Below are 113680 nucleotides of genomic sequence, written 5' to 3' on the forward strand. Positions count from 1 at the left end.
CCTCACACGCGCGACAGTTCGACCAGGATGATTGAGCCGAAGCCAATCAGTCCAAGGCGCATGAGTCGTTGCTGCTCCTCGGGCGCTGGCCGCAAGCGCAGCACTGCGGTCCAACCGGCGAAGATCAGGGTGTACAGCAGGGCGCGCCAGTAGGCGAAATAGGGTGACGTCAGCCGGGCTGGTTCGAACCCATCAAGCTGGGCGTCAGTCAGGTGCAGCGCCATCCAGGCAATCAGCAACATGGCCACAATGGCGCCGAAGATCAGCAGGACCTGGATGACCGTGGTCCTCAAAGAAAACGGCATCATGGTGTGCCCCTCTCTTGTTCAGCCCGGCGCAGGCGGTCCGGCTGCGGGTCGCGCTGATCGATGCTACGCGAGGCGTCGGCGCCGCCGGCGTGGCGATCAAGGACCAAGCTGGCGGTGTTGGTGGCCAGCAACTGGCGTACCTGCAGTTCCGTTTGCAGCAGGCGGATCTCGCGCTCCAGCGTTTCGCCATTGCTGTCGAGGGCGGTGGTGGCGGGCTGCGCCGATGCCACATTGGGCTCACGGCTGCCGGCCAGCAATGTACGCTGCAGCAGCATTGCCTTGTAGATCACACTCGACAGCGCGGTCTCACTGGCCAAGCGCCGGGCCAGCAGGTTCTGGTCAGGATCGTCGCGCAGGCCCTCGATGACCCCGCGCGAAACGGGCAGCAAAGGGCTGGAGACTTTGCCAAGGTTTTCCGGTGTAGGCTGCTCAGCGCCCGACAGCATGCGCTGTAGGCCTTCAAGGTGCTGCGTGTAGGTTTCCTGGATCAGCGGCGTGAGGCCTGTACCCGCGCTGACGCGCAACGTCTCGCAGTCATCACAGGTCTCCACCTCGGTTTCTCCGAGCACCCGAGTGGCCCATTCGGAAGCCTCCTCGGGAGTCGGCCAGGCTTGGCAGATCGCGCCAGTCTGGCATCCCAAGCCGATGGCTGATGTGTCCTCGACCGAGCGGTTGTGCAGCAGGTTATAGCCCGCCTTGACCACGTCCGAGGTCACCCGAATGGGTGCCTGGCCATGGCCACCGGCTTTCTGTCCGCCGACCCAGCTGACACCGTTGTTACCATTGTTCGATTCGGTGTTTTTCACCGCCACCATGGCATCCCCGTCGGACTGCTCCAGATTGCGCTGCATTTCCTGGTTCTGTGCCAGCGCCCCCCAACCGGCTTGGTCCACCTTGTCCGCCATTCTGGCCGCCATCGCCTGGCAGGTGAGCTTTGAGCGATCAAAGTCAATGCGCCCCTGCAGCACGCCGTTGCTCAGCAGCTCATACAGCCCGGGGTTGGCGCGCTGGATGATCATCGCCGGCAAGGACATCACCGCCTGGGTGGCGTTTTGGATGACGTTGCCCATGATCTGCTGGAAGCCTTGAGTGGCACCGTTGAGCTGGTTCTGCAGGGTATTGGAGAGGTTCATGTTTCCGCACATCATGTTCGCGCGCCAGGACAGGCCCACGCCGAGCCCGCTGGGGCGGTAGAGCGAGGAGGGCGCACCCGCCGCCGATCCGCCGCCGATGGTGTACATCACGCGGTCGTCCAACACCTGGGCCTGATCCCCAAGGTGGTAGCCGTTCTCGGCGGCATGGCCTGCGGCGCACACGAGGAAGCATGCCAGTCCGAACGAGAGGGCGTTCATGACTCGCCGCCGTCAAAGTCGATGCTGAACAGGAAGGTCTGCCCCATGCGCTGGCAGCAGCGGTAGGGTCGCCACAGCGTCCAGGCATAGGCGCCCTCGGCACTCTGGATCGTCGGGCTGGGGAAGATGGCGCAGGTGCTCTGAATCACTGGTGCGAGCAACTGCCAGCGGTGGTTGTTGACGTTGTTCTCCATCACCGGCTGCGGCGGCCAATAGCCCGGCGAGGGCGTTGGCTGCAGCGGCAGATAGACATGCGGTTGGCCGACGCGCGTGATGAAATCACTGGCGCGCTGCGCCATCACGGCGGAGGCTTTGAAGTCGTCGGGCTGTACCAGAAAACCCTGCCGTGGGTAGACGCTGCCCCACATGTTGCCGAGGGCCTGGCTGCCAATCTCGCGCATGCCCGGTATAAGTGCCTGCGGATAGACGGACTCGGGGATGGCGTGGCGCCAGGCCAGCGGATCGAGCGTGCTGAGGTAGTAGGGCGCCAGGGGCACCGCCCCGCTCGGACACGCATAGCCGAAGCTGTGAGCCAGGACAGTCAACGCAGCGCCGCCGGGATGCCCGATGCCGTCGACATTCTTGAAACGGGGCAGGTTGTTGCGCTGTGGCGAAGGCGTGATCAGGTTGCCGCCGCCTTGCGACGCGGGCGTCGGCACCGACAATGCGGACATCTCGTCCCAGGGATTACCGCCGGTGTCGGAATAGCTCGATACCACCAACTCGGGGATGAAATGCCGGACTTTGGGCGAGGTCCTCACCGAGCAGCCGAACGGCGTGCAGAGCAACCAGTAGCAGATCCCGACGATTCGGTACTCCAGACACTGCAGCGACGTGACGGAGGCAATGATGGCGGGGGTGGTCAGCGCCAGACACTGCTCGGTAGCCATGAACAAAACGATCGCCATGAACGCACGGACACGATCAGTCTTCTTGGGCTGTGGTGCTCTGCATGGGGGCGTGACGGTCACGTTCATGGGCAGCGCTCGGCAGGTGGCAGCGGTGTGCATCCATGCGCCAAGCTGCAGCATCCCGGATCAGGCAAAAGAGCGAGACGAACAAACCGAGGCCGGGGTGATCGGTTTCGTCCGTCGCTCAACTGAAGGCTGCGAATAGTGCGAAAACATCAATGGAGTACAAATGTACTCCTGTCGATTTTCATAGAGGGAAAGGGCTTCGAATTACGCTGGTACTGAGGTGTTCACGACATGCCGCGCAGGCGATCGATCTCCGCGGCGACCTGCAGGGCGGCGTCCAGCTCGGACTGCTGATGCGCTTCCATCAGCCGCCAGCGCTGGGCTTTTTCCTCGGGTTCAGTCATGGCCAGGGCGAGGTACAGACTCGGCGGTACCGCGCGAAACAGCGTCTCCAGCTGCTTCGACAAGACCACGCCCTCGGTGTACTTGCCCGAGGCCTTGCTCGCCGACAGCAGCAGGGTCTTTTGTGCCGGCGTGAGTTTCTTGAAGCGCGCGATCTCTTCGATCTCCGCTGGCGGCATGTTCAGGCAGATCCACCACTCGATCATGTTGAGCATGGTCTGCGCAGCGTCGGGGAAGTCGGCCAGATTCTGCGTTGCCAACCAGAACCAGGCACCGAGCTTGCGCCACATCTTGGTGCCCTTGACCACAAAGGGCGCCAGCAGCGGATTCTTGGTGATGATGTGGCCTTCGTCGGTGATCATGATGATCGGGCGACCGAGGTACTGGTCGCGCTCGGCGAGGTTGTTCACCGTGTTCATCAGGCTGATGTAGCTGATCGACAGCTGCGCTTCATAGCCCTCACGGGCATAGGTGGCCAAGTCGACGATCGTGACATCGCTCTCCGGCCAGGGTGTACCTGGTCGGTCAAACAGCGCACCCTCGAAGCCCTGGCAGAACAGGTCGATGGACTCGGCCATTTCCTGGGCCCGCTCGCGACGCTTGTCGGGTAGGTAGGCATCGCTGGCCACTGTTCGAAGCGCATCGCGGACATGGCGCGTCATGACCTGCTGGCCGGTGGCCGCACAGTGCCTGGCCGCGTCGAGGATGCACTCGCGGATCAGGCTGCGGTCTGCCCGGGTGAGTCGCGCTTCTTCCTTGGCTTCGCCGCCGGTGATCATCAGGCGGGCGGTGATCTCCAGCTCGCCCAGCACGTCGCGTTGCTCGTCACTGTCTGACGCAATCTCATCCAGATCCTCGGTCGACAGGCTGGCGACCTGGTCGGGGTGTTCGATTAGCCGCCGAGCATCGGCGAAAGGCGCCAGGCTCAAGCCGCTGTCCGGTTTGAGCTGGACCTTGTTGACGCTCAGCCCGAGGGTAGCGAAGTAGTCGCCCTGCAGGCCGAAGGAATTGCCGGCTTCGACGATAAACAGCCGGGGTCGGTACACGGCCATGACCTGCATCAGGATCGAGACCAGGGTGGCCGACTTGCCGGCGCCAGTTGGGCCGAACAACAGCAGGTGGCCATTCATGGAGCGGTCAAAGCGTGACAGTGGATCGAACGACAGGGGCGCACCACCACGATTGAAAAAGGTGATGCCCGGGTTACCGGTACCGATGGTGCGTCCCCACAGGGGCAGCAGGTTGGCGACATGCTGGGCAAACAACAATCGGGTGTACCAGTTGCGCGTATCGCGGGCGGGGTTGTAGACCATCGGCAGCCAGCGCAGGTAGCTGTTGCACGCGGCGACTTCATCACCCTCGCGTACCGGCTGCAGGCCGGCGCCGAGCAGCACATTGGCCGCCTGGATGGAGCGCTGGCGCAGTTGCGATTCATCGGTGCCACGCAGGTACAGCGCCAAGGTGCCGCGGTATAGCTTGTGCTGGCGGCCGATCAACGCGCGGGCCTCTTCCACGTCCTGGCGGGTCTGAGTCGAGGCCAGGTTCTCGCCAATGGCTTTGCGCGCCAGGCGATTGAGCTGCTCCTCGAGCACATCTTGGGGCGTGATCACCAAGGTCAGGCTCATGATGGCCTGCTCCGGCAATTGGTCAAACAACGCGTTGAGCGCCTCGCCTTTGCGGGTCTCGCCGGTCAACTGGCCGATATGCGGTGGCTTGCGTAGTTTGTCGACCACCATCACGGCGTGTGGCTGGTGATCGAAGTACCACAGCCCCTGCTCGCTGTCCGAGCGAGGCTCATGGAAAAACAGTCGCTCGGCAAAGTCGTGGTCGAACGGCAGCGACAGGCCATCGCCGTCATCTGACTCAGGGTAGAGCACACGTCTATAGAATGCCGCCGGTGATTCGCCAGTGAGGGTCGGGGCTGGGTTGAACCAGGGCAGCAACCAGGCGTAGAAGTCATTTCCGTTAAGCCGGCGGGGATTGACTCCGCAGGCCTGCAACGAGGCCACCAGGCGGTCACAGGTCCTCCCCAACAACTGAACCGGGCTCTGCCCGTCGTCGTCGGGCTGGTCGCCGAGCCAGCGATAGACAACCAGCCGAATCCGCCGATTGCTGCCGCGCCAAGGCAGATGCGAGACAACATGGTCATCAAACAAGCCGCCTGGCTTGGCGATGGCGTCGAGGTGACGCTGCATCAACGCGAGGAAAGCTTGGGTGAACGGCCTACCTATTGCCCGCGGCGCGACGTACTGCTCCAGGCGTTCCAGATAAGGGGAAAAATCATTGTCGTCCTGGCAGAAAAACTGCACGACCCAAGGCGCCTGGTCGAGCTCGTCGAAGCTGTCCTGCAGCGCATCTTCCAGCGCATCGCGCGCCGCCATCAACCATTCGGGCTCACGGCCTTCGGTCCCGATCGGCTGCAACTCGAACACGGCGCCGACCGAGCGGTTGTCGTCGAGCAGAAAGCACTGGTCTTCCTCGAGGTATTCGACCCAGGGCAAGTGGTCGGTGAAGCTGGGGTTGTGCGCATATTGGGCGGCCTCATCCGCGCGCGTTGCGCGCCGGCGCTGTACCGCGCGCCAGGGCTGCCAGTGCGGCGGGGCGCGATCTGCGTCATCGTCCATCACAGATCGTCCAGGCGTTCACCGGGCAGCGCGTACTGGACCTTCTCGTACAGTGGGAACACGGTTGAGTAGCCGGGCACTGGCGCCTGCTGGGTGCCGGCCAGGTGCGGGTACACGTACATCACCAGGTCCGGGTTGGGCAGTCGCGGGAATTGGGCGCGGATCTCATTAGCCGCCGTGCGGGTGTAGGCGCTCTGGTCTTTGATCAGGCGCTCGGGGTCGAGCACCGGCCGGCGCAGTTCGCTGCGTGCTTGCTGCAACTGCTGCTGCGTGCCCACCGTGCCATCGCTGTTCCAGATATCCAGCATGGTTTGGCCGCCGTGGGGCAGCATGTCGTCCTTGCTGGTGGTGCAGCCCGCCAGGTGCAGGCAAAGCAGCAGGCTAATCCAGATCCAGTACCGAAACGGATGGGCTTTCATGGTTCACTCTCCGGCCTTTAGGTTCGTAGTCGATGCTGATTTCGTGATCCAGGTGCAGGGCCACCCTGGCCCCCGGTGGAACGTAGATGGCGGCGAAGGCCTCGCCGTAGAGCTTGTTGACCCACTCACGGATATCGCCAATGCCACCGCTGATGACTGAGTTCAGCGCGCTGTTGCCGCTGTTCTGCGACAGCCCCAGGTTGCCGCTGGCCGAGCTGATGAACGAGGTGTTGTTCTGCTCGCTACCCAGCGCTGCAGCGAAGCCGGCGCCGGCTGCAGTGATCAGGCTCTGGCTGCCCAAGTACTGCTGGGCGTTGGAGCGTCGCTCGCCGGCGATGCAGGGGATGCCGTAAGGGTCGGAGATGTAGCCCAGGCCTCCGCGGATCTTTTCGGTGTCTGAGGTCTGGGTGCTGCTGCGGTTGCGGCTGACCACCTTCTGCGGCTGCGGCACTGTGCGGACAGTACCGTCGCTGAAGACAAAGGTGATCGACTCGACCTGGCCACGCACGCAGGACAAGGTCCAGTCACCGGCCGCAGTACCGCTCATGACCGCACCGATCACGTTCGGCAGGTCGATGCCGTTGGCGGTAAGGTTGTCCGGTCCCACCAGCACCTTGAACGGGTAGGGATCGTTCACCGTGCCGTCCACCGGCACGCGGCCAATCAGGGCGGTCATGGCGATCGAGCCCATCAGGGTCGAGTTTTCGGGGATTGTGTAGACCGGCTTGGCACCCTCGGCCCGATCCTGAGTGTTTCCCAGGTCGCGCTCGCCTTTGGTCATGGCACGTAGCTGGTCTTGGCCGCGGTCGATCGCGTTGTTGTCCAGACCGTGCAGATCCTTGAACCTCGACGTCAGCGCCGACAATGGACCCTCGGCCTTGCTGGCCACTTCCTGGCTGGGGCGTGCATTGGACGGTTCGATCCACTGCACCGCATCCGCCGGCGGTTGGGCCCCGGAGAATTGTTGTTCGTCACCCGGCTCGAGACCGAAGCCCACCGGCACGTCGGACTTCGTGGTGAGCTGGTCCTTGAGCCTGGACAGCAAACCCTGGGTCTCGCGGTGCTGCTGCTCGGCCTTCTGCCGGGCATCGTTGGCCTGTTGGCGTTGCTCGGCGACTTGCTGGGTGACACTGCTCAACTTGCTCTGAATGCGAGTGTCGATATTGCCTTCGCGCGTGCGCAGCCGATTGTTCTCGGTTTGCAGCGTCTCGTTGCCTTTCTTCAGCGACAGCATCTCGCTGCGCATCGCCTTGACCTGGCCGATCAACGTGGCCACGGTGTCGCGCGGCGTGTCGCCGGCGATACCGAGGGCCTTGGCCTGCTCCCGGCTGAGAGTGGGGTTCTCTGGATCAGGGGCAGGTTGAGCGTCCGGCGCCGCCACCCAGGATTTGCCGATGATCAGCACGATCCCCAGCAGAACGCCAGGTACCAGCCATTTCAGCAAGCCGTTAGCTTTCATGATCGGCGGCCTCCGGTGCTGGAGGTGGTAGCAGCAGCGCGTGCTTCAGGTCGCCGCCGCGGGTGACGAGGTACGCCACGGTGGTGTCTTCAGGTGTACCAGCGTGCCCCAGGTACTCGTGCTGGAAGGTGGCGGCGTATAATGTGGCCTGCAGGTGACGCGGGTCCAGCGTGATCTTTGTCGGCCCACGGTTGACGATCTTCACCGCCGTAATCCAAAAAACACCCAACCGCCAGGCTGCGAGCCCCTTGATGGCCACGCGTTCGGTAGGCAAGAGCGTGCTGAACGCACCAGACTCGCCCAGCGGTACCCGGCGCACACCGGGCAATGGCGCCACGGCGCGCAGCGGCGCATACAGGTTCTGCGCCGCATAGCGAGTCAGCACAACCGGTACCGGCGTCGCTGCAGGCGTGGCGTCCTTCGCGGTTTCCACGTCCGGCGCCTGAGCCTGGGCAACGACCTTGACCGGCTCAAGCGACTCGCTACCTTCGAGTGCTTCGATGTCGACCAGGATGATGTCCCCTGACTTCACCGACTGCAGCTGCAGTCGAGTAGGGGGGATGGCTTCCGACGCACGCAGGTACACCGTTCCGCCGACCGACTGCACGCGCAGCTTGTTGGTGATCGCGCTGGGCAGCCCGACGCGGACATCCTCATCCAGCATCAGGATACGTTCCTGGCCCACCGTCAGCGGCACGGCCAGCGGCAGGCGGTCCCAGTACTTGACCTCGACGGCAGCTACGGCTGAACACCAGCCGGTGACCAAGACCAGAATCAGGATTAAGACACGCATCATCACGCACCTCCCGGCAGTGTCAGCTTCTGCGGTGTGCCTTCGTAGCAGTCCAGGGCCAGGCCCCACTTGTTGTGCTCGGGATCGACGTCGAAGCGCACTACGCGCAGCGGGTAGCGCACCACCACGCGCTTCACCGGCTCGGCGGCGTAGTACTCATCGGCATTGAGGTCGAGCTTGACCAGCCAGCTGTGCTTATCCAGCTGCTTCACGCGCAGGCCGGGATCGTCGCTGTAGCCGCGGCCCAGCACCTCGTACACGCCGCGCACGCGGCCGCGCAGTTCGCCGGCGGCCTTGCGGTACTCGAAGTCGCCGTCGAAGAAGGTCTTGCACGCAGGAGTCAGGTAGGGCTGGAGGGCAAAGATGGCGCGGTGATAGTCGACCTCACCATCGGTGGGCCAACGGTTGAGCTGGCCGAAAATGTACAGCGCGAAGGCATATATGTTTTCGGGGGGCACGTCCCACCACTTGCGTGTGCTGCCGGAGCGCAGGTCGGGTGGCACATGAATGGTCAGTTCGGAGGGTGCGGACTGCCAGCCATACCAGAGCCCACTGCACAGCAGCGCCAAGGTCGCCACGGCCAGACGCAGGCTGAGGATATGCGCCTGCTGTGCATCCACTTTGTTGCGGAAGCGGCTCATGAGGTGGTCCTCACAGGCCGACGCATACGCCGAACGGTCCAAGGACCCGAATGCAAGATCAGTTGGTGGCTACCGATGCCCCAGTGCACCGCCAGGTGCCACTGCAGGCGTCGGTACAGCCAGGTTTCCGGACGTGCGCGCTTGGCCCGTCGCAGCAGCTTGCCGCCGCCGAGCAATACCAACGCCATGCACAGGAACATGCAGGTGGGGAGGGTGGCGATGGACGAAGTGGCCACCGCTAGCGGCCCGCCCAGAATCAGGCCCAGCGAGGCTCCGACCACCAGGGCGACCCACATCTCGTCGTTGGTTAGACCACGCAGGACTGCCGGGTCACGGTTGAGGCGTTCCGGCAGGAAGGTGAGGGTGCCGTCGGGGAGGGTGGCAGGGGCGTCGGACATGGCGACCTCACAGGATTGTGGCGGCTTTGGTCAGGAACCACAGGATCACCACGACCAACAGCGCACCGACACCGACCACCGCGCCGAGATCCTTCCAGGTCTTGCGCTGGTTCTGCACGTCGGCATAGACGGTGAGCGAGTGCCAGGCCACACCCAGGAAAGCGAGAGTCGCGATCAGTAGCCCGAGTAGGATGCCGCCGTCGTAGGCATAGTTCTTGATGGTGTCGATCAGGCCCGCACCTTCCCCGCGTGAGGGGGCTTCCATGGTTGGCAGATCGGCCCACGCCAGCGTTGAACTCAGCAGCACTAAGGCGCCGAGTAGGGTGTTCAAGCAGATTTCCCGCAGCAGAATGAGGGGACAGTGGCAACGATGGGAGAGGTTCATGGTAAGGTCTCCTGGTTACGACAGCATGAAAAACATCAGCACGATCAAGGCGAGAGCCAGGCGCAACGTGCTGCCGCCGAGCGTCCCGAAACTGGTGTTCCCGGCTGCCCAGCCGCGGTAGCCGGTCCACAGCGCCCAGGCGCACCAGAGCAATGCCAGTACCAGAACCGATGAGCGCCACAGCACCGAACTGAGCTGCGGGGTAAATCCGGCAACAACGGAAAATGCACTCAATTGAGCGTCAGTCATGCTCATTGGATGGGCTCGAATGAGGCGCCTCAGTGCGATAGTCACCGGTCAGCTCAGCCTGGTCGGCCGGTTGCGCACGGGAGGGTGAAAGGTACTTATCAATGCCTTGGCGCACACGCGCTATGTCCGCAGCGAACCTCAGGTAGTCGAAGTGGTAGCGAGCCTTATGAGCGTCGGTAGCGCTGCTACGCGCTCGGTCGGCCAACTGTTCGATTGACGTGATCTGCCGCTGGACAAGGCCTAAGTTAGAGCGCTCGCGAACATCTTGAGCCGCAGCATCGAGCGTTACCAAATAGACAAGTAGTAGAACGTAGGGAAAAGGCATCATGGTGATATCCAGCCGAAAGTCACACGTTCACTGTATTGAGTTACGCAGGTGTTTGCATGAAATAAAGAGATTTACGGCTGTTCGATTTAGATAGGTGAAATTCGGCGGTTTACCAGATTCACCTCGGTGGAAATCATTGGCAGAGTGAGATGGAATACAGGCGGGCAGGGAGAGTTTAATATTTCGTAGCCCGATGGTAATGGTTAACTTTGGATTAAGGTGAAGAATTGGTCGGTGTGTTTGAAATATTAATGCTCGGGTGCGTAAAGGCTGTGGGCTCAAGGGACAGTACTTAGTGTGGTGCGCATTTTTAAAATCCATTGAGCCCAAGCAAATTTTTTATCCTCACGTGCTACTTGCGTGGAGTATTCAGGCGGCTCCGTTGTTATCGACCGTTTTGGTGCGCCGATTAATGGATATTGAAGCTTTTGAAGATGACTTGTGTACCTCGCAGCGACAGCCGTGAACGCCCTTTAAGATGCTATTATAAGTTCTCGGGGGGACTTCATTGTGGCTGTGGGCACAGTTGAATCGGTAGGTTACACCAGGTTTCGAGGTTTTCCAATCGCTTTCTAATAAGACCAGTCCGAGTTTTTCTCCCTTGGACCTAAGGTTATCAAGATGGCGAGGATGATGTACTTTCATAGAGTCGAGAATTTGTGCGCGCACTGACGAGTTACGGGTCACGCATGAGGGACATTGGTGCCATTTAGCCTTGAAACGTAGATCAAAAGAAGTTTTAAATACGTATGCGCATGCGTTGCAAGTCCAAGTGTATTTATGGTGCTTGCCGTGCCAAGCTGTTTCCTTTACTGTTAAGTTGTGTGCGTTGGCTAGATTTAGCAGACTTTTCAATCCCTGGGCATGAAGCATCGGCAAATGATCTTTCAATGGGAGAGGGGCAGGTATTGTCCAAGGACGTATTAGTTCGGAATTTGTTAGCGCGGACTCAATTTTTTGCCGAATGTCTTCGGCCTGGAATGGGTATTTGTATTCGTGCACTTCGATAAGGGTGATCTGAAGTTTTTTACACATTACTGCCTTTTGCTTATCTCGTTGCAGTTGTTCGTTGTAGCTTTTTTCAGTTTTATGGCGTTGCCGTTGCGAGTGCCAAGCCCCTTGGTACTCGAAAGCAATGCGCTGAACAGCATTGTAGCCATCGAGCTCTAGCCATGCATAAGGCTGAACCAAGTCAGGATTGTAACGTTGATAGAAGCGCTTCTTACGTAATGAGACCCCTAGAACGCTACTAAGTATGCTGCGTGTTATCGATTCGCCGACAAAAGGCGAGCAGTCTGGGCATCCTCGACCACTAAATATTTTTTGAGGGACATGAAAAATCTCATGCCCCTCATTGCAGCGCATATATAATTTCTGACGTTGATTTACGTAACTTTCTTCTGGTTCAAGTGGTGTAAAGCCATGCTCGATGAGCCGTACCTTCAAGGTCTGATAAGGTGTACGATATCTAAGGCGAGATGCGTCTCCTTTACAGCGTTGACAGCCTGCTGGTGAGCGCTTGCCTTTCTGTACATGAACGGAAGCTACGGGGGTAAAGGTGAAATCGTGTTCTGGGCAAAAAACCGTCACCTTACTACCCCAAGTGTGTAGCTCATCCTGAAGGTATGGATATTGATATTTTGTACCGTGTGTATGCAGCGCCTTTAATTTGAACGTGTTTATCAATATTGGACGGTTGCGTTCCTGGCGCTCTGCAGTCGATAGCATTCTGCCGGCGGTTTTGCATAGAGGGCAAAAGTGACTGCCACGCAAGTGAGCCTCCGCACTTTGTTTGGACGTTATATTGTGTTCGACACATCGGATACTGATGATTTCTCTTGCGTTGCTACTTTCGAATCTCACTTGGCTGTAGTCATTCTGTCTTCCGAAAAGCGCCAAAGCGTTGGCTATGAATTGCCGTCGATAATCACAAAGGTTGCAGCCCTGTCCATTCAGATGTGTCTGAGGCAGCAATCTGAACCAGCCATGTTGCTGACAGTTGACTTCGCAATGGCGGGACATAAAGGTGAATTGTGATTCTTCGTATTGATAAGCTTTGGGGTGCTTACTATCTGCAGCGATGACGAACTCCAAGAACTCAGGGTTCTCACTGATTTTGAGATGGGAATGCTGAGAGGGAAGTGCTTCTCGCAAAGCCTGCAAACGTGGTAGGTTCTTCTGTAAACGGACGCATTCACGGCATCCGTTGCCGGCCAACAATGATTGTGCTTTGATACTCCAATGGACATCATGGACTGTGCAGTGCGCGTGAGCTTGGGTCAGAAAACCTGACCATGGACTTTCGGTTGTGACCGCCAGAGATACACCAAACTTTTCTCGAATTCGAGAAAACCACTCTTGCTCTGTTAATATCATGCCTTCAGACACGCAGTCCTTGCAGCGAGAGCCTTCAGCATGACGTTGTGCACGTTGGGGAAAGGGCCCGTGGTTGGGGCAGACGATGGTGACTTTGTGATTGTACCCCAGATAACTGGATTCATCGTATTGATAAAAGTCATTATGTTGGATCCTTGCCCGCAACTGAAACTCAGAGAATAGTACTCTTTTGCTCGCGTATAGCGGTTCATTAGATGCACTGATTTTTTCACCCTTACACTTTGCGCAGCCTGCTCCACGCAGGTGAACATCGGGGACTTGTTCAAAATATTGCTGATGTCGTCGGCAGTAAATGGTTATCGGTGTACGAGCATTGATATAGTCCACTGCTATATAATCAAAAGCATCGCCATGAACTCCTTGTGCGTCACTAATAAACTGTTTTCGACCTTTGCCATGGCGGGCACGAGCTCCGTCGGCTTTGCATTGACGGCATCCACCTTTCTTGCTGAGGTGCCGGTCTGGGGCCACCTCAAATCGGACGGCTGGAAAATGGCGTAGGCAGTAGAGGGTAAGCGGTGTGCGAGCGTCGACATAAATCGCGTCTTGGTAGCCGAATTGCTGATCGTATTTTTCCTTGGATTTAGCAATAAAAGACTTTGTGTCGTGAACCCGCCCCATGGACGACCTCCTAATTAGTTTGTTAGCAAGCAGTATTCAACTTGTCTGTCTAGGCGGTAGGGCGTTGAATGTATCGTTTAGGCGTCCGCCCCTGGATTTGATATCTATGTTTTTGGAGAGGTACTCAAAGCCTACCACACACGGTTAGCTAGCCATCTGCTAAAAGGGGAAGGCCCATCAAAGGTATTTTTTAAACGTTGCTGCGCTAATAGCGATCATGATGGCGAGGAGTACAGCACAGGGCAACAATACCCAGTTTGGATTGATCGACCAAGGCAGTGACAGATAAATCACCCAGGGGCTTACCATCAGCGGCAGCAATGTCCGCTTCGCTCGGTGGTAGACAAAGCTGCTCTCCCGGTCTGCCCCGAATTTACGAAGGTCGCGGCGCATCAACCCGTCGACAGTGCCGGTGATCACGGCGAGCAGGAAAAGGGGGATGGCCAGGGTGAGGACGGCCAGGCGCACTACAAAGGTGAAAACGGTGAAAAGAGCTGCCAGCAGGTAGTCCTGTGCCACGACATACACCTGGGCGAACTGTCCCTGCAGCGATGCCTCGCTACTAAGCAGCTTCAGCTGGGCGTCGGATTGCGCCCAGCCAGAGCGGACCACGACCCAGTCGTTCAGGTGTTCAAGGATTTTCGCGGTCGCTTGCGCTGGTTCTTGCACGAGCAGCGAAGCCTTAAAGTGGCTGCTGAGCCAGCCGAGCTCGGTCTGCCACATGGCATGGCTGTGATGCCAGCGTTGCTCTGGCCAGAACCACAGCATGCCTATGAACTCCAGCACGATGGAGAACACCAGCGCGGCGAACAGCAGGCCGAGCAGCCTTAGGCATAGCTCGAGCGTGCCGAAGATAAGCCCCGGGCGTCGTTGTGCGGGAGGTTGACTGGGTGCGGTGGTGGGCATACGGGCTCCGCAGGACTCGATTGTTGCCGGGCCGCTTACGAGGCACGTCTACGTCCAGGCGGTGGCATCTCGGGATCGAAGTCGACTGTCGGCGCACCTCCGGCACTGATCCACCAAGTACCCGCATTGGCGTTGTAGGACTCGCGCATGCGTGCAGCGAGGGCCTGTAGGTCCGCTGGCATGGTATCTTCACTGGCCGGTTTGGGCAGCGGCATCCGTACCTTCCACAGTTGCCCGCCTTCTTGGAACGAAAACATCTGGCCCTTCGGCAGGGCGATGATGTGTGCGGGCTCGATCAGCGGCACGGCGGTGGTGGTGACACGGTCTTGCGAGGATGAGGTGAAGTCCGTGTGAGCATCGGGGTCCGCCGTATCGGTCGCCCCGGAGACCAAGGTGCGTGTCTGCACGTTCACCTTGGGCAGTTGATTGGTTAATAGTTCCGCCGTCGCGGTTTCCCGCACCCGCAGCATCTGCAAGGTGTTGAAATTACCGATGACCTGGCCAGCCTTGGCCCGGCTGCCGATGCGCGCCTCGATGTCGCTCAAGGTCTGGGTATACGCGGTGACCTGGATACCGGCACCCCCGCCCTTGTTGATCAGCGGAATGAACTCATCGCCCATCAGCTCGTTGAACTCATCGGCGTGCAGGTTGATAGGTACCTTCTCCGCCGCACTGGAAGAGCCAGGCAGGCCGTGGTCGATGCCATGCTTGTAGATATGACCGGCCACGGAGACTAAGTCGGCAAACATCGAGTTACCGACGGCGGCGGCGACCTCGGCATCGGACAGCGCATCCAGGCCGACGTAGACGATGCCGCGTTTACGGATGACCTGCAGCCAGTCGAAGATCGGCCGTGGATCGTCCAGGTCGGTGTAGTTGGGGGCGAGCAGTTGCGCCGTCTTGCCGCTGGTGAGCTTTTCCAGCAACGGTAGGAGCGAGGCGACGATCTTGTCGAAGTAGGTGCGGTCATAACGCACGGCCGAGCGTAGGCCGTCCATCACTGGATCGAAGATGCGCTTGGCGGTTAGGTATTGTTCGATGGCGACTACGCGTTTTTCTCGACCAATCATGTGCCGCGGTATGTTCTTTTCGTTGAGGCGACCCTCAATCTGCACGATCACTTCCCAGGCCTGGGGATCATGGCGGGCGAAGAAGTGCTGGGCATATTCGATGAACAGCGCATCGATGTTCACCACGTGCCGCTGGATCTGCAGGTAGTCCGGGCGCCGGCCCAGTTCGATCAGGGCGCGGGCGATGATGTTGACAAAGCGCCAGGCGAACTCGCGAAACGCTGCGGAGTTGCCTTCACCACTCAGTTGGCCGGCGATCCGTGTGGCCACTTCCGAGATCCGGCCAAAGCGGCCGATGGCGTTGTAGCGCGCGGAGATCTCCGGCCAGCCCAGGTGAAAGACGTAAAATTCGTTTTCGCGACCAGCTCGCTTTGCATCCGCATACATGCTGGTGAGGAGCTCGGCATCGCCCTTGGGGTCGAAGACGATCACCACTTCCCGAGTAGGCCGGTGGATATCCTGAGTGATGTACACCTGGGCCACACGTGTTTTACCCACCCGGGTGGTGCCCAGTACCAACGTGTGGCCCACGCGTTCGATCAATGGCAACGAGACCTCCTGCTCATTCGGCTCGACGCCATGCAACAACGGTGAACCGCCGACCGGCGGCAGCGGACGCACCGGATTGAACGGGCTGTCCCACGCGGTCAGACGGGGCAGGAGTGATAACCCGGGTGGGGCCTTTTCCAGCACATGTTCCATCCGGCGTGCCCATTGATAGGCGGCTGATTGGTTGACGTAGCGGGCCAGCGCCGGATCCTGCGCCTCAAGCAGGCGCTGGGTGTGCAGGCGGGTCCAGCGAAAGCCGCGGCCCATAAACAGGCGTTTGCCACTCACCGGAATCTGCCGGCTGGTCAGCGAGTAGCGCGGTAAGCGTCGGATGTTGCGCCGATAGCGCAGGACGATCCGGGCTTCGTTGAGCCGCTTCAAGCCGAACGCGGTGTAGGCCAGGGCCATCCCTGTGCCCACCTCGGGCGACAATGCCACCGCCCAGGGCGAGTGCAGGCACAAGGCGCCGGCACCCGCGCAGATGCCCACGGTGTACAGCTCCACCGCCGGCCGCAGCAGGGATTCCATCGCATGGTCACCCATGATGCTTCCTCATTGCTCCAGGCCGGTGGGTGTGATGAGCACGGGGTAGTGCTGCAGCTCCAGCCGCTCGGCGATGTCGTCGCCACTCACCGGCCAGATGTTCACTCCAGGGGCTGCCGCCTGGATGCGGCGCAAGGCTTGGACATCGGTGACCTCGACCGCCAGTCCGCTGGCGCCCAGGTCCTGCAGAGCCTGCGCATGGCGGGACAACCAGTCCAAGGAGACAGTGTCCTGCCCGACCAGGAATAACGGTGTGATGGCTGGAAGGTTCAGAGCTCTAGTCTGCACGGTACCCGGCGTGAGGCGCTCGCTGCGCACCGGCAGCACCCACTTCAGTTTGCTGGGATCGGGGGGCATGCTCGGGGCGGCGACCGCGGTGAGCGGTAGCGACAGACAGATGGCCAGCGCCATCGGGCATGAGCGGTTCATGGCTGTGTCCCTCCAGGAGAAGACACGAGCGCCTCGATGCGCTGCCAGTGTCGGCTGAACTGTCTGCGATAGCGCGCCGCAGGTGCACTGCCGGCTGGTCGGTGATAGCGACCGGCCGCCACGACCCAGTCGCCCGTGTCGGCATAGTGCGTGCGCAACAGATCGGCGGTGACAGCGAGGTTCGCGCGTGGGTCGAGGGCGTCGCAGGCGCTGGGGTAGCGGTCCGGGTGGTAGCCAAGGTTGGTCTGTCCCAGTCCGACATCGATGCGTTTGGGGTTGTGGTCGGCGAGCGCCAGGCGAAGCGCGGCACAGGCTTCATGGCGGCTGGCAAAGCGCTGCGGCGTGCCGGCAACATTCAAGGTCCAGGGCCAGGGCATGAGGTGGCCGCGCAGCGGTGTGCCGCTTTCCTGCAAGGCGATGGCGAACAGCACGGAGGCGGGGATACCGGCCCGCGCGGCGGCCAACTGATAGGCTGGCGGCGGCAGGGCGCCCGCCTGAGCGGCGCTGACGCCGGTCAAGGCCAAGGCGAGGATCAGTCGAGGCGCTGCCATTTTCCGTCTACCTGTTGGAAGCGTGCCGGCAACGGGCGGCTGGCGCCCAGCGCGAGCCAGCGACCGCGGTCGTGGTTGAGGGTCACCTGGCCGCTGCTGACTTGGGCGGGGGTAATGCCAGCGCCACGCGCCCACTGGCGCAGACGCGCATCGTCACCTTGGCTGCCGACCAGGTACACGTCCAGGCGTGCGCCGGCACGCAGCCACTCCTGGGTACGGGTCACACAGGCTGGGCAATGTTCTTCCACGAACAGGGCAGTGCGGCTGCTGCTCGTGGACGCTGCGTCGTCGGCCATGCCCTGCACAGGCAGCATTCCTGGGAACAGGCGCGCCCAGGCGGCGGTGTAGGCTTTCTGGTAGGCCAACTCGCGTTCGGCGCGTTTGGCTTCGAGACGGACCTGCAGCTCGGCATAGCGCTGCCGCTCTTGGTCCGAGTCGGCCTCCACGCCCAGGGTAGTGAGCGGGTCGAGCTGTGGCGACCAGTAGTGGCGGGGGCCGGCCTGCAGACGCCTGAACATGGCCCACTCGTCATCGGTCAGCCCCCAGGCCTTGGCTTGAGCCGCAGCGGAATGCTGGTGATCCAATCGCGTCTGCTCGCTGTACTGTGGGGCAGAGTCGACCAGCGTCGGTGCGCTCCAGGCCGAGCCTGCCAGCAGGCCGGCGGGGAGAAGGCTGAGCGAGAGGACGAAGAACCGAGCCATAAGCACCTCTTCACGGTAGCGGTAGTGTGCGGTCGCCATGACCCGGGACGTGGAACACGGCCTGGTTTGCGCGGATCGTATGCAACTGCCAGTTGTTCAGGCTGTCGCCGGGCTGCAGCAGGTGCACAGCCGATAATGACCGCGCACCGGCGGGCAGGGCGGCCACAAACCTGACGGCACCCCGGGTCTCGATCCCCAGCAGGGTGAAGGGCGGCGTCGGGGCTTGGGCCTTGGCTTTCTGGGCGGCGGAGGCAGCTGGCTGTGTGATGGCGGCCGCCGGCACAGCGGCGGGCGTCGACAGTTTCTCGATTGCCGTCTCAACCGCGGCCAGTCGTTGTTCCAGTCTGGTCAAGTCGGCGTTACTCAGACCACGGGGTGTCGCTTGAAGCACTTTCAGTGAAGCGGTCAGCTCAGCCAGTTGCTGGCTGAGGCTTGCCTGCGCTGAGGCACTCTGGCCTTGCGCTTCGCCCAGCGCTATTACCTGCGGCTGCAGCGTCGCGAGCGTATTGCTCAGTGCATCGATGTCGCGGCGTAGAGCCGGCGCAGGATCGGCAGGGGTATCGCGGGCGGCGGCCTGGAGCTCGGCCAGTTGCTGGTGATGGTTGTACGTTTCGGCGGCAAGTACGGCGGCGCCGAGGCACAGCGCGCCGATCACCAGGGCCTGAAAGTGCTGAACCTTCATGGCGCAATCTCCAGGGTCGAGAAGGGTGGTTCGGGCGGTGGTAAGCGCAGGGCGTAGCACACGGTCCGCTCGACCGGATCGATGTCGAGCCGCCAGGCCGGGCCACCGATGATGGTCAAGGCGTCCAGCAGTGTGATCGGGCCGAGCTGGTGTTGCACGGCAGGCAGGGGACGGCGGAACAACCGATCCACCACCGCGCTGTCGGGGCAGAGTGAGTAGCCCGAACGTTGCAGCACGTGGCGCAGGGCTTCGCCGACATTCGCCTGCAGGGCCGGAGCGATTTGCACGTTGATGAGTTGGTACAGGGGCTGGCGCTGCTCCAGCGTCGGCCGGGTACTGACCAAGGTGTAGCGGTCCTGGCGGACCCAAGCCGGTATCGAAGGCTTCGGCTTGAGCGAGGAAAGCGGTGGCTCAGCGGGTGCAGGCGTGGGCGCCGGTGGTGGGGTGCTGCAGCCAACCAGCGCGATCATCAGACCGAGGATAGGGAGGGAGGAGGTATACATGACCAGGTCTCGACAAAAGTTGTCGACACCTTGGCGAAAGTGCGGGCAGGTCCCCACTGAAAAACCGAATCTAGTCAGCTAGATTTCCGTCGAGGGGCCACAAAAAAGGCGCCCGTATGGGGCGCCTTGGGTCAGTTTTCAGTGAACAGGGGCAGTTGCGGAAGCGCTGCTGCGTCGGGGTCAAAGATCAGAAAGCGGGTGTCTGCCTGACCAGCCAGCAGGAGCAGCTGAAGTAACGCGGGCGGTACATGATCATCGCGCAGGCGTCCACTGACTTCGTCGATGCTGCAACTGCTGCTTCCTGTCTCCACTCCTGCTACCCAGGGTGTCGAATACAACTTGCAGCCCACGGCATGGCTGCTGTTGAGTTCAAAGCACTCGAAGAAGCTCGCCGGTGAATTACACCACGCGCGTATTTGCAGGTACTCGAACGCTTCCGCCGGCAGGTGAGCGCTGCTGATTTCCCAGCTGCGGCTGTAGTGCCCGGTGGCGAAGGACAACTGCTCGATCAGGTCGCGTGCAGCTTCCTCGCTGCGGAGGTAGCCGAGGTGCAGCAGGCGTCCGAGGTGACTGTCAATGACCTGGTAGAGCACCGTACTCACTAGCCCCTCCACCGGGCAGCGCATGCGCACAAATGATGGCACCCTTTCGCTGTCGGTGATAACGGCATAGTCGTCTTCGAACAGGCAAGGCTGCAAGTTGATGGCCTCATTGGGTAGTTGGTTCTGGGCCGGGTGCAGCGGGCGGTAGCAGGGCGGGCAGTTGTCGGCATAACTGATCTGGACGACACGCTCGAAGCGAAGATCGTGGAAACCGCGGAAAAACGGGTTGCGAAGGGAAGGATGCATGATGGTTCTCCGTAGGCGCAGAGGCCACCCCGAATTGGCGGTGGCCTCCTTGGACAGAGGTGGGCTGTTAGAGCCAACCGTACTCGGCCAACGAAAGCGGGGTGCCTTCGCCGACGATAATGTGGTCCAGAACGCGGACCTCAACCAGGGCCAAGGCCTCGGTCAGGCGTGTGGTGAGTACCCGATCGGCACCGCTCGGTTCCGAGCAGCCGGAAGGGTGGTTGTGGCTGAAGATCACGGCGGCGGCGTTGTGCTGCAGTGCCTTGATGACCACCTCGCGGGGATACACCGAGGCCCCGTCGATGCTGCCGGTGAACAGAATGTCGAAGCTCAACACGCGGTGACGCGAGTCGAGGCAGAGCAGGGCAAACACCTCGTGGTGGTACGGGGCGAGTCGCAGTTTCAGGTAGGCCGCGGCATCGGCGGGGGTGATCAGCTGCTCGCCGCGCTGGAAGTGACGCTGGTCCAGCAACTGCAAGGCTTCGGTGATCAGCGCATCCTCACGGACGCGTTGGGCCAACACGGGGGCGAGTGGGTCGACCCGGTTCAGGGCGGTGTTCATGGGCAATTCCTCGTGGGAGATGGAGCGCCCCCTGGGGGAGTGCCCCAGGCTGGTGAAATGCGCGACTCAAAGACGCGTGAAGCGATGACGGGCACCGTGGGGCGAGCTTTGGCAGCCCTCGCACGGTCGGGTGGAAAAGGCCTCGAAACCGGCGCCGGTGTGTGGATCGAAATCGGCGCTCAGTGGCAGCAGGGCCTGCAGTTGGGTACGCATATGGGCGATGCGTTGCTCAAGTTCAGCCTCGCTGTAGTACAGCGACAGCGCGCTGAAGTCGTCATAAGCGAATGCTTGTAGGCAGTCCTCGCATAGCCAGAAGCTTTCCATGGCAACCTCCGACGTGAGTGAACAACAGGCGCTCGTGGGAGCGCCTATTGTGGACGGTCAACTTGCCTTAGGCAGATTGGCATGCGGCGGCCGGGATGGGCTGGCGCTGATCGGCGTCACCGTCGGTGTCCGCCTCTTCCGTTTCCTCTGCAACGTCCGGGGCGCTGGCAGCGTTGGTGCGAGCGGGCGCACGGTAGCTGAACTGGCCATCGACCTTGATCCACTCGATGAAGATCAGCCGACCTTTGAGGCTGGCGCCGGGTTGCCCCTTGCGCTCACCTTTCTCGTAAAGGAAGGGATCCACCCAGAGGTCGCCGATGCGAAACGCGATCAGGACCTTGCGGTCTGCACGGACGTCTTCCAGGTGTTCACGGATCAGCCGGTCGGCTTCACCACTGGCGACCTTGCAGTCGAAGCGGGTGTACTCGACGTCGTCCGAGGCACCGTGCAAGGCGGCGATGTCACACGCCATGAAGGCTTGGCCGCGGCGTACCGGGACTTCGCGCACACGGTTAAGGTATCCAATGCCTTGGGTGTGCAGGTTGAAGTAGGTGGTGGGGGCGTTATTGCTTGCAGTCGTCATGATAGAGCTCCTGTTTAGCAGAAACGCGGACAGCCACCGGCCCTGGCGGCGGGTGAGTGCCGCAAGGGGGACGTGCAAAAACGTGGTTCGGTGTAGAGAGCGCTCATCACCGAGGGGACGGTGACCGTGCGAGCTGCCGAGCGCGCATCGCACTTGGGGAGAACCACCCGAAATGGGCGTAGCCTCGAAGGTTCTGGCTACCTTTACGCTGTCAACGACAGCGGTGTGCAGCTCATCTATAAAACGCGGGAAAATGCCCGTCAACCGGGGATTGCAGGCGGTTTTGGCCAGCGGAATACGGTGGTGTTCTGTGGATTTTCGAAGGCGAAAAAATAGCCCGACGGTCATCAGGCTAGGAAGAATTGGACCACCCTTGATCCGGCAACCTACCCGCGAAGTTCGTCGCAAAACTTCCGCGGTTGATCCACCTGGATCACCCGACCCTTGTCGTGGTCTGGGTCGGAATCAACTGGCACGCATCCGCGCACAAAAGGTGCCCAGTGTTTCACCGGCGGGCACCGGAGCTGAGCATTGTCGCCGAAGCGGATGACCCCTGCGGCCTGGCACAAGCCACACGGGTCATCCACCTAGACAACTTGGGAACGCGGAGAAGCCATCCGAAGATGCAGAGAAGTGTGGCTCCGAACTCTACGAGTCTGACCGAGCTGCCCGGAGCGAATCGGTCTTGGATCGCCTCGTGGCGAAGGGCACCCTCACTACACCAGCGCGATGGTGCCCCGTCAAGTCAAGGTTTTTTCCCCTGCTTGGGTTTAGCCACCGGCTTGGTGCCCTTGCATTCCGGGTAGCGGGTGCAGGACCAGAAGCTGCCGGTGCGACCCTTGCGCTGACGCATGGCGCTGCGGCACACCGGACAGAACGGCCCCTTGCTAGTAGGAGGGCGCAGGCTGAGCGAGGCGTGACTGCGCACCAGCCGGGTCAGCCACTCCGCCTGCTTGGCGAGGAAGGTCTCGACACTCAGCTGGCCCGACTCGATGCGGTCCAACGCCTGTTCCCACAGCGCGGTCAGCACCGGGTCGGCGACCTCCGGCGGCACTGCCTCGATCAAGGTATGGGCCGCCGCCGAAGCGGCCAAACTGCGTTTTTTCTTGATCAGGTAGCCATGATCGATCAGGCCCTGGATGATGGCGGCGCGAGTGGCCTCGGTGCCGAGGCCGCAGCTGTCCTTGAGCGTCTGCTTGAGCCGCGGGTCGGCCACCTGGTTAGCAATGGTTTTCATGGCCTTGACCAGGGTGCCTTCTGTGTAAGCCTTGGGTGGCTGGGTGCGTTGCGCGTTGATCGTCGCGTCGGTCAATGTCAGCGCTGCCGCCTCACGCAGTGTCGGCAGGCGCTGGGCCTGCTCAACCGGCTCGTGGCCGTCGCCTTCGTTGATTACCGCTTTCCAGCCACGGGTCAAAATCTGCTTGCCGCGGGCGAGCAGTTGATCACCCTGACTGTGCAGCAGCGCCTGGGTTTTCAGATACTCATGCTCGGGCAGAAACTGCGCCAGGTAGCGGGCGCGAATCAACGTGTACACCGCCCGTTCGCGCTCGGAGAGCGGCGCCAGGTCCAGCGAAACGGCGGTGGGAATGATGCCGTGGTGCGCGGTGATCTTGCTGCTGTTCCAGGCGCGGGAGCGGCGGCAAGGGTCGAGGTCTTTCAGCGTTTGTCCCAGTGAAGGTGCGGCCGCCGCCAGGGCGTGAAGGACACGCGGTACCTCATCGAGCCCGCTCTCGGGGAGGTAGCCGCAGTCGGTGCGCGGGTAGGTGGTCGCCTTGTGGGTCTCGTACAGCGCCTGGGCGATCCCCAGGGTCTCCTGCGCACCAAGCCCGAGCTTGGCTGAGCAGATCTCCTGCAGGGTGCCCAGATCAAAGGGCAGCGGTGGGCCTTCACGAACCTGCTCGACCTCCACACTGTGGACCCTGGCTGACCCCTGCTGGAGCAGACGTCGCGCTGCCGCCTGCGCGGCTACCTCGTCGATGCAGCGCCCAGCGTCGTCGCAGACAGTGGCGGGTGGCTGCCAGCGGGACAGAAAGCCCGTGCCGTCGGCTTCCAGCTGAGCGTCGACGGTCCAGAACGGCTGCGGCACAAAGCTCGCGATCGCCCGGTCGCGCTCGACCACCAGGCGCAGCGTCGGCGTCTGCACCCGGCCGACCGGCAGCAGGCCATCGAAGCCGGCACGGCGACCGAGCAGGGTGAACAATCGGCTCAGGTTGATGCCCACCAGCCAGTCCGCGTGGGACCGGGCCAACGCGCAGTGGTATAGCGGTAAGGTCTGCTCGCCTGGGCGCAAACTACCCAGGCCCCGACGGATCGAGGCGTCATCCAGGGCCGAGAGCCACAGGCGCAGGACCGGGCCCTGGTACTGGCAGCGTTCGAGAATCTCCCGGGCGATCATTTCGCCCTCGCGGTCGGCGTCGGTGGCGATCACCACCTCGCTGCAGGTGCGTAGCAGTTGGCTAATCACCTTCAGTTGGCTGGCGACCTTGGTTTTGACGATCAGCTGCCAACGCGCTGGGATGATGGGCAGATCGTCCAGTGACCAGCGCTTGTAGTCGCCATAGGCCTCAGGGGGCGCCGTTTCCAACAGATGGCCAACGCACCAGGTGACGGTGACGCCCGTTCCGTGCAGGCAGCCGTCGCCACGCCGACTGGCTTGCAGCGCCCGGGCGATATCACGGGCTTGAGATGGTTTTTCGCAGATAAACAGGCGCATACGCAGGCCCTCTCGGTGGGTACCGACAGGGTGGCGGGGTGGGTAGGGAGCACCAGCGATAATCCGAAGCCGCCGCGCTCCTGTTGGTGTGCAGCGAGATCCGACAGACGATTACTTGCGCTGCGCCAGGTGGGTGGCCAGCTTTTGCAGAAACTCCAAGGCAAATTGCTTATCTGCTTCGCTCAGCGCCTTGATGATCGACGTGATCTGCACGTCCTGGTCCTGGGGGCGAGGGCTGATGGCCAGTAGCAGCTCATCGGCGGGGCAACCGTAAAGGTCGGCCAGTTGCAGCAGCTTACTCACGGAGAGCTCAACCTGGCCACGTTCGAGTCGCGACACGGCTTCACCGGAGATTTTCAGGTACTCGCCTATCTTCGCTTGGGTCAGACCACGGGCGCGACGATACTCCGCCAACTGGCGGCCAATGTGATGTGGGCTAGGCTCTTTGACTGGCAACGGGGACGCTCTCCAATTCGACCCAAAAGGTTGGCTGGCAACCCTTTGAGGCGTATCACCGAAAATATCTGTAAAACCCGCCCGTCCATACGGAGGCTGCGATTTGCACGGATCAAACCAGAGTGAGGCGGATGCGCTAGCGATCAAGGCCTATGAGCTGTTCATGGCCACCCACCTGGAACCGGACAACCTCGAGGCGCGCGCCAGGTTGATCGACTGGGTCCAGGAAAGTCCGGCGCACTGGCGGGCATTCCTTGCCCTGGACCAGTACCTGGAGGAAGTGTCGCAGTTGTTGCAGGGGGCCCAACGGGGGAAACCCCGGGGGGATCGAACGTCTGCAGGCGTCGGGGCTGCCCGCCGAGCAGGTTGCACAGATCCAGCGATATCGCGCTGCGGGCCGTGATTCCACTGAAATCCACCCGCTCAAGTGGTCTTGCGCGACGCCTTCTTGCTTGCCCCTTTACGCCCGGAACCGGCGTTTTCTTGGGCCTTCTCGCGCATGGACACCGACGCCAGGCGGTGCGGCAGGATGCCAATACGCCGCGCCTCGACCTTGAAGGTCACGCGCGCATTGTCTTCGCTGTCTTCCCACTCCTCCTTAACCGTCCGGCCCTCGACCAGGATGCGCATGCCTTTCTGGAACAGAGTGCTCCAGTGTTCGGCGTCGCGGTGCCAGAGCTCGACTGGGGCCCAGTAGCCGCCACGATCTTCGTAGCCACCTTCACGCGGCACTGGATTGTCGAAATACACGTTCAAGCGCAACAGGCGCCGTGGTTCCTCCGGGTTGTTGTTGAACTCCTGAAATTCAGGAACGCTGCCGATGTTGCCTTCGCCAACAAAGAACGTACTCATGCGTGCTACTCCTCGGTGGGGGAACGGGAAAGGGCGAGTTCGGCGACCTCGAGCTTGCTGACGCCGGCGATGGCCTGGCGATACAGCGACTGCAGGCTGCTCATCTGCAGGTTCAGCACCACGCGGTTGGTCTCCAGCTGATACAGCGCCTGCCGCAGCTCGGGGTGGAGTAACGGATGAACCATCGCCTCCTGCCACACCGCCACGCCCATGCGCTGAAAGTCCGGGCTGCGCCAGCGCAAAAAGTCGGTGCCGGTCGCGCTGTGCTGGACCACCAGGCGCAGGTCCAGCAGCGAGAAGGGGGGCTGCGCCATGATCGCCAGCATCACGCCCATCAATTCGGCGAACTGGGTGCGCAGGCGCAGGATCGTCTCGGCGAACTGCTGCAGCTCCCCCTTACCCTTAAAAGGCTTTAAAAGGCCTTTTAGGGAGGCACCTTGTGCGAGCTCGCGATAGGCATCTGCGGACAAACGCCGGGCAATCGCGTCAGCCAGGGTCATACGTCACCCCCGTCGACTGGCGCATCCGGTGTGGGCTGCTGATCCGCTCCTGGCATTTCGAGGGCTTCGGCCACTGCTGCAGCGGCGCTGCGGGCGATCGGTGGGGCGAATTGGGAACGACGGGACCCTTCCAGAATGTCCTGCGGCGGCAGGCCGAATTTGTCGATGGCTTCGCGCGCGCGGGCGTTGTTGGCGGCCATGTCATCCCGGCTGACGCCGGCCACGCGGTAGTGCTGCGCCAGGCCCAACAGGCTGCGCAGGACATGCGCACCACCATCGATCCAGGATTCCATGTCCATGCGACCGATCAGCGCGGTGTGGTGGGCGAGCAGTACCCGACGGACCAGGACGTCATAGTCGGTCAGCAGGTAGATCGCGAGAAAGCCCAGCTGGCTGCCGATGAACAGCGGCAGGGTGACGGGGTGGATGTTGAGGTTGTCGCCGACATCGACCTGAGGCGGCAGGGCGCGCTCGACGTGGCTGACCTGCTGGGTCAGCGTGCGTATCTGGGCCTTGGCCTGCAGCAGCTTTTCTTCCAACTGCAGCATGAACCAGTCGGCGTACGGATCGTCCTGGCTGCTCGCCTGCTTGAGCAGGTTGGTGACCGCGATGTAGCCGGGCATGCCCAGAATTGGGTGCACCCCGTCGCGGCGGCTACGGCCTTGCCACAGCCGCGCCGCATGATGGGTGTGTAGGGTGAGGGTGATGCTGCTGCGCAAAGAGCCCAGGTTGAGCTGATAATGATCGGCCATCGCCAGTACCTCGCCGTGGGAATGACGCTGACGATGGGCTGATCCGGCAAGACCGATGCGAATCAACGCGAAGCTGGTTAGCTCGTATTTTGCAGGCGCTGGACATCTGTGGATTTGATGGCAGTGACATCAATTCCACAGACGTCCACTGCCTATGACGCTGTACCGAGGCCGCGACAGCGTTGCTTCAATTCCTCAAGGCAAGCGAGTGCAAGCGGGGAAGCCATGCGTTGACCGTTGCGCCGTGGCCGCTCGCTGACTGACTCCGACACGGGCTTCGGTTTCTGTACGCGGGAAGGCGCGGCCGCGAGTTTCGTCGCTTCGGCGCGGGCGGCCCACACGGTGAACTCCCCTTGGCAGGCGCGCTTGATCAAGCCCATCAGGTAGGCGACCGGCTTTCGGATCTCGCCGCGGGCGCAGCGCACCGCCGCTTCGTTGATGACCGCTTGTTGTTGTTCAGGCTCGAGCTGACGCATCGCCTGGGTGGCCATGCGCCGCTCGGTCGGGTTGAGGGGTAAATCCTCGGGCCAACGCACTCGGCCAAACTCCACCTGCGCCAGTACTGTACTTTTTTTGCTTTGGTCTTTCTGTACTGTACGGCCGCCGTCGGCATTCCGAACTACAGCCGCAACCGGCGCATTGCCGCAGGGATCGGAATCGGTAGGCAAGGCGCTCGGATTCCGAACGGGGTGGCGGTCGCCGGGTTCGGAATCTTCCGCACTTGTCAGCGGCAACGCTTGCTGCTGTGCCGAAGGAAGCGGTGTACTGAGTCTGTCCTTGGCGACCTGCGCGACCTGCGGGTCGGCAAGGATTTCCTCAATCACATGTTGCGCCACATCACGCACGCCTTTGGTGGCATGGGTGAGGTTCTGCTGCAGCAGAGCCGCATAGCCGGCATCCGACTCTAACTGCTCGGCCGGGGTCAACGGACCTCCGTGCAGCACGTAGATGCAACCGCGCAGGCAACCTTGGGCATCGCGAGAGCGGGCCACCAGGCTGAGCCAGCGAGTGGTACGCAAGACGTTGAGCGCACGTGCGATGGTTTCGCGCGACGCCTGGGTGCCGCAAGGACTGGTCGCCAGGTACGGCTGCAGGTCCTGGTAGCGGGGAGTTTTGACCTGGCGTTCGGTGATCAGCCAGCGCAGCACCAGCCAGGTGTTTCGCTCCAATGGGGTTAGCCGGCGATCGAGCAGCAGCGCCTGCGGCAATGGATGGTTGTCGCCGTAGTAGATCGTGCGCAGCGGTATCTCCTCCGCCGAGCTGGCCATTTTGGCTTGTGCCGCCTGCCACTCGATACGGCGCCGGAGCGCGTCATAGCACTGACGCACCACGTCCTGCCAGTCGACCTGGTAGAAGCTCAGCATGGCGCACCTCCGTACAATTCGACCTGTTGCCAGACCAGGGTCAGGCTGATGTGTTGCTCTTCGGCGAGCATCATCATTGTGTCCAGCGGATCGTTGTCCGGATCTTCCGATCGCAGCTGGCTCCAGCGGTTCCACACCGCATGTTCCTGCGCTTCACTGAGCTGAACCGGTCGGCCGCGGTGGGTCTCAATCTTCAGCACGCGGCGACGCAGTGCGGTTTCCGAATGGTCCAGGCCAAAGCATCGATACATGATGTTGGAGCTCGCGCCCAGCTTGAGCGCCCGGTTGATTAGCCGCTCGTTCTGTTCGTTTCGGTCGGCCTGGGCGATGAGGCGTCGCAGCACGGTCGTGTCGACCTTAACTTCGACCCAGGCAATCGACGAGTGCGCGAGGTGGGACAAAGTAGTTGGCGGTAGCGATTGAAGCACCTCGATGTCTTCGTCGGCCAGGCCCAGGGCTTTGCAGCGCTGCAGGCGGCCATGACGCAATTCATGTAGCACCTGGTTCAACATGGCATGGTTCAGCAGATTGAACGGTGTGCTCATGAGACACCTCCGGGTGTTAGCGAGTGGACGACAGCGTGAGTTCGATCAGGCGTCGGGATAGCCGGATCAGCGACAACAGTTGTGCCAATTGAACATCGGGAAGGCGCTCAAGCCCGACAGAGAGAGGTGGGCGATCGATCAGCGGCAGGTCATACGCCCCGAGCAGCAGTTGGCCGAATAGCGCAGCGGGGAGCTGCTGGCGTTGTTCCCAGACGACTTCATCCTGCAAGCGCAGCAACGCGCCCAGCAGCAGCTGGATGCCGGTACTGCGGGGGGTTGAAAAGCCTGCTGTATCCGGCACCAGCGTGAAACCCAGGCCTTCGTCGGTTGCGCTGACTATCTGCCGCGCGTTGGCATAGTTGGCAAGCTCGCCCGCCAGACCCGCGCAGGCATGGCGCAGTTGCGGCAGATTGTCCAGGGTATGGGGTAGCGGCCATACGGCGTCCAGTGAATCCGACAACCAGATATGCACATCACTGGCGGCCTCGCTGGGTTGAGAGAGGAGTGGGGATACCGGCGAGCTCTCCTCTTGGCGTTGGGCGTCGAGGCATTGCGCTACTTTGGTTTCTACTTCCGTTTCAACGGGGCGCGCAGGGTTGCCCGGATCTGGCGCGCTGAGTTGGGGTGATTCTTCAGGCACACCTCCGATTACTGTATGAGTGTCTTGGCCCAAGTCATATGGATGCGGGTGGGAAACCTCTGCCGCAAGCGGTGGACGTGATGGCTGAGCGGTATCCTGGGTCAGTTCCAACGCCAATAGACGAGGTGACTGGTTCAAGCGCTTCGCCATATGCGCGAGCAACTCGTCCTGCAGTTCAGAGGGGTCCAGATCCGCTGACTCGCTGTCAAACCCAGACAGCACCTCCAGCCAGAGTGGGCTGAACTCGAGTGGGACGCCGACGTACCGGTTCCAAACCGATTCGGCGCGCCGTCGGAGGCTGATGATCCGCTCGATGGAGGGTTTGCCCAACCCTGCATACAAGGTTTGTGGAATCGCTGGCAGCAAATGGTCTAGCGTGTCTAGCATCCGGCTGATGTGAGGTTGCGAGATCGGGTAGCCGCCGGCCGTTAATCGCGCCGCGAGCTCACGCTGACTGAGGTTATCGTGTTCCTCCAGAAGCATTTCTCTGAACTTGGCGACGGCAAGTGCTCGCTCAACGAACATAAGCTGGCCGTGCAGATCGCTTTCGGCCAGATGGCCCAGCAAAGTGTCAGGTTCCGATTGCCAAGGACGGAACAGGCAAGTAATACGGAAGAAGCGCTCTTGTCGGGTTTCCTGCCACAGTTCCGCGAGGATACTCAGGCGGGTGTTGCCGCCGTTGCGGATGATGAAGTGTTGTTCGCCGGGCCTGCGCGTGATGGACGGGGGCTGGTCCAGGCCGCGGTCGCGGATGGAGGCTTTCAGTTCCGCGTACAACGGGTTGCGGATGAAGCGCGGGTTATGTTCGTAGGGCCGGAGTTGCTCAAGGGTTACGACCATCGGCGTGTCGCAGTCAGGGTCGGCTGTCGGTTCCTGCGGTGCCCGCTGAGGAAAATGCGCTTGCTGAAGCTTGCGAGTGATTTCATCGGATGTTGGCGTTTTCATAACCTGGCCCTGATCTACCAGTACAGACGAACCAACCATGGCTCTCCCAGATTGCGCTGCCTTCGCTTACAATGAACGGGTGGGCGCGGCGGATATCCTCAACGGGAGAACGAGTAAACGGCCGGAGGCAATGCGCACAGAGCATGCAGAGTCCAGCCAATACCACCTGTCTCATGAGTGGCTCGACGCTGGTGGGCCGGCGGGGCATCCAGACGATTTGATACCACTGGGACATGACCGTGAGAGTCGGCTGGCATGGGCCAACTGGTGGTCCCATTCCGGAAACAGTTCCCGAGCTAGCGCCCGCATTACTTCGGCCGCACAACGACTGCGCGCGCCAGGCACGGCCTTCGTTTCGACTCGGTGCACCGGTAGCCCCATTGAAGCGGCATTGAGGTAGGCCACACGGTCTGGAATCACTGTGTTGCACATGCTGACATGTGGGTCGGCTGCAAAGGTGGTGCGCAGGCTCTGCATGATCCGGCAGGTATCGCGCCGATTGGCGTTGACCTGATTGAGCAGCAGTTTTACCGGGGGTAACGTGACGCCGAGGTGGCGGTAGGGCTCCAGCTCTTCAAACATCCCGAGTGTGCCACGACGTAGCTCGCGTGCCGCCAGCATTTCCGGCGGCAGCGGGCACAAGGCGCAATCGGAGGCGAGGATGGCCATCTCAACCAATACGCTGCGTGCGCCTTGCGTATCAATGATGAGCACGTCATACCGATCCTCAAAGGCTGACAGCAAGTTACGCAGTCGCAGGCGGCCATCGGCCGCGTGCAACAGCAAGGTGCTCAGATGTCCAGCTCGGTCGTTGGACACGATCAACTCAAGGTGCGGGATAACGGTGGCGGTGATCACCTGCTCAGGGGTTGTGAGTCTCTGTGAGATGAGTTCGTAGCTGCCCGCCTCACGAGGCTCGTACAAGGCGTAGTAGCTGGACAGCGTCGGTTGGCTATCCAGGTCCAGCAACAACACCCACAACCCGGAGTCGGCGAGTAGGCCGCCCAGGTTGGCGGCGACGGTAGTTTTGCCGGCGCCGCCCTTGGTCGAGATCAGCGAAAGGACTTTCATGGCGCTACTCCCTGACCGACAGTCGATCTTGAACCCACTGCTCGATTTCCAGTGAGTCCCAGCCGACGGCGCGGGTGCCGATGCGCCGGCATTGGGGAAACTTGCCTGCCTTCATCAGGTTGTAAATATGCGAACGCTTGAAGCCTGTTTTGGCCTCGACGTCTGGGCGACGCAGAATACGGTGTTGTTCCGTCGAGGTGTGTTGGGTCTGAGCAGTCATACAGAACACTCCTTGCTGCTTGGTGGCAGCTGTTGGTCGTGTTGTGTATTTGGCACGCTGCGCTGGTCGAACACACTGCAATTGCAGATACTGGGTTCTGCAATTGCAGTGGGGTTATGCTTTTTCTAAATGACGCTTGGCTTGGGCAAGCTTTGTCCAGAGGGTTCTTTCGGACATGCCTGGGTGCCCTGGATGATGCGCCACCAACGCATCAATGACCGACTCCATTGATGCGAAGGAGGAGAATCGTTTGCCCGAAGGGGATTGCCCGAGGAGTAGCCCAAGCAAACCACCCACTATGCACAGATAGGTCGCTTCGCTGCGAGGACCTGGTAGGCTCTGTTTAGCAGCTGTTTGAATTTGAGTTTCTTGGTCGTGTTGTAATATTTGGAATCGCGTTTTTAGAGCTTCCCACTCCTCGTTACGGTCGGCAAGCTGCTGTATCAATACGGTACGGTTGGTTAATAGAGCTTGGATAGCCTCTACACTGACGGCAGCGTGTAAACTGCGTTCAACATCGTCAAAGAGAAACTCGGGTTTCTGATCTGGATAAAAATGAGACATCCATGCTTTAAGGTCGACATGGCGTAGGGTCAGATCGGGATCGCTAAGAAGGGGCGGGTTGGCCATAGTGATACCCTCCTTTCCATAAGGCAGATCGTGATTGGCCATCGCGTCGTAAAGGCGTTCCTCATACAAGCGCAGCACAGGCCAACGCGGAAAATCCTCTGGATCCAAGATTTGTTTGTGTCCTATTTTTCTGAAGATGTAGGCTTCCCGCCTTAGAAGACCAGCCCAGCGAATGGCAGCTTCAATTGGGCGATAATAAACTTTGCAACCACGGCATATTGGATCGCACATTTCCCACCTCCCTGTTTGGCGTGCCTGCCTATTTTTGACCATTAATTTAACGGTCGCTATTAGATCCAGATTTTATTGGCGGAAATTATATGTGGTGTCGTGCGTGGGGTGAGTGTATTTGTAGGGTTGCTGGTATCAAGATTTGAGTTTTTAGTCAGTAATGCTTTTTTGGTAATAGCTATTTCAATCGGAAAAGCTGGTTTCCAATGGCTGGGCGGTCCAGCTCTGAGGGTTTGATGGTGTTGCTATTGCGCTGTGCAGAATACCTTATATGGAAACGGAAACGTGAACTGTTACGGCCTGGGGCGGTGGCGCGGGGTTCTTGTTGCTGTAGTGTCAGTTAAATGTTGTTAGGGACACTGCGCGATATAATTTCATAGAGTCGATGTTTCTCGGGGTTGTGTTGTTTGGTTGGATGGCTGTAGCTTCGCCGGTATAGGAGGTAAACCTTTCGGGAGAGTACACAACTGGCGGGTGCTTATAAGGGTAAACAATTTTCATACATCATCTTCAGTAGCTTCAGGGGCGGGGCTGAGCCGATCAATTAAGCGCTGTAAAGGGTCTGTGTGAACCTCGGAGGGGCGAAGAAGATAGGTTGTTAGTCGCGGGCAAGGATCTGAAATAGGTCGTGCGATAACACCCTCATATTTACACGAATTTGCTTGATACTCACCAATGAAGGCGACGCCATAGCCGGCGGCAACTAGTGTCATCATCAGATCAGTTGAGGTGACTCGTTCTACGATAGCCGGTGGGCATTGCAGCATCTTTAGGGCTTGCTCGACCTGAGTAAAGGTACCTTCGTGGACCTTCTCATCCATTATGATCAAACGATATCCCATTGCTAAGGGGAGAGGCACTTCTTTGTAGGTGAGCAGCGGGTGACGCACAGAGACTGCCAAGTACATTGATTCTTCCCAAATAGGGATGGCCACAAAACCGTCGTCTACTGACGAAGACCTTGCAAGCCCAATATCATATAGGGCGTCTCGTAGGCCACGAAGTTGTTGAGGGGAGGATGTTTCAAATATTCGGATGTTGGTTTCCGGCTCTTCTTCTCTGCAGCGAGCAAGGAATGATGCAAGTGGAGTCGGCGGGAGAGGGGCGGACACTGCGATGCGCAAAGTCCGATGATAGCCCTGTTCGGCTGCCCTGACATTGCTAATTGCCTGGTCAAGTGCAACAAAGATGCGCGGGACATCCTCAAGAAAGACTTGTCCGGAGAAGGTCAGCCTTGTACCGCGCCGGGTTCGTTCAAAAAGCTTGACACCTAAGTTCTGCTCAAGCTCTGTGATAGCACGGGAAAGAGGAGGTTGTTCAATGTGAAGGCGCTCGGCTGCTCGTGAAAAATGCAGCTCTTCGGCAAGAGTCAAGAAACGATGTAAATGACGTAACTCCATGTAAATTACCTCCTTCTACCTAACCTGCTTTGGCCCTAGGCCCATTCGAGCCTGCGGATTACTATCTGCTATTTCAGAACCTCGCCAATCAAAATGTTGGTAGTTCGAGACCATTCCGGTCTCGGTTTCGGACAACGTCCTCTACGCAGTGTTCTTCGCGTAACCAGCAAGCGAGGAGATCGACAGGTGGCCGGTAGCGCGAAACACGCCGGAGATCGCAAGTTTTTTACGCACAGCGTCTAGCCATGCTATTACTGCGATGTGAAGATGGTGCTGTCGATGAGATATAAAATGTTTAGATTCCTCAACCGTCCAGCACCAAACGCGCACTTCGGCATCCCGAGATACAGGGTGCAATCCATTCGCCGCCGCTACGCTGAGCATCGCTGAGATACTCGTCGCGATGTTCGGGCTCGCCTTAGATGATCTGGCTGCGCAAGCGCCGCAGATGTCCATGCCAGACCGGTAGCTCCACATCGACCCGCGCCGCTGCTTGCACGAGGCTTTCCACGGTCTACACATTGCGAGACCAGCGAGTAGGCGTGCCCGGATGTCGGAGTACAGGCTGGGGCCTGAAAGCGTTCGCGGTACAGCGCCGAGGCGGGCCAGCTGCTTGCCAGGGTTACCTGTTCCACGCATCCCATCAATCCAGCGGGGCCATGGCAATACAAGCCCGCCTTGGTCCCAGGCTGGCAACTGTTCGATCAGGCGCGCGGCGATCTGATGGGCACGCAGGTCGCCTTACAGGTTGATACCGTTGTCCAGGCGTTGGCTAAAAGGCACATCGAGGGCGTCGTATGTCCCAAAATAACCTCAGCAAAGGCAAAGCGACCGCATAGCCCCAGTGAATCTATCGTGAGCGGCGCACACGGACCACTTGCGGGGATGACGGAGAAGGGTGGCTGCCGTACTCAGTCGTCCAGTTCGAGCACTTTGGCCAACTCGATGTAGTCCAGGCTCCACAAGGTGCCGCCACCCATTTTCTGGTTGTGCATCGAGCGGAAACCGGTCAGTTGCTGGGCACGTTTGCTGAGGGTTCGGGCCATTTCCAGCGGAATTGCAAATGGGTAGGCTTCCTCTGGAACCAACCAGCCTGGGCAGAATGCCAGGGTCAGTGCACGGCGGGGGCGGTTGGATATGTTGGCGCCGCCACCATGTACCACCTTGCCCGAGAAAATCATCGCATCCCCTTTCTCCATGACGGCAGGAATGCTCGGCGTATTGTCCATTCGCTCCCGGTCATTGAAATCTGGCCACTTGTGGCTTCCTGGGATGACGCGTGTGGCACCCATGTCTTCGGTGTAGTCGGAAATAGCGATGATGCAGTTGCACATCACTTCTGGACCGGCAGGGCCATAGCTGCGGAAGACTGGGTAGTTTTCCAGGTCGCGGTGCAGGAACTGTTGCTTCTCCCCAGGCTGGATCTCAATGATCTGCGCAGCGTTCATCCAATAGGAGTCGCTGGTTTCAAGCATCAGGGTATCGATGTACGAGAGCATGATTTCGTGATCGATCATTTCCTCACGGAAGGTCTTGCTGCGTCGGACCAACTGGGTGATGCGCTTGGTTTTCTTACCGGCAAATTCAGTCATCCATTCTGGGCCGTCGTAGCCTGCGGCCCAACCGGCGACGGTGGCTTCCATGTCGGCATTGAAGCGGTCGACCTGGGCGGCGAACAGCCCTTTGATAATCACGCCACCGTCTTCATCAATGATGCTCTTGACGATTTCAGGCGCTGTTCCAGCGGGCACTTCCTTCATTTTTGCAGGAGCTTGGATTTCAGAGGCGAGCATGATGTTCTCCGATCTGTAAAAACTGAACATGCTCCTGCAACCCTGCGGAGCATGACCGGATCATAGGCAGCTTCGACGACCGTCAACAGGTGGAAGACGGCCAAGTTCGTGCGTCTTTTTGGCCACCTGTGCGCCTGGCTTCCATCCACAGAAGTTTGGCCTCCATGCACCTGTGCACCCATGACATTGCGATTCACCATCTCCGCTAGTGGCCGAATTCACGGCAGGTAATTGATTGGCAGGAGAACTTCATGCGTGCAGATATCAGCTTTAAGACAACCGATGGCCTGACGCTAAAGGGGTGGCTGTTTACTCCACAGAGCGACGCTGACGCTCACCCCGCCATTGTCATGGCGCACGGTTTCACAGCAGTCAAGGAGCAATACTTGGACCGCTATGCCGAGGCTTTTGCCGAGCAGGGTTTTGCAGTGCTGGTCTACGACAATCGCAACTTCGGCGCCAGCGAGGGCCAGCCTCGTCAGGAGGCCGACCCGCTTTTGCAGGTACGCGATTACCGCGATGCGATCACCTATGTCAGCAGCCTCGACAACATTGATGCTTCGCGGATCGGTATCTGGGGTTCGAGCTACAGTGGCGGCCACGTCTTGCAGGTGGCGGCGTTCGATCGTCGAGTGAAGTGCGTGTCTTCCCAGGTTCCAGCCATCAGTGGCTCGGCCGATGTGCGCATGGCCGTGCGTCCGGACCTGATGCCAGGGCTGATAGAGGCCTTCGAGGCTGATCGTGCGTCGCGTTACGCGGGTGATCACCCGCTGCTCATGGAAGTCGTGAACGAAGACCCGAAATCCGATTGCGCATTGCCGGGTCAGGACTCCTACGACTACTTCATCGATAGCCAGCGCAGCGTGGCGCCGGCCTGGCGCAACGAAGTCACGCTCAAGAGCATCGAGTTGCTCAATGAGTATGAGCCAGCCTACGCGATTGACCGCATCAGCCCCACGCCCCTGCAGATCATCGTCGCCCAGAAGGACACTGTTACCGTTCCGGACCTGGCCCTCAAGGCGTACGAGCGGGCGTTGCAGCCCAAGCATCTGGTACTGCTGGACTGCGGCCACTTTGACCCCTACCTGAGCGAATTTGAAGTCTCAAGCACTGCGGCCATTGAATGGTTCAAGCGCCACCTCTGATCACGCCTACCGCCTTTGAAGGAAACACCTATGTCCGCTGCAAAATGGCCCGAAGCCCACAGCCAATCCAAGGCTCTTTATGATCGCGCCAGCCAGGTCATGCCCGGTGGGATCACCCGTATCCTGCCGTGGCAGGAGCCTTTCCCCGTCTATGCCGGCAGCGGCTCGGGGGCCTATGTCACTGATGTCGACGGTACTCGTCGGCTGGACCTATTGAACAACTTCGCTTCGCTGATCCACGGCCATGCTCACCCGGTGATCGTTGCCGCGATCCAGGAACAGGTCACCAAGGGCTCCGCATTCACGTTGCCTACCGAGCCTGAAGTCGCACTGGCTGAGACCATCTGTGCCCGCGCCGAGGGCTTCGAATGGATTCGCTTCTCCAACTCAGGGTCCGAAGCGGTGATGTGCGCCATCAAGGCCGCTCGCGCTATCACCGGGCGCTCCAAGATCGTCAAGGCTGAAGGGGTGTACCACGGCTCCTACGACTATGCCGAAGTCAGCCTCGACTCGTCGCCGGAAAACTGGGGTGACGACCCCAAGTCCATCGGCTATTCGAAGGGCGTTCCAGAGGGCGTCAAGAACGACGTCGTGGTGATTCCGTTCAATGATGCAAAAGCCGCTGAGCGGATCATTCTCGCCAACCGCGACGACATTGCGGCAATTATCATCGACCCCGCGCCCAGCTACTTCGGTTTCGTTCCAGTCAGTCAAGCCTTCATCGAAATGATTCGCCGCGTCTCGACCGAGATCGGCGCGGTGTTCATTTTGGATGAAGTCATCACCTTCCGCGTTCACAGCGGTGGCGCGCAAACCCGTTTCAACATCAAGCCTGACCTGACCGTGTTAGCGAAGATCATTGGTGGTGGTTTCCCGGTGGGGGCAGTGGCCGGCTCGCGCAAGTTCATGCAGGTGTTCGACCACCGTGAAGGCAAGCCGCTGTTGCCCTGGAGCGGGACCTTCACGGCCAACCCTATCACTATGACGGCCGGCAAGATTGCCTTGGATCTCTACACCCAGGCCGAGTCCGATCGCATGGACGTGCTCGGCGATCGCTTGCGAGCAGGCGTCACCCAGGCCTTTGCCAATGCGGGCTTCCCAGGTCAGGTGACAGGATTCTCGTCCATGTTCATGGTATTTGGTCATCAGCGTCAGGTCCAAGATTACCGCTCCGGTTACTCCAGCAAGGAAGAGATGAAGTGGGTGAGTGCGCTGCAGCGCAACCTGGTGCTTGAGGGCTATCACATTGCTAAGACGGGTAAGGCTTTCCTCTCGACTGTCATGACCGTCGAGGATGTCGATGGCTTTATCGAGGCCACTGAGCGCGCAGCAAAGTTGGCGGTGGCACAACGCTGATGCGGTAGACGGACCACGCGCTTGACCAAGGGGGCATCACGCTGTGATTGCCCCTTTTTTGTTGCAGGCATAGCGGACTGCACGAGGCTGAAATGGACATCGAGGTGGCCACCAGCCACCTGTTACTGTGTGTGCAAGGAATCGATAGTGGTGCACTTACCAAGGAATGTCGGGAGCGTTAAATGCATATTCTCTTGAAAACCACCACCGCTGCTCTGGCAGGACTGATTGCCGCTCAGGCAGTGGCGGCTGATGATCTGACCGTTGTTTCATTCGGCGGTGCCAACAAGGTCGCACAGATAAAGGCTTTCTATGCACCCTGGGAGCAGCATTCCTCAAGCAAAGTGATTGCGGGTGAGTACAACGGTGAAATGGCCCGTTTGAAGGTGATGGTCGACAGCCGCAGCGTTGGCTGGGATGTGGTCGAGGTCGAACTGCCGGAGTTGGCCAGAGGGTGTGATGAAGGCCTGTTTGAAAGCTTGCCTGAGGAACTGTTCGGCTCGCCCTCGCACTATGTTTCGGGAGCAATACAGCCTTGTGGCGTCGGCTTTTTCATCTGGTCGACAGTGCTGGCCTATAACGCCGACAAGCTTACCGTCGCTCCCACCGGTTGGGCCGACTTCTGGGACTTGCGCAAATACCCCGGCAAGCGAGGTCTTCGTAAAACCGCGAAGTTCACTCTGGAGTTTGCTTTGATGGCCGATGGCGTGCCGCCTGCCGAGGTGTATCAGATTCTAGCCACCAAGGCTGGCCAGGATAGGGCCTTCGTTAAGCTTGACCAGATCAAGCCCTTCATTCAGTGGTGGGAGGCGGGCGCGCAGCCTGCTCAATACCTGATGTCGGGCGATGTGGTAATGAGTGCGGCCTATAACGGACGTATCAGTGCAGCGCAGAAGGAAAGCAACCTGAAGGTGGTGTGGGCGGGGGGTATCTACGATTTCGATGCCTGGGCCATCCCGAAAGGCTCTAAAAACGTGGAGGCGGCCAAGCGGTTCATTACCTTCACGTTGGAGCCAGCACAGCAACAGCGTTTTGCCCAGGCTATCGCCTACGGTCCAGCCAACCTTGAGGCTATTTCACTGCTTGACAAGTCCATTCTGGAGGGCCTGCCCACCGCTGAAGATCACATTAGCCAACAGGTGCAGAATAGTACGCCGTTCTGGGCTGACTATGGCGAGTCACTTGAACAACGGTTCAATGCCTGGGCGGCCAAATAGGGCGGTCAAATAACTACAATAAAAAAGGAGGCGCCCAATGGACGCCTCCTTGTTTTGAGTACCGCCGATGGAGTCATTGAGCGGTATAAGCACCGTCAACGGTCAGCAACGAACCGGTCATCCACTGCGCGTCCTCGGAGGCGAGGAATGTCACAGCCTTGGATACGTCTTCGACGTTGCCGATGCGCGGCCAGGGCGTCAGGTCTTCCAGCAGGGTCTTGATCTCGGGGTCGTTCAGCTCCTGGCGGACCATGGCCGTGGCGAGGAACCCTGGGCAAACGGCATTGACATTGATCTTGTGCTGGGCGAAGTCCACGGCCAACTGCCGGGTCAGATTGTTCACGGCCCCTTTGGAGGCGCAGTAAGACGCCTCTTGAGCCAGGCCGACCAGTCCGCCGATGGACGAGATATTGACGATCTTGCCGCGGGTGCCAGAGTCGCTGACTTCCTGTTTCATCATTTGGGTAATCGCGAACTTGCAGCCTAGCCAGGTGCCTTTGGTGTTGACGTTCATGGTCAGGTCGTAATCGGCCTCGGTTTCCTCAACGATGGTCTTGAGCTCGACGGCGACGCCAGCGTTGTTGATCATGATGTCCAGCCGGCCAAAACGTTTGACGGCTTCTTGAACCAGGTTGTCCATGTCGGTGTAGCTGGACACGTTGGCCTTGACGAAAATCGCTTCGCCACCGTTTTGGCGAATCAGGTCGTCGGTATCGATGTGCAGGTCTTTTTCGAAGCCTTCAGGGCGGGCGCTCTTGGAGAGGTCCGAGCACACCAGTTGAGCACCTTCTGCAGCGAGTGCCAGGGCGATTGCGCGGCCGTTGCCTGAGCTTGAACCGGTCACAATGGCTACTTTTTTGTTGAATCGCATTGAATCGCCTCCATCGGCAAAAACGGTCGTCGGTCGAGGGAACTGCCCTCGGTTTTGCAACTGCAAGGTGAGTGTATGAAGCGCGCGCAGGCGAAAACAGGTTCAAAAAGGACAGCTCGTCGCTGCCCTTGATGGTGCGTAATCTCACGCTCCCGAGTGCCTGCGCACGCCGGTTTTTTCAGTTGTCAGTACCCAGCTTACGGGCAATGAATCGTGCAGCCTGCGTGAGTATCCGGTGGCCGGTCGCTATCTTGCCAGCGCTGGTCAGTACCCCATGGGCATGCCATGGCAAGTGCTGGTGCTCCACTTCGGTTCCCGCCCGTGCGGCAGCGGATGCGTAGGCAATCCCCTCATCCGCCAGCGGGTCATGGCCCACGGTGAGGATGAACAGGGGAGGTTGCCGGCGACCTTCAGCGTGTAGCAGCGGAGACAGGCGCGCATCGTGCCAATCCTCACCAGGGGCGGTGTACTGCGCCCTGAACCAGTGCATGGACGCGGCGGTCAGTGGAAACCCCCGGGTGATGCGCTGGTACGAAGGCTGACTGGCGGTAAGGTCAGTGACCGGATAGAACAACGCCTGCCCCTTGAAGGTCATGCCCAGCGCCTGGCAGGCCGGATCATTGGCCAACACCGTGGCCATGTTCCCGCCCGCGCTGTCACCTGCAAGTAGCGTACGCTTGGGGTCGACCCCAAGCTCGCAGGCCTTGTCGGTGATGTACTCAATGGCGGCGAAGCAGTCGTCCAGTGGCACAGGGAAGCGATGCTCTGGCGCCAGGCGGTACTGCACGGCGATCACGGTGGCGTGGGTCCGATTGGCCAGCGAACGGCAAATGCTGTCGTGGCTGTCCAGGTTTCCGATCACCCAGCCGCCGCCATGAATGAACACCACCACAGGCGTCACTGCCGCAGTGGGGATACCCAGGGGGCGGTATACACGAAGGCTTGCTGTACCGCCCGTCACCGGATAGTCCAGCGTGCGGACCTCGGCGACGGGCTCTGCTGCCAGGCCGTTGACGGCGCAGGCCTTCAGATAGTTGTCTCGCGCCTGTGCCAAAGGCACATCCTGGAAGGAGATTTCACCACCATCCCTGAAGGCCTGGACCAGGCCGACCGCATCGGCGGCCACCTGCTCCAGAGGGATAGCCTGGGCTATCAGGTCGCTCATGGATGCGCGGTCTCCTTGGCCGACAGCAGGCGGTAATCATCCAGGTTCCAGTCGGCGGCCAGGGCCTTGTATTCATCCACGGTGCCCGACCAGTTATTGATGACCTTGCCAGCCGCGTTCTTGTACCAACTGGAGCAATCCGAGGAGAACGCCGAGGACTGCATGTTGGTCTGCAGCGAATCATTGTAGGTGTTGAAGTTATCGACCTTGACGTCCAACGCGGTGTGCGGGTTGTCAGCGAGCCCTTGTACGGCCTGGATGATGTAACGCTGCTGGATCTCGAGCATGGTAATGATCGAGTTGTGGTTCAGGTTGGTGTTAGGCCCATAGATCATGAACATGTTCGGGAAGCCCGGCACGGTCATTCCCAGGTAGGCTTCGGCGCCTTGTTCCCAGCGTTGGTGCAGGGTTTGCCCTTGGGCACCTGTCACTTGCAGATCACCCTGGAAGGCCTGGCTTTCAAATCCGGTGCCGAAGATCACGGTGTCCAGCTCGTGCAGTAAGCCGTTCTTGTCGACGATGCCTTCTGGCACGAAATGGTCGACGGCGGCGGTTTCCAGGCTGACGTTGCTACGCATCAGCGCGGGATAATAGTCATCGGAACGCAGGATTCGTTTGCAGGCGAACTCGTAGTCTGGGGTCAGCTTGGCGCGCAGCGCTTCATCAGGCACCTGGGTCGCCAAGTGGTCGGTGGCCATCTTGATGCCTTCCTGCTGCGCATCGGTGCCGTGGCGGGTACGGGCAAAGCCGTTCTCGCGGAATGTGTGAAGGGTACGTCGGCTTTCGTCGAACAGTTCTGGTTGTGCGCTATACGCATCCAGTTGCGCTTGGGTGAAAACGATCTGGTTGCGCGGCATGATCCAGTTGGCGCTGCGCTGGAACACGGTCAGATGGCTTGCTTGTTTGGCCACCTCCGGCACGTACTGCACGGCGCTGGCCGCTGCCCCGATGCTGGCGACTTTCTTGCCGGTGAGGTCCAGTCCTTCCGGCCATTGGGCTGAGTGGAAGTAGTCGCCGGCAAAGCTGTCCAGCCCTTTGAACTCCGGGATGGCAGGCTTGTTGAGTTGCCCCCAGGCGGGTACGAAAAAACGGCCCTGCACTTGCGTGCCGTCGGCTAGTTCGAAGGCCCAGGTGTTGGTCTGCTCGTCCCAGTTGGCCTGGCTCAGCTCACTGTTGAGCTTGACGTGCTGCATCAACGCATAACGGTTGGCCAAGGAATCCATGTAGTTCAGCAGCTCGTCGCGGTCAGCGTACATCTTGCTGACGCGCAGGTGCGGGTGAAAGCTATAGCAGTACAGGTGCGATTCGGTGTCGCAAGCGGCGCCTGGGTAGGCGTTGTCGCGCCACACACCACCAATGCGTGCACCCCGCTCAAGAATGATGAAGTTGTCTATGCCTTGCATCTTCAATTGGGCGCCCATGCCCAGGCCGCCGAAGCCTGCGCCGAGGATAACGATGTCGTAGGGTTTCTGTGCTGTGTTCAACATGAATCGATTCCTTGTAGAAAGGCGAGAAGGGGGCGGTCAGCTCAAAAGGCTTTCTTGTAAAGGGCCAGTGCGTCGGCTTCGCGTATCTCGACGGGGTTGTTCATCAACAGGCGTTCTTGCTTCATGGCGTCGTGGGCCAACAGCGCCAGGCTGTCCTCAGTGACCTTCACATCACGCAGGCGACGTGGGGCGCCGGACTGGTTCATCAGGTTCTCCATGAACTCGACGAAACGGGTGGCACGGCTAGTAATCGTTGTCGTGCTCGGGCCGAGCAAGACATCACCCAACTCGGCATACAGCGGTGCTGCGGCGCTCAAGTTGAAGCGCAGCACCGGGCCCAGCATCAATGCATTGGAGAGCCCGTGGGGGATGTGGTAGTGGCCGCCCAGCGGATACGCCAGGGCGTGCACGGCAGCCACAGGGGCGTTGGCGAACGCCTGTCCGGCCAGGGTCGCGCCGAGCAGCATGGCTTCCCGAGCCAGGCGATTCTTGCCGTCTTCGCAGGCGGTAACCAGATTGCCTGCCAGCAACCTCAAGGCCTCGCGAGCGAGCGCATCCGATACTGGGTTCTTGCGGTGACGGCTGGTGTAGGCCTCGATGGCATGTACCATCGCGTCGATGCCGGTGGCGGCGGTGATCAAAGGTGGCAGGCCGGTGGTCAGCTCGGCATCGAGGATGACCTTGTCGGCATACAGCTGGTTGGACACGACGCCCATTTTGGTCGTCTCGCCGGTGGTCAGGATGGTGATGTTGGTCACCTCCGAGCCAGTGCCTGCGGTAGTGGGGATCTGCACCAGTGGCAAGCGTGTGCCCTTGACCTTGCCGATACCGTACAGGTCGGCCAATGCTTGTTGGGAGGGGATCAGCACCGCGGCCAGTTTGGCGATGTCCATCGATGAGCCGCCGCCCAGACCGAGCACCAGGTCCACGTTCGCAGCGCGGGCCTGGCCGACGCAGTCATGCAGCACGGCTTCAGGCGGGTCGGCGACCACATCGTCGAATACGCTGACTGCAAAGCCGGCCTCAAGCAGTGATGCCTTGGCAGCGTCGAGCAGGCCTGCGGTGTGCAGGAACTTGTCGGTAACAATCAGTAGGTTGCGACGCTCGGTCCAGTCTCCCAGTAGGTTGCCCAGGCGGCGTGCGGCCCCCCATTCGGCAACGATCGAGGCAACGGTGTCGAAAGTGAACGGTTTGAAGATGCTCATGAGCTGGGATTCCTGAGGAAGAGGGTTCGCGGTCGATGGCTCATTTAAGAGCACCGGTGGCTGGCCCTGCTTCAACCTGAAGGTGGAAATTGCCGGATACACGGGTGGAGAAAGCAGGTTGGGCAGAAGCGGGGCGGGTGATTTTGTCCATCTCGAACCTGTTGCAATCCCACCCTGGGGTTGAAGATCCAGGCATGGCATCGCGCTATAAACATGGCCAATAACGACAAGATCCAAAGCCACTGGAGGAATGATGAACCTGCCTCATCAACCGAAGTTTCTGGCGAGCACTGAAAGCTTCAAACCCTCGCCCCTGCTGATTGCAGGCCTGCTTGAGGCCGGTGTGCGCGCAGCGGGAAGCAATTCGATCGTCTATCGAGACATCAGTCGCTACGACTACCCGACGCTCAATCGCCGTGTTCATCAGTTGGCCCATGCGCTGGTCGAATTGGGCGTCAAGGCAGGGGATACGGTGGCGGTGCTGGACTGGGACAGCCATCGTTATCTGGAGTGTTTTTTCGCTATCCCGATGCTGGGAGCGGTGCTGCACACGGTGAACGTGCGCCTGGCGGCCGAGCAGGTGCAGTTCACCATGGCGCATGCCGAAGACACCCTCGTGCTGACCCATCGCGATTTCATTCCGCTATTAGAGTCGATCGACAGCCAGCTTCCCAGCGTTCGGGGTTATGTACTCTGCGAGGGTCAGGAACATTGCCCTGAAACGTCATTGCCTGTGCTGGGCGAGTACGAGGCGCTGTTGACTTGTCAGCCTACGCACTTCGAATTCCCGGAGTTTGACGAAAATGCAGTGGCAACCCTGTTCTACACCACCGGCACCACCGGCAACCCTAAAGGAGTTTATTTCACCCATCGACAACTGGTGCTCCACACTCTGGCCGGCGCCACTGCCCATGCCAGCGCCGGGTCGCCTTTGCTTAGCCGTGACAAGGTCTACATGCCCATCACCCCGATGTTTCATGTGCATGCGTGGGGCGTGCCTTACATCGCGACGATGATGGGGTGCAAGCAGGTGTATCCTGGGCGGTACGAAGCGAAACTCTTGGCATCGCTGATCGAAAGCGAGTGTGTCAGCTACTCCCACTGCGTGCCCACCTTGTTGGCCATGGTGCTGGATGCGGCTGAGGCATCACAGGTCGATCTATCCGGCTGGCATGTGCTGGTGGGTGGTTCGGCGTTGTCTGCCGGCCTTGCGCGCAAGGCCTTGGCCATGAACGTCGACGTGCGGGGGGCGTACGGTATGTCGGAAACCTGCCCGATCATTTCGTTGACCTGTTTGCCGGCTGACCTTGCCCCGGACGACGAAGAACAACAGTTGCACTGGCGCTGCAGTGCGGGAGTGATTGCGCCGCTGGTGCAAATGAAGTTGGTGGATGAAGCGCATCAAGCATTGCCTCAAGATGGTCATCAGGTCGGGCAGTTGCTGGTACGCAGTCCTTGGCTTACGACTGGTTATTTCAAGGACCCTGACAGCAGCGAGAAGCTGTGGCAGGGTGGTTGGCTGCACACAGGGGACGTCGCCAGCATCGATCCCAATGGGCTGGTTCATATCCATGATCGGCTCAAGGACTTGATCAAGACGGGTGGAGAATGGATCTCTTCCCTGGATATCGAAAGCCTGATCAGCCGCCATCCGCACGTCAGGGAATGCGCTGTGGTGGGGTTGCCGGATGCTCGTTGGGGGGAGCGCCCTGTGGCATTGATAGTGCAGACCTCGTCGACCGCAGCGCTGGATGTCGAGGCGCTGAAGACGCACTTGATGAGCTATGTGAACCAGGGGGCGCTGTCCAAGTGGGCCATTCCTACTGAGGTGCGTGTCGTGGCGGACATTCCCCGTACCAGCGTCGGCAAGCTGGACAAGAAATTGATTCGTACACAATTCTGAAACGCTCGGAGGCAAGCGTGCAGGCACTCCCGTGGTCCTAATGAAGATACCCATCGATACGAGCAAATTCCGCCCGGCGCCCTTACCCTGCACGCTGATCCCGCGGCCTCGGGGGCTGGGGATGATTGTCGACTCGTTACATGCGCAGAGCGTACTGACCTTGTTGCGTGCGCCTTTGGGCTATGGCAAGTCGGTGCTGATGAGCCAACTGCTGGAGCAGTTGGGTACCGCCCAGGGCTTTTACCGTATCGACCGGTCGGATAACGAACCGGTCAACTTCCTAGGCCACCTGTATCAACTGTTGTTCAAACAGGGGCTGCCGGATGCCATGGACAGGGAGCAGGCCTGGGTGGCCATCCGCAGCCACCTCGACAGCCTGACTGCACCCTACACGCTGTGCCTGGACGATCTGCACCTGCTGCGTTCATCGCGGGTGCTCGGCTATCTCGACGCGCTGCTGCACCATCCGCCCAGGTATTTGCAGATTGTCGCGAGCAGCGAGGGCTTACCGGCACTGGGGTTGAGTCATCTGCGGCGGGACAGGCGTCTGCAGGTACTGGGCCCGCGTGACCTGGCGCTCGATGGCGAAGAAACCCAGCAATTGTCACTGGCCCAGGGTCTGGCGCTGGAGCCTGCGTTTCTCTATCGCTTGCAGGCAGGGAGCGAGGGCTGGATCAGCGGCGTGCTTTTCTGGTGCTCGGCCTATCGAGATTTACCTGGTGTCGACAGCCAGTCCGAACGGCTTGCGCGGGCCGTTCAGGATTCCTATCGGCAAATCGGGCTGTTCATCGAAGAGGAGCTGCTGCGACGATTGCCTCAGGGGCTGGTCGGGTTCATTGAGCGCACCTCAGTGGTGGGCGCTTTTGACCTTGAACTGGCGACGGTCCTGAGTGGTGACCGACAGCCCGAGTTGCAGTTGCGCAAGCTGTTGCACCTGGACTTGTTCATCGAGGAACGGGCGGGTGAGCGTTTGCGCTATCAGTACCATCCGGCCTTGCGCTTGACCGCGCAACAACGGCTGCGCCGGCGTGATGCCCAGAAACTGTTGCAACTGCATCAGCAAGCGGCTGATTGGCTGTTGGCCAATGCCTTTTATGCCCAGGCGGTGTATCAGTACGGTCGGGCAAAAAACACCCAGGCGTTGTTTCATACGGTGGAGCAACACACCTTTGACCTGCTACGTGAGGGTGAAATCAACGCAATCGTCGATTTTCTCGGCCATGCGCTGCGTGACAGCGATTCCGACCACCTGAACCTGGCCATGACCGAAGCCTCGACCCTGATCGTGACCAACGACATTGAGCGCACGCGCGTTTGTATCGGTGCGTTGAAGCGCCTGAGTCGGCAGCCGGGTCAGTATCACCTGGATCGGGTGATGCAGACGATTGCATTTCTGCGCAGCCACCTGTCGTGGTTGGGTGGCAACCTGCGTCACGGGGTGGATGTGGTGCGTACTGCCCTGGAGTACTACCCCGCAGCCAATGCAGCGACTGCAATCCTGTATGCCAACAGTGCCGGCTGCCTGGCAGCGCTGGGCCGCTTGGACGATGCCCAGCGCCAGAACGAAGAGGCCCTGAGGCAGTTGTCGGCACTGGGCTTTAAGGGCTACACCCATCGCTTACACTTGCAGGCTGCCCAGATCGAACTGGCCCAAGGCAAGACCGAGCACGCCCGGCAGCGCTTCTTCGAAGGCGCCCTTGAACATCATGGGCGTAAGAGGTCGGGTAGTTTCTACGACGCCTTCCTGCATTTGGGCCAAGGGTTGATTCTGATGCAACGCAATGCCTTGAACGCTGCCTCCATCAGCCTGGCCAAGGCCGAGAAAATCGCGATGGATTTCCCGCACAGTGCTGCGCTGGCGCTGATTTTCCATCATCAGGCCTGTCTGTTCGACGCGCTCGGAGATCCTGCCCGTGCCGTTGCGCGTTGGGATGAGGCACGGCGCCTGGCCAGGACGTTCGGGCAATGGCGCGTGTATCGGCTGGCAGGCGCCTGGAGGGTCCGGCATGCCGTTCGCCATGGCGATCAGAATTTTCTCCTGGATTGGCTGGGGGAGTGGCATTGGTGCAAGCAGCGATACGCTGAGGATGTTCAGCCCGACGAGACCCTCGCTTATGCCTGGGTGCAACGTCACCTTGGGCAGCGGGCGGTGGTGGTGCAACGCTTGCAGGCACTCAACGAGTTGGCCGAGGAGCAGCACCACCGAAGGCTCAAACTGGACCTGTTGCTGCTTGAGGGCAGTATGGCCATGGACCAGAGCGATCAGCCACATGCTATGCGCGTGCTGGACGAGGCGCTTGCCTTGGCCTGCGAGCACCAGTTGGGCCAATTGCTGCATTTTGAAGGGGGAAGCCTGAGTGATCTGTTCCAGCAGTTGATCTCGCCTGAAGCTCGTAAGCAGTATGAGCTGCAACGAGCTCTGCCCAGCCCGCAACAGTTGAAGCAGCTGATGCCGAGCCTATTCAAAACGCTCGAACCGGCCCAGCGTCTGGCCGAGCCTCTGACTCGGCGTGAGCGTGAAGTGTTGCAGCGTATGGCAAAGGGGCAGAGCAATGCCCAAATCGCCGAATCCCTGTTTGTCAGCCTGAGTACCGTCAAGACCCATATCAATAACCTGTTTCGCAAGCTTGAGGTCAATGACCGCGATGAGGCCGTGCGTAAGGCCCGCAGTGTGGGCTTGCTGAGCTGACCCTCCACCCAGGGTCGTGACAATTCCATCCCAAACTCCACCCATGGTTTGAAGCACGGCCCAGCGTACGCTGATACAACATCAAAGACGTTTTCGCTCATGACTCTTCACGGCGGGATTCACTTTTATGTTGCTCAACGAACGCGATCTTCAGTTTCTGCTGTACGAGTTTCTTGATACTCAGGCCCTGCTCGGGCGTGAGCGTTACGCCGAGCATGACCGTTCGGTATTTGACGCCACGCTTGCAACTGCACGTCAGGTGGCGGCCGAGTTTTTCGCACCGCACAATCACAAGGCCGACCATAACGAGCCCATCTTCGATGGTGAGCGCGTCAGCTTGATTCCTGAAACCGGACAGGCCTGGGCAGCGTTTGCCGATGCCGGTTTCCTGTCTGCGCACCACGACTTTGCCGACGGTGGCCTGCAATTGCCGGAAGTGCTTCTACGTGCCTGCATGGCGTACTTCAATGCCGCCAATATCGCCACCACGGGGTACCCGTTCCTGAGTATTGGCGCGGCGAACCTGATCAAGAGTTTCGCGAGCCGCGAGCTGCAGCAGCGTTTCCTGCCGGCCATGTTCGCTGGTCGTTTCAGTGGCACCATGGCGTTGACCGAGCCGGGCCAGGGTTCGGCGTTGGGTGACCTGCGCACCCGTGCGGTGCCGGCTGACGATGGCAGCTACCGGGTGTTCGGGCAAAAGATGTTTATATCGGGGGGGGACCACGAGATCACCGAAAACATCGTGCATCTGGTGCTGGCCCGCATCGAAGGCGCACCTGCCGGGGTGAAGGGGATCTCGTTGTTCGTGGTGCCCAAGTACAACGTCAATGCGGATGGCTCGATCGGGCCGCGCAATGATGTGGCCCTTGCCGGGCTGTTGCACAAGATGGGTTACCGCAACACCACCTCGACCGTACTGAGTTTCGGCGAGCGCGATGGCGCGGTCGGCTATCTGGTGGGCGAAGCCAACAAAGGTCTGGCCTATATGTTCCAGATGATGAACGAAGCCCGGATCGGTGTCGGCCTGGGGGCTGCCAGCCTTGGCTACCAGAGTTATCTGCATGCGCTTAATTACGCCCGCGAGCGGCCCCAAGGGCGTCTGGCCAGCTGCAAGGACCCTTTGACGCGCCAGGTGCCTATCATCGAGCACGCTGACGTGCGGCGCATGCTGCTGATGCAAAAGGCCTATGCCGAGGGCTCCATGGCGCTGTGCCTCTACGCCAGCAGCCTAGTTGAAGATGCCCACACCGAGAGCACCGAGCAGGCTCGCGATGACGCTGCGCAACTGCTCGATCTAGTCACCCCAATGGTCAAGACCTGGCCGTCGCGTTATGGCCTGGTGGCCTCCGACCTTGGCATCCAGATCCTCGGCGGTGCGGGCTATACCCGCGAGTATCCGCTGGAGCAGTTGTACCGAGACAATCGTCTCAATCCCATCCATGAAGGCACCGAGGGTATCCAGGCCCTTGACTTACTCGGCCGCAAGCTGGGTTTGAAGGGCGGTCGGGGCTATGCCTTGTTCCTCGAACAGGTCAGCCACAGCCTGCAGCAGGCAGGCGGGTTGAATGAATGCGGAGCGTTGGCCCAGCGACTGGCCGAAGGCCTGGCGATATTGAAAGAGGTGACCACCTCATTGCAGCAACAGGTCGCAGAGGATGCAGACCTAGGCCTTTCCAATGCCACGGCCTACCTGGACCTGTTTGGTCGTGTGCTGGTGGGTTGGGTGTGGTTGCGCCAGGCGCTGATTGCCGAGCGCGCCCTGCTCGACGGTGCTGCTGAGCTAGAAAGCGACTTCTACCGCGGCAAGCTGCACACGGCGAAGTACTACATGGAATGGGAGTTGGTCCAACTTCAGGGCATCGCCCAATTGCTCTGTGCCGGTAACAGCGCTTGCCATGACATGCAGAACCGCTGGTTCTGACCTCCCTCAATAGCCTTCAGTTTTCAGGAATACGCTCATGACGACACTGATTGATTACCGGTTGGAAGGCCAGGTGGCCCTGATCGGGCTGGCTCGACCTCCGGTCAATGCGCTGGGCCAGCCGCTGCGCGCGGCACTGGCCGAGGCGTTCGAGCGGGCCCTGGCCGATGCCCAGGTGTGCGCCGTGGTGATTCATGGGCAGGGCCGGGCTTTCAGCGCCGGTGCCGATATCAGCGAGTTTGGTTCGCCGGCCGCGTTCGCGACGCCAGACCTTGCCAGCCTGTTGTGTCGGCTGGCCGAGTCGCCCAAACCGCTGGTCGCAGCGATTGCCGGTACTGCGCTGGGGGGCGGCCTGGAAACCGCGCTGGCATGTGGTTACCGCATCAGCGCTGCGAATGCCACGTTGGGCCTACCGGAAACTCGCATCGGCCTGTTGCCCGGCGCCGGCGGTACTCAACGGCTGCCCCGCCTGATCGGTGCGCAAGCGGCACTGGAGATGATCATCAGCGGTGAGCCGGTGTCGGCGTCCAAGGCTCTGGCGCTGGGATTGGTTGACCAGGTGGTTGCAGAAGGGGAAGACTTGCTGGCGGCGGCGACAGCGTTTGCCGCCGCCCGAGTGGCCGAATCAGCACCGGCCCAGCCAGCCTGGCGCCATGCGGACCCGGCACAAGGGTTACCGAGCCAATTCTTCGACGAATACGCGGCCACCCACGCTCGGCGTTGGAAGGGGCAGTTGGCGCCTGTCCTTGCCCTGCAAGCTGTTCAGGCGGCCTGCAGTGGTTCGTTGCAAGCGGGCTTGGCCAAAGAGCATGCGCTGTTTGCGCAGGCCGAATCCTCTGCCCAGTCAACGGCCTTGCGCCACCAGTTTTTCGCCCAGCGCGAAGCCTTGAAGATACCGGGCGTCAGCAAAGACATCGCACTTCGCCCGGTGCAGCGTGTTGCCGTGATCGGCGCGGGGACCATGGGCGGCGGCATCGCCATGAACTTCGCCAATGCCGGCATCCCGGTCACCCTGCTGGAACTCAAGGGCGAAGCGCTGGACCGGGGGCTCGCGCAGATTCGCAAGCAGTACGACAGCAGCGTCAAACGCGGCAAGCTGACCCCGCAGCAACTCGACGCACGTATGGCCCTGATCACAGGAACCCTGGAATACGCCGACATCGCCCAGGCCGACCTGGTGATTGAGGCCGTGTTCGAGCGCCTGTCGATCAAGCAGAACGTCTTCCGCACCCTGGATGAGGTGTGCAAGGCGGGTGCCATTCTGGCGACCAACACGTCAACCCTGGATGTGGACTTGATTGCAGCCGTCACCCGACGCCCGCAAGACGTGATCGGGCTGCACTTCTTCAGCCCCGCCAACATCATGCGCCTGCTGGAAGTGGTGCGCGGACGCGAGACATCGGCGCAAGTGCTGGCGACCACCCTGGACCTTGCCCGGCGTATCGAAAAGATCGCCGTTGTTTCCGGTGTGTGTTTTGGCTTTATCGGCAACCGAATGCTCGAACCCTATGCCCGTGAAGCGCACCGGCTGGTACTGGAAGGCGCAACCCCGGCCCAGGTGGACGGCGTGCTGACCGACCTGGGTCTGGCGATGGGCGTGCTGTCGATGTACGACTTGGCCGGGATCGATGTCGGCTACCTGGTGCGTGAGTCCCGGCGTGAAGCGATTGCCCATGACGCCAGCTATTTCAAGCTGGCGGATGAGTTGTACAGCCACGGCCATTACGGGCAAAAGACCGGTCGCGGTTTCTACCGCTATGAAGGTCGCGAGCGTATCGAGGACTATGAGGTGGTGGCCTGCGCGGAGGTGCTGGCCCATGAGCTCGGCATTGCGCGTCGAGCGATCAGTAATGAGGAAATTCATGATCGCTGCCTGTTCATGCTGATCAACGAAGGCATCCAACTGCTGGATGAGGGTATTGCCCAGCGCAGCGGTGATATCGACCTGGTGTGGATCAATGGCTACGGCTTCCCGGCCTGGCTCGGCGGCCCTCTGCACTATGCCGAGCGACTCGGGCTAGGCCGGGTCCTGGCAGGTATCGAGCACTACCGTGAGCAACTGGGCGGGTACGGGCAGATGTGGTTTGAGCCGGCCCCTTTGCTGCAACGCCTGGTGGCCGCTGGGCACGCTCGCATTCAGCGCCTTTAAGGCACCCACTCAAGGAGATCTGATCATGTCGGACGCTGTCATTCTTTCAACTGCCCGAACCCCCATCGCCAAGGCGTTCAAGGGCTCTTTCAATAGTCTCAAGTCTCCCAGCATGGCGTCGTTTGCCATTGCGGCTGCCGTAGAGCGGGCAGGGGTCGAACCCGGTGAAATCGAAGACTTGGTGATGGGCACCGCCATGCCTAGTGGTACCGCAGGCTGGAATCTGGGGCGCATGAGCGCATTGGCCGCCGGCTTGCCATTGAGTGTGGCCGGGCAAACTATTGATCGCCAATGCGCTTCGGGCCTGATGGCGATCGCGACCGCGGCCAAACAGATCATTCACGATGGCATGCGGGTGGTCATCGGTGCGGGCCAGGAAAATATCAGCGCCGTGCAATCCAGAAACATGGAGTGGGCGTTCGCTGAACGCGATCCTCGCGTCGAGAAGCATGTCGCTCATGCCTACATGCCCATGTTGCAAACCGCTGAGAGGGTTGCGCAACGTTACGGCATCAGTCGCGACAGTCAGGATGCCTATGCGCTGCAGTCGCAGCAACGGGTCGCCGCAGCGCAGCGCGCCGGCCTGTTCGCCGACGAGATCATTTCGGTGAGCGCTACCAGGACATTTGTCGACAAGATCACGGGCGTTGTCAGCCTTGAGCCCGTCACGCTCAATCTGGACGAAGGTAACCGCCCCAGTACCCGGCTCGAGGACCTGGGTAATCTCAAAGCGGTGGTTGAGGGCGGGAGCATCACAGCCGGCAATGCCAGCCAGTTGTCTGACGGCGCCAGTGCCTGCGTGCTGATGGACGGCCGCTTGGCTGAGCGCCGCAACCTTGAACCCTTGGGTCTGTATCGAGGCATCACCGTGGCCGGGCTCGCACCTGAAGAAATGGGTATCGGGCCTGTGCTGGCAGTGCCAAGGCTGCTCAAGCAGCATGGGCTGCGAGTGGAAGATATCGGCCTGTGGGAGGTGAACGAAGCGTTCGCTTGCCAGGTGATTTATTGCCGGGACAAGCTGGGCATCCCCAACGAACGATTGAATGTCAACGGTGGTGCCATTGCTATTGGCCATCCTTATGGCATGAGTGGTGCCCGAATGGTGGGCCATGCGTTATTGGAAGGGCAACGGCGAGGCGTCAAGTACGTCGTGATTACCATGTGTGTGGGCGGCGGCATGGGTGCCGCTGGCCTGTTCGAGGTGTTGTGATGAGTAACCTGTTTTCATTGCAAGGAAAAGTGGTGCTGGTGACCGGTGCATCCAGCGGTTTGGGCGCGCACTTCGCGCAAGTGGTCAGCTGTGCCGGTGCAAAAGTGGTGCTTGCCGCACGGCGAGAGGAGCGTTTGCACACGTTGGCCGAGCAGTTGCGCGCTCAAGGCGGCGAGGTGATTGCGGTGGCTCTGGATGTCACCTCGCGGGCGAGTGTCGAGGCTGCCTTCGATCGGGCTGAGCAAGCGTTCGGTGTGGTCGATGTGGTCATCAACAATGCCGGTGTAGGAGGCGCGGTCAAAGCGTTGGACGTCAGCGAGCAGGAGTGGAGCACCATGATCTCCACCAATCTCGACGGTGTCTGGCGGGTGGCCCAATGTGCGGCTCAGCGCCTGGCCAAGGCAGGGCGGGGCGGCAGCATCGTCAACATCGCATCTATCCTTGGTGAGCGTGTGGGCACGGGCTTGAGCCACTACTGCGCGGCCAAGGCCGGGGTGTTGCAGTTGACCAAGGCACTGGCACTGGAATTCGCGCGGTATGACATCAGGGTCAACGCCATTGCCCCTGGGTATTTCCAGACTGAAATGAACGACAGCTACTTCGCTTCAGAGAAAGGCCAGGCGTATATCAAGGCGGCGGTGCCGATGCGCAAGCTTGGGCAACTGGAGCAACTGGATGGCCCGTTGCTATTGCTTGCTAGCGCTGCGGGCAGCTTCATGACGGGGGCGACGTTGGCGGTGGATGGAGGGCATCTGGTCAGCTCGCTGTAACCCCTCGCAGTGGTTTGGGCCGCAACGCGGCCCATCGCCAGCTGACGATGCAAGGCGCAGCCTTGCTAGGTCAGACCGAATAGCGCGAAAGGGTTTCACCACCATCGATGCGTACCAGGGCGCCATGGATATAGCTGGAGCGCTCCGAGGCCAGGAACACAGCCAGGTCGGCGACGTCATTGATTTCACCCCAGCGCTTGAGCGGAATGGTTTCGGCGAAGTCATCGACATACCCAGGTTGTTCCATCAGGGCACGGGTTAATGCGGTCTTGGCATACGTTGGGCAGATGCCATTGACGCGAATGCCTTCGTGACCGTATTCAATGGCCAGGCATCGGGTCATGTTGGCCTGTGCAGCCTTGGAGATGTTGTATACCGACTGCCAGGGGTGGCCCTGTAAGCCCGCTGTGGAGACCAAGTTGATGATGTTGCCGCCGCCACCTTGTTGCAGGAAGGCTCTGACAGCTGCTTGGGCTCCGAAGAACGTGCCCTTGACGTTGACGTTCAGGCACAGGTCCAGGTCCGCCTCGGCAAACTCGTGAATGAGTTTGCCATCGCGATAGACACCGGCGTTATTGATCATGATGTCGATGCGCCCGAATCGACGGGTAGCGGCGTCGACGAGGGCTGTCAGGTCTTCGCTACGGGTCACATCGCAACGCTGGTAAAGCGCCTGGCCGCCACGCGCGATAATCAGCTCGGCAGTAGTCAATTCAGGCTGTTTGTCGAAGCCGTCAGGATTGCTGGCCTCCTGAATGTCACCAACCACCAGACATGAGCCTTCCTCAGCCAGTTTCAGCGCAATACCGCGCCCAAGTCCGGTGCTTGCCCCAGTGATCACAACGACCTTCCCAGCCAGTTTCATATCCATCAAAAGCCATCCTCGTTTCTGAAGTACCAATAACGGTGCGTTACAAGCTCGCGCCTAACCCAACGGCGTTTGAAAGCCCTAAGCCCACACCGGTCTTACCTTGCCCAAACCGTGAGGCATGCTTGCCTGCGTTGTTGAGCACGCGGTATTCGCGTGGTGAGCGCCCGGTCCAGCGTTTGAAGGCATGGCGAAAGTTCGCCGCATCGCTGTAGTTGAGTTGTTCTGAAATCGCCTCGGTCGTCATGGGCGTGTTGAGCAAGTAGCGAATGGCCAACTTCTTGCGTACTTCCACCAGCAGCGAGTTATAGGAGGTGCCTAAGGCATCGAGGCGTCGGCGCAGCGTGCGAGGCGACAGGTGCAACTGGTCGGCGATTTCGGACAGTGATGCGATGCATGGGCCGGAACTGAGCAACAGATTCTGGACTTGGTAGCTGATGTCGTATTTCTGGACGATTTCACTCAGTTGCGACTGACAGTTGGCCTTGCAACTGGCGTGAGTGATGGTGTTGGACTGTGGCAGCTTGTTATCGAGCCAATGCGGTGAAAACCGAATGGCGGTGCGCTCGCAGTTGAAACGTACCTCCACACCGAGACTTTCCCGAATGGTCGTTTGCTGGTCAGATGCGGCATCAATGCCCAGGTCAATGCCCTCGCAGCTGAAGTCGCGCCCCAGGATGTCATGAAGCAGCGTTAGCAGCTTTGACACTTCCAGGTAATACCAGAAGGCATTCTCAGGGCTGATCAAGCCGTACTGATCACTGAGCTCAAGCAGGGCCACGCCATTCTCGACGCTCAACTGCAGGCCCATCTTCAGATTGATCAGCAGCCCGAACTGCCGTGCGGTTTCCAGAGCTTCGCGCAAGGTGGCACTGCTGAGCATGGCGAAACCGACAATGCCGTATGAGGTCAGGTGCAGACGCTTGCCGACCTGCAGGCTCAGTAGTGGGTTACTGGCCTTGAGATTGAACGCGGCATGAATCCGCGATTGCTGATTGAGCGAAATCCTGGTCTGCGGGTTGCTTAGGTCAGAAAGCGTCATGGAGCCTGCTGCCAGGCACTCATTCACCAAGTATTCATCCGCATTCACCAAGCTGGCTGCCGCCAGGATCTCCGCGGTGGAAAAAACCTTGTCGTCCAATGTGATAGGTGTCGTTTCGATCAGTCCCATTGTACTGCCCTCACTGATGTAACCAAGCAAAGATGACGGCGTTAAATCGCGCTGGCGCAACGCATCGCTCGCATGGATTTATTCGAGATAACCGGGGGTGGTGTGGGCAGTTCGGGAAGGTCCAATAGCGGCAGGGGATCGTACTGCGACACCAGGCCAATGACGCTGGACTGAAAGAAACCGTTTGAAACGGACGTCACCGGGCTCAGGGCCAACACGGTGACGCTGTGGGTCTTTGACCTCATTTTTTTCTCCTGACCTCGGGGCTATCACGCAGTCCCCTGTTTTTGTTGGTCTATCAGGTAGGAATTGAATTTGGATCAAACCCGGAAATCGCTTTCGCAATTACTAGGTCATGTGACCGATTAAATACGGTCGACCGACCTAGGTCAAGTGACAGATGAATGTCAGTGCGCATAATTTCGATAAAAGGAAGAAGAGAAGAATGCCCAGTCACGCGTAGTGCTGTGCATTTAGGTGGTATCCATACGATCCTGGGGCCGCTGTGCGGCCCATCGTGGGCAAGCCCGCTCCTACAGGACCCTTGCAAAGCCCATGAATCCGGGCCATCCGTGCGGGCTGCAAAGCAGCTCTAAGTGAATAACATGGCCCTATACGCGGAACTGTTGCGTCTTCTGGGTGAGATCGATGGCCAGGCCATCCAGGCTTTCACTGAGTTGAGAGGACTCCCTACCGCCTTTACCGAGGGTAAGGCTCAGGTCGCGGATGGCATTGACGTTGGTATTGATCTCTTCAGCAACCGCACTTTGTTCCTCCGTGGCGGTGGCTATCTGTACATTCATTTCATTGATAGAGCCAACGGCGGTGCTGATCGCGTGCAGAGACTCGACCGCACGGCGTACCTCTTCCACACCTTGGGTAGTCAGCCCCTGGCTGCTATGCATTGCACTGACAACGGTGCGGGTATTGTCTTGCAGCAGTTCGATCACGTGTTGGCTTTCAATCACCGACTCCTGAGTTCGTCGCGCAAGTGTCCGCACCTCATCGGCCACCACGGCAAAACCGCGGCCTGCCTCTCCTGCACGGGCAGCTTCAATGGCTGCGTTCAAGGCCAGCAGGTTTGTCTGTTCAGCGATGCTTCGAATCACATCCAGCACATCGCTGATTTTCGCGCTGCTCAAGGCGAGGCTCTCGACTAGAAGCATGCTGTCGTTCATTTCCGAGGCCAAGGTTTCAATAACCTGGGTGGCGCGGCCCACTTCGCTGCGTGCCCGGCTTGCCGCCTGATCAGTGTCATACGCGGCTTGCGCGGCTGACGCAGTGCTACGTGCGACCTCATGGGCCGTCGCGGCCATTTCATTGGAGGCGGTGGCCACCTGGTCGACTTCGCTTGCCTGTTGCAGCAACTGTTCGTGCGAATGAGTCGCCAGGTGGGAGGCTTGTCTTGCGGCATGTTGGGTTTGCAGCGAAGTTTGCTGAATGTCTCGGATGATCGGTTGCAGCTTGTCAAGAAAACGGTTGAACCAACCGGCCAGCAAGCCCAGCTCGTCCTGTTGCGAGTAACTGATGCGTTGAGTGAGATCGCCGTCGCCAACCGCAATGTCTTGGATCCGCTGGGTGATCGAATGGAGCGGCGCCAACGCGCTGCGAATACTCCATGCGATCAAGATCAACCCGATGAAGGCCAACAACCCTCCTAGTAATACGACATTCAGCGTTGCGGCCTGGCGTTGCTCGGTCAATATCGTGGTCAACGTACGGGCAGGTAACATCAATACTTTCCAGGGCACATCGATCTTCACCGCCCATGCCGCGTTGCCTGGTATAGGATTGAAAGGTACGAGCAACTGGTAATGCTCGCCTCGCCGTGTCGCTTGGGGTTGGGGCGGAAGCTGAGCAGCACTGTAGGTCTTGCCTGTGCCTGGCCATATGTCAGCGCTGTTTTTGCCGCTGGCGTGCGCATCATCGCTTTTTGCTGCGACTACGCCGGTATTGCTGATAATGCTGACTACAACGTTTGCACCATACAGTCCGCCAGCTAGTTCCTGGCTCTGCTTCTGAAGATCGGAAATGTTGATATCGACGACGGTCATGCCAATGACGTTTCCAGCGTCCAGCAGAGGAATGGCCATTGAGATGACGGTCACGGACTGGCCGTTCAGAATATCCTGGTAGGGAGAGGTCAGGCATTGCGCACGCGTCTTCAGCGCACAGGTATACCAGTAGTTGTACGGAGTACCGCTGGCGTCGGGGGTGGTGCGGGTAAACAGCTCTTCCGGATAGACGGCGTATTGCGGTTGGGACGGATCGACCTGGGACCAGTAGCTTGAAAAACGCCCGCTGTCATTGCCGCCGAGTTCGTCCATGCCGATGAATGCGCCATCGTTGCCACCGAGCCGGCCAGGCTCAAATGTGACGAACAGGCCGAGCATTTCGGGGTGCGCGGCCAGCGCTCTATGACTTTGCTCGATGATCTCCTTGCGTACCTCATGTTCCTGCGCACGGCCCGTGGATATCTGAGAGCGCAAGGCCAGCAACTGTCTGTTGAACTCTTGCCCGAATAACAACGCGTCACTGAATTTTTTCTCAATCAGCTGGCGTTGTACGGCGCCGCTAGTGGTCAGTTGGAGGCGCGCACTCTCTTCCAGTAGCGCGCTGCTGCGTTGTTCGACCATTTGATCGGTTCGATTCATTTGATAGAGGTTGGCCGCGATCACCGCGGCCAGACAGAGCAACAGGCAGAGCCCTGTCAAGAAAACGATTTTCAGTTTGATCGACAGGTTCATATGCATGGATCACCGTCAGCAGGTAGGGAAGAGGCGGGGTCAGCCCTTCAGGGTTGCGCCACAATCGTTGCCCAGATAAGTCAGCCTGGCGCCCAGTGTCCTGCACAGTGTCTGAAGCTTCTGATAAGCCTTCAGAGAGCCAGAGCAGAGCAGTTCGCAGTCATGTTGGCCTATCGCATCGGCCTGGCTGTTGAGGCTGACTTCGAGGTAGTCGATCTGTTCGCTGCGGGCCCATTCGCCCATCGACCGGGCCGATGCGGCGGGGCGTGTCTGCGCGGTGTTGAAGCTGATGAGCGCCTTGCCGTGCAGGCCAAAGGTTGCTTCAGGGCTGCACAAGCGTGCATTCATCAACAGTTGATCGGGAAAACAGGTGATCACGACATCGCTGCTGTCGATCGCCTGCTCCAGGTTGCGCAGCAGTTTGAAACCTTCACAAGGCGCTACTTGATTGCCGCGTAGCGGGTCCAGCCCGGCTACTTCGAATCCGTGTCTGGAAAGCGTCCGGGCAATGTTGCTGCCGAAGTGGTCGAGGCCGATGACGGCAATACGCTTGGGTGAGGTGCTCATGGGGGAATCCTGGAGATTATCGACTCACGGATGCATGGCTTTGAACAGCGATGCAATATCCAATTCGCCCATGCCAGCGGCCTGGGCCAGCCTGCAGTAGGTCAGATAGGCGTCGGTGCTGGCGTGGGGGGCGTTTGCACCTTGCAGTGCCTCGAGCACCACTTCCTGGCCTGCGACATGCACATCGACCGACGCTTGCTCGCCGCTGTAGTTGCTGGCTGCGATACGGTCGGCGGCAGTGTTGATGCCGTCTACCAGCATGTCGCTCATGATCGGCGACAGGGCCTTGAAATCCTGAATTGAAATGCCAGCGCATGAAGCGAGTACAGCCCCTTCCAGCCAGGCAGCAAAGGCGCCGAAGTAGAAGGCGTAGAGCGCAAGGTAGGCCGGGGTGCAGGCGGTCGGATCGCTGCCCAGAAACTTCGAGTTGCCTGCCAGCCGTTTCAGGATGTGTTCATGGCTGTGGTAGGCGTCGCTGTTGCCCGAATAGAGGATGGTGGTGTGTTGACCGCCGATGTCCTTGGGGTAGCACATGATGCCGGCGTCGATGTAAAACCCATTGCGGTGTTCCACCAAGCTGGCGATGCGCTGCACATCGTCCACTGTACCGGTGCTCATGTTGACGATAGTTTTGCCGTGCATGTCCAGCAACGGGTCCAGGCGGCTCAATACGTCCTCTGAAGCGGCTTTGTCGATCATGCAAATGATGATCAGGTTGCTTGCCTCGATCGCTTCGTTGGCGCTGCGGACGAGGCTGGCTCCTTCCTGGACCAAGGTCGTCGCGCGCTCAGGACTGCGATTCCAGATGGTTACAGCATGCCCGGATTGCAACAGGGTGCGGGCGAGTACACCGCCCATGGCACCCAGGCCCAGGACGCTGACGGAAGACTTACCAGACGTTGACATGCGCAGTCCTCAAGACTGTAAGACATTGAAAGGTGAGCGCCACGCGCCGACATCAAGAAGATCAGTGCGTGGCGGCAAGAGGTGTAGGTATCAGCGAGGAGGGTTGAGGCCGATGTAGTCGGCAATTTCCTCGTAGTTGACTTGCCACAGACCCGGCAGGCCGTAGAGGTCGGCGGTAAAGGAGCGGAAGCCGAGGATCTGCTGCACGCGCGGTGACAGGGTGCGGACCAGTTCCATATCGACTACGAAAGGGTAGGCTTCCTCAGGGACCAGCCAGCCGAGGTTGAAGGTAAAGGCCACCGCACGGCGGTATTGGTCTGTGGTTATGTTGGCGCCACCGCCGTGGGCGATCTTGCCAGTGAAAAACAGAGCGTCACCGGGTTCAAGTTCCGCGGGGACCGTCATTTCCGGCGTGCCGCGATCATTGTAGTCGGGCCAGTACTGGCTACCAGGAATGATGCGCGTCGCGCCATTTTCTTCAGTGCAGGGGCTCAGTGCGATCAGGAAGTTGCAGATGACGTCCGGGGCTTTGATGCCCATCTCCTTGAACGCCATGTAGTTTTCGAAATCACGGTGCAGCGGTTGGGCTTTGCTGCCCGGGCCGATCTCGATGACTTGCGCGGTCCCCATCCAGTAGGTATCGCACCAGGGGCTCAGAATGGCGTGTGCCAACTGATGAACCTTGTCGTGATCGATGATTTCTTCGCGGAATGTCTTGCTGTGGGTGACCAGGTTGGTCAAGCGTTTGGTATTGGCCCCGTGAAAATCCTGGGCACCTTCGTTGGTCTTGGACGAGCCTGCGGGAATCTTGTCCAGTTCAGGTTGTATTTCCGTGTTGAAGCGAGTGACCTGATCGAGCGTGAGCATGCCTTTGATGATGACCCCGGCATCCTCTTTGAGGATTTTCAGGACTTCTTCTTTCGGGGTGTCGAGAGTGATTTTCTTGAATGCACTGGTCATGACGGAAACCTGTTGAGTATGAGAAGTGATGGGACGGGGCGATGCCGAACAGCGGCTATCGCACCCGGCCGACCGACTAGACGTTGGCGGGTACGCTGTAATCCACCGCAGTCCCGAGCCAGCCATCCCAGCGTTTGGTCCAGTAAAGATTGTGCAGTTGGGTCGTCAGCGCGCCTGGGCCCGCATGGCCGCCCAGTACGGTGTCATCGACGCTGTTGATCGGCATGATCCCGCCGGCAGTAGAGGTGAGGAAGGCTTCGTCGGCATTGATCAACTGTTCGACATGGACACGCTCGACATGGATCGGCATGCCGACATCCTTCGCCAACTCCAGTGTGGTCTTGCGTGTGATGCCTTCTAGGCAGCCGGAGTCCGGCGTGTACAACACCCCGTCCTTGATCAGGAAAATATTGGAGCCTGGGGCTTCGGTCAGATAGCCATTGGCATCACAGAGCACCGACCATTCCTTGTTGGCGGCCTTGGCTTCGAACAACGACAGCTTGAGGTCCATCCAGTGGAAGTTTTTTGCGGTTGGGTCGACGGCTTCGGGTGGGATGCGAATGTATTGCTTGCTGACCAGCAGATCGATGCCGCGCGAGCGCTGTTCATCGTTGGAAAGAAAGACGTAGGGCACGACAAAGGCGTAGAAGCGGTTTTCGAAGGACTGGGGGTTGATCCGGTCTCCACCGACGCGCATGAGCCCACGTGTCACAGCCCACCAGACGTACGCTTCCTTGGCGCCCGCCTGTTTGATCAGGTTGGTGAGGATCTCGGTGGTTTGCGCTTTGCTGTAGGGGTTGGTCAGTTGGAACTTGGCGCAGGCACTCTCGAAGCGCGCAAGGTGGTCTTCCAGGCGAAACAGATAGCCCTTGCTGACGCTGACAACGTCGTAGCAGGCATCGGCCTGGGTAAAGCCCAAGTCTCTCATCGGGATCGCTGCGTTGTCCAAATCCACATAGGTGCCATTGATGAAGGCCGAGCCGTGACCATATTTCGGCTCGTAGGCGACGCGGAGATGGCCCGGGTCGTTCAACATGATGTGTTGTGCCTGGATGATGCTCATCGGTCACTCTCTTAATAGCGAGTTGAGGCCCAAGTTGAGATGGGAGCCGCGCAACGCGCAGGGCCCTTCAGCTGTGTTGCCGGTGAGCCCATGGTAGGGCGGCCATGACGCCATCAAACAGGTGTGCCGGGGCCAAATTTCGACGTCTACGCGGCCACCCTACAACGTGACAGAACCAGGTGCCGGGTATGCCAGCTCGCTGTCCTGCCAGGATGCTTTGTTGGCCATAAATCACCTTTTTCGCTGAGCGACCGATGCCTAGAGTTCCTGGGCAACGCGGCAGAGGCCGTCGACTGTTCATCAGCGAGAAGGAAGTGGCATGAAAGATTCAATGCACTCAACAGCAACGTTCATTGGTCTTGGCCAGATGGGCGCGGCATTGGTCCCGCCTTTTATCGATGCCGGGCTGCAGATCACCGTGTGGAATCGCTCGGCATCCAAGGCTGACGCGTTGGTTGCCATGGGTGCGAAGGCGGCTTGCGACTTTGCCGCTGCGATCCGCGCGTCTGACCTCATCATCGTTTGCCTCGCGGACTACGCCACCAGCGATGCACTGTTTCATCGCGATGAAATCACGCCGCTTCTCAAGGGCAAGACGGTTGTGCAGTTGACCACTGGCGATGGCAAAGAGGCCGAGCAGGGGGCTCGCTGGGCGGCAGAAGTCGGGGCCGACTATCTGGATGGCGCGATCATGGATTACCCGACCAAGGTCGGCGGCCCCGAATGCCTGCTGTTGGTCTCGGGTGACAGTGCCGTGTGGTCCAGGTGCGAGGCGCAAATGAAACTGCTGGGAGGGCGGATGACGTATGTCGGTAGCAAACCTTCGTCGGCCAACTTGCTCGATGGCAGTCTATTGACGATGTACTACGGCAATACTTTCGCGTTGATGCAGAGTGCGGCGATGCTGTTGGCCGAGCAGGTCGATATCAAGGACTTCGAAACAGCCTTGAATGCCTTCAGGCCCGTGATAGACAGCACTTGGAAACGCACCATTGAAGCCATCGAACAGCAGGACTATTCAGGCAATGAAGCCTCTATTCATGTGCATTCGCTAGGTGTGCAGTCGTTGCTCAAACGGGCTAAGGATTCGGGCGTGGAACACCGCTTGCTGCAGCTGTTTTCAGCGTACGTCGACAAGACGGCTGCGCAAGGTCACGAGGCCGATGAGTTACCGGCAGTCTTTGAAGTATTCCGCCGCCCGAGTTGAACGATACCGTCCAGCGGCTGGCCGGCAGGGAGGGGCGCGATGGCCGTAAAAATGTCCCCTTTGCACCTGTTTGGCAGGGTTGCCAGGCTCATAATCGAAGCGTCACGGATGGCGTGGAAGTGACTGGACAGGTCGCGAATGCAGGGATGCTGACACACACAATAAGAACGATTTTCCAGACATCCTGCCCTCTACCGCTTCAGGAGCAGCTCATGCGTGATGCATCCAGCCTTCATCTTCCCGGCGAACATGCCTTTCTGATCGATGAGACGATCGGCGACCTCGACCTTGACCTGGTCAAAAGCCTGATCGCCTTGACCTCTGACGAAAACCTCAAAGACGAAACCAGTTTGCCGACTGGCTCGATCATCCTGACGGCCGTGGGCTGGTTTGTTGCCGGTGTTGTCCTTTGGGCCCTTGTGGGCTTTTCCATCTGATAGAGGTTTGCCATGAGTAATGCAGGTGAAGACGTAAGTGGGCTCATCTCTCGGGAAACCCTGGCAGGGCGTTTGCCAGTGCCGGGTTCTGCGCGGTTATACAACGGATTCGGCACCTTGTTGGGGGCGGCCATTGCGATCGGCGCGGCTAGTTTTAACTACTTGTTCGGTGCATCGATTGCCTACATTGGCAGCACGTCCATCGGTATCCTCGGCTATGTGATCGGTCTGATGATGACACTGGCGCCCATGTACCTGGCGTCGGGGATGTTGAGTTATCGTCATGGTGTCGACCCGGTGGATGCGGCCAAGAGCGTATTGGGCACTCGCGGCTCGTCATTGTTGCTGGTGATGATCCTGATAACTACGTTGGGCTGGTCGTTTGTACTGATCGCCATGACCGGGCAGGCTGCAGGGCGCTTGCAGCAGGTGCTGTTCAACCCTGGCGGCGGCATCGACAATACCTTCGTGGCCGGTGTCTCGATTGCCATGCTGGCGCTGATCTGGCTGTTGCTTAGGAAAGGCCCTGCCATGATCGCCATGCTGACGCGCTTCACGTCACCTGCGATTCTGATCATTGCGGCCGTCTTGTTATACCTCGTGACCCGGGATGTCAGTTTTTCAACGTTACTGCATACCAATGTTGATCCGAAGCTGGCCTACACCACCGATCCATTGTTGCAACTGGCCTACGGCGTAGAGTTTGGTGCCTCCAATGCACTGACGATTGTGCCGTTCTTTGGCGGCATGGCACGTTTGATCCACAAGCGTAAACACCTGGTCACGCCTTGCCTGCTGGGGGCCGGGTTGATTGGTGCGGGCTTCACGACGGCTGTAGGTGCGTTGGCCGCCGTGGCCACAGGCTCCACTGAGCCTGCCGAGTGGGTGGTCAAGACGGCCGGTAATGGTCTGGGTACGTTGATCGTGACGATCCTGCTACTGGCGAACCTGGGCACCTTGATCAGCTTCTTTTACCTGGCCGGGGTTTCAGTCCAGCAGATCAGGTTTTTTGCCAAGTTACGCTGGGACATCATCATCGCGCTGCTGTTGCTTCCAGGCATCGTCGTGGCTTTTGAAACGGAATGGCTGATCGCTCATGTGATGAATTGGCTGGCCTACAACGGGGCGATGTTTGTCGGTATTGCTGCGATCCTGCTCACCGATTACCTGTTGCTGCGTCGCCAGAAAGTCCTGCCGGCCCATCTGTTCGTCAAGACCCGTGAAAGCGCCTACTGGTTTTGGGGTGGGGTGAACTGGGTGGCGATGGGGACCATCGCACTCGGGATATGGACCTATCTGTCGCTGTTCAACCCGATGACATTGGCAGTAGGCGGTTCGTTCCGCTATATCGGCGCAGCCATGCCTTCTTTTGCACTGTGCCTCGTGACGTATTATGTGGCTATGCGCCTGGTGATCGCCTTGAGTGACAAAGGCGGTTATCGTAACGTTGATCAGTTGGCACTGAAGAAGGTCAGTGTGGGCTTGTAGCCCAGCCTTGTAGAACAAGGCCCTGGCTCCCCGCCGGGGCCTTTTGTTTTATGGTGAAGGTCATATGATCTTAAAATAAGGTCGCTTGACCTAAGTCAGGTGTCCTACTTACAATTTGGCTATGTTGGGTAGGACGCCCGGCGCATCTAGGTCCGTGATGTTGCATCGCGGTCTTGCCTGCAGGCATTAGTGAAAGACACGCTTTTGGAGCATTACGCGATGTTGAGTGAAACCACACGGAGCGAGACTTTGTTCGACAGAACGGCCAGCCCCCGTGAAAAAAAACGCGTGCAGCGTATCGAGGACATCATCGAGACCGCCGCCAAGCTGTTCGTGCGTGATGGTTACGCTCAGTTTTCCTCGCGTCGCGTTGCCAATGAGTTGGGTATCAGCCTCAGCAACCTGCAGCACTACTGCGGGACCACCGAAAACCTGTTGCTTTCAATGATCAGGGCAAAAATAGAGGTGTTTGTCACCCGTTTTCACGACATTGCCAATCAGACGTCGCTGACGCCAGAGCAGCGCTTTATCAAAATCATCGATGAAGACATGGTCACGACACTGGACCCCTGGATCGCGTCGTTTTCATTCCAGACGTGGGCGCTGGCCGAACATGACAAGGACGTCAATGAACACCTCAAGCATATATACGGCGAGTTCTGCCGCATCCTGGCCAGCCTGATCAGAGATGTGAACCCTGCGGTGACCCACAGTAAGGCTGATGTCTACGCGACGCTGATCGCTTCGCAAATCGAAGGGTTGTTGCTGTACAACAAGCAGATCGCTGCCGACCAGCAGCACTGGGACGATACACTCGAAACGATGCGCACGATGTGGCTCAACATGATTCGCGTTGGCTGAGTCTTTAGGCCTCTGCGCCCCGTTTTCTGGTCGCTGCGCACCTGTTTCTGATTTCTGACCTGCGTTTATTCTCCCTGCTGAATCAGCATGGGAAGTGAGCATTATGGGAGGAACTCTTGAAGACATCGATCGGCTCGCCACCTTGCATTTCATTGCACTGGTCGACTCGCTGATGATTGAGGCGGGTCATACCACCCAGAGGTTGCTACAGGGCACGGATCTTGAGGTCGAGGAGTTGCAGGCGGGCCTGCGGCTGATAACACCCTCTCAGGAATACACTATCTTGCGCAATGCCCTTGCCTTGTCAGGCAATGCGCATCTTGGCCTGGAGCTGGGCAGTCGGTGTCGATTGGCGGCCTATGGCATCTTCGGTTTCACTCTGCTTTCCAGTAGTGACTTGCGATCAGCATTGGGTTTGCTGTTCGAGTTCCCGTTGCCGCTGGGGACAGGCTTCCAATTGGCCTTGAAGCAAGAGTGTGGTGTGGCAACCCTGAGCGTTACCGACACCTTCGAGGTGGAGGATGAGTTGCGCGGGTTGGCGATCGAGTTTTGCCTGACGGCAGTGCAAAGTCTGATGGCTGATTTACTTTACCAGCCGTTGCCGGTGTTGAGCGTCAATATCAGCTTTCCCGAATTGGCCGATGCGCAGACCTATGAGCGTTACTTCGCCTGCCCGGTGTCGTTCGATTCCTCGCGTCCCAACAGCTTGTCTTTCGATGCCCGCTGGCTCGACCAGCCATTGCCGTGTGCGCATTCTGTTTCCCATGACCAGATGAAGAGGCATTGTTCAGAGCTCAAATCCCACCTGGAAAGCCCTCGTGATTTTCTTGCCAATGTGAGATCCGCTATTGCCACGCAGTTCGAGCCGGCGCCCACTCTGAACAACATTGCCGTGAGCATGGCCTGTTCAAGCAAAACCCTACAGCGTCATTTACGTGCCGCAGGCACCAGTTTTAATGAGCTGCTGGGTGAAGTGCGCTATCAACGCGCTCAAGAGCTGTTGATACGGCAAGTGCCTATTGCACGCATTGCCGAGCACCTGGGCTTCAGCGAGGCTGCTGCTTTCAGGAGGGCTTTTCAGCGCTGGAGCGGGTGCACGCCTTCGCAATATCGCTCGAAGGTCAGGCACTGAAAAAGGTGCGGGTGTTCTCGGTGGCAAGTGTCCCCTAAGATCCCCTTTTTTGACCCGTTTGCGCCTTTAGCCCAACCCCCTCAAACCAGACAATCAATAGCAAGTCGCCATGATTGGCATCACGCAGTGATCGGGAAGAGGGGTAGTTATGAAAGTGTTGGTTCGCAGTGTGGCGGCAGGTGTCGGAGTGCTTTATGCGGGCTCGGGGTTCGCTCTCGACAGCTTTCAAATCGGGGATGTGTTGGTCGAACCCTCGGTGACGGTGGGCGCGGCGTACCTCTATCACAAGAATCAGGCGTTTGGCGGCCGCACCAGCGGTATTGGGCTTGAGGTGGACCGTACCTCCAGCCGTGTTGAAGGCTTTGTTTTGCCCGATGTAAAAGTCACCGGGCCGCAAACCGCGTTCGGGACGGTATTTGGTGGCGTTTCGGCGGTCGGTGCAATGACGCGAGGCGACAGTGACGCTGGTGGATTTACCCATGACGACCCGGAGTCCGTTGGGTTGGAAACGGCCTTTGTCGGCTGGAAAAGTGCGGATTTGTTCCCCTCGCTAGGCAAGGATGCGCTGACGCTGAGCGGCGGTCGTCAGAACTTCATGATCGACAACGGTTTTCTGATCGGTGATGGCCATGCTGACCAAGGCAAGGACGCAGCCGCCTGGATTGGCCCACGCACCGCATTCAAAAATACCCTTATCGCCCAGTTGGATACCGGCAAGATTCATGCGGATGTGTTCGACCTGACGGCCAGCGCTGACCTTGAATACGCTGACTACAAAGAGAACCTGCGCTTGCGCGGCGGCAATTTCGAATGGCGTGACAGCTTGGGTACGCTGGGGGCCACTTATTACCACACGCTGGACGCTGACAACGCAGCACGGGATGGCGTGGATGTGTACGACGTGCGTGCCAAAGGCACGCCATTTACGGCGCTCCCACAAGTCAGCCTGGCTGGTGAGTATGTCTGGCAGAAGGGGGGTGATGCCGACAAGTCCGCTCATGGTTGGTACGCACAAGCCAGCTATGCCTTCACCGACGTGCCATGGACGCCGACGCTGACCTATCGCCGGACTCAGTACTCCGACGACTACGACCCGATGACCTATGGCTATGGCGGTGAGTACGGCACTTGGTACCAAGGTGAGATCGTCGGTGAGTACATGCTGTTCAACAGTAACGTCAATATCGATTTACTCAAGCTGGCCTTGCAGCCACGCGAGAATATCGACTTTGGCGTTATGGGCTATCGCTTCCGTCTGGATAAAGCACCCGAGGGTGTGACCAGCCGCGATTTTGCCAACGAGTTAGATGTGTATGTGAACTGGACAGTGACACCCTCGCTGACGGTCAGTGCCGTGTATGGCATGGCATTGCCCGGCGATGCCGCCAAGCAGATCTACGGTGACAACAACCGTTCCCAACTCTTTGAAACCATTGTGACCTGGAGCTTCTGATTACCTTGAAAGGGGCGTGCGGGCATTTTCTTGAATGGCCCCATCGCTCCTTTTTTTTGTCTGCTACGAACCTGTCAGCTGCGTGCACCTCACCCTACATTCCAGGCGGTTGCACACCACATTTCCAGAGGGCCTCAATCATGTCTACCGCTTCCCTTGTGACTCTGCCGGGTACTGCATCCGTTGAGCACGTCGTCGAGATCATCGAGCGCGATGGCGGCGTTATTATTGCGGACTTTATGGCCAGCGATGTGCTCAGCGAACTCAAGCAGCAGATCGACGCTGCGCTGGATACTTCGAGCTTTGGTCATGAAAACTTTTTCGTCGGCACCTCCACACGTCGCGCTAGTCGGCTGTTCGCGCGCTGTTCGCGCATGGTCGATGTCGTCCTGCATCCCTTGTACCTTGGGGCCGCACGCAAAATCCTGCAAAAGCCCGTATCGGTCTGGTTTGGCCAGCAACGCACCACGGTCACTCCGCAAATCCAGATTGGTATGACTCAAGCCATCCAAATTCATCCAGGCCAGGGCAAGCAACCGCTGCACCGCGATGACACCAGCTTCCTCTGGCGTCATCCCAACTACGGACGCGAAGCACGGCTGCAGATCATGCTGGCGATAACCGAGTTTACCGAAGCCACGGGCGCGACCAAGGTGATCCCCGGCAGCCACAAGTGGGACGATGAGCGCTGCCCTCAACCCGAAGAGGCCGTGAACGCGGAGATGGCTGCAGGTTCCGCGCTTCTGTTCATCGGTTCGACTTACCACGGCGGCGGCACTAACTCCAGCGATGCACCTCGCACGGGCCTGACCATGGGCATCGACCTGGGATGCGTACGCCAGGAAGAAAACCAGTACTTGTCCATACCCTTCGAGACGCTCAAGGGATTGCCTAGCGAAGTGCAGCGCTTGCTTGGCTGGGATGCTGGCGAGAACTTCATGGGATGGGTGGAGCAAGGCGGCAAGATGCTCAGCCCACACACGTTCCTGCAATCCGATGACGTGCTCAAGTCGCTGGGGCTGGTAGAGCAGACCCATTGAGCTGGCTAGACCAGGCTTTGACAAAGGCAACCTGCGGGTTAATGCCAGTCAGTTAAGGTTTCTACAACATTACTGGGGCTGCTTTGCAGCCCTTCGCGAGCAAGCCCGCTTCCACAGGGTTGGCGCTGAGTTCAGAAAATGCGCTATCCCTGGGGGAGCGGGCTTGCCCGCGAAGCGGCCCCAAATTGCTTAACTGACTGGCATTAACCTGCGGGTTGCGTTTTTTACACCTGACGTATTCAGCTGGTCGGCCCCAGGCCGAAAAAAGGCGCCCTAAGGCGCCTGAAGTGTCACCTGAACCGAGGGCAGAGCCAGGTGAGCGGAACAAACCAGTGGAGCGTTGGTAAGGCGCAGGGTCTGTCCCGCCTCGCGTTGAAGCGAGTGGGGCCATTTTAGGGCCTTGTAGAGCACTGAGTAGGTGGAGGTTGGCCAATTCTAGAGCCGCGGTGGCCAGTTTATCCTGTTCTCTATTAAGAATATAATATTGCATATAGAATTATGCGTGATAGCTTGCCAAGCTAGAGGCTTCCTCATAACAAGAAGAACGGTCATTGCTCATGCTCTTTGCACAGAAATTCTCCATTGGCGCCAAGCTTTTGGTCCTGCCCATCTTGTTCGTACTTGCATTATTGGTTGTCTCGGGTGTCGCCTACCACGGGCTGGCCAGGCAGCAGGCAGTGATCGAAGAAATTCAACAGTTGCGCTTCCAGCAATATAGGCAGGTCTTGGAAACCGCGACTGCTCTGCAGGCGGCGATGGTTGGCGCCTATGCCACGGGGGCACGCATTCTTGAATCCGGTGGGCAGACCGAGCTGGAGGAACTGGAATCTTACTTCGAGGATATACGGGCGAGTGTCGACGACATGCGCACTGGCCTTGGCAATGCAGCCCGTGAGACCCGCTTGGGTGACGAGGAAAAGGCACTCTATCGGGCGGTGCAGGAGCAGGCTGCTGTAGTGACCGAGGGACTGGACGATTTTCAGCGCACTGCCTTGAAAGATCAGATTCAGGCTGCTTCGTTGTTGGGACGGGTGCGCGCTGACAGCAACGGCTTGCAAGCGCAGTTCAACCGCCTGTTAGCGCTGCAGGCGCAACTGACCTCTGACGCGTTTGCCGAGGCCGAAGCTTTGCAGCGTCAGGTATCAAAGATGCTAGTAGTGATATCACTGGCCGCCAGTGCTCTGGCGTTGCTGGTCAGTCTTTTGTTACGGGGGCAGATCTTGCGCCCCATCCGGGAAATCGAGCAGGCATCGATTAGGTTGCGAGACGGTGATCTGACGCACCGAGTGCGCGTGATCGGTGGCGACGAGATCGCTCACACTGCGCAGGCGTTCAATGAGCTAATTGACAGTTTCCAGCAGGCGATGCGTCAGGTTGCCGCGGTAGCCGCCTCGGTCAGTGCATCGGCTGAGACGTTGGTAGGCGCCTCGGCGCAGGTGGCCGAGAGCTCCTCGGCACAGACCGGTGCGGTTGGGGTAGTATCGATGACCATCGAGCATATGAGCGCCAGTATTGCCGCCATCTCCAATCATGCCCAGAGCCTGCGAGGTTCGGCCGAGGCTAGCTTGCGAGGCACGCAGGATGGACACCTGGCGCTGTCGCGTCTACTCGAAAACATCGACAGCGTACGCCTGGCATTCTTAGCCATTCGCGGCTCGGTAGGTGCTTTTGTCGAAAGCACCTCGGCGATTACCGCCAGTATCACCCAGGTCAAGGATCTCTCTGCGCAAACCAACTTGCTGGCGCTCAATGCGGCGATCGAAGCGGCGCGGGCAGGTGAAAGTGGGCGCGGTTTCAGTGTGGTAGCAGATGAAGTGCGTCAGTTAGCGCAACGCTCGGCCCAAGCGGCCAATTCAATCAATGAGTTGACAGTTAACCTTGAAGGCCAGTCCGAGGCGGTTGGCGACGCTCTGCGTGCAGGCACTGTGGCGCTGGATGACAGTGGCAGGCTACTGAGTGAACTGGAGAGCACCTTGCAGCAAGCTGCGGACCTAGTTGGGGACTCGACTAGAGGTGTAGACCAGATCGCTGATGCGGTGAGTGTGCAAAGCGAGGGCGGGCGGGGGATCGCGGAGCACATCGAGCACATCGCCCGCATGGCTGGGGAGGGCGATGCGATTACACATCAAGTGTCCGGAGCGGTAGTATCACTCCGTGAGCTTTCGGATGAACTGAGCCTGGCAGTGAGTCGCTTCCGCTTCGAAATCTGATTTTGTGAGGAGCGGCATGCGCCGCTCCCCACAAAATCAGTCAGAGCTAACGGCTACGAATCAGTTGTAGGAACTCTTGGCGAGTGTTGTACGAGTCGCGCATGCATCCGAGCATGACCGAAGTGCTCATTACCGAGTTCTGCTTTTCCACACCACGCATCATCATGCACATATGTTTCGCCTCGATCACCACCGCCACACCGGCGGCATGGGTAACTTCGGCGATCGCTTCGGCAACCTGGCGGGTCAGGTTTTCCTGAATCTGCAGTCTGCGAGCAAACATATCGACGATACGCGCCACCTTCGACAGCCCCAGCACTTTGCCTGTGGGGATATAGGCAACGTGCGCCTTGCCAATGAACGGCAACAGGTGGTGCTCGCACAGCGAATACAATTCGATATCACGGACGATGACCATCTCGTCGTTGTCCGAGTCGAACAGTGCGCCGTTGACTATCTGCTCAAGGCTTTGCTGATAGCCATGGCACAGGTACTGCATGGCTTTCGCCGCGCGCGTTGGCGTGTCCAACAAGCCCTCGCGATGCGGGTTTTCGCCGATGCCCTGCAGAATTTCGCGGTAGTTTCGGGTCAGTTCCTCGTTCATGATTGTCCCTGTTTAGAGTTGAATGATGGAAATCTTGTCGATGGCTTGGCTGGCGTCATGAAACTGTGCAGTCGAGCCATTACGCCATTGCTCCAGTAGCTGCGCTTGACGCTGGTGAGCATGATGTAGAAAGCGCTCTTTTACTGGCCCGTAACCGCGCACGCTGTTTGGCAGCTCCAGCAGCTCACGGGCCAGTTGCAGGTTGTCGCTGCGCAGGCCCGCCAGCACTTCATCCAGAATACTTTCATAGTTACGCAACCAGTCGCGCTCAACCTTGCGCTCATGGGTATGGCCGAACGGGTCGAGCCAGGTGTTGCGTAGGCTCTTGAGTTTGGCCAGCAGCTTGAAGCCTTGCAGCATCCAGGGCCCGTAGCTGCGTTTTTTGGGCTCTTTGCTAATGCGGTTGTCGTTGAGCAGCGGCGGTGCCAAGTGGAAACGCAGGCGGTAGTTGCCTTCGAACATTGACTGGATGTTTGTCAGAAAGTCGCCGTTGCTGAACAGTCGGGCTACCTCATATTCATCTTTGATCGCCAGGACCTTGAAGTAGTGGCGGGCAACGCTTTTGGACAGCTCGTCCGGCTGGCCCAGCAGCCGAGTTTCGGCCTCCATGAACTGCTCCACGCGTTGCCGGTAACGTTGGGCATAGGCGTTATTCTGATATTGCGTCAGGACGCCCATGCGCCGCTTAACCATTTCTTCCAGGTTTTGCGAAAGTATGCGGTCGGCGCTTTGCTTTTTGCCGGCTTCGACAATGCGCAGTACCCGTGGCAAATCGTGGGCACTGCGTCGGCCCCAGGCGAAGGCTGCCAGGTTGAAGGCTACCGCGGTGCCATTCAACTCGATGGCTTGTTCCAGCGCCTCTTCGCCGACCGGCAACCAGCCTTTCTGGTAGGCATAGCCCAGCATGAAGGTATTTGTAGCGATTGAATCGCCCATCAGCGTCGTGGCAATTCTGCTTGCGTCGACAAAGTCCGCCCGCGCTGGGCCAACGGTTTCGGCTATTTGCGCTGACATGCCTCGGGTATGGAATTGCGGGTCAGGGTGGCTGGCCAGATCACCGCTTTGCGCCTGCAGAGCAAAGGTACGCACGAACGCACTGGTAATGCTTTGCTCGCTGTTAACCAGGGCGTGCGTCACACCTTGGCGCAACTTGGATAACGTTTCGGTGTTGGCACTGACAACCAGATCGCAGCCCAACAACAAAGCTGCTTCACCTTCGGCGATCCGCGGGGCGAACAACTGATCCTGGCGGGCAGCGATGCGAATGTGTGACCAGACGGCGCCGCCTTTTTGTGCCATGCCAGCCATGTCGAGGTTGAGCGTACCCTTACCCTCGATAAATGCCGCCATGCCCAGTAAGGCACCGATGGTTACTACACCTGTGCCGCCCACACCGGTCACCAGGATGCTGTATGGCTCTTCGAGGGCGACGACCGAAGGAACGGGCAAGTCCCATTCATCGTCGGCCTTGGCTGCCAGGGCCTGTGGCTTGCGCAGCGTTCCGCCTTCGACGGTGACAAAGCTTGGGCAAAAGCCGTTGAGGCAAGTGAAGTCCTTGTTGCACGAAGATTGGTCGATCTCACGCTTGCGGCCGTACTCTGTGTCCACCGCCACCACCGACATGCAGTTGGACTTGCTGCTGCAGTCGCCACAGCCTTCACATACCGCTTCGTTGATCACCACTCGACGTGCCGGGTCGGGGAACTTACCGCGCTTGCGACGCCTGCGCTTCTCCGCTGCGCAGGTCTGGTCATAAATTATTGCCGACACTCCTTGGAACTGGCGCAATTGCTCCTGGACCTCGTCCATCTTGTCGCGGCGTACTACCGGTACGCCTTGGGCCAGATCAGGAATGCCTTTGTACTTCTCGACATCGTCACTGACCACCACCAGGCGCTGAACGCCTTCTGCAGCCAGTTGGCGGCTGATTTGTGCCACGCTCAGGCTGCCGTCCACCGGCTGTCCGCCTGTCATGGCCACGGCATCGTTGTAGAGAATTTTGTAGGTGATCTGCGCCTTTGCTGCGATGGCGGCACGAATGGCGAGAATGCCGGAGTGGAAGTAGGTACCGTCACCCAGGTTGGCAAAGACATGTTGGGTGGTGGTAAAGGGCGCTTGGCCGATCCAGGCTACTCCTTCGCCACCCATTTGGCTGAAGGTTTGGGTTTGCGGGTAGATCCAGGCGGCCATGTAGTGGCAGCCGATACCGGCCAGCGCGCGGCTACCTTGCGGCACCTTGGTCGAGGTATTGTGCGGACAGCCAGAGCAATAGTGCGGCACGCGCTCCATCAGGTTGCTGAACTGGCCTTTGCAGGCCAATTGTGCCTCCAATAGGGCTAGGCGCATTTGAAGCGAACCGCCTGGGTGCAGACGCAGGATTCGCTTGGCCAGGGCGCGTGCGATCATCGCCGGCGTCAGGTCATTGATAGCCGGCAGCAGCCAATCGGTGTGCGGCAGGCTCCACTCACCCTTGTCGTCGAACTTGCCAACGATGCGCGGACGTACGTCTTCACGCCAATTGTAGAGCTCTTCCTTGAGTTGGTATTCGATCATGTGGCGCTTTTCTTCCACCACCACAATCTCCTCCAGGCCTTCGGCGAACTGGCGTACACCTTCGGCTTCCAGCGGCCAGACCATGCCGACCTTATACAGGCGTAGACCGATTCTCTGCGCCTGTGTCTCGTCGATCCCGAGGATGTTCAGGGCCTGGCACACGTCGAGATAGGACTTTCCAGAAGTGACAATGCCAATTCGGGCATTCGGCGAATCCATGACGATGCGATCGATGCGGTTGGCACGGGCATACGCCAGGGCGGCATACAGCTTATGCTCCAGCAGGCGCTGTTCTTGGGCCAGGGGTGGGTCGGGCCAGCGGATGTTCAGACCGCCTTCGGGCAACGCTATGGTCGGGATTACAGGCTGTACGCGGTGAATGTCGATATCGACGACGGCCGCGCTTTCAACCGTGTCGGCCACAGCCTTGAGGGCGACCCAGCAGCCTGAGTAGCGCGACATGGCCCAACCATGCATGCCGTAGTCGAGGTATTCCTGTACGCCGGAGGGTGCCAACACCGGCATCATCACTGCCTTGAAAATGTGCTCGGTCTGGTGGGGAAGGGAAGAGGAGCGGGCGCCATGGTCATCGCCTGCGATGGCTAATACACCGCCAAATTTTGATGTGCCAGCTGCGTTCGCGTGGCGGAAAACATCACCGCAACGGTCCACGCCGGGGCCCTTGCCGTACCACATGCCGAAGACGCCATCATACATGGCACCTTCGAACAAATTGACCTGCTGCGTACCCCAGATCGAGGTGGCGGCAAGGTCTTCGTTCATACCAGGGTGGAACACTGTGTGGTGTGCTTTGAGGTAGTCACGTGCTTTCCATAGGGCCTGGTCGAAGCCGCCTAGCGGCGAGCCGCGATAGCCGGAAATGAACCCGGCGGTATTCAGACCGTTGGCCCGATCGCGTAGCCGTTGCATCAGGGGCAGGCGCACCAGCGCCTGAATCCCCGTGAGCAGTACATGTCCACTGTGTTGTACGTACTTGTCTTCCAGAGAAACCGGGGTACTCATGTTCATCCTCCAGGCGTTGTTCTTGTATGGCTGCACCGGTAAAGGGCGATGCCTTGTCGAGGCCGACTCTAGAAAGCAGGGGAGCGATCGTAAAATCACAAAAACAGCGGTGAGGTATTGGTGTTTCAAATACCTGCATGGGTCGGCATTGGCGATGCTGTGCAGCTCAAACCGGGGCTGTCGGACTTGGATGCTAATTAAATATGGACAAATAATCAAAAAATGTTCAATTATTGATCGTGAAGACGCTTGAAAATAAAACAGACAAGGGAGAAAGCCATGCGTGCAGCCATCATTTCCGAACGCAATGCCGTGCCACAGATACGTGAGTTCAATGAGCCGCAAGCGCAAGACGGTGCGGTACTGATCGACGTGGACACGGCCGGCCTCGGGGGGTGGGATGTGCTCGGGGCCTACCGCCTGGGTGTCGAATACCCTTGTGTCATTCGTGGTGAGGGCGTGGGACGAGCGCCGGATGGGCGGCGGGTATATTTCGGTGAGCGCTCGGTGCTGCCCTACGGTGCCTGGGCCGAGCGCACTTTGGTGCCGCAAGCCGAAGTGTGGAATGTGCCGGACGACGTGGACGACAAAACCGCGATCAGCATGGGTATCGCCGCTACCGGGGCCATCGTGCCGCTGGAAAAGGCCGAGATCCAGAAGGGCGAAAAGGTCTTGGTGCTCGGCGCCACCGGCACCTTGGGACAGATTGCCCTGCAGCTTGCGCGTGGCATGGGTGCTGGCAAGGTCGTTGGTGCCGCGCGTTCACAGGAGGCACTTGGCCGCCTGAAGTCGCGCGGAATCGCCGACGAGGTCGTTACCCTGGGCGGCAGCGATGATGTTGACGCACTTAAGGAGGCGGCGGCCGGTGGCTTCGATGTGGTACTCGACCTAGTGTGCGGACAACCCTTGCTGACGTCCCTGAAGGCCACCAATTGGGGCGCACGCATTATGACCATTGGCACTGGTGCTGGCCGCCAGCTCAACCTGGATATCGCCGACCTGCTGTTTCGCAGCCTGTCGTGCATCGGGACCGGCCAGCGTCCCCCTGCGGACCGCGAACAGATCTGGCTGCGATTGTTGAAGATCGCCAGGGAACAGCAGATACACGTGGACTACCTAGATTTCACCCTTGACCAGGCCGCAGAGGCTTGGGCTGCTCAGATAGATGGACCGCACGCCAAGATCACGGCCAGGATCCGCCGCTGAAGGCCGCAGCGGCAAGCGGTTTCATTGGTTCTGGCAGTGGGCTCGGCATAGCAGATGATCAAGGGCAAAGACGTTTCCATGCGCCAGCTTCGGTACTTCGTGGCGGCGGCTGATGCGGGTCAATTCTCCCAGGCGGCTCTCAAGGTGCACGTGTCACAGTCGGCCATTACCGCAGCGGTGCAGCATCTGGAAGAGACTATGGGTGTTAGCCTGTTCGACCGCTTGCCCTATGGCGTGACACTGACGGCCGAAGGCAATAAGTTTGCCCAACATGCGCGGCATATCCTCGATACGCTGCAGGACGCCCTGAGCGAGCCGCTGTTCCTCAGCCACTCGACACGGGGAAGCGTGCGTGTGGGGGCTTCCTACACGGTGCTGGGCTACTTCCTGCCAGCGCTGCTTGCACGATTCAAGCGCAGCTATCCGCAGGTGGAGATCGAACTCGTCGACCTAGATCGCCACAGCATCGAGCAGGCCGTTAACAATGGCGATCTCGACCTGGGCCTGGTGATCGTGTCCAACACCCCCAGCCTGCATGTTTTCTCCCACCAGGTGTTGATTCGATCCCGCCGGCAACTCTGGTTGGCCAACCAGCACCCCTTAATGACTGCCTCCTCAATCAACCTCGAAGACGTGGCGCAGCACGCCTACATCCTTGCCACCGTGGACGAAGGTGACAGCTCGACGTTTCGCTACTGGGCGTCTCGTGGGTTGGCCCCCAACGTGGCTTTTCGTACTTCTTCCATGGAGGCGCTGCGCGGCCTGGTCGGCCATGGCTTTGGCGTCACCATTCTTTCCGACATGCTTTACCGAGCCTGGTCTCTGGAGGGTAAGAGGATCGAGGCTCGGCCATTGGCGGATGTCATTCCGCCTATGGAACTGGGTCTGATCTGGCGACCCGACAAGCACTTATCGATATCGGTCCAAGCATTTCGACAGTTCCTGATCATGGCGTGTACGTCGTGAAACCTTGCTGGCCTTGCGCTGTTCCTCAGGCTGCTATGCGAAAAATAAATATAAATGAACAAAAATAAGATAAATGTCTATATTTGTATTGGTTCCGAAAGTGCCGGGCGGTGACCGTTCGGCCTGCTGGCCGATTACAACAAGGAGAATGCCATGCTGATCGATGTACACGCCCACCTGCTGACAGAGGGAATGCTCAACCGCCACGAATTCTGGGGGCCCTTCATGAAGGTGCAGGGGTTGACTGTCGGCCATTTTTCCCTCGGCACCAAGCAGCCGGCCAAAGCCACGAGCGACGCTGAGGCGCAAGTCAACCTATTGGCGCGCATGACCCATGCCAGTCGTCGCAAGCTGATGGCCGAGCGGGGTGTCGACAAGCTGGTCGTCTCCACGCCTTCACATTGCTTCATGTATTGGGCTGGTGATTTTGCCAACGAGTACGCGCGTATCTGTAACGACGAGATGTCAGCGTTCTGCCGCGCCGACCCTGACCATTTCGACTTCTGGTGCCATGCCAATCTGGCCGATCCGCGCAACGCCGCCAAGGAAATCGAGCGAGCGGTAACCCAATTGGGGGCCAAGGGTGTATGCGTAGGCGGAGCCAACTTCAACGGATTGCAAGCTCATGACGAGCAGTTGTTCCCAGTGTGGGAGAAGCTCACACAGCTGGATGTACCGATCATGGTGCATGGCTTCAACCAGTCGATCTACTGGGGCGAGAAACACACTGATGACAAGTTCGAAACGACCTCCATCGTGGGTGATTGCGTCGATGAGACCTTGTTTTTCTGGTACCTGATCTGTGGTGGAGCACTGGATGTCTTTCCAACCCTGAAGACCTATATCACCCATGCGGGGGGTATGGCGATCTTCCAACTTGGCCGACTCAGCGAGCTCAACCAAGCGATGGCGCCCGATACGCGCAACCAGCTGCCGCTGCTGGACTATCTGCAGAACTTCTACTTCGATCTCGACGTGCACGCACCTGGTTTGCGTCGTGGTGTCGCTGAAGTGGTGGGCGCTGAACGCTTGCTGTACGGCACAAACTTTGGTGGGGCCTATGACCACGGTGACCTGACCGCCGGGCTGGGGTTATCGGTGGAGGACCGCGAGCGGATCCGCAGCGGCAACGCAATCGAACTGCTCAAACTGAAAGTGCCGGCCCACGCTGCGCGTGCCGTGACGCCATGACGCGCAGCCTGCTGGCGATGAGTGCTGGGCGGCCTTATCCGCAACGTGTCGGGCGGCTGACGCGGCAACTCGGCGACATCAGCGCCGCCTGGCTGACGCAACTGCTGCAGCCGTGTTACCCCGGTATCGAGGTGCAGGCGTTGGCGGTGGTGGAGGTCCGCAATGGGCATACCACCAAGCTGCGCGCCAGGCTCGAGCTGAACGAGGTCGGCCAGCGTGCGGGGATACCGTCGCATGTCTGCCTGAAGTCGAACTGGTCGGAAGGCTTCGAGAGCGGCGATATCTGTGAATTGGAGGCGCGTTTCTATCATCTGGCCCGCGCGTGGTCCGGTGCGCCTTTGCCTGCCACGTATTTCACTGACTGGGACGCCGATGGCGGTGGTCGCGGCGTGGTGGTCATGGAGGATCTTGGGCTGGCGGCCGGGCAATTCGGCCACAGTACTGACCACCTGGGCGTGGATGGTGTCGCCCAGGGTCTGGAGTCTTTAGCCACGTTGCATGCCGCGAGCTGGGCCGAACCGCGTTTGCACCGCCAGGGCTGGCTTCCGGTGTCGATGGCCAACCCGGTAGACAACGATGGCCTGCTGCGTATGTACAACTACATCAAGGTCAACCTGCGCAAGGACGACTACCGGCAGCGGCTACCCCGTTGGATGTACGAGACGCCAGAGCTGTTCAGCCATGCCTTCGATGAGTTGGCTGCCTTCGAGCGGGCGCAGACGTCGCCCATCTGCTTGATCCATGGCGACTCGCACCAGGGCAACAGTTTTCAGCGTGGTGATGGGCAACGCATCTGGCTCGACTGGCAACTGGCACGCCGCGGGCGGCCGTGGCGCGATGTGGCGTACTTCATGCTCGGCGCGTTGACGATAGAAGAACGCCGCGCCGATGCGCAACGGCTGCTGCAGGTGTACCGCGAGAAGTTGATCAGTCTGGGAGCGGTTGGTGTACTCGACCAGCACGCCGCCTGGGAGCAACTGCGGCGTTGGCCGGTGTGGGGCATGCAGACATGGATGTCGAACATGGATGACTGGGGACAGTCAGGATTGCCGATGGTGGAGCGATTTTTTACCGCCGCCGAAGACTTCGACACGCTTCGCCTGCTGACACACGGACGCAAGCCACGGCGTACTCCGGTGCTGGGCGAGGGCGCTCGTCCGCTGACGCCAGCGTATGCACACCTGTTGGAGGATTGAACATGGTCAAAACGCACGTGCTGCACCTGCCAGGGTTAGATAACTTTCGCAGCCTGGCAGGCATGCGCACCCTGTGTGGTCGCCGGATCGCAGGCCATAGCCTGTTACGCTCGGACCAGTTGCATCGGCTGTCGGTCGCGAGCTGGCAGGTATTACGGTGTTTGGGCCTGAAGGTCGTGTGTGACCTGCGCAGTGCGGGCGAGCGCGAGTGTTATCCCAGTGGCTTGCCGGCTGTGGGTTTGCAACAGGTTCATCTGACTATCGAGGGGGACTTGCGAGCGGACCCAGGCATCGCCGAGATGCTGGCCGAGAATCCGGCGGTGGAGGGCGCGCAGCGCATGATGCTGGGGGTGTACCGGAGGTTGCCAGGACTGCTGGCGCGGCATATGCCGACGCTGTTCAGCCTATTTACGGTGCCAGAGCCCTCGATACTGATTCACTGCGTTGCCGGCAAGGACCGCACGGGTGTGGCAGTAGCGCTTTTGCTGCATGCGCTTGGGGTCGAACATGGACAGATCATGGCGGACTACCTGCGCTCGGCGCGGCGGTTCTGCCAGCTGGATACCCAGTGCCAGCAGGCCATGCACACTGCTGTTAGCCGCATGGTGGGCCAGCCGGTCAGCGAAGCGGCGATCAATGTGGTGCTGGATGCTCGGCCTGAGTATCTGAATGCGGCTTATGCGGTGATCGAGGCTGAATATGGCGGGTTGGAGCACTACCTGGCGCGCTTCAGCGGCATGGATCGTTGCGGCCTGGACGCGCTGCGCAACCGACTGCTGGTGGTTTAGGGCAGGGTGCTTGCGGTGACCCGTACGGGTTGCCATTGGGCCAGGGCAATCCCCAGCAGAATCAGGCCGCCGCCTACCGCGTGATACAGGTGCAATGTCTCTCCGAGCAACCCAATCGCCAAGGCTGCGGTAAAGAGAGGGACCAGATTCATCAGTACCGCGGTTTTTTCCGGGCCCAGGCGTTGCAGGCCTTGCATCCACAGGCCCGGTGCCAACGCCGAAGCGAATAGGCCAGCAAACAAAACCAGCGGCAAGCTCTGAGCGCTTAGGGCCATCGATGATGTAAGCAAAAACGGCGGTACCAGCATTAACGTGCCGCAGAGTATCTGTACATAAAGGCTTTCCCAGGTGGGCAGGGGGATTTGCCAGCGCTTCACCAGCACGCAATACAGGGCGTAGGACAGTGACGCCAGCAACATCAGCCATTCACCCAGACCCACCCCGCGCTGCCAGAGCGACGGCAGGTGGCCCGCAGCCAGCAACCATGCCAACCCTGCGAATGAAACCGCCGTGCCTGCCAGTAACGGCACGGTGGGGCGTGTGTGCAGCAGCGGGAAGGCTACCAGCAGCGTCAGCAAGGGCATGGTAGCCAGGATCAGTCCCATTGAGGTGGCACTGACCGTATGCGCAGCAAAGTAGGCCAGAGACTGATACAGCGACATGCCGAGCAAGCCTAGTAGCCACAGTTTGGGCAGGTATGGCCGTATCCTCTGGCGCATTCTCCAGACCCTGGGCAGCATGACCGGCGACAACACCAGCAAGGCGATCAACCAGCGATAGAACGAAATGGCCGCGGGATCTATCACCCCCACCGACAGGCGATTGACCACGGTACTGGCAGCCCAGATCAGTGTGGCAAGCACAGGAAACAGCAGCTTCATTACTGGCGCCCTAGTGGCTGGCGGTGTTTCGAGCGGCCAGTGCCGCGGCAAAATCACGCTTGAGGGTCGGGAAGTAGGCAATCTGACCACCCATGCCACCGGCAATGTCGATCGAAGCTGCGCTGATGAAACTGGCGTACTCGCTGGAAAGGAACAGCACCATCCCTGCAACATCTTCCGGTTTGCCATAACGGCCGATCGGCACCACCTTCATGACCATGGCATCGAACTCCTCACGGCTGACACCGGGGCCCATCTCCTTGTAGTGACGGTCCCACTGGCCTGTGTCGATCCAGCCCATGTTCAGACTGTTGACGAGAATATTGTCCTTGGCCAGCGACATGCCCAGCGAGCGGGAAAGCGCTACACATGATGCACGGTTGATCACCGAAGGGATTCCGTCAGGCGTGGGCACGGTGCCGGCCAGGGCATTGATCTCGATGATCCGCCCCCAGCGCTGTTGACGCATGAACGGCACTACAGCCTGGACGAAGCGAAAATGCCCCATCTGCAACACATTGGCATGTTCAAGAATGGCCTCCGGCGTGAGGGTCTCGAGATTGCCACCGCGTCCCTGACCCGCGTTATTGACCAGAATGTCCACACCTCCCCAGCTTTGCACCACCTCGCCGACGAAATGTTGAACACCTTGAGTGTCCGTGACATCCACGGCTCGGGCCAGTACCGCCTGCGCATGTTCCTGCAGTTGCGTTTCCGCTTCGCGGACCGCCACGAGGCTACGAGCGCAAATGGCCACGCGGGCACCTTCCAGTGCGAAGGCATGGGCTATCGCAAGGCCTATGCCGCGCGAAGCGCCAGTGACAATTACGCGTTTTCCGCTCAGATCGATGTTCATTGGGGGGCGAACTCCTTGTGATTCTTGTTGGATGAGCGCAGGCACCTCGGTGGTGCCTTCAGTGGCCTGTTTACCGGAAAAAAGCAGGTTGAGCAAAACATAATTGAACAGTTAGTCTTTTTGTGTGCAGTATTGTCCGTGGGTTTCTCCATGTCCTCGGACACCGGTTGCGATCAGCAGCAACAAAATCGATTTTGATTCTGAATGCAGAATTGAAATCTTTATATGGAATTATTTGTTTTTCTCGGTTACTTTGAAATCAAGCCATGGGCGCGCTTCACCGGTGAAACCTGCCGGCAAGTCCACCCGAGACGCTTAGGCAGGTAAGGCAGCAGTACGTCAGCACGGCTGTAGCCAGCACTTGGCCTTATACAAACGACTGAAAATAAAAATAAAAGGTGCCGTATGAAAGACATGACCAAGCATGGAAGGCATGTGTTTAGCCGCAGCGCGATAGCGCTGGCAGTGCTCGGCGGGATGAGTGGAGCGCACGCTGTTTCGTTTGACCTGAGCAACCCTGACTACCGCCTGCGTTGGGACAATACCGTGCGCTATAACTTGGGCGTGCGCATGGAAGGCCAAGATCACCGCATCATGCGGACCCCGACCTACGACGAGTCCGACAGCAAATTCGACAAAGGCGATATCGTTACAAATCGACTCGATGTGTTGAGCGAAGTGGATTTCTCCTACCTGAACGAATGGGGGGCACGCCTGAGTGCTGCTGGCTGGTACGACAATGCCTACCGTGACACCAAGGTCCACAGCCAGGTGGGTGGCGAGACCAGCTACGAAAATGGTCACTACAGCGATGAGGTCAAGCGCTATGTCAGAGGACCTTCCGGTGAAATCCTCGATGCGTTCGTGTGGAAAAACTTTCAGCTAGGCGATACCCCGATCAACGTCAAGATCGGTCGCCATACCAACTACTGGGGCGAGGGCCTGCTGTTCGGTGCCCACTCAGTTTCCTACTCTCAGGCCCCGAGCGACGGTGTAAAAGCCGCTACCAGCCCGGGTATTGAGACAAAAGAAGTATTTCTGCCCATCGGCCAGGTATCTGCCAAGGCCCAGGTCACTGATCATCTTTCCATCGCCGGCCAGTACTTCTATGAGTGGGACTACACCCGTATTCCTTACGGCGGGACCTACTTCGGCGGTGCAGACTTCCTGTTCGAAGGTCCGGATCAGATGCCAGCCGGTGCTGGGGCACTCAAGCGCGCCTCCTCCAAGTATGGTCGCGACAGTAATGCCAACTGGGGCGTGATGGCCAAATACAACGTTGAGGCGATCGAATCGACCTTCGGCTTCTACTACCGCCAGTTCGATGACTATCAGCCTTGGCTCGCACCGCAGGTCAAGGCGAACCTGGGTGAGTACCGCGTCGTGTACCCCCGCGGGGTCAAGCTTGCCGGTATCAGTTTTGCTCGTGTGTTCGATTCGGTGGCCGTGGGCACGGAGCTGTCATACCGCAAGAACGGCGCATTGAACGCCACTGGTGTCAGCACGCTGGATGACGAGGGGCCGCGTGGTGACACCATCCACTTTATCGCTAACGCCGTGTATGGCATGCCACGCAACTTCATTGCCAATAACGCGACCTTGGTTGGCGAGTTTGCCTACAGTCACCTGGTCAAGGTGACCGAGCATGACGAGTTGTTCAAGTACAAGGGCAATGCCGCCTGTACGGACGCCCGTACACCCGGTGTCGCCGGCTCCGGCGACGCGTCCGATGGTTGCTCGACGCGCGACTACTACGCGGTGGCAGTCAACTACACGCCGCAATACCTGAGCATCTTCCCATCGTGGGACATGGACGTACCTCTGACCATCAACTACGGCATTCATGGTAACGCTGCCTCGGCTGGTGGCGGCAGTGAAGGCGCGATGTCCTGGTCGGCTGGTGTGAAGTTCACCTATCAGCAACAGTATGAATTCGGCCTACGCTACGCCGATACCCGCGCCCAACCCAAGAACCTGGCAAATGGCACCGTCGGCGGCAATGGCGGCGTTGGTAACACAGACCGGGGCTGGTTGGCATTCACATTCAAAACCTCCTTCTGAACAAATCCAATAAAAACGGAGACTGCCCGAATGAAAAGACAATTGGCCTTGTCCCTCGCGCTGTTCGGCATCGCTACCTGCAGCATGGCTGCGGTCAGCCCGGAGGAGGCAGCGCAGCTGGGTAAAACCCTGACCCTCTTCGGCGCGATAAAAGAGGGGAATGCAGAGGGCACCATCCCTGCCTATGACGGCGGGCTGCGCACTGCACCGGCAGATTTCAAACCCGACAGCGGGTTCTGGACCGATCCGTTCCGCAATGAGAAACCCTTGTTCCGCATCACGTCGCAGAACATGGCCCAATACGCTGACAAGCTCAGTGAAGGGCAAAAGGAAATCCTCAAGAAGTACCCGGAGTACTACTTCGATATCTATCCGAGCCACCGCACCACGGCGTATCCAAAGGAGGTGTTGGATGCCACGGTGCGCAACGCCACCGCTTGTAGCACCCAGAGAGACGGACTGGCAGTCGACCCGGCCTGCCGGGGCGGGCTGCCATTCCCGATTCCGAAGACCGGCAACGAGGTCATCTGGAACCAGCAACTGCGATACAAGATCGGCCCCGGGTACTCCACCACCAGCTCCTCCAATAGCTGGGTGATGGATGCCAATGGTCAGCGGACCAAGGCTGCCGAGCAAGCTACGTTCGAAGAGCAGCCCTACTATCAGCCGACGCAGGCCGACCGCGATCCAATGATGTATGCGCGCGTGTATTCGCTGAACAACTATCCGGCACGCCGTTCGGGTGAGGTAACCGTGCTCAACGATTATCTGGACCCCGCGACCAAAGCGCGCCGAGCCTTCAGTTATTCGCCTGGCCAGCGGCGGGTGAAGCTGGCTCCCGAGTTCGCTTTCGATACGCCAGTCGCCAGCCAAGGCGGGGTTACGCTGTTCGATGAGCTGCAAATGTTTTCGGGCAGTCAAGACCGTTTCGATTACAAGCTGGTGGGCCGAAAGGAGATGTTCATCCCTTACAACGCCTACAAGTTCTACTTCGAGTGCAACCAGGACGAGCAATTCCTCAAGCACCATGCCAATCCAGCGTGCGAGCGTTGGGAACTGCACCGCGTATGGGTCGTGGAGGCCACGCTCAAACCGGGCAAGCGCCACGTCTACAGCAAGCGCACCTATTACCTGGACGAGGACACCTTCGGGATTGGACTGTACGACGCCTGGGACCAGAGCGGTGCCTTGTATCGCGCGATCTTCCTCAGTGGTGTGCAACTGTACGACAAGAATTTGCCGTACAACGTGAAAAACGTCGTGTATGACTTCAACAAAGGCATGTGGGCGCTGCTCAACGACGGGTTGAAAGGCGGCTACAAATTCGTCGACACACCACGAACCGAACGGGACATGAACCCCGAGGCAATTGTCGCGCGGGAGACCCAGCGCTAAGCCCGCCGGGCTGGTTGTGAGCTGCGCGCCTGCAAAGTGGTTCGCAGTTGAAAAGGTTGTTCCTGAGCCCGGCAATGAGTGGTGCTTGTTGTCGGGTAGCAGGGCGACTCTGGCATGGTGAGGATAAAAACAATGATTAGCCAAGGCCTAGTAAGACCTAATTCTTTGAGTCTGCACTTGTTGAGTGCGGCTCTGATTCCTTTGTGGCTGGCCATGATGGGGACAACCCAGGCTGGCACGCCCACCATTGATCCGCTTGAAATGCAAGCGCCGACACTCGCGCAGCCGCTGGCCGCACCGTTGATCAGCGTGGCCCGCGCCGGCGACGTGCTGGTCGGTGTCGGCCTGCACGGCCTGATTCAACGCTCCCACGACAATGGCACCAGCTGGGAGCAAGTCCCCAGTCCGGTGTCCAGTGACTTCGTTCAAGTGCGCTTCAGCGATGCGCGCAACGGCTGGATTGTCGGCCACGACTCAGTGGTGTTGCACAGCAGTGACGCCGGCGCCACATGGGTCGTGCAGATGGATGGGCGCAAGTTGTTCAGCCTGCTTGGCAGTGTCTATGGCCAACGGGCCGAACAGGGCGACCAGGAAGCCGGCGATCTGGTCCAGGAGGTAAACCGCGCGGTGACTACCTCCGCGACACCCGGTGTGATACCCGCGCCCTTGCTGGACGTGTTATTCGACGCCAGCGGTCGCGGCTTTGTCGTAGGTGCCTTTGGCATGATCCTGCGCAGTGAGGATGCCGGCAGCACCTGGCAACCCTGGCTCGAGCGCGCCGACAATCCTCGCAGAATGCATCTGTATGGACTGGCGGAGCGCAATGGCACGTTCTACATCAGCGGTGAACAGGGTGTATTGCTGCGCCTTGAGCCTGGCCAACAGCGCTTTGAAAAAATCGAGACGCCCTACACCGGCACCTATTTTGGCATCGCCGCCTTTGAACACCTGCTGCTGGCCTACGGGCTGCGCGGCAATTTGTTCGCCAGCGTCGATGATGGTCAGCAGTGGCAGCAGATAGAAACCGGGATCGACACCAGCCTGGTCAGCATTGTGGAGCAAGGACCGGCGCTGGTGATGGTGAGCCTGGGCGGGCAACTGGTCAGTGTGGACCGCCACAGCCTCAAGGTCACTGCGCTGGTACAAACGCGCGTGGGCGAGGTGTATGCAGCAAGCGCCACGAAACAGGCCGGGCGGCTAGTGGTGGCACGCTTTGCCGGTGCCAAGGTCATCGATATCGCCCGGGCTAACTGACGCCGTCGGCACGATTCCCTAACGAGAAAGAAAACATGGTCGAGCAAAAATTCAACAGCGGGATGCCAGTGATCACCCACCTGGAGGACTTCGATAAAAGCTCCGGCGGCTGGTTTGAGCGGGTGATCTTCCGTAACCGCATGTTGGTCATCGTTGCCTGCCTGCTCGCCACCGTGGTGCTGGGCTTCTTCGCTGCACAGCTGCAGGTGAACGCCAGCTTTGAAAAGATGATTCCAAGCTCCAACCCGTACATCAAGAACTACCTGGCTTACAAGAACCAGTTGCCGGGCCTGGGGAACAGCGTTCGTGTGGTGGTCGAGAACAAGACGGGCGATATCTACGACGCCGACTATCTGCTGGCCCTGCAGAAGGTCAACGACACGTTGTACCTGATTCCTGGCGTAGACCGCTCATGGATGAAGTCGTTGTGGATGCCCATCGTGCGCTGGAAGGAGGTCACGGAAGAGGGCATCGATGGCGGGGCGGTGATGCCATCGGACTACGACGGCAGCGAACAATCCATCCAGGCCTTACGTCGTAACATCACACGCGCCGGCATCATCGGCAATCTGGTGGCCAACGACAGCAAGTCGAGCATGCTCGTGGCACCTCTGCTCGATACCAACCCACAAACCGGCGAGCCGCTGGACTACGGCGTGTTCTCCAAACAGCTCGAAGAGAAGATTCGCGCGTTGGAGAGCGACAAGATCGGCATCCACATCGTTGGCTTCAGCAAGCTGGTGGGCGACCTGATCGATGGTCTGTATTCGGTCATGCTGTTCTTTGGTGCCTCGGTAGTGATCGCCGGGGTGTTCGTGTACTTCTACACCCGTTGCCTGCGCAGCACGCTGCTGCTGGTAGGCGTGGCGGTGGCTGGCGTGGTCTGGCTGCTGGGGCTGATGCAACTGCTGGGTTACGATCTGGACCCCTACTCGATTCTGGTGCCGTTCCTGATCTTCGCCATTGGCATCTCCCATGGCACCCAGAAGATGAACGGCATTCTCCAGGACATCGGCCGCGGTACACACAAGTACGTAGCGGCGCGTTACACGTTCCGTCGCCTGTTCCTGACTGGGCTCACCGCGCTGTTGACCAATATCGTCGGCTTTGCAGTGCTGGTCATCATCGACATCCCAGTGATCCGCGATCTGGCCCTGACCACGAGCATCGGTGTGGCGGTACTCATCTTCACCAAGTTGCTGTTGATTCCGGTGGCGTTGTCGTACCTGGGCGTGAGTGCCAAAGCCGCGCGCATCGCAATCGCCAAGGACCAGGCGGGGGAGGCCGGACAAGGTATTTTGGGGCGTGTCTGGCGTGGCCTGGACCGTTTTACCGAGCGCCCGATGGCCACCACGATCATTGCTTTGTCGCTGGTGGTGACACTGCTGGGCAGCATGGTGATGATGCACCTGAAGGTGGGCGACCTGGATCCAGGGGCTCCCGAGCTGCGCCCGGACTCACGCTACAACCGCGACAATGCCTTCATTACCCAGAATTACGGGCTCTCCAGTGACCAGTTCGTGGTCATCATGAAAACCGACGAAGACAGTTGCAGGCTTTACCAGGCTTTGCAACGCATGGACAAGTTGGCCTGGCAGCTTAACCGGACTCCGGGGGTGCAGACCACCCAGTCTCTGGCCGAAACCGTACGCATGATCAGTTCGGGTATGGCCGAGGGCAGCCCGAAATGGCTCAGTATCAGTCGCGACCAGGCCATTACCAACGCGGCGGTGGATGCGGCAATGATTTCCGCCCCTGGGATCACCAATCAGCAGTGTTCGGTTACCCCAATGATCGCCTACCTGGCCGATCACAAGGCAGACACCTTGAGCCGGATTCTGAAAGTATCGGAAACGTTCGCCAAGGAAAACAACACCGGTGCGGACGCCGATAACCCAGTGGAGTTCCTGCTGGCAGCGGGCAATGCTGGCATCGAGGCCGCAACCAACATCGAGGTCGAGAAGGGCATCATCACCATGTACCTGGCGGTGTACGGCGCAACGGCGCTGCTGTGCCTGATGACGTTCCGCAGCTGGCGCGCGACGGTGGTTGCACTGATCCCTCTGCTGATGACCACGATCATCTGCAAGGCGCTGATGGTGTGGTTGGGCATCGGCCTGAAGGTCGCGACGTTGCCGGTCATTGCGGTGGGCGTCGGGGTCGGCGTGGACTATGCGCTGTACCTGCTCAGCGTCCAGCTGGCGGTGCAAGAGCGCGGCGCCAGCCTGGCAGTCGCCTACCGTCGTTCGCTGGACTTCACCGGCCGCGTGGTCGCGCTGGTCGGCCTGACCATGGCGGCCGGGGTGATCACCTGGGCCTGGTCACCCATCAAGTTCCAGGCCGACATGGGCATCCTGCTGACCTTCATGTTCCTGTGGAACATGCTCGGGGCGCTGGTGCTGATCCCGGCATTGTCACATTACCTGCTTAACCCCAGACGCAACGCCAAGGCCGGGGCCACCCTGGATCTTGACGATGCCCGCGTGCAGCAGCGCCCCGACAAGCCTGCGAGCATGGCCAAACGCCATGCATTGCCCGCGCCCACCGTACGCGGCGTGCCCGCTGACTGAAAAGGCCGGGTACAGGCCTTGCCAACCCTTTCTAGGAGAGAGAAATGTTCGAATTACTGATGAGTGCCGACATGATGGTGCCGGACCCGGACGCCATGACGGAAATACTGGTCGACAAGCTCGGTATCTACAAGCACGAACGCTGGCGCCAGGCGTTCGACAATCACCCGTACATTGCGCACTTTCTGCGGGTGCACAAGTCTCTGGCCGTGTCGCCCACGCGCATTGAGCCGCAGTGGCACCTGGATCGCCCCAACCCGGGCGACCCGCTGTTCCATGAGTTCCTGGAGAGTCTAAAGGACTACCAGGGCCGCCATCGGCCCATGCTGACCCACTCCATCGTGCTGGCGCTGCATGGCGACAAGTTCGATGCGCTGGTGGACAAGCTGATGCGCCGTCGCCTGCCTTTTCGCATGGCGCAGCGTACCCCGGAAATGCCATTCGATCGCCTATGGCTCGGTGCGACCCCCGAGAAGCCCTGTTACCAGCCGTCCGTGGACGGGGGCCTGTGCATCGAGATCATGCCGACCGAGCCATTGCAGATGCCGGCCGAAACCTACCAACTGCCGCCGGTCAAGCCGCGAGACCTCAAGCCCGGCGACATGGTGCGCGTGACCGCCCGTGGGTTCCTGGTGCGAGACCTGGATGAAACCCTGCGCAAGATCTCCACCAACCTGGACTGGGAACCGAGCGGGCCGGCGGAGCATATCGCCGGTGAAGGATATCGTCGTGCACGCATGGGTTTCAGCGTGCCCAACAGCGCCACCCTCGATGTGCTGGAGGCCACTCACTGGAACACCGATGCCGGCCATTACGTCAACAACTGGGGACCGGGCCCTTACTACATCCGCATCGGCGTCAATGACTTGGCCGCCAAGGCCGAGGACCTGCGTGCCCGTGGCACCCGCTTTGAGTGGGTTGAGTCGTCGCAGGCGGTGGGCGGCCGGGCGCTGATCAAGGTCGACCCGCAAGAGCTCAATGGTCAGGTGTTCGAGTTCGAGGAGTGCCCTGCATGAGCACAGAGCTGAGCGAGCAGGTGATCAACGAGGCGGTGCGCGTGGAGTGTGACGCACGGGTCGGCTGGGTGGTGCTGACTCGCCCCAACCAGATCAACGCCATCAATGACGCGATTCGTCAGGGGGTACCGCAGGCGCTGACCCTACTGCAGCAAGACCCCGAGATTCGCGTGATCGTGATTCGTGGTGAAGGCGAGCGCGGCTTCTGCGCCGGCGCCGACATCAAGGAACGCCGTGGCCCTGAATCCAGCCTTCAGGTACGCCAGCGCATGGAAAAGGTGCGCTGGATCGAAGCTCTGGACGGTATCGCCAAGCCGGTGATCGCGGCCATCCACGGCTACTGCATGGGCGGCGGGCTGGAGCTGGCGCTGGCCTGCGACATTCGCTTCGCGGCGCCCAATGCGGTGTTTGCGCTGCCGGAAACCGGCCTGGGGCTGATCCCCGGTGGCGGCGGCACGCAACGCCTGTCGCGTGTGGTCGCACCGGGCCAGGCACTGGACATGCTGCTCTCTGGTGATCGCATGAATGCAGCGCAAGCGCAGCGCATCGGGCTGGTGAGTCGGGTGGCCAGCGACAACCACGGCCTGCTGGAGGAGGTCACGACCTTTGCCCGGCGTATCGCCGCCAAACCGCCCACCGCATCGGCCTTCGTCAAGCAGGCGGCCCGTGCCGCGCTGGAGTTGGACCTCAAGAGCGGACTGAACCTGGAGCTCGACTTGTTCGCGCTGCTGGCACCTACCCACGACGCGCGCGAGGCTGCCCAGGCCTTCAGCGAACGGCGTGAGCCGCGTTTCACCGGCGAGTGACGGGCCCACTTACAACAAGGAAATCCACATGAGTACAGGCAAGCTGGCAGGGCGGGTGGCCATAATCACGGGCGCCGGTGGCGGGTTGGGGGCAGAATGCGCCCGCGTGCTCGCCTCCCATGGCGCGAGCATCGCCGTGGTCGACATCAACCTGGACGGGGCCACGGCGGTTGCCCAATCGTTGCTCGACGAAGGGCACCAGGCGTTGGCGATTCGCACCGACGTGTCGTCGGAGGCCGACGTCCAGGCGATGGTTGCCCAGGTCAGGCAGCGGTTTGGTCGTATCGACGTACTGCACAACAATGCGGCAATCCTCAATGCCGAGCAGCGCCAGGCAGACCGCGATTTCGTCAATCTCGACATGGCGGCCTGGGACCGCGCCATCGCCGTTAACCTGCGCGGCGCGGTGTTGTGCACCAAGCACGTGATCCCGGCCATGCTGGAACTGGGCAAGGGCTCGATCATTTTCGCCACCTCGGGGCTCGGCATGCAGGGTGACATGTCCCTGACCGGTTACGCTACCTCCAAGGCCGGCCTGATGATGTTACCGCGCATGGTGGCCTCGCAGTACGGCAAGCAGGGCATTCGCGGCAATGCCGTACAGATCGGTTTGGCGCCCTCCGAGCACGCCATGCCGCCGGCGTTGCTCGATGTCCTGCGCGACAACCACTGTACCGCCGAACTAGGCACCCCGCGCCAGATCGCCGATGTGGTGGCGTTCCTGGCCAGCGACGAGTCGTCCTTCGTTACCGGCAGCACGCTGGTGGCCGATGGCGGGTTCAGTACCCACACCCCTTCATTGGTGGCCATGCGCTCGCTATTCGCGCAGATGGGCCGAACTGGCATGTGACCCCCGCGGCGACGCGTGCCTGCGTCGCCCCGGCTGACCTTCGACTTGGAAGCATGTGATGAACCAGACGCAACTCGCAGTAAACCCTGATTTCGATGTGATCGTGGTCGGTGGCGGCACCAATGGCCTGTCTGCTGGCTGCTATCTGGGCATGGAAGGTAAGAAAGTGCTGGTGCTCGAAGCCCTGGACAAGGTGGGCGGCATGGCCTCCTCGGGCTACCTGATACCTGAGGCGCCGCAGCACCTGGTTCACCCCTGCGCGCTGGACATGATGTCGATGCGCGTGCACGCCCACGTGCCGGCGGAGCTTGGCCTGGAGCAACACGGCTTCAAGTCGGTGGAACTGGCGCCGGGGTATGTGTATCTGCACCCGGACGGCCAATCGCTGATCTTCTGGCGTGACCGCGAGCGTACCGCTGCCGAGATCCGCCGCTTCAGCACCCGCGACGCCGACGCGTTTCTTGAATTCATGAAGGTCATCGACCTGTTCCTGGAGATCGCGCTGCCGATGATGCGGGTCGATCCGGCCAAGGCCAACCTGGGGGTCAAGCTGCGGATGGTCGCCACAGCAATCAGGCATAAGGCCCTGAAGCCCGAACTGATGGCGCTGATGACTGGGTCGGCTCTGCAGGCGGCGCGCGAACGATTCGAGCATCCGATCACCCGCTCGGCGATGTGCGCGCTTACCGGGCTTGCGGGCGACATCACAGCCGACGGCGGTGGCATCTACTACGCCCTGCTGGGGTTCCTGCACCGCTTCGGTGTGGGGCGGGTGATGGGCGGCATGCAGCAGTTGAGCAATGCCATGCGGGCCCGCCTTGAGGCGTTGGGCGGCCAGGTGCTGGTGTCGGCCAGCGTCAGTGAAATCGTGGCCAGTGACGGCGTGGTCAAAGGCGTGAAATTGGCCGATGGCCGCACCTTCTCTGCCCGCGCCGTGATTGCCGGCTGCCACCCCCGGCCGGCGCTGGAGATGGTCACTGCCGGTCAGCTTCCCAAGCACCTGCTGACCCGCATCGCCATGGCCCCGGCCAACGCCAAGGGCTCGGGCCCGTTGAAGGTGGATGTGGCCCTGCGCGGGCAGATTTCGCTGCCACGCTTCGAGGCGGTGCGCGGCGATGGTGTCGACTTGCGCAACACCTGTCTGCTGATCGGCACCGAAGAGGCCGTGCTGGAGAACTTTGCCGCCTGTGCGCGGGGCGAAGTGCCGACCTTGCCCTACATCACCATGGCCGTACCCAGCGCCGCCGACCCGTCACAGGCGCCTGCGGGCCAGGACGTGCTGTACATCTACCCACCGGTGATGCCGGTCAACCCGAATGAAGGGTGGGATGCCCTGCGTGAGCGAGTGGCTGATCAGGTGATCGAGCAGTTGTACGCCTATGTCGACGGTATCGAGGGGCAAATCATCGGCCGACGCATCGAGGCTGCCCCGGACTTCACCGCGCGTCTGAATACCGTGAACGGTTGCGTGGTGCATATCGATACCACTTCGATGCGCTCCAGCACCATGCGCCCGGCGCACGGCCTGGGTGGCGATACGCTGCCGGTGGCGGGGTTGTACTTGGGCAGTGCGGGCATCCATCCTGGGGGCGGGGTCAATGGCATGGCAGGCCGGCTGGCGGCCAGGCGGGTCAGCCGCTACCTGAGCAAGTCGCGGCGCTGAAACGCGCCCCGTCTACAGGGGCCGCAGGCAGACGAAACCGGCAGCCGTCAGACGCTGCCGGTTTTCTTTTCTGCGCCCAGAGACAGGCTCGCAATGACGAAGTCGGCCGAGTACTGGCGCCAGGTGATCATGCCTTCGGCAGAGTCGGTATCCAGGCCGGCGAGGGTCGACATCGAATAGCGGTTGGTGAACCAGCCCGTGGTCACCAGCGAGGCACAGGCCAGTAGCAGGCGTGGGTTGATGTCGGCGCGAAAATCCCCGCTGGCGGCGCCCCTGCGCAGGATGGCGTCGAGCTTGGCAATCAGTGCCGGCGCCATTTCTTGGAAATGATTACGAGGTGTTTCGTGGGCGTCGTGATAGCGAATGCCCTCCAGCGCCAGGCTGCCGAGGAAGGGGTCGAGCCGGTACTGGTCGAAGAAGTGATTGAGGACGGCACGCAGCGCCACAGGCGGTGGCAGTTGCTCGACCTCCAGGTTCACCAGCTCGGACATGATGTGGCTCGACGACTCGTCCAGTACCGCTACGAACAGGCCTTCCTTGGAACCGTAGTAGTGGTAGACCAGCTGTTTGGTGACGCCGGCCTCCCGAGCTATTTCTTCCACCCGTGCCCCAGCCAGGCCTTTCTTGGCGAACTCCACACGTGCAGCCGCGAGCAGCCGTTTCATCGTGCTGCGCTTGCCCTGTTCGACACCGTCTGTTGCTTTGACTACCACCCTGGACTCCTCATGCCGGTGTTGGCCCTTGTTGTTCACACCTTGAAGCATTTACCCGGCTGCCTTCGTTTGACCCCGAGTCAAACGAATCGGAGCCGCCCCTCACAGACAAGGGCATACCATAGGTTGGCAGGCGATACATCCTACGTAAAGCGCAGAAATATCGGTGCGCAGGCAAGAATAAAAACAACACAGGAGATCCTGATGAGCAACGAAAGTGCAGCCCTGGACCTGGCAACGGCGTACAACGCCGTGTCGGAAATGTACCGCGGTACCGATCTGGACATTCACGCGGTGTGCCGCGAGCAACGGTTGAAATCACCCATCTACGAAGGCGATTTCATCACCCAGTTCGGCGTGCCGACCAATGCGGGCACTCAGCAGGGCACGCGCCCGACCTTCGCGTTGTTCAAGTACCAGGACGTGATGAGCGTGCTGCGCGACGGCGCCACCTACACCAACGGTTTCATCGCTGAGGGCCTTGGTGCGTTTTTTGATGGACTGATCATCCTGGCTATGGACGGTGACGAGCACCGCAAGGTGCGCGCCTTGTTGCAACCGGCGTTCATGCCCGAAACGGTCAACAAGTGGCGTCCGCAGATCGACCAGGTGATCCGCGAGGAATATATCCATCCGATGCTGCCGGCGAAAAAGGCCGACCTGATGAAGTTCGGCCTGGAGCTGCCGATTCGCATCATGTACGCACTGATGGGGTTCCCCTCCGACGACCCGTCCAAATACAAGCAGTACGCGGCCTGGGCACTGGCCATCGTGGGGGGCAACCAGATCGACCCGAGCAAGATGGTCGAGGCGCGCCGCCAGGCCGGGATCGCGGTTAAAGGGCTATACGACGCGCTGGCCGAAGTGGTGGTGCAACGCCGTCAGGCGGGCAGCCAGGGCGACGACGTGGTGGGCCGCCTACTGCGCGCCGAATACGAGGGGCGCACGCTGAACGACCATGAGGTCATCACCTTTACCCGCTCGTTGCTGCCGGCGGCAGGCGAAACCACCACGCGCATGTTCGGCTCGGTCATGACCCTGCTGCTGACCACGCCGGGCCTGCTGGAGCGGGTCAAGGCCGACCGCAGCCTGATTGCCAAGCTGATGGACGAAACCACGCGCTTCGAGCCGGTGGCCACCTTCAAGGTGCGCGAGACGGCCAAGGACGTCGAATTCCATGGCGTAAAAATCCCCAAGGGTTCGTTCGTGCAGTGCATGGTGGTGTCGGCCAACCGCGACGAAGACGCCTTCGAAAACCCTGACGTGTTCGACATCGACCGCAAGCCCAAGCCTTCCTTCGGCTTCGGTTTCGGTCCGCACATGTGTATCGGCCAGTTTGTCGCCAAGGTCGAGATCAGTTGCGCGGTCAACGCCATCCTCGACCTGTTGCCCAACCTGCGCCTGGACCCCAGTCAACCGCTGCCGATGATTAGCGGCGCGCAGCTGCGCGGCGTATCCAGGTTGCCAGTGATCTGGGACTGAGCCTACCTCGGATACCACATTCAGCTTTACGGCCTTACAAAAACAACAGAGGGCACTATGAGAACGTTCAAGACCATTCCAGAGCGCGGCGACTTCGGCTTCCAGCAACTGGTGGGCCCGCACAAGGTAAGCGGCGCCTCGATGTCGGCCGAGCGCGGCTTTTTCGGCCTGCACCTGAGCAAGAGCTCACCCTTCGGATCGGTGCGCGATGAGCAAGGCAACATCTATTCCTTCGTTCGCTCGCTGATGGCCCCCAGCGGTACGCCGAACCCGACCAAGTTCTTTTACCTGAACAACCATGTCGACAAGGTCAACCTGCGCATGGACCACGAGAAGATGGCCAAACAGGCGCTAACGCCCATGCCCGTGCACAGCCTCGACGGTGATATCGCGCGCTGGGCCAGCCAACCGGGGGAACCGGGCAATGCCTGGGAAATCACTGCCAGCAGCGAACGCCTGACCTGGAAGGAGGAGGGCCTGTTCGCTATCGAGGGTCGCCTGCTCGGGCCGGGTTTGCAATGGTACTTGCCGGGCGTGGAGTGGGGTACGTTCTATGTTTCGCAGTTGTGGGACGTGGCGGGCGTATGCGAGGGTCGGCCGGTCAAAGGTGCGCTGGCGCTGGACCAGTTCTACATGGCTGAAGGCGGCGCCATCCATTTCAAGAAAGACCTGGTGGTGAACAACAACAAGCACGTGATCTGGTGGTCGTTCGTCACCGTGTACAAGGACGGCACCTGGGATACCGGCTCGTTCATGGTCGGCCACGACCATCTCGGCTATGCCTTCTTCAACAATGAAAAAGGCGAAGTGCGGGTGACCACCGACATCGAAGGCCAGACCGAGCACAAGGACGGTAGCTACTTCCTGAAGTCGGCGCGGATCGTGCTGGAAGGCAAGGAAGAATGGGAGTTCCTGCCGGACGAGCGGGGCGAGATGATCGATTTTGTCGGCGGCTTCCCGATCACTGCCCAGCAGGAAGGGCGCTGGCGTCGGGTGGGCGATACCCGTGAGCCGTCGCACTGGCTGGGCTGGGGTGAATCTGACCGGCGCAACGGTTCGGCGCGTAATGTGCCTGGCAAGGATCTGTAACGCTGCACTGTGCGCCTGCCTCGGTGGGCAGGCGTATGCATAAAGCAAAACCCTCAACCAATAACAACAACGGGGAACCGCGATGAAGTTTCGCGACAAAGTAGTACTGGTAACCGGTGCGGGTCGTGGCATGGGTCGGGCGATTGCACTGGCCTACGCGCGCGAAGGGGCGCGGGTGGTGGTCTCGGCACGTACTGCGCGCTACGGTGAAGACACCGTCGAGCAGATCCGCGCACTGGGCGCCCAGGCATGCCTGGTGGGCGGCGACATTGCCGACCGCGAGGCCATCAGGTCGATGGTCGAGGGCGGCGTGGCGCAGTTCGGCGGCCTGGATATCGTGGTGCACTGCGCCGCCGACACCCGTCACGGGTTGATCGCCGAGATGCCGGACGACGCGTTCGATCACATCGTGCGCAGCAATATCCAGTCGCTGTTCTGGCTGGCCAAGGACAGCGCGCCGTACCTGTCCAAGGCCCCCGACAAGGGCCGGCTGATCTTTATCTCCTCCGGTGAAGCTAACCGCAAATACACCCCGCGGCTGATCGCCTATGGTTCCAGCAAAGCTTTCATGAATGCTTTCGCCCGTGGGCTGGCGGTGGAATTCGGAGCTATGAACATTCTGGTTAACGTGGTCGAGCCCGGCCTTATTGGCACTGATCACATGCTCGAAACCCTGGGCGAGGAGCTGCCCCACAAGCTGGCGGCGCATTTTCCGGTCGGGCGTCTGGGCGAGTCTGCCGACATTGCCAATGCGGTGCTGTTCCTGACCTCCAACGAGGCGTCGTATATCACTGGCACCTCGTTGCTGGTGGACGGGGGCGCCACCATGGTGGCGTTGCCCAAGGTCGAAGAAATCCTCAAGGGCCAGTAACGCGCCGCGCTGCTACGGGAGTGAAAGTGCATGACTACAGACACACGTGAGCGCCAACGCGCTGGCAACGATTTTTCCGAATTCAGGCGCGGCTGGCGCGTGGTGCTGTTGGGGCTGTTCGGCATCTGCACCAGCATCACCGCCGCCTTGCTGTATGCGTTCGGCACCCTGGTGATTCCGCTGGAACAGGCCTTCGGCTGGAGCCGGGGCGACTTGCAGGCCTCGATTTCCTTTCTGTTCGCCGGGGTGGCCATTTCCACCCAGATGGTCGGTTGGCTGTATCGGCGCTACGGCCTGCGTCGGGTCGCCATCGTCTCGATCATGCTGCAGATCGTCGGCTACTTCGCCATCACCCAGATCCAGGGGTCAATCGCCTGGTTGTACCTGGCGTTCTTCAGCATGCCGATCGTGTGTGCCGGTACCATCGCCATCACCTGGACGCAGCTGGTCAACCTGTGGTTCGAGCGTAACCGGGGGCTGGCCCTGGCGGTGATCCTGTGCGGCACCGGTCTGATGGCGATGATCCTGCCTCCGTTATTGTCCCGGCTGATAGGTGCCTATGGCTGGCAGGCCGGTTTCATTGCCCTGGGGGCGATGCCGCTGCTGTTCACGCTGCCGCTGGCGTTGATGTGGTTGCGCATGCCGGTCGAGGTCGCCGCGGCCGACCCTTTGACGGCGCAGCCGCAGCCGTCGTTGTCGGGCATGAGCTTCAGACAGGCGCTGCGCTCGGGCAAGTACTGGGGGTTCAATATCGCGTTGATCCTATCAGTGTCATTGACAGTGGGCATGGTCACCAACATTGTGCCGATGCTGCAAAGCAAGGGCCTGAGCGCGCAGCAGGCCAGCCAGATCTTCAGTACGTTCGGCATTTCGATCATTGGCGGGCGCCTGCTGGTGGGGTACCTGCTGGACCGCTACTCGCCGTCGCTGGTGGCGGCGGTGAGCCTTGCGTTACCGGCACTGGGGTGCGCAATCTTCTTTTTTGGCGGCTCGCAGCACGTACCGCTGTTGATGCTGGCGACCCTGTGCATCGGTGCCAGTGCCGGCGCCGAGTTCGACCTGGCGACGTTTCTGATGGCGCGCTACTTCGGCCTGAAGGACTACGCGCGCATCTTTGGCCTGCACCTGTGCCTGATCACCATCGTGTCCGGCCTGGTGCCGATGCTTTTCGGCCACCTGTTCGATGTGTACGGCAGCTATTCGGCAGTACTAGTGAGCTGCTTCTTCTGCGCCATCATCGGCCCGATCATTCTGCTGTGGCTGAGAATGGAACCGGCATTTCAAGCGCTGCAGCGTCAGCTCAAACAACAAACTGCCTAGGGACGACCCTTACATGACAATGGACAAACACGTGATCGAAGACTTTCTGCACGGCCAGGTCGACTGCTGGAACCGCGGCGACAAGGAAGGCTTTTTTGCCCACTACCGCAGCGTGTCACCCAATGGCTTGAGTATCGAGTATGTTGGCAAGCCGCAGCATGACGCTTGGCAGGTGCTGGAGGGCATGTGGGCGCAACAGCAACCCAAAGTTCGGGTCGAGGTGCGCCAATGCATCATCAATGGCAATGAAGTGGCGTGCCACCACTTGAACGCTTTTCGCGAGCAGGACGGTGGCATAGAGACGATCGAGCTGTACCGGTTCGAAGGGGGGCGGTTGTCCGTGCGTTACTTCATCAACCAGTAGCACCATCGGTAGAGCAGGAGAGCTCGCGCCAGGCTTCTATCTGAGCGAGCATTCCGGTGAGCTTGACGCTGATCTGGCCGTAGGCGTCGGAACCGGCCAGGTAGCGCAATGGTGGCTGGTCGGTGTTGACCAGGCGCACCAGGGCCTCGCCCAGCTTCGCCGGGTTGCCGGCCTGTTGATGGTTGCCGGCAGCCGACGCAGCCTTGACCTTGGCCGTGAACGCGGCGTAGTCCTGCAGCCCGCGTTCACCGAACATTGCGGAGCTGGCATCGAGAAAGTCGGTGCGAAACACCCCGGGTTCCACCAGCGTGACCTTGATGCCGAACTGGGCTACCTCCTGGGCCAGGGATTCGGAGAACCCCTCCACCGCGAATTTGGAGGCGCAGTATAGTGCGGCGCCTCCCATGCCTAACACGCCGGCCATGGACGACACATTGAACAGGTGGCCGCTACGTTGTGCGCGCATCACCGGAAGCACGGCGCGGCACACGTTGAACACACCGAACACATTGGTGGCGAACTGCTTTTCGGCATCGCTCGGCAGGTTGTCCTCGAAGGGTGCCAGTTGGCCATACCCGGCGTTGTTGACCAGCACGTCGATTCGACCGAAGCGGGCCACTGCCTGCTCCACGGCAGCCAATGCCTGCGCTTGATTGCTGACTTCAAGGGGCACCGCCAGCACCCGGTCGCCGTACTCGGCAAACATGCCTTGCAGGCGCGCCAGGCGCCGGCCACTGACCACCACGCAGTCACCGTCCGCCAATGCCGCCCTGGCAATGGCGGCGCCCAACCCGCGGCCCGCACCGGTAACAAACCAGACCTTGTTCATTGCATCGCTCCATCAGGTTGCGCAAACGCCGCGCTGGGCCCGTGGGGTACAGTGCGGCGAGATGTGGGTGAGGGCTGTCAGTCGCGGTTAGCCGCTTCCCAAGTCTTGAGGTCGAAACCTTCGGCTGCTGCTTGAGCCGCCGTCAGCCTGGGCGCGCGGGCGAGAATCTTGCGCGCGGCCATGTGGTCGCCCAGGCGGTTGCAAGACTCCACAGCCACCAAGCGCTCATTGCGAAAGCACAGCACCGAAAGTTGCCGGTCATGGGCAGAACCGAGCACAACCGTGCTGTCGTAGCCGTTGGACAGCCCGGCGATCTGCAGCTTTAGGTCGCCTTGATCGGTCCAGAACCAGGGTAGGGCGGCGTAGGGCGAGGGCTTGCCCATCAGGCGTGCGGCCACGGTACGCGCCTGGTCGATGGCGTTCTGCACCGACTCGAGGCGGGTGTGCTGCTCTTCGTTCTGTACACATGGAAAGCTGGCCACATCACCGAGTGCGGAAATCTGTGGGTCAGAGGTGAGTAAGTGGGCGTCCACCTTGATGCCGTTCTCGATGTCCAGGCCGGCCTCGGTGGCCAGTTGCGTATTGGGGATGACGCCGATGCCGAATACCACCAGGTCAGCCGGCAGGGTGCGGCCATCTGCGGTTTGCACGCCGCACACCTTGCCGTTGTCGTCGAGAATGCGGCCAAGGCCTTGGCGGAAATCGAAGTGCACGCCCCACTGCTCATGCGCCTGGCGAAACAACTCGGACATTTCCCGCGACACCGCACGCGCCATGGGGCGCTCGCCCAGCTCCAGCACATGCACCTGTGCACCCTGGGCGGCGGCTACCGCGGCAAACTCGAGGCCGATAAAGCCTGCGCCGACCACCACCACGTTGCGCGCCTGCCTGGCCAGCGGCGCCAGGGCGTCGGCATCGGCCTTGGTCTTGATGCCGAACACCTGAGCCAGCTCCGCGCCAGGCACTGGCAGCGGGCGGTTGTGCGCGCCGGTCGCCAGTATCAGGTGGTCATAGCTCAGGGCGGTGCCGGAAGCCAGCACCACGCGGCGGTTGAGCCGGTCGATGGCGGTGGCCGGGTCGTGCAGCAGCTCGATGCGCTGGGTGGCGTAGAACTCGGCCGGGCGGAACAGCAGGTTGTTTTCCTGGATCTTGCCGAGCAGGTAGGCCTTGGACAGTGGTGGGCGTTGGTAGGGCAGGCCGGGTTCATTGCCGATCAGGGTGATACGGCCTTCATAGCCTTCCTGGCGCAGCGATGCGGCCACCTGAAACCCGGCTTGGCCGGCACCGACGATAACGACTGAGGCGAGGGTCATGAGTACTCCTTGCAACGCATTCAGAATTGCGAAGAGGGCAGGTGCAGTACCATGCCTTCCATGTCTTCACTGATAATCAGTTGGCAGCTCAGGCGGCTGTTGTCACGACGCTCGAAGGCGTACTCGAGCATGTCACTCTCCATGCTTTCCGGTGCCTGCACCTTGTGCAGCCACGCTTCGTCTACGTAGGTGTGGCATGTGGCGCAGCTGCAGGCGCCGCCGCAATCGGCGGGCAGGCCCGGCACGCTGGCGAACGTGGCGGCCTGCATGACCGACTGGCCGACTTCGCCGTTGACCTGATGGTGGGTGCCGTTATGTTCGATAAAGGTCAGTGTGGGCATGTTCTGCTCCGTTTCTTGTGGGCTCAGGAGTGGCTGGGCAAGGGCTGCGCGTCGAAGCGCGGCACTCGTCCAAGGGTCAGTAGCAACAGCGGGCCGACCACGCAGCATGCGGCGCTGTACACCAGCATGGCGGTGTATGAGCCGGTACGTGCGAGTAGGAAGGCGAACAGCAGCGGCGCCAAGGCCGATGCCACGGTATTGAGGCCCTGGTGCACACCGAATAACCGGCCGTATTCACGCAGGCCGAAGTAGCGCGCAATCAGGAACGCGGCGATATCGAACTCTGCCCCGGCGCCGAACCCGACCAGCACGGCTGCCAGCATCAGGGGCATGAACTCGGTGGTGCCACTCAGGTATACCAGGCAGCCGACAGCGGGCAGCAGCAGGCTGCACGCTGAGACCACCGGCGGCCACAGGCGGTCGAGCAGATAGCCGATGACCATACGCCCCAGGATCAGCGAAATACCGAAGCCGCTGAAAATGGTGGCCGCATCCGCCGCCGATAGCCCCTTGGCTTGGAGCATCGGCACCGTGCTGGTGACCATGCCGACAATCGACGAAATTACCAGGCCCAGCGCCAGGTTGCAGGTCCAGAATTTCAGCGAGCCCATGCCTTCGCGAAAGCTCATGCCCGGCAGCTGCGCCAGGGCGTCCTGCCGGGTGGTATCGGCCGCCTTGGGCAGCTTGAACCACAGCAGGATCAGCGGCAGCAGCACCAGCAGGTTGAGCAGCGCAAGGATCACGAAGGCCGCACGCCAGTCCCACAGCTCTATGCCCCAGGCCATCAGACGGGGAACGGTGGCGGCGGTGACGCCGGTACCTGACAGGCCAATGGCCAGCGCCAGGCCGCGATTTCGATCGTACCAAAGGCTGATCAGTTGGGTCCAGGTCACGGCCAGTGCGCCCATGCCCACGATCGGCAGCAGCGCAAAGGCCAGGTACATCGACCAGATCGACGAGCTGACCTGGGTGGTGGCCAGGTAGCCGACCGACAGCAGCAACAGGGACACCACGGTGACGCGCTTCATGCCAAAGCGCAGGTTGAACCAGCCCACTAGTTGCAGCGATACCACCGCTCCGCCAAACAGGAAGGTGATGCACGCCTGCAATTCGCTTTTGCCCCAGCCAAAGGCATCGCCCAGCGGCACCACTAGCGTGCCAAAGCCGTACAGAAGCGCGGCATTGATGCTGATGGCCACGCCGGCAACTGACAGAAGCAGGATTCTCCAGCTTTGCCGGAACTCGTGCAGGTCGATGGCCGCCTGGTTTTTCGAAGGGTTCATGAGTTGGCTTCCTTATAGGTTTTGTTGAGCCAAACACTGCATTTTTTGTATGAAAACCGTGATTTACGGTTTGTCCAGCACAGCCGTATGACTCACAGACAAACGAATGTGCTGCGCCGCGCACCCGGTTGAATCACCCTGGGTCACGCCCTGTTCAACATCGCGCTGACCGCAGAGGGTTTGCCAGGACGCAACCGTGGTTCACTGCTGCAACTGAGGCTGAGCATATCCTCGTTAAAAATAAATTGCACATAAAATAAATAAGTGTTCATAATTTGCTGAAGCTGAACCTGATAAGGAGAAAAAAATGAGTTCAGAAAAAGCGCAGTTCAAAGCTGTTGCCGACCGTAGCCGCTGCTGTGGTTACGGCCTGTGCGCCACCATCTGCCCCAGTGTGTACAAGCTCGATGCCGACGGCCTGGTCTACTTCGATGACGCCCGGGTGCCCCCCGAACTTGAGGAGGATGCCCGCGAGGGCGCTGCCGCTTGCCCGGCCGAAGCGGTATGGCTGGAGCCCATCGACGCGCAAGACAGCCCCGCTTGAGTGCGCACTCACTTGCGAGGGTGTGATAACCAACGAGTTGAGGATGTGCTGATGGGACGTTTACACAACAAGGTGGCCCTGATTACCGGCACCGGAGGCGGCCAAGGCCGTGCGGCAGCGCTGCGCTTTGCTCGTGAAGGGGCGATCGTGGTCGGCTGCGACTTCAATGCCGAGGGCCACGAACAGACCCGTGCCCTGATGAGCGACGAGGGGTTTACCTTGTATGGCTCTGCCCCCGTGGACCTGGGCGATCACGAGCAGGCCAGGGCGTGGATCGAGGCGGCCGTCGCCGAGCACGGGCGCATTGATGTTCTCTACAACAACGCCTCAGCAGCGCGCTTCGGCCTGGTGAGTGAGCTGTCGATCGAAGACTGGCAGTACACCCTGCGTAATGAAATCGACCTGCTGTTCTATACCACCAAGTACGCCTGGGCATACCTGGCCGAGCAGCGCGGGGTGATTATCAACGTGTCTTCCACTGCGGCCTGGGGCGGCTCGAAGGTGGCCGGTATCAGTGCCCACGCGGCAGCCAAAGGCGCGGTAGTGTCGTTTACCCGGCAACTGGCCGTGGAGGGAGCAACCGTCGGTATTCGTGCCGTCAGCCTGAGTCCCGGCTTCGTCGCCACGCCTGGCACCCGGGCGTTTCTGGAGAACCCCAAGGCCCGCGCCATGCTGCTCGACGGTGTGCTGATGGACCGCCCCGGGGAACCTGAAGAGGTGGTGGCGCTGGCGGTGTTCGTGGCTTCCGAAGAGGCCTCCTTCATTACCGGTTCGGATTTTGTCATAGACGGCGGGCTGCTGGCGGTCTAGTCCTGCGGCGACAGCGCGAGCGATAGTTGGCATCGTTTCATCTCGAACAAGAACAAGGTGAACAAATTGGACATCATTGGTATCGGTTACATGGGCTTCGAAACGCCTGATCTTGACGCCTGGCGCGAGTACGGCCCGCAGGTGATGGGCTTTGGTATCGGCAAAAATCCGCCCGGCGACCCGGCGTCGCTGTATTTCAGAATCGATGATCGCCGTCACCGCTTCGCATTCCATCCGGGTAAGGTGGACCGCATCGCGTATATCGGCTGGGAAGCCATCGGGCGCATGGCCTTCGAGGATGGGATCAGGAAGCTCGAGGCCGCCAACGTGGCCTACACCCGCGGTGACGCGCAGCTGTGCGAGATCCGCGGCGTGCGCGAGGTGGTGCGTTTTCGTGACCCGGTCGGCTACCAACATGAGTTGTTTTACGGACAGAAATGGCTGCCGCGTTCATTTCAGCCAGGGCGCCCCCACAGCGGCTTTCTGGCCGACGAGCGCGGTGCAGGGCACGTAGTGCTGATCACTCCGGAGTACACCCCGGAACTTGAAGACTTCCTGCTCAATGTCATGGGCTTCAGCTGGTATGGCGCGGGAGCGGGCAAGGGGCGTACCGGCTTCTTCCGCTCCCGGCTCAACCATCACACCAGTCACGACATCGCCTATGGCCATGGGCCCGGGCGAATGGGCGTCCAGCACGTCGGGCTGTTCGTTCGCAACGTGCGTGATGTGGGCGAGACCTACGATATCGTGCGCCAGCGCGAACTGCCGATGATGATGACGCTCGGCCAGCATGCGCAAGACCCGCACCTGTCCTTCTATCACTACAACCCCTCGGGTTTTGCCTTCGAAACCATTGCTGAAATCGAGCCGTGGCAAGGCGACCCCTACGAGCTGAACCCCGAAAAACTCAGCCTGTGGGGCCACGAGATGGTGGGGCCCATCCTGGGACCGAGTGTCAAGACTCCCGAAGAGGTCCATGACGCCGAGTATCTGCCTACCTACCTGGCCCGGCAGTGACATGCGCCTGGCGCGGATCGAGCTGGGCGGGCAGGCGTTCTGGGCATTGGTAGACGCCAGCAGCGAGCACTGCCGGCGGGTTCGGGCGCCGTTCGCGTGCTGGGCGAGGCTGGGCGCGGGGCTGCACCTGGACGCCCTGGACCTGGCTTGCGAACGCCTGCCGTTGGCCGGGGCACGTTTGCTGCCGCCATTGGAACCGGGCAGCCGCGTGTTCGGCGTGGGCCTGAACTACCTGAGCCACCTCGAACGCCTGGGCAGTCAGGCCCCGGCACACCCACTGGCCTACCTCAAGCCCGAGTCGGCCTTGGTCGGGGCCAATGACCCGATCAGCTATTCGCCGCTGACCAGGCAACTGGATTACGAGGTGGAGCTGGTGGCGGTGGTGGGGCGAGCGCTGCAGGATGAACCCCGCGCCAGCGCCTGCCTTCTGGGTTTCACTGTGGGTAACGACATCAGTGCACGCGATGCGGGCCAGCAGATCGGGCGGCTCGACCTATTGACCCAGAAGGCCATGGACTGCACCACGCCCGCAGGGCCGTGGATCGTGACGGCTGACGAGCTGGGCGGCGAGCAGCAGCCTGCGCTGGAGATGCGCCTGAGCGTCAATGACGAAGTACGCCAACACGACAATACCCAGCACATGATCTTCCCCCTGGACGAGCTGCTCAATTACCTGGATGCACGGATCAAGCTGCGCCCCGGCGACCTGGTGTTCACCGGCTCCACGCACGGGGTGGGCCTGGAAAGCGGGCGCTTCCTGCAACCGGGTGACCAGGTGGTGGCGCAAATCAGCGGCATCGGCCAGCTGCGCAATACCATTGCTGCGCCGTGCCCGCTCGGCCCGGCCCGCGCGGTGGGGCGCCTGGGGCTGCCGCTGGATCACTAAACCCTGATGGGCAAGACGTTCTAAGGAGCAATGATGAGCGAGGGTTCGGCGTGGGCGCCATTTCGCAACCGGGCCTTTCGGGGCTTGTGGCTGGCCGGTGCGGTGGTGAATCTGGCGATCTGGATGCAGACGGTCGGAGCAGCGTGGATCATGACCACGCTCACCGCCTCACCGATCATGGTGTCGCTGGTGCAAAGCGCGGTGACACTGCCGGTCTTTCTATTCGCACTGCCGGGCGGGGTGATCGCCGACCTGGTCGACCGACGCCGCTGGCTGATCGTCACCCAGTGCCTGATGGTGTTCGCGGCCATCATGCTCAGCCTGTTGGCCGGGTTCGAGCGCCTCGAAGCCTGGGGGCTGCTGGCTTTCACCTTCGTGCTGGGCACCGGCAGCGCGCTGGGTATGGCGGCGTGGATGGTGACCATGATCAGCGTGCTGACGCGTGATCAGGTACCGGCAGCGGTCGCCCTGAATGGCATTGCGGTCAACGCCACCCGTGCCCTGGGGCCGGCCTTGGCCGGGGCGTTGATTGCCTACTGGAACAACACGTCTGTGTTCGTGCTGATCGCGCTGTGCATGGCCGCCGTGATGTTCTTTCTGTTGCGCCTGGCGCCGGCACCGCCTGTCCACGGGCTGCCGCCGGAAACCCTGATGGGCGGCATGCGCAGCGGGCTGCGCTACATTCGCCATTCGGCGGTACTGTCCAGCGCAATGCAGCAGGTGCTGGTGTTCACTGCCAGCGCCAGTGCTCTATGGGCGCTGATGCCCCTGGTTGCGCGCCAGCAACTGGGCATGGGCGCCGGTGGCTACGGCCTGCTGATGGCATTCCTGGGGGCGGGGGCGGTACTGGCTGCACTGAACTCACCTCGCCTGCATCGCAGGCTCGGCCTGCGTCGACTGATTGCCTGCGGTACCGCCGCCTTTGCCGCCGCCGCGCTGGCCGCTGCGTTGTCGAGCAACCGCTACGTAGTGTGCGTCATGATGCTGTGTGCCGGGTTCGGCTGGATGGCGGTCAACGCCACGCTCTCTTCGGTGGTGCAGACCTATGCCGCCAACTGGGTGCGCGCCCGCGTAGCGTCGATGTACGTATTGACCCTGATGGGCGCGATGGCCTTCGGTGGCGCCGCCTGGGGGGCGCTGGCCGAGTATGCAGGGCTGCAGGCAAGCCTGCTGGTGTCGACGCTGTGCCTGTTCGCCGGGGTGCTACTGACGCGTAACGGCCGCGTGGAGCTGGGCCACGAAGCCGACTTTGCACAGGCGCCGCTGACCGACAACCTTCAATTGCAGGCCCCAGTGGCGCATGCCGACGGGCCGGTTTCGGTGGAGGTGATATACGAGGTGCCTGCGCCGCAGCGAGATGATTTTCTGTTGGCGGTGTATGCGGTAGGCAAGGCGCGGCGGCGCAATGGCGCGCAGAACTGGCGGCTCTACCGCGACATGGCCGAGACGCAACGCTACAGCGAACGGTTCATCGTCGAGTCCTGGCTCGACTACTTGCGCCAGCAGGTGCGGGTGACCCAGGCCGACCTGGCCCTGGAAGGGCTTTTGCAGCAGTTTCGCCGCGAAGACCTGCAAACCCGCCGGCTGATCTACCAGCCGCCGCTGAACCCATAGGCTCGGGATCGCGGTAAATTCCCATGTAAAACTTTGCGGGGTGAGTAATTCTCAGGCTAGAATGTTGGTAATAATTAGTTACCGGATGCAGTATGGACATTTCAGACATGAGCGACACCGCCAAATCGGCCAATGCAACCCTCGTCAAGCCGGTATCCAACGCCATACGCATCCTGCGTCATCTGAGCCAGGTCGGCAAACCTGAACGCTCCTTGGACATCGCCCGGCAGCTTTCCATCAACCCCAGTACCTGCTTCAACATCCTGCGTACCCTGGTGCAGGAGGATGTGGTCGATTTCAGCCCGCTGTCCAAACGCTACTCAGTGGGCTCCGGCCTGGCGCGTCTGGTGGAGCAACTGGTGACCCAGGGCCATCGCGTGCAGATGGCCAAGCCGTTGTTACAGAACCTTGCGTCGAGGCTGCGGGTGACCATCACGCTGTGGCGCAAGATGAGTCCGGACCGGATCGTGATCGTCAGCTCAGCGGCCAGCCCCACCGATGTGCGCATCGACATGGCCGAAGGCCAACGACTGCCGATCCTTATGGGCGCAAGCGGGCGACTGTTCGCCACTCAGATCGACATGCACGACCCGCTGGTAGAAAGTAATTTCGAGAAGATCCGCTGGGCCCGGCCGTTGTCTCTGGAGGATTACCGCGAGGACGTCAAAGTGGCTGCCGAGCGCGGCTGGGCGATGGACGATGGGCATTTTTCCGGCGGTATCCTGGCCGTGGCAGCGCCGATCTATTCTCCTTCCAACAGCATCGAGTTCACCGTTTCGGCGGTGATGTTCCGCGGCCAGCGCGACGAAGAGGGCCTTGCCGAGATGGGCAAGGCGCTGATCGAGTTCTGCAACGAAGTGGCCTGCGTACTCTACTGAACCCCGCCGCTATTCGCGTACCAGCAGTAAGCTACCCCCCAGCGGGCCGCCGCCTGCGGCCACCGTACTGACGCCATGGTCGCGGGTTTGCCGGCCTTCGGCGCGCCCCCACAGTTGCAGGCACGCCTCGTGCACGTAGCCCAGCCCGTGGGTGCGCCCGCCGGACAACTGCCCGCCATTGGTGTTGATCGGCAAGCTGCCTTGCAGCGCGATACGCCCTCCACCTTCGACAAAGGACCCGCTTTCACCCTCCGGGCACAGACCCAGGGCTTCCAGCCAGATCAGGGTCAGGATCGAGAAGCCGTCGTACAGCTGCGCTGAGCCGACGTCCTGCGGGGTGTAGTCGGTGCGCGCCCACATCATCTGGCCGACATCGAAGGCGGCCATCCGGGTCAGTGAAATCTGGTCCCACGACCAGGGCTGGTTCAGCGCGGCGCCCATCGCCTCGATGCGGATCGGCCTGTTCGGCAGATCCTGGGCCACATCGCGATGCGACAGGATGATCGCGGTAGAGGCATCGCAGTGCACATCGCAGTCGAACAGGCGCAGGGGCGAGGAGATCATCCGCGCGTTCATGTAGTCGTCCATCGTCATGGGCGTGCGGTACACCGCCTTGGGGTTGCGCATGGCATTTCGTCGGCAGGTGAGGGCGATCTGTGCCAGTTGCTCGGGGCGGGTGCCGTACTCGTGAAAATGGCGCTGGGCATACAGGGCCATCAGGTTGATTCCCGAATGCACATTGAACGGGGTGAACCATTGCCAGGCGTAGCTGTTGTCGCGGCCCTGGGTTTTGGCGGTCAAGGCGCCGGCCTGGCGGTTGACTGCGCGTGCCGAGGCTTCGGTGATGGTGCGGAACACCAGCACATGCTTGCATAACCCGGCGGCGATCGCCATCGCCCCGTTGATCACCCCAGCCAGGGGACCCGGTCCTTCGTAGCCTGCGCCAAACCAGTTGACGTTGAGCCCCAGTGCACTTTTCAGTGCGCTGGGCCCCACCGGGGAAAACGGGTCGCCATTGTTGTTGTCGCCGGGCCAGCAGGCCACCCCGTCGATATCGCTGCGTTGCAGCCCAGCGTCGGCAATCGCTTGCAGGCACGCATCGAGGGTCAGACGCATGGCTGATTTGTCCGACGGTCGGCCGACTTCCGACTGGCCGATGCCGGTGATGGCCACGTCTTTTTCGTAACGGTGATCGAACATCATTGAGCCCTCTCGAACAGGGGCAGCCACACGTCCTCGACATTGAGGAAACTGACCTGAACCGGCATGTCGATGTGCACATCTGTGACCGGCATGCCCACTACATTGCTGATGAACTGCAAGCCGGCCTGTTCGGCGAGTTCGATGATCGCCACCACGTAGGGCACCTCTAGGTCGGGCGTCCAGCCCTGATAGTTGATGGTGAAGCTGAGCACCTTGCCCCGGCCGGACACCGCTTCGGGGCCCACCTCAAAGCTGGCGCACTGCGGGCAGAGCGGAGCAGGCGGGTGAAAGTAGCGGCTGCACGCGGCGCAGCGGTGGATCAGTAACTGGCCCGTTTCACCGCCTTGCCAGAAGGCGCGGTTGTCGGCGTTCAGTGCAGGGAGTTTTCTAGGCATCAGCAGTCCGTGGTGAATGTTTGACATGGAGTCACACAGTATCATTTGCACATATTTTGGAAAAGTGTCATATATTTGCTCAGGCGAAAGCCCGAATCGACCGTTCGCGCGGTAAAACAACAAGAGGATTTGGCTATGTCCCAGTCATTACTGGACAAAAGGGTAGTCGTCACGGGCGGCTTCGGTGTCTTGGGCAGCGCGCTGGGCGAGTACCTGCTGGCGCAGGGCGCGCGGGTGGCCTTGCTGGACCGCAGCGAGGCACCTGCCGACCTGCTCGCTACGCATAACCTGCTGCGGCTGGGCGGCGTCGATCTGACCTCGACCGAGTCGGCCGCTGCTGCCTTCGAACAGGTGGCAGCGCACTGGGGCGGCGTCGATGGCCTGGTCAATGTCGCCGGTGGGTTTGCCTGGGAAACCCTCGAGGGTGGCAGCCTGAACACCTGGGACCGCCTGTACCAGATGAACGTGCGCACCGCCGTGGTAAGCGCCCAGTCGGCGCTGGCTTACCTGCTGCAGTCCGGCGCCGGGCGAATCGTCAATATCGGCGCGCTGGCATCGGTCAAGGCCGCTGCCGGCATGGGCGCCTATGCTGCTTCCAAGGCGGGGGTGGCCCGGCTGACCGAAGCCCTGGCCGAGGAGCTGAAAGACCGTGGCGTGACGGTGAACGCGGTATTGCCGAGCATCATCGACACTCCAGCCAACCGCGCTGACATGCCTGACGCCGACAGCAGCCGCTGGGTGACCCCGCAGGCACTGTCGGGGGTGGTCGCGTTCCTATTGTCCGATGAAGCGGCCGTCGTGACCGGCGCGTTGTTGCCTGTGAGCGGTCGGGTATGAGGCTGGTCACTTATACGGACGCCAATGGCGTTGACCGTGCCGGTGCACTGCTCGACCAGGACCGCCAGGTGCTCGATCTGCAAACGGCCTATCGGGTGATGCAAGGGGGCGACAGCCCCGTTCTGGGAGGCATCCTTGCGTTGGTCGAAGGCGGTGAT

General features: G+C 60.2%; 102 protein-coding genes and 2 pseudogenes (1 of these 104 only partly in view). 44 read left to right on the forward strand and 60 right to left on the reverse strand.

The genetic code is table 11. The features are described 5' to 3' along the window. Positions 1-2 precede the first annotated feature (2 nt). From AC3B5Q_RS09310 to relB, 26 genes are all read right to left on the reverse strand, one after another. Positions 3-308, reverse strand: coding sequence for a hypothetical protein (locus AC3B5Q_RS09310; protein WP_488393005.1), 306 nt, complete (start codon positions 306-308; stop codon positions 3-5). Further along, entirely contained in the window at positions 305-1660 is a 1356-nt protein-coding gene (locus AC3B5Q_RS09315; protein WP_488393006.1) for an integrating conjugative element protein, read from the reverse strand. Before AC3B5Q_RS09315 ends, AC3B5Q_RS09310 begins: the two co-directional genes overlap by 4 nt. After that, the gene (locus tag AC3B5Q_RS09320) at positions 1657-2568 is read right to left on the reverse strand and encodes a TIGR03756 family integrating conjugative element protein (protein WP_488393120.1); all 912 of its coding nucleotides are present in this window, start codon (positions 2566-2568) and stop codon (positions 1657-1659) included. Before AC3B5Q_RS09320 ends, AC3B5Q_RS09315 begins: the two co-directional genes overlap by 4 nt. A gap of 293 nt (positions 2569-2861) precedes the next feature. Then, positions 2862-5603 (reverse strand): conjugative transfer ATPase, encoded by a 2742-nt coding sequence (locus AC3B5Q_RS09325; protein WP_488393007.1) that lies wholly within the window; start codon positions 5601-5603, stop codon positions 2862-2864. Then, entirely contained in the window at positions 5603-6022 is a 420-nt protein-coding gene (locus AC3B5Q_RS09330) for a TIGR03751 family conjugal transfer lipoprotein (RefSeq protein WP_488393008.1), read from the reverse strand. The genes AC3B5Q_RS09325 and AC3B5Q_RS09330 overlap by 1 nt, the downstream gene beginning before the upstream one ends. Then, the gene (locus AC3B5Q_RS09335; RefSeq protein ID WP_488393009.1) at positions 5985-7481 is read right to left on the reverse strand and encodes a TIGR03752 family integrating conjugative element protein; all 1497 of its coding nucleotides are present in this window, start codon (positions 7479-7481) and stop codon (positions 5985-5987) included. The genes AC3B5Q_RS09330 and AC3B5Q_RS09335 overlap by 38 nt, the downstream gene beginning before the upstream one ends. Then, positions 7471-8277 (reverse strand): TIGR03749 family integrating conjugative element protein, encoded by an 807-nt coding sequence (locus AC3B5Q_RS09340; RefSeq protein ID WP_488393010.1) that lies wholly within the window; start codon positions 8275-8277, stop codon positions 7471-7473. Before AC3B5Q_RS09340 ends, AC3B5Q_RS09335 begins: the two co-directional genes overlap by 11 nt. Continuing rightward, positions 8277-8915, reverse strand: coding sequence for a PFL_4703 family integrating conjugative element protein (locus tag AC3B5Q_RS09345; protein ID WP_488393011.1), 639 nt, complete (start codon positions 8913-8915; stop codon positions 8277-8279). The genes AC3B5Q_RS09340 and AC3B5Q_RS09345 overlap by 1 nt, the downstream gene beginning before the upstream one ends. After that, entirely contained in the window at positions 8912-9313 is a 402-nt protein-coding gene (locus AC3B5Q_RS09350; protein WP_488393012.1) for a TIGR03750 family conjugal transfer protein, read from the reverse strand. The genes AC3B5Q_RS09345 and AC3B5Q_RS09350 overlap by 4 nt, the downstream gene beginning before the upstream one ends. A gap of 7 nt (positions 9314-9320) precedes the next feature. After that, positions 9321-9698, reverse strand: coding sequence for a TIGR03745 family integrating conjugative element membrane protein (locus AC3B5Q_RS09355; RefSeq protein ID WP_488393013.1), 378 nt, complete (start codon positions 9696-9698; stop codon positions 9321-9323). Between the two features lie 15 nt (positions 9699-9713). Next, positions 9714-9953, reverse strand: a complete 240-nt coding sequence (locus AC3B5Q_RS09360) for a TIGR03758 family integrating conjugative element protein (RefSeq protein WP_488393014.1) — start codon at positions 9951-9953, stop codon at positions 9714-9716. After that, complete coding sequence (locus tag AC3B5Q_RS09365; RefSeq protein WP_488393015.1) at positions 9940-10275, reverse strand: integrative conjugative element protein, RAQPRD family; 336 nt, start codon at positions 10273-10275, stop codon at positions 9940-9942. The genes AC3B5Q_RS09360 and AC3B5Q_RS09365 overlap by 14 nt, the downstream gene beginning before the upstream one ends. A gap of 369 nt (positions 10276-10644) precedes the next feature. Then, positions 10645-13293: a DUF723 domain-containing protein gene (locus AC3B5Q_RS09370; protein ID WP_488393016.1), complete on the reverse strand. Its 2649-nt coding sequence runs from the start codon at positions 13291-13293 to the stop codon at positions 10645-10647. A 177-nt stretch (positions 13294-13470) separates the two neighbouring features. Next, on the reverse strand, positions 13471-14199 hold the full coding sequence (locus AC3B5Q_RS09375) for a TIGR03747 family integrating conjugative element membrane protein (protein ID WP_488393017.1): 729 nt from the start codon (positions 14197-14199) through the stop codon (positions 13471-13473). 35 nt (positions 14200-14234) lie between these two features. After that, entirely contained in the window at positions 14235-16361 is a 2127-nt protein-coding gene (gene traD / locus AC3B5Q_RS09380) for a type IV conjugative transfer system coupling protein TraD (RefSeq protein ID WP_488393018.1), read from the reverse strand. 9 nt (positions 16362-16370) lie between these two features. Further along, entirely contained in the window at positions 16371-16790 is a 420-nt protein-coding gene (locus AC3B5Q_RS09385) for an integrating conjugative element protein (RefSeq protein ID WP_488393019.1), read from the reverse strand. Then, positions 16787-17341, reverse strand: a complete 555-nt coding sequence (locus tag AC3B5Q_RS09390) for a lysozyme family protein (protein ID WP_488393020.1) — start codon at positions 17339-17341, stop codon at positions 16787-16789. The genes AC3B5Q_RS09385 and AC3B5Q_RS09390 overlap by 4 nt, the downstream gene beginning before the upstream one ends. Further along, complete coding sequence (locus AC3B5Q_RS09395; RefSeq protein ID WP_488393121.1) at positions 17323-18042, reverse strand: TIGR03759 family integrating conjugative element protein; 720 nt, start codon at positions 18040-18042, stop codon at positions 17323-17325. Before AC3B5Q_RS09395 ends, AC3B5Q_RS09390 begins: the two co-directional genes overlap by 19 nt. A gap of 10 nt (positions 18043-18052) precedes the next feature. Beyond that, entirely contained in the window at positions 18053-18724 is a 672-nt protein-coding gene (locus tag AC3B5Q_RS09400; protein ID WP_488393021.1) for a hypothetical protein, read from the reverse strand. Next, positions 18721-19227 carry a PFGI-1 class ICE element type IV pilus protein PilL2 gene (gene pilL2, locus AC3B5Q_RS09405; protein WP_488393022.1) on the reverse strand — a complete coding sequence of 169 codons (507 nt, stop codon included), beginning with the start codon at positions 19225-19227 and terminating at the stop codon, positions 18721-18723. Before pilL2 ends, AC3B5Q_RS09400 begins: the two co-directional genes overlap by 4 nt. Before the next feature lie 131 nt (positions 19228-19358). Beyond that, positions 19359-20075, reverse strand: a complete 717-nt coding sequence (locus AC3B5Q_RS09410; RefSeq protein ID WP_488393023.1) for a DUF5983 family protein — start codon at positions 20073-20075, stop codon at positions 19359-19361. Positions 20076-20142: 67 nt separating this feature from the next. Then, positions 20143-20637: a JAB domain-containing protein gene (locus AC3B5Q_RS09415; protein ID WP_488393024.1), complete on the reverse strand. Its 495-nt coding sequence runs from the start codon at positions 20635-20637 to the stop codon at positions 20143-20145. Positions 20638-20703: 66 nt separating this feature from the next. Continuing rightward, positions 20704-20961, reverse strand: a complete 258-nt coding sequence (locus tag AC3B5Q_RS09420; protein ID WP_488393025.1) for a hypothetical protein — start codon at positions 20959-20961, stop codon at positions 20704-20706. Between the two features lie 67 nt (positions 20962-21028). Beyond that, positions 21029-21544, reverse strand: a complete 516-nt coding sequence (locus tag AC3B5Q_RS09425; protein ID WP_488393026.1) for an STY4534 family ICE replication protein — start codon at positions 21542-21544, stop codon at positions 21029-21031. Between the two features lie 745 nt (positions 21545-22289). Then, positions 22290-24257 carry a DNA topoisomerase III gene (locus AC3B5Q_RS09430; protein ID WP_488393027.1) on the reverse strand — a complete coding sequence of 656 codons (1968 nt, stop codon included), beginning with the start codon at positions 24255-24257 and terminating at the stop codon, positions 22290-22292. A gap of 111 nt (positions 24258-24368) precedes the next feature. Next, positions 24369-24713 (reverse strand): type II toxin-antitoxin system RelB family anti-toxin, encoded by a 345-nt coding sequence (gene relB / locus AC3B5Q_RS09435; protein WP_488393028.1) that lies wholly within the window; start codon positions 24711-24713, stop codon positions 24369-24371. A gap of 103 nt (positions 24714-24816) precedes the next feature. Here relB and AC3B5Q_RS09440 point away from each other — a divergent pair, with 103 nt between their 5' ends. Beyond that, complete coding sequence (locus tag AC3B5Q_RS09440; RefSeq protein ID WP_488393029.1) at positions 24817-25116, forward strand: hypothetical protein; 300 nt, start codon at positions 24817-24819, stop codon at positions 25114-25116. A gap of 20 nt (positions 25117-25136) precedes the next feature. Here the strand turns inward: AC3B5Q_RS09440 and AC3B5Q_RS09445 are convergent, their stop codons facing one another. The 11 genes from AC3B5Q_RS09445 to AC3B5Q_RS09495 form a co-directional block, all read right to left on the reverse strand. Beyond that, a complete protein-coding gene (locus tag AC3B5Q_RS09445) occupies positions 25137-25565 on the reverse strand; it encodes a single-stranded DNA-binding protein (RefSeq protein ID WP_488393030.1) in 429 nt (142 codons plus the stop codon). A 5-nt stretch (positions 25566-25570) separates the two neighbouring features. Continuing rightward, a complete protein-coding gene (locus tag AC3B5Q_RS09450) occupies positions 25571-26065 on the reverse strand; it encodes a DUF3158 family protein (protein ID WP_488393031.1) in 495 nt (164 codons plus the stop codon). After that, a complete protein-coding gene (locus AC3B5Q_RS09455; protein WP_488393032.1) occupies positions 26062-26817 on the reverse strand; it encodes a PFL_4669 family integrating conjugative element protein in 756 nt (251 codons plus the stop codon). Before AC3B5Q_RS09455 ends, AC3B5Q_RS09450 begins: the two co-directional genes overlap by 4 nt. A 152-nt stretch (positions 26818-26969) precedes the next feature. Continuing rightward, on the reverse strand, positions 26970-28181 hold the full coding sequence (locus tag AC3B5Q_RS09460) for an STY4528 family pathogenicity island replication protein (protein ID WP_488393033.1): 1212 nt from the start codon (positions 28179-28181) through the stop codon (positions 26970-26972). Continuing rightward, positions 28175-28726: a DUF2857 domain-containing protein gene (locus tag AC3B5Q_RS09465; protein WP_104883725.1), complete on the reverse strand. Its 552-nt coding sequence runs from the start codon at positions 28724-28726 to the stop codon at positions 28175-28177. The genes AC3B5Q_RS09460 and AC3B5Q_RS09465 overlap by 7 nt, the downstream gene beginning before the upstream one ends. Positions 28727-28742: 16 nt before the next feature. Beyond that, positions 28743-30311: a ParB family protein gene (locus AC3B5Q_RS09470; protein ID WP_488393034.1), complete on the reverse strand. Its 1569-nt coding sequence runs from the start codon at positions 30309-30311 to the stop codon at positions 28743-28745. Between the two features lie 171 nt (positions 30312-30482). Next, positions 30483-31382: a ParA family protein gene (locus tag AC3B5Q_RS09475; protein WP_104883727.1), complete on the reverse strand. Its 900-nt coding sequence runs from the start codon at positions 31380-31382 to the stop codon at positions 30483-30485. 4 nt (positions 31383-31386) lie between these two features. Then, positions 31387-31602 (reverse strand): AlpA family transcriptional regulator, encoded by a 216-nt coding sequence (locus AC3B5Q_RS09480; protein ID WP_104883728.1) that lies wholly within the window; start codon positions 31600-31602, stop codon positions 31387-31389. A 114-nt stretch (positions 31603-31716) separates the two neighbouring features. Continuing rightward, complete coding sequence (locus AC3B5Q_RS09485; protein WP_488393035.1) at positions 31717-32463, reverse strand: hypothetical protein; 747 nt, start codon at positions 32461-32463, stop codon at positions 31717-31719. A gap of 497 nt (positions 32464-32960) precedes the next feature. Next, positions 32961-33863 (reverse strand): LysR family transcriptional regulator, encoded by a 903-nt coding sequence (locus AC3B5Q_RS09490; protein ID WP_488393036.1) that lies wholly within the window; start codon positions 33861-33863, stop codon positions 32961-32963. A gap of 911 nt (positions 33864-34774) precedes the next feature. Further along, a complete protein-coding gene (locus tag AC3B5Q_RS09495; protein ID WP_218274782.1) occupies positions 34775-35656 on the reverse strand; it encodes a phytanoyl-CoA dioxygenase family protein in 882 nt (293 codons plus the stop codon). 251 nt (positions 35657-35907) lie between these two features. Between AC3B5Q_RS09495 and AC3B5Q_RS09500 the strand changes: the two genes are divergently transcribed. The 3 genes from AC3B5Q_RS09500 to AC3B5Q_RS09510 all read left to right on the forward strand — a co-directional run bounded on the left by AC3B5Q_RS09500 (position 35908) and on the right by AC3B5Q_RS09510 (position 39374). After that, positions 35908-36801: an alpha/beta hydrolase gene (locus tag AC3B5Q_RS09500; RefSeq protein ID WP_488393037.1), complete on the forward strand. Its 894-nt coding sequence runs from the start codon at positions 35908-35910 to the stop codon at positions 36799-36801. Between the two features lie 30 nt (positions 36802-36831). Beyond that, a complete protein-coding gene (locus AC3B5Q_RS09505; protein ID WP_488393038.1) occupies positions 36832-38157 on the forward strand; it encodes an aspartate aminotransferase family protein in 1326 nt (441 codons plus the stop codon). Positions 38158-38339: 182 nt separating this feature from the next. After that, a complete protein-coding gene (locus AC3B5Q_RS09510; RefSeq protein WP_441252849.1) occupies positions 38340-39374 on the forward strand; it encodes an ABC transporter substrate-binding protein in 1035 nt (344 codons plus the stop codon). A 73-nt stretch (positions 39375-39447) separates the two neighbouring features. Here AC3B5Q_RS09510 and AC3B5Q_RS09515 read toward each other — a convergent pair whose 3' ends face one another. From AC3B5Q_RS09515 to AC3B5Q_RS09530, 4 genes are all read right to left on the reverse strand, one after another. Next, positions 39448-40245, reverse strand: coding sequence for an SDR family NAD(P)-dependent oxidoreductase (locus tag AC3B5Q_RS09515; protein ID WP_047604795.1), 798 nt, complete (start codon positions 40243-40245; stop codon positions 39448-39450). 178 nt (positions 40246-40423) lie between these two features. Next, positions 40424-41410: an alpha/beta hydrolase gene (locus tag AC3B5Q_RS09520; RefSeq protein WP_441252848.1), complete on the reverse strand. Its 987-nt coding sequence runs from the start codon at positions 41408-41410 to the stop codon at positions 40424-40426. Then, entirely contained in the window at positions 41407-42897 is a 1491-nt protein-coding gene (locus tag AC3B5Q_RS09525) for a flavin-containing monooxygenase (RefSeq protein ID WP_441252847.1), read from the reverse strand. Before AC3B5Q_RS09525 ends, AC3B5Q_RS09520 begins: the two co-directional genes overlap by 4 nt. A 41-nt stretch (positions 42898-42938) precedes the next feature. Further along, positions 42939-44102 (reverse strand): iron-containing alcohol dehydrogenase, encoded by a 1164-nt coding sequence (locus AC3B5Q_RS09530; protein WP_441252846.1) that lies wholly within the window; start codon positions 44100-44102, stop codon positions 42939-42941. Positions 44103-44355: 253 nt separating this feature from the next. Here AC3B5Q_RS09530 and AC3B5Q_RS09535 point away from each other — a divergent pair, with 253 nt between their 5' ends. The 6 genes from AC3B5Q_RS09535 to AC3B5Q_RS09560 all read left to right on the forward strand — a co-directional run bounded on the left by AC3B5Q_RS09535 (position 44356) and on the right by AC3B5Q_RS09560 (position 54744). After that, the gene (locus AC3B5Q_RS09535; RefSeq protein ID WP_441252845.1) at positions 44356-46005 is read left to right on the forward strand and encodes a fatty acid--CoA ligase; all 1650 of its coding nucleotides are present in this window, start codon (positions 44356-44358) and stop codon (positions 46003-46005) included. Between the two features lie 121 nt (positions 46006-46126). Beyond that, on the forward strand, positions 46127-48694 hold the full coding sequence (locus AC3B5Q_RS09540) for a LuxR C-terminal-related transcriptional regulator (RefSeq protein ID WP_488393039.1): 2568 nt from the start codon (positions 46127-46129) through the stop codon (positions 48692-48694). Between the two features lie 127 nt (positions 48695-48821). Further along, positions 48822-50615, forward strand: coding sequence for an acyl-CoA dehydrogenase (locus AC3B5Q_RS09545; RefSeq protein WP_441252843.1), 1794 nt, complete (start codon positions 48822-48824; stop codon positions 50613-50615). Positions 50616-50652: 37 nt separating this feature from the next. Next, positions 50653-52764 (forward strand): 3-hydroxyacyl-CoA dehydrogenase NAD-binding domain-containing protein, encoded by a 2112-nt coding sequence (locus AC3B5Q_RS09550; protein ID WP_441252842.1) that lies wholly within the window; start codon positions 50653-50655, stop codon positions 52762-52764. Positions 52765-52789: 25 nt separating this feature from the next. Next, positions 52790-53974 carry an acetyl-CoA C-acyltransferase gene (locus AC3B5Q_RS09555; RefSeq protein WP_441253308.1) on the forward strand — a complete coding sequence of 395 codons (1185 nt, stop codon included), beginning with the start codon at positions 52790-52792 and terminating at the stop codon, positions 53972-53974. Next, the gene (locus AC3B5Q_RS09560) at positions 53974-54744 is read left to right on the forward strand and encodes an SDR family NAD(P)-dependent oxidoreductase (RefSeq protein ID WP_104883742.1); all 771 of its coding nucleotides are present in this window, start codon (positions 53974-53976) and stop codon (positions 54742-54744) included. Before AC3B5Q_RS09555 ends, AC3B5Q_RS09560 begins: the two co-directional genes overlap by 1 nt. 70 nt (positions 54745-54814) lie before the next feature. Here AC3B5Q_RS09560 and AC3B5Q_RS09565 read toward each other — a convergent pair whose 3' ends face one another. The 8 genes and pseudogenes from AC3B5Q_RS09565 to AC3B5Q_RS09600 form a co-directional block, all read right to left on the reverse strand. Continuing rightward, entirely contained in the window at positions 54815-55615 is an 801-nt protein-coding gene (locus tag AC3B5Q_RS09565; RefSeq protein ID WP_104883743.1) for an SDR family NAD(P)-dependent oxidoreductase, read from the reverse strand. Between the two features lie 40 nt (positions 55616-55655). Then, positions 55656-56843, reverse strand: a complete 1188-nt coding sequence (locus tag AC3B5Q_RS09570; RefSeq protein ID WP_158664914.1) for an AraC family transcriptional regulator — start codon at positions 56841-56843, stop codon at positions 55656-55658. A gap of 551 nt (positions 56844-57394) precedes the next feature. After that, complete coding sequence (locus tag AC3B5Q_RS09575; protein ID WP_488393122.1) at positions 57395-58099, reverse strand: methyl-accepting chemotaxis protein; 705 nt, start codon at positions 58097-58099, stop codon at positions 57395-57397. A 153-nt stretch (positions 58100-58252) separates the two neighbouring features. Continuing rightward, a pseudogene (locus tag AC3B5Q_RS09580) lies at positions 58253-59536 on the reverse strand (PDC sensor domain-containing protein); the annotation flags it as partial. Positions 59537-59569: 33 nt separating this feature from the next. Further along, positions 59570-60097, reverse strand: a complete 528-nt coding sequence (locus AC3B5Q_RS09585; RefSeq protein WP_441252841.1) for an NAD(P)-binding domain-containing protein — start codon at positions 60095-60097, stop codon at positions 59570-59572. Positions 60098-60121: 24 nt separating this feature from the next. Beyond that, the gene (locus AC3B5Q_RS09590; RefSeq protein ID WP_441252840.1) at positions 60122-61003 is read right to left on the reverse strand and encodes an NAD(P)-dependent oxidoreductase; all 882 of its coding nucleotides are present in this window, start codon (positions 61001-61003) and stop codon (positions 60122-60124) included. Positions 61004-61093: 90 nt separating this feature from the next. Continuing rightward, entirely contained in the window at positions 61094-61963 is an 870-nt protein-coding gene (locus AC3B5Q_RS09595; protein ID WP_104883749.1) for a phytanoyl-CoA dioxygenase family protein, read from the reverse strand. Positions 61964-62039: 76 nt separating this feature from the next. Beyond that, a complete protein-coding gene (locus AC3B5Q_RS09600) occupies positions 62040-63026 on the reverse strand; it encodes an aminotransferase class IV (protein WP_441252839.1) in 987 nt (328 codons plus the stop codon). 301 nt (positions 63027-63327) lie between these two features. On the opposite strand from AC3B5Q_RS09600, the pseudogene AC3B5Q_RS09605 reads away from it, so the two are divergent. The 8 genes and pseudogenes from AC3B5Q_RS09605 to AC3B5Q_RS09640 all read left to right on the forward strand — a co-directional run. Continuing rightward, a pseudogene (locus AC3B5Q_RS09605) lies at positions 63328-64233 on the forward strand (NAD(P)-dependent oxidoreductase); the annotation flags it as partial. A 212-nt stretch (positions 64234-64445) separates the two neighbouring features. Beyond that, entirely contained in the window at positions 64446-64670 is a 225-nt protein-coding gene (locus AC3B5Q_RS09610; protein WP_104883752.1) for a hypothetical protein, read from the forward strand. Positions 64671-64682: 12 nt separating this feature from the next. After that, positions 64683-66158 (forward strand): cytosine permease, encoded by a 1476-nt coding sequence (locus AC3B5Q_RS09615; RefSeq protein WP_104883753.1) that lies wholly within the window; start codon positions 64683-64685, stop codon positions 66156-66158. A gap of 189 nt (positions 66159-66347) precedes the next feature. After that, positions 66348-67019, forward strand: a complete 672-nt coding sequence (locus AC3B5Q_RS09620; RefSeq protein WP_488393040.1) for a TetR/AcrR family transcriptional regulator — start codon at positions 66348-66350, stop codon at positions 67017-67019. Positions 67020-67122: 103 nt separating this feature from the next. Then, positions 67123-68151: an AraC family transcriptional regulator gene (locus AC3B5Q_RS09625; RefSeq protein WP_441252837.1), complete on the forward strand. Its 1029-nt coding sequence runs from the start codon at positions 67123-67125 to the stop codon at positions 68149-68151. A gap of 148 nt (positions 68152-68299) precedes the next feature. Next, on the forward strand, positions 68300-69604 hold the full coding sequence (locus AC3B5Q_RS09630; RefSeq protein WP_104883756.1) for an alginate export family protein: 1305 nt from the start codon (positions 68300-68302) through the stop codon (positions 69602-69604). A gap of 140 nt (positions 69605-69744) precedes the next feature. Further along, positions 69745-70644, forward strand: coding sequence for a phytanoyl-CoA dioxygenase family protein (locus tag AC3B5Q_RS09635; protein WP_441252836.1), 900 nt, complete (start codon positions 69745-69747; stop codon positions 70642-70644). Between the two features lie 557 nt (positions 70645-71201). Beyond that, complete coding sequence (locus tag AC3B5Q_RS09640; protein ID WP_441252835.1) at positions 71202-72854, forward strand: methyl-accepting chemotaxis protein; 1653 nt, start codon at positions 71202-71204, stop codon at positions 72852-72854. Positions 72855-72900: 46 nt separating this feature from the next. Here the strand turns inward: AC3B5Q_RS09640 and folE are convergent, their stop codons facing one another. Both folE and AC3B5Q_RS09650 read right to left on the reverse strand, forming a co-directional pair. After that, positions 72901-73458, reverse strand: coding sequence for a GTP cyclohydrolase I FolE (gene folE / locus AC3B5Q_RS09645; RefSeq protein ID WP_104883758.1), 558 nt, complete (start codon positions 73456-73458; stop codon positions 72901-72903). A gap of 12 nt (positions 73459-73470) precedes the next feature. Continuing rightward, positions 73471-77034 carry an indolepyruvate ferredoxin oxidoreductase family protein gene (locus tag AC3B5Q_RS09650; protein ID WP_488393041.1) on the reverse strand — a complete coding sequence of 1188 codons (3564 nt, stop codon included), beginning with the start codon at positions 77032-77034 and terminating at the stop codon, positions 73471-73473. Positions 77035-77313: 279 nt separating this feature from the next. Between AC3B5Q_RS09650 and AC3B5Q_RS09655 the strand changes: the two genes are divergently transcribed. The 5 genes from AC3B5Q_RS09655 to AC3B5Q_RS09675 all read left to right on the forward strand — a co-directional run bounded on the left by AC3B5Q_RS09655 (position 77314) and on the right by AC3B5Q_RS09675 (position 82381). Next, the gene (locus tag AC3B5Q_RS09655) at positions 77314-78240 is read left to right on the forward strand and encodes a quinone oxidoreductase family protein (protein ID WP_488393042.1); all 927 of its coding nucleotides are present in this window, start codon (positions 77314-77316) and stop codon (positions 78238-78240) included. Between the two features lie 54 nt (positions 78241-78294). Then, entirely contained in the window at positions 78295-79206 is a 912-nt protein-coding gene (locus AC3B5Q_RS09660; protein WP_488393043.1) for a LysR family transcriptional regulator, read from the forward strand. Positions 79207-79359: 153 nt separating this feature from the next. Next, positions 79360-80397 (forward strand): amidohydrolase family protein, encoded by a 1038-nt coding sequence (locus tag AC3B5Q_RS09665; protein WP_488393044.1) that lies wholly within the window; start codon positions 79360-79362, stop codon positions 80395-80397. Further along, complete coding sequence (locus AC3B5Q_RS09670) at positions 80394-81593, forward strand: phosphotransferase family protein (protein WP_104883762.1); 1200 nt, start codon at positions 80394-80396, stop codon at positions 81591-81593. Before AC3B5Q_RS09665 ends, AC3B5Q_RS09670 begins: the two co-directional genes overlap by 4 nt. Positions 81594-81595: 2 nt before the next feature. Then, the gene (locus tag AC3B5Q_RS09675) at positions 81596-82381 is read left to right on the forward strand and encodes a tyrosine-protein phosphatase (RefSeq protein ID WP_104883763.1); all 786 of its coding nucleotides are present in this window, start codon (positions 81596-81598) and stop codon (positions 82379-82381) included. On the opposite strand, the gene AC3B5Q_RS09680 is transcribed toward AC3B5Q_RS09675, so the two are convergent. Together AC3B5Q_RS09680 and AC3B5Q_RS09685 are read right to left on the reverse strand one after the other, a co-directional pair. Continuing rightward, complete coding sequence (locus tag AC3B5Q_RS09680; protein WP_488393045.1) at positions 82378-83262, reverse strand: DMT family transporter; 885 nt, start codon at positions 83260-83262, stop codon at positions 82378-82380. The genes AC3B5Q_RS09675 and AC3B5Q_RS09680 overlap by 4 nt on opposite strands. 10 nt (positions 83263-83272) lie before the next feature. Then, entirely contained in the window at positions 83273-84118 is an 846-nt protein-coding gene (locus AC3B5Q_RS09685) for an SDR family oxidoreductase (RefSeq protein ID WP_488393046.1), read from the reverse strand. Between the two features lie 405 nt (positions 84119-84523). Between AC3B5Q_RS09685 and AC3B5Q_RS09690 the strand changes: the two genes are divergently transcribed. The 8 genes from AC3B5Q_RS09690 to AC3B5Q_RS09725 all read left to right on the forward strand — a co-directional run bounded on the left by AC3B5Q_RS09690 (position 84524) and on the right by AC3B5Q_RS09725 (position 95733). After that, a complete protein-coding gene (locus tag AC3B5Q_RS09690; RefSeq protein WP_488393047.1) occupies positions 84524-86179 on the forward strand; it encodes a DUF1302 domain-containing protein in 1656 nt (551 codons plus the stop codon). A gap of 30 nt (positions 86180-86209) precedes the next feature. Then, on the forward strand, positions 86210-87574 hold the full coding sequence (locus AC3B5Q_RS09695) for a DUF1329 domain-containing protein (RefSeq protein ID WP_441253290.1): 1365 nt from the start codon (positions 86210-86212) through the stop codon (positions 87572-87574). Positions 87575-87787: 213 nt separating this feature from the next. Beyond that, positions 87788-88828: a WD40/YVTN/BNR-like repeat-containing protein gene (locus tag AC3B5Q_RS09700; protein ID WP_488393048.1), complete on the forward strand. Its 1041-nt coding sequence runs from the start codon at positions 87788-87790 to the stop codon at positions 88826-88828. A gap of 35 nt (positions 88829-88863) precedes the next feature. Beyond that, positions 88864-91398 carry an efflux RND transporter permease subunit gene (locus AC3B5Q_RS09705; RefSeq protein WP_488393049.1) on the forward strand — a complete coding sequence of 845 codons (2535 nt, stop codon included), beginning with the start codon at positions 88864-88866 and terminating at the stop codon, positions 91396-91398. 44 nt (positions 91399-91442) lie between these two features. Beyond that, complete coding sequence (locus AC3B5Q_RS09710) at positions 91443-92414, forward strand: VOC family protein (protein ID WP_488393050.1); 972 nt, start codon at positions 91443-91445, stop codon at positions 92412-92414. Further along, positions 92411-93220, forward strand: a complete 810-nt coding sequence (locus tag AC3B5Q_RS09715) for an enoyl-CoA hydratase/isomerase family protein (RefSeq protein ID WP_488393051.1) — start codon at positions 92411-92413, stop codon at positions 93218-93220. Before AC3B5Q_RS09710 ends, AC3B5Q_RS09715 begins: the two co-directional genes overlap by 4 nt. A 28-nt stretch (positions 93221-93248) precedes the next feature. Then, the gene (locus AC3B5Q_RS09720) at positions 93249-94070 is read left to right on the forward strand and encodes an SDR family NAD(P)-dependent oxidoreductase (RefSeq protein WP_488393052.1); all 822 of its coding nucleotides are present in this window, start codon (positions 93249-93251) and stop codon (positions 94068-94070) included. 58 nt (positions 94071-94128) lie between these two features. Continuing rightward, positions 94129-95733, forward strand: a complete 1605-nt coding sequence (locus tag AC3B5Q_RS09725) for a phytoene desaturase family protein (protein ID WP_488393053.1) — start codon at positions 94129-94131, stop codon at positions 95731-95733. A 47-nt stretch (positions 95734-95780) separates the two neighbouring features. Here AC3B5Q_RS09725 and AC3B5Q_RS09730 read toward each other — a convergent pair whose 3' ends face one another. Then, positions 95781-96446 (reverse strand): TetR/AcrR family transcriptional regulator, encoded by a 666-nt coding sequence (locus tag AC3B5Q_RS09730; RefSeq protein WP_075047015.1) that lies wholly within the window; start codon positions 96444-96446, stop codon positions 95781-95783. Positions 96447-96650: 204 nt separating this feature from the next. On the opposite strand from AC3B5Q_RS09730, the gene AC3B5Q_RS09735 reads away from it, so the two are divergent. From AC3B5Q_RS09735 to AC3B5Q_RS09755, 5 genes are all read left to right on the forward strand, one after another. Continuing rightward, complete coding sequence (locus tag AC3B5Q_RS09735) at positions 96651-97928, forward strand: cytochrome P450 (protein WP_169774697.1); 1278 nt, start codon at positions 96651-96653, stop codon at positions 97926-97928. Between the two features lie 57 nt (positions 97929-97985). Continuing rightward, positions 97986-99017, forward strand: coding sequence for a hypothetical protein (locus AC3B5Q_RS09740; RefSeq protein WP_488393054.1), 1032 nt, complete (start codon positions 97986-97988; stop codon positions 99015-99017). An 82-nt stretch (positions 99018-99099) separates the two neighbouring features. After that, positions 99100-99888 (forward strand): SDR family NAD(P)-dependent oxidoreductase, encoded by a 789-nt coding sequence (locus AC3B5Q_RS09745; RefSeq protein ID WP_488393055.1) that lies wholly within the window; start codon positions 99100-99102, stop codon positions 99886-99888. A gap of 30 nt (positions 99889-99918) precedes the next feature. Next, positions 99919-101208 (forward strand): MFS transporter, encoded by a 1290-nt coding sequence (locus tag AC3B5Q_RS09750; RefSeq protein WP_488393056.1) that lies wholly within the window; start codon positions 99919-99921, stop codon positions 101206-101208. Positions 101209-101221: 13 nt separating this feature from the next. Next, on the forward strand, positions 101222-101572 hold the full coding sequence (locus AC3B5Q_RS09755; RefSeq protein ID WP_046785904.1) for a nuclear transport factor 2 family protein: 351 nt from the start codon (positions 101222-101224) through the stop codon (positions 101570-101572). Here the strand turns inward: AC3B5Q_RS09755 and AC3B5Q_RS09760 are convergent. The 4 genes from AC3B5Q_RS09760 to AC3B5Q_RS09775 all read right to left on the reverse strand — a co-directional run bounded on the left by AC3B5Q_RS09760 (position 101562) and on the right by AC3B5Q_RS09775 (position 105338). Continuing rightward, positions 101562-102401 (reverse strand): oxidoreductase, encoded by an 840-nt coding sequence (locus AC3B5Q_RS09760; RefSeq protein WP_488393057.1) that lies wholly within the window; start codon positions 102399-102401, stop codon positions 101562-101564. The two genes, AC3B5Q_RS09755 and AC3B5Q_RS09760, sit on opposite strands and share 11 nt — an antisense overlap. 77 nt (positions 102402-102478) lie before the next feature. After that, on the reverse strand, positions 102479-103714 hold the full coding sequence (locus AC3B5Q_RS09765; protein WP_488393058.1) for an NAD(P)/FAD-dependent oxidoreductase: 1236 nt from the start codon (positions 103712-103714) through the stop codon (positions 102479-102481). Positions 103715-103734: 20 nt separating this feature from the next. Next, on the reverse strand, positions 103735-104055 hold the full coding sequence (locus AC3B5Q_RS09770) for a 2Fe-2S iron-sulfur cluster-binding protein (protein WP_046785907.1): 321 nt from the start codon (positions 104053-104055) through the stop codon (positions 103735-103737). A gap of 23 nt (positions 104056-104078) precedes the next feature. Beyond that, positions 104079-105338 carry an MFS transporter gene (locus AC3B5Q_RS09775; protein ID WP_488393059.1) on the reverse strand — a complete coding sequence of 420 codons (1260 nt, stop codon included), beginning with the start codon at positions 105336-105338 and terminating at the stop codon, positions 104079-104081. Positions 105339-105645: 307 nt separating this feature from the next. Between AC3B5Q_RS09775 and AC3B5Q_RS09780 the strand changes: the two genes are divergently transcribed. The 6 genes from AC3B5Q_RS09780 (at position 105646) to AC3B5Q_RS09805 (ending at position 111087) form a co-directional block, all read left to right on the forward strand. Next, a complete protein-coding gene (locus AC3B5Q_RS09780; protein ID WP_051095702.1) occupies positions 105646-105882 on the forward strand; it encodes a ferredoxin in 237 nt (78 codons plus the stop codon). A 51-nt stretch (positions 105883-105933) separates the two neighbouring features. Continuing rightward, a complete protein-coding gene (locus tag AC3B5Q_RS09785; protein ID WP_051095701.1) occupies positions 105934-106692 on the forward strand; it encodes an SDR family NAD(P)-dependent oxidoreductase in 759 nt (252 codons plus the stop codon). Between the two features lie 66 nt (positions 106693-106758). Then, the gene (locus AC3B5Q_RS09790) at positions 106759-107709 is read left to right on the forward strand and encodes a VOC family protein (protein ID WP_488393060.1); all 951 of its coding nucleotides are present in this window, start codon (positions 106759-106761) and stop codon (positions 107707-107709) included. A 1-nt stretch (position 107710) separates the two neighbouring features. Further along, the gene (locus AC3B5Q_RS09795; RefSeq protein ID WP_488393123.1) at positions 107711-108595 is read left to right on the forward strand and encodes a fumarylacetoacetate hydrolase family protein; all 885 of its coding nucleotides are present in this window, start codon (positions 107711-107713) and stop codon (positions 108593-108595) included. 33 nt (positions 108596-108628) lie between these two features. Further along, complete coding sequence (locus AC3B5Q_RS09800) at positions 108629-110209, forward strand: MFS transporter (protein WP_488393061.1); 1581 nt, start codon at positions 108629-108631, stop codon at positions 110207-110209. Positions 110210-110316: 107 nt separating this feature from the next. After that, positions 110317-111087 carry an IclR family transcriptional regulator gene (locus tag AC3B5Q_RS09805; protein ID WP_441253274.1) on the forward strand — a complete coding sequence of 257 codons (771 nt, stop codon included), beginning with the start codon at positions 110317-110319 and terminating at the stop codon, positions 111085-111087. Between the two features lie 9 nt (positions 111088-111096). Here the strand turns inward: AC3B5Q_RS09805 and AC3B5Q_RS09810 are convergent, their stop codons facing one another. Next, a complete protein-coding gene (locus AC3B5Q_RS09810) occupies positions 111097-112287 on the reverse strand; it encodes a thiolase family protein (protein ID WP_488393124.1) in 1191 nt (396 codons plus the stop codon). Beyond that, positions 112287-112685, reverse strand: a complete 399-nt coding sequence (locus AC3B5Q_RS09815; protein WP_441253273.1) for a Zn-ribbon domain-containing OB-fold protein — start codon at positions 112683-112685, stop codon at positions 112287-112289. Before AC3B5Q_RS09815 ends, AC3B5Q_RS09810 begins: the two co-directional genes overlap by 1 nt. 135 nt (positions 112686-112820) lie before the next feature. On the opposite strand from AC3B5Q_RS09815, the gene AC3B5Q_RS09820 reads away from it, so the two are divergent. Continuing rightward, positions 112821-113522 (forward strand): SDR family NAD(P)-dependent oxidoreductase, encoded by a 702-nt coding sequence (locus tag AC3B5Q_RS09820; RefSeq protein ID WP_488393062.1) that lies wholly within the window; start codon positions 112821-112823, stop codon positions 113520-113522. Continuing rightward, positions 113519-113680: the start of a fumarylacetoacetate hydrolase family protein gene (locus tag AC3B5Q_RS09825; protein ID WP_488393063.1), read on the forward strand. Its footprint extends 840 nt past the window's final position; 162 of the gene's 1002 nt are visible here — the first part of the coding sequence; it begins with the start codon at positions 113519-113521; its stop codon lies beyond the right edge, outside the window. The genes AC3B5Q_RS09820 and AC3B5Q_RS09825 overlap by 4 nt, the downstream gene beginning before the upstream one ends.

This window comes from Pseudomonas sp. D5(2026), assembly GCF_057766845.1.

Excerpts from the sequence above, each read along its gene's own strand:
- AC3B5Q_RS09310 (WP_488393005.1), bottom strand. The coding sequence starts at position 308 with ATGATGCCGTTTTCTTTGAGGACCACGGTCATCCAGGTCCTGCTGATC.
- AC3B5Q_RS09660 (WP_488393043.1), top strand. The coding sequence starts at position 78,295 with ATGATCAAGGGCAAAGACGTTTCCATGCGCCAGCTTCGGTACTTCGTG.
- AC3B5Q_RS09375 (WP_488393017.1), bottom strand. The coding sequence starts at position 14,199 with ATGCCCACCACCGCACCCAGTCAACCTCCCGCACAACGACGCCCGGGG.
- AC3B5Q_RS09615 (WP_104883753.1), top strand. The coding sequence starts at position 64,683 with ATGAGTAATGCAGGTGAAGACGTAAGTGGGCTCATCTCTCGGGAAACC.
- AC3B5Q_RS09370 (WP_488393016.1), bottom strand. The coding sequence starts at position 13,293 with ATGGGGCGGGTTCACGACACAAAGTCTTTTATTGCTAAATCCAAGGAA.
- AC3B5Q_RS09670 (WP_104883762.1), top strand. The coding sequence starts at position 80,394 with ATGACGCGCAGCCTGCTGGCGATGAGTGCTGGGCGGCCTTATCCGCAA.
- AC3B5Q_RS09560 (WP_104883742.1), top strand. The coding sequence starts at position 53,974 with ATGAGTAACCTGTTTTCATTGCAAGGAAAAGTGGTGCTGGTGACCGGT.
- AC3B5Q_RS09715 (WP_488393051.1), top strand. The coding sequence starts at position 92,411 with ATGAGCACAGAGCTGAGCGAGCAGGTGATCAACGAGGCGGTGCGCGTG.
- AC3B5Q_RS09345 (WP_488393011.1), bottom strand. The coding sequence starts at position 8,915 with ATGAGCCGCTTCCGCAACAAAGTGGATGCACAGCAGGCGCATATCCTC.
- AC3B5Q_RS09740 (WP_488393054.1), top strand. The coding sequence starts at position 97,986 with ATGAGAACGTTCAAGACCATTCCAGAGCGCGGCGACTTCGGCTTCCAG.
- AC3B5Q_RS09490 (WP_488393036.1), bottom strand. The coding sequence starts at position 33,863 with ATGGAGTTACGTCATTTACATCGTTTCTTGACTCTTGCCGAAGAGCTG.
- AC3B5Q_RS09815 (WP_441253273.1), bottom strand. The coding sequence starts at position 112,685 with ATGCCTAGAAAACTCCCTGCACTGAACGCCGACAACCGCGCCTTCTGG.
- AC3B5Q_RS09635 (WP_441252836.1), top strand. The coding sequence starts at position 69,745 with ATGTCTACCGCTTCCCTTGTGACTCTGCCGGGTACTGCATCCGTTGAG.
- AC3B5Q_RS09795 (WP_488393123.1), top strand. The coding sequence starts at position 107,711 with ATGCGCCTGGCGCGGATCGAGCTGGGCGGGCAGGCGTTCTGGGCATTG.
- AC3B5Q_RS09400 (WP_488393021.1), bottom strand. The coding sequence starts at position 18,724 with ATGAAGGTTCAGCACTTTCAGGCCCTGGTGATCGGCGCGCTGTGCCTC.
- AC3B5Q_RS09385 (WP_488393019.1), bottom strand. The coding sequence starts at position 16,790 with ATGAACCGCTCATGCCCGATGGCGCTGGCCATCTGTCTGTCGCTACCG.
- traD (WP_488393018.1), bottom strand. The coding sequence starts at position 16,361 with ATGGGTGACCATGCGATGGAATCCCTGCTGCGGCCGGCGGTGGAGCTG.
- AC3B5Q_RS09535 (WP_441252845.1), top strand. The coding sequence starts at position 44,356 with ATGAACCTGCCTCATCAACCGAAGTTTCTGGCGAGCACTGAAAGCTTC.
- AC3B5Q_RS09655 (WP_488393042.1), top strand. The coding sequence starts at position 77,314 with ATGCGTGCAGCCATCATTTCCGAACGCAATGCCGTGCCACAGATACGT.
- AC3B5Q_RS09750 (WP_488393056.1), top strand. The coding sequence starts at position 99,919 with ATGACTACAGACACACGTGAGCGCCAACGCGCTGGCAACGATTTTTCC.
- AC3B5Q_RS09565 (WP_104883743.1), bottom strand. The coding sequence starts at position 55,615 with ATGGATATGAAACTGGCTGGGAAGGTCGTTGTGATCACTGGGGCAAGC.
- AC3B5Q_RS09780 (WP_051095702.1), top strand. The coding sequence starts at position 105,646 with ATGAGTTCAGAAAAAGCGCAGTTCAAAGCTGTTGCCGACCGTAGCCGC.
- AC3B5Q_RS09485 (WP_488393035.1), bottom strand. The coding sequence starts at position 32,463 with ATGTGCGATCCAATATGCCGTGGTTGCAAAGTTTATTATCGCCCAATT.
- AC3B5Q_RS09630 (WP_104883756.1), top strand. The coding sequence starts at position 68,300 with ATGAAAGTGTTGGTTCGCAGTGTGGCGGCAGGTGTCGGAGTGCTTTAT.
- AC3B5Q_RS09665 (WP_488393044.1), top strand. The coding sequence starts at position 79,360 with ATGCTGATCGATGTACACGCCCACCTGCTGACAGAGGGAATGCTCAAC.
- AC3B5Q_RS09705 (WP_488393049.1), top strand. The coding sequence starts at position 88,864 with ATGGTCGAGCAAAAATTCAACAGCGGGATGCCAGTGATCACCCACCTG.
- AC3B5Q_RS09465 (WP_104883725.1), bottom strand. The coding sequence starts at position 28,726 with ATGAGCACACCGTTCAATCTGCTGAACCATGCCATGTTGAACCAGGTG.
- AC3B5Q_RS09575 (WP_488393122.1), bottom strand. The coding sequence starts at position 58,099 with ATGGCCGCGACGGCCCATGAGGTCGCACGTAGCACTGCGTCAGCCGCG.
- pilL2 (WP_488393022.1), bottom strand. The coding sequence starts at position 19,227 with ATGTATACCTCCTCCCTCCCTATCCTCGGTCTGATGATCGCGCTGGTT.
- AC3B5Q_RS09315 (WP_488393006.1), bottom strand. The coding sequence starts at position 1,660 with ATGAACGCCCTCTCGTTCGGACTGGCATGCTTCCTCGTGTGCGCCGCA.
- AC3B5Q_RS09515 (WP_047604795.1), bottom strand. The coding sequence starts at position 40,245 with ATGCGATTCAACAAAAAAGTAGCCATTGTGACCGGTTCAAGCTCAGGC.
- AC3B5Q_RS09540 (WP_488393039.1), top strand. The coding sequence starts at position 46,127 with ATGATTGTCGACTCGTTACATGCGCAGAGCGTACTGACCTTGTTGCGT.
- AC3B5Q_RS09545 (WP_441252843.1), top strand. The coding sequence starts at position 48,822 with ATGTTGCTCAACGAACGCGATCTTCAGTTTCTGCTGTACGAGTTTCTT.
- AC3B5Q_RS09530 (WP_441252846.1), bottom strand. The coding sequence starts at position 44,102 with ATGAGCATCTTCAAACCGTTCACTTTCGACACCGTTGCCTCGATCGTT.
- AC3B5Q_RS09760 (WP_488393057.1), bottom strand. The coding sequence starts at position 102,401 with ATGAACAAGGTCTGGTTTGTTACCGGTGCGGGCCGCGGGTTGGGCGCC.
- AC3B5Q_RS09725 (WP_488393053.1), top strand. The coding sequence starts at position 94,129 with ATGAACCAGACGCAACTCGCAGTAAACCCTGATTTCGATGTGATCGTG.
- AC3B5Q_RS09340 (WP_488393010.1), bottom strand. The coding sequence starts at position 8,277 with ATGATGCGTGTCTTAATCCTGATTCTGGTCTTGGTCACCGGCTGGTGT.
- AC3B5Q_RS09640 (WP_441252835.1), top strand. The coding sequence starts at position 71,202 with ATGCTCTTTGCACAGAAATTCTCCATTGGCGCCAAGCTTTTGGTCCTG.
- AC3B5Q_RS09505 (WP_488393038.1), top strand. The coding sequence starts at position 36,832 with ATGTCCGCTGCAAAATGGCCCGAAGCCCACAGCCAATCCAAGGCTCTT.
- AC3B5Q_RS09690 (WP_488393047.1), top strand. The coding sequence starts at position 84,524 with ATGAAAGACATGACCAAGCATGGAAGGCATGTGTTTAGCCGCAGCGCG.
- AC3B5Q_RS09775 (WP_488393059.1), bottom strand. The coding sequence starts at position 105,338 with ATGAACCCTTCGAAAAACCAGGCGGCCATCGACCTGCACGAGTTCCGG.
- AC3B5Q_RS09735 (WP_169774697.1), top strand. The coding sequence starts at position 96,651 with ATGAGCAACGAAAGTGCAGCCCTGGACCTGGCAACGGCGTACAACGCC.
- AC3B5Q_RS09810 (WP_488393124.1), bottom strand. The coding sequence starts at position 112,287 with ATGTTCGATCACCGTTACGAAAAAGACGTGGCCATCACCGGCATCGGC.
- AC3B5Q_RS09495 (WP_218274782.1), bottom strand. The coding sequence starts at position 35,656 with ATGCTCGCCTCTGAAATCCAAGCTCCTGCAAAAATGAAGGAAGTGCCC.
- AC3B5Q_RS09680 (WP_488393045.1), bottom strand. The coding sequence starts at position 83,262 with ATGAAGCTGCTGTTTCCTGTGCTTGCCACACTGATCTGGGCTGCCAGT.
- AC3B5Q_RS09510 (WP_441252849.1), top strand. The coding sequence starts at position 38,340 with ATGCATATTCTCTTGAAAACCACCACCGCTGCTCTGGCAGGACTGATT.
- AC3B5Q_RS09330 (WP_488393008.1), bottom strand. The coding sequence starts at position 6,022 with ATGAAAGCCCATCCGTTTCGGTACTGGATCTGGATTAGCCTGCTGCTT.
- AC3B5Q_RS09555 (WP_441253308.1), top strand. The coding sequence starts at position 52,790 with ATGTCGGACGCTGTCATTCTTTCAACTGCCCGAACCCCCATCGCCAAG.
- AC3B5Q_RS09820 (WP_488393062.1), top strand. The coding sequence starts at position 112,821 with ATGTCCCAGTCATTACTGGACAAAAGGGTAGTCGTCACGGGCGGCTTC.
- AC3B5Q_RS09395 (WP_488393121.1), bottom strand. The coding sequence starts at position 18,042 with ATGGCTCGGTTCTTCGTCCTCTCGCTCAGCCTTCTCCCCGCCGGCCTG.
- AC3B5Q_RS09420 (WP_488393025.1), bottom strand. The coding sequence starts at position 20,961 with ATGGAAAGCTTCTGGCTATGCGAGGACTGCCTACAAGCATTCGCTTAT.
- AC3B5Q_RS09415 (WP_488393024.1), bottom strand. The coding sequence starts at position 20,637 with ATGAACACCGCCCTGAACCGGGTCGACCCACTCGCCCCCGTGTTGGCC.
- AC3B5Q_RS09470 (WP_488393034.1), bottom strand. The coding sequence starts at position 30,311 with ATGAAAACGCCAACATCCGATGAAATCACTCGCAAGCTTCAGCAAGCG.
- AC3B5Q_RS09805 (WP_441253274.1), top strand. The coding sequence starts at position 110,317 with ATGAGCGACACCGCCAAATCGGCCAATGCAACCCTCGTCAAGCCGGTA.
- AC3B5Q_RS09675 (WP_104883763.1), top strand. The coding sequence starts at position 81,596 with ATGGTCAAAACGCACGTGCTGCACCTGCCAGGGTTAGATAACTTTCGC.
- AC3B5Q_RS09360 (WP_488393014.1), bottom strand. The coding sequence starts at position 9,953 with ATGAGCATGACTGACGCTCAATTGAGTGCATTTTCCGTTGTTGCCGGA.
- AC3B5Q_RS09625 (WP_441252837.1), top strand. The coding sequence starts at position 67,123 with ATGGGAGGAACTCTTGAAGACATCGATCGGCTCGCCACCTTGCATTTC.
- AC3B5Q_RS09595 (WP_104883749.1), bottom strand. The coding sequence starts at position 61,963 with ATGACCAGTGCATTCAAGAAAATCACTCTCGACACCCCGAAAGAAGAA.
- AC3B5Q_RS09325 (WP_488393007.1), bottom strand. The coding sequence starts at position 5,603 with ATGGACGATGACGCAGATCGCGCCCCGCCGCACTGGCAGCCCTGGCGC.
- AC3B5Q_RS09550 (WP_441252842.1), top strand. The coding sequence starts at position 50,653 with ATGACGACACTGATTGATTACCGGTTGGAAGGCCAGGTGGCCCTGATC.
- AC3B5Q_RS09585 (WP_441252841.1), bottom strand. The coding sequence starts at position 60,097 with ATGAGCACCTCACCCAAGCGTATTGCCGTCATCGGCCTCGACCACTTC.
- AC3B5Q_RS09785 (WP_051095701.1), top strand. The coding sequence starts at position 105,934 with ATGGGACGTTTACACAACAAGGTGGCCCTGATTACCGGCACCGGAGGC.
- AC3B5Q_RS09475 (WP_104883727.1), bottom strand. The coding sequence starts at position 31,382 with ATGAAAGTCCTTTCGCTGATCTCGACCAAGGGCGGCGCCGGCAAAACT.
- AC3B5Q_RS09755 (WP_046785904.1), top strand. The coding sequence starts at position 101,222 with ATGACAATGGACAAACACGTGATCGAAGACTTTCTGCACGGCCAGGTC.
- AC3B5Q_RS09600 (WP_441252839.1), bottom strand. The coding sequence starts at position 63,026 with ATGAGCATCATCCAGGCACAACACATCATGTTGAACGACCCGGGCCAT.
- AC3B5Q_RS09445 (WP_488393030.1), bottom strand. The coding sequence starts at position 25,565 with ATGAGTACGTTCTTTGTTGGCGAAGGCAACATCGGCAGCGTTCCTGAA.
- AC3B5Q_RS09695 (WP_441253290.1), top strand. The coding sequence starts at position 86,210 with ATGAAAAGACAATTGGCCTTGTCCCTCGCGCTGTTCGGCATCGCTACC.
- AC3B5Q_RS09745 (WP_488393055.1), top strand. The coding sequence starts at position 99,100 with ATGAAGTTTCGCGACAAAGTAGTACTGGTAACCGGTGCGGGTCGTGGC.
- AC3B5Q_RS09700 (WP_488393048.1), top strand. The coding sequence starts at position 87,788 with ATGATGGGGACAACCCAGGCTGGCACGCCCACCATTGATCCGCTTGAA.
- AC3B5Q_RS09335 (WP_488393009.1), bottom strand. The coding sequence starts at position 7,481 with ATGAAAGCTAACGGCTTGCTGAAATGGCTGGTACCTGGCGTTCTGCTG.
- AC3B5Q_RS09410 (WP_488393023.1), bottom strand. The coding sequence starts at position 20,075 with ATGCATCCTTCCCTTCGCAACCCGTTTTTCCGCGGTTTCCACGATCTT.
- AC3B5Q_RS09590 (WP_441252840.1), bottom strand. The coding sequence starts at position 61,003 with ATGTCAACGTCTGGTAAGTCTTCCGTCAGCGTCCTGGGCCTGGGTGCC.
- AC3B5Q_RS09480 (WP_104883728.1), bottom strand. The coding sequence starts at position 31,602 with ATGACTGCTCAGACCCAACACACCTCGACGGAACAACACCGTATTCTG.
- AC3B5Q_RS09685 (WP_488393046.1), bottom strand. The coding sequence starts at position 84,118 with ATGAACATCGATCTGAGCGGAAAACGCGTAATTGTCACTGGCGCTTCG.
- AC3B5Q_RS09525 (WP_441252847.1), bottom strand. The coding sequence starts at position 42,897 with ATGTTGAACACAGCACAGAAACCCTACGACATCGTTATCCTCGGCGCA.
- AC3B5Q_RS09460 (WP_488393033.1), bottom strand. The coding sequence starts at position 28,181 with ATGCTGAGCTTCTACCAGGTCGACTGGCAGGACGTGGTGCGTCAGTGC.
- AC3B5Q_RS09365 (WP_488393015.1), bottom strand. The coding sequence starts at position 10,275 with ATGATGCCTTTTCCCTACGTTCTACTACTTGTCTATTTGGTAACGCTC.
- AC3B5Q_RS09710 (WP_488393050.1), top strand. The coding sequence starts at position 91,443 with ATGTTCGAATTACTGATGAGTGCCGACATGATGGTGCCGGACCCGGAC.
- AC3B5Q_RS09455 (WP_488393032.1), bottom strand. The coding sequence starts at position 26,817 with ATGGCCGATCATTATCAGCTCAACCTGGGCTCTTTGCGCAGCAGCATC.
- AC3B5Q_RS09520 (WP_441252848.1), bottom strand. The coding sequence starts at position 41,410 with ATGAGCGACCTGATAGCCCAGGCTATCCCTCTGGAGCAGGTGGCCGCC.
- AC3B5Q_RS09765 (WP_488393058.1), bottom strand. The coding sequence starts at position 103,714 with ATGACCCTCGCCTCAGTCGTTATCGTCGGTGCCGGCCAAGCCGGGTTT.
- AC3B5Q_RS09350 (WP_488393012.1), bottom strand. The coding sequence starts at position 9,313 with ATGTCCGACGCCCCTGCCACCCTCCCCGACGGCACCCTCACCTTCCTG.
- folE (WP_104883758.1), bottom strand. The coding sequence starts at position 73,458 with ATGAACGAGGAACTGACCCGAAACTACCGCGAAATTCTGCAGGGCATC.
- AC3B5Q_RS09650 (WP_488393041.1), bottom strand. The coding sequence starts at position 77,034 with ATGAGTACCCCGGTTTCTCTGGAAGACAAGTACGTACAACACAGTGGA.
- AC3B5Q_RS09450 (WP_488393031.1), bottom strand. The coding sequence starts at position 26,065 with ATGACCCTGGCTGACGCGATTGCCCGGCGTTTGTCCGCAGATGCCTAT.
- AC3B5Q_RS09430 (WP_488393027.1), bottom strand. The coding sequence starts at position 24,257 with ATGCGCCTGTTTATCTGCGAAAAACCATCTCAAGCCCGTGATATCGCC.
- AC3B5Q_RS09720 (WP_488393052.1), top strand. The coding sequence starts at position 93,249 with ATGAGTACAGGCAAGCTGGCAGGGCGGGTGGCCATAATCACGGGCGCC.
- AC3B5Q_RS09800 (WP_488393061.1), top strand. The coding sequence starts at position 108,629 with ATGAGCGAGGGTTCGGCGTGGGCGCCATTTCGCAACCGGGCCTTTCGG.
- AC3B5Q_RS09610 (WP_104883752.1), top strand. The coding sequence starts at position 64,446 with ATGCGTGATGCATCCAGCCTTCATCTTCCCGGCGAACATGCCTTTCTG.
- AC3B5Q_RS09390 (WP_488393020.1), bottom strand. The coding sequence starts at position 17,341 with ATGGCAGCGCCTCGACTGATCCTCGCCTTGGCCTTGACCGGCGTCAGC.
- AC3B5Q_RS09355 (WP_488393013.1), bottom strand. The coding sequence starts at position 9,698 with ATGAACCTCTCCCATCGTTGCCACTGTCCCCTCATTCTGCTGCGGGAA.
- AC3B5Q_RS09425 (WP_488393026.1), bottom strand. The coding sequence starts at position 21,544 with ATGACGACTGCAAGCAATAACGCCCCCACCACCTACTTCAACCTGCAC.
- AC3B5Q_RS09500 (WP_488393037.1), top strand. The coding sequence starts at position 35,908 with ATGCGTGCAGATATCAGCTTTAAGACAACCGATGGCCTGACGCTAAAG.
- AC3B5Q_RS09320 (WP_488393120.1), bottom strand. The coding sequence starts at position 2,568 with ATGGCGATCGTTTTGTTCATGGCTACCGAGCAGTGTCTGGCGCTGACC.
- AC3B5Q_RS09770 (WP_046785907.1), bottom strand. The coding sequence starts at position 104,055 with ATGCCCACACTGACCTTTATCGAACATAACGGCACCCACCATCAGGTC.